Below are 114,771 nucleotides of genomic sequence, written 5' to 3' on the forward strand. Positions count from 1 at the left end.
AGCAGCCACGCGTACCAGTACGGGTAGATGACCTGCGTGAGCACCGCGACCGCAGCGGCGAGCGCTGCGGGCGTGACGAACCGCGACCCGCCGAGCGCGATGCCCAGCACCACGGGAGCCGCGAGCCACGTGGCGAACTGCGGGGAGCCGACCTTGTTCGCGAGCATCAGGACGGTCGTGAAGGCGAGGGCGAGCGGCGGAAGCAGCGCCACGACGTGGGCGCTGCGGCGGGCCGCGCGGATGCCGACCGCCAGCACGGCGAGGACGCCGAGCACCATGAGGGGCGTCGTGAGCGACGCCGCGGCCGCCACCCCCGGTCCCTCGACCTGGAAGGTCAGGATGTCCTCGTCGTACCGGATGGTCGCCGCGTCGGTCCCCGCGACGATCCACCAGAGCCAGCCGACGGCCAGGGGCGCCTCGACCTGGAGCCCGCGGCCGGCCTGCTCGGCGACGAAGCCGAGGGCGTTCGCGCCCGCACCGGCGAGCAGGCTCACGGCGAGGATGCCCACCGACAGGGCCGCGGCCACGGTCGCGACCTCGAACCGCCGTCGGAGCGTGACGACCATCGCCGCGACCAGCGCCGCCGGCCACACCTTGATCCACGTCGCGACGGTGACGAGCACGGCGGCGACGCGCGGCCGGCCGGCCGCCCACAGGAGCCCGACGATCGCGAACGGCACCGTCACCGCGTCGATGCGGCCGAGTGCGATCGGTCCGAGCATCGCGAGGAACGCCAGCCACCACCACGCCGCCGCGCGGCGACGCCGCGACATCGTCCCGGTCCCGATCAGCACCGAGAACGCGATCGCGTCGAGCACCGAGACCATGACGAGCCACGTCTGGCCGTACCAGGCGGACCCCAGCGCGAGCGCCGCGGTCATCGGGGCGAAGGCCAGGATGGGATATACCCACGGGCTGTCGATCCCCATGCGCAGCCAGCCCTGCTGGGCGTTCTCTGCCCAGACCCGGTACACGCCGGTCACGTCGCCGAGCGGCCATCCGGGCGCGACGAGGTTCAGGAGCACGAGGCCGGCGTGCACGACCAGGAAGGCGATCCAGAGCGCGGCGCGGCCGCCCAGCAGGGCGCGGGCTCGGTGCCCCGTGTCGGGGCGGCGCCCGGCGACGTCGATGCCGTCCCGCCCGCGCACGTTCAGCGCCGGATGAGCCCGCCGACGACCGGCGGCACGGCCTGCGCGATGTCGAGCGCGGTGACCGGGCCGCCCGCCCAGGCCTCGCTCGCCCTCCGCGCGGCCTCGGAGTGGATGAAGGCCGCGGTCGCGGCGAGCCGCGTGATCGCCCCGGCCTCCTCGGCGAGCCGGTCGTGGTGCGTGGCGGCGAGCGCGCCGATGATCCCGCCGAGCACGTCGCCGGTCCCGGCGCTCGCCAGCCAGTGCGTCGCGGCGGTCACCGTGAGCGCGGTGCCCTCGGGGTCGCACACGTGCGTCACCGCGCCCTTCAGCAGCACCGCGACCCGGAGCCGGTGGGCGGTGCGCTCCGCCCAGCCGGTCGGGTCCGCCTCGACCTCCTCGGGCGTGCACTCGACGTCGCGGTCGTTGAGGAGCCGCGCGAGCTCGCGCGAATGCGGCGTGATGACCGTCGGGCCGACGTGGGTGCCGACGAGGTCGAGTCCGCCGGCGTCGAGCACGGCCGGCAGTCCCGACGCCAGCGCGTGCTGCAACTCGCCGGCGAGCATGAACGAGCGGTTGGACGAGTCCATGCCGGACCCGAGGAGCCACGCCTGGACGCGGCCGGCGACGGCGACGGTCTCGGGACGCGCGGCCAGCACGGCCTGCCGGACCGCCCGCGGGCCCGTGAACCGCACCATGCCGACGCCGGTGCGGTGCGCGGCCTCGACGCCGAGCACCGCCGCACCGGGGAAGTCGGCCGAACCGGTGATGACGCCGAGGACCCCGCGACGGTACTTGTCGTCATCGGCCCCCGGAGCGCTGAGCCACTCGGATGCGTCGTCGGCGGTCCACTCGCGCCACGTGCCGGTTCCCATGTTCCCAACGATAGGTTGATGGGCATGCCCGCGACCATTCCCGCGCCGATCGCCCTGTCTCCACGCGTCGTGGTCTTCGACTACGGCGAGGTCATCTCGCGTGCGCCGTCGGCCGACGACCGGGCGGCGCTGCTCGCGCGCGCAGGGGTCGCGGCCCCCGACGCCGAGGCGTTCTGGGCGGCGTACTGGGCGCACCGCGACGAGCTCGACCGCGGCACGCTGCCGATCGCCGACTACTGGTCGCTCGTCGCCGACGAGATCGGGGCGACGTGGTCCGACCTCGACGTGCACGAGCTCTGGGCGATCGACCACCGCAGCTGGCTGAGCGTCGATCCCGGCACGCTCGCCGTGCTGCACGCCCTGCGCAGCGGCGGGACGCGGCTCGCGCTCCTCTCGAACGCCGGGCCGGACTTCGGCGGCTGGCTGCGCCACGGCTCCTTCGCCCCGCTCTTCGAGGCCGTCTTCGTCAGCGGGGAGCTGCACGCAGTCAAGCCGGAGGCCGAGATCTTCGAGCACGTGATGCGCGAGCTCGGCATCGGACCCGAGGACCTGCTCTTCGTCGACAACAAGGCGGTCAACGTCGACGGCGCCGTCGCGGTCGGCGGTGCCGGCCACGTGTTCGAGGATGCCGCCGGCCTCGAGGCCTGGCTCAGGGCCCTCGCCGCATGAGCCCCGAGGAGGCGATGCGGGGCGAGGGCCCCGCGCTGTTCCGGCCGATCACGATCCGCGACCTCGAGATCCGCAACCGCGTCTGGGTGCCGCCGCTGTGCCAGTACTCGGTGACGGCGCGCGACGGCGTCCCGACCGACTGGCATCTCGTCCACCTCGGGTCGATGGCCGCGGGCGGCGCGGGACTCGTGATCGCGGAGGCGACGGCGGTGAGCCCGGAGGGTCGCATCTCCGACCACGACACGGGACTGTGGAACGACGCCCAGGCCGACGCGTGGGCGCGGGTCACGCGGTTCCTCCGCACGCAGGGCGCGGCCTCCGGCATCCAGCTCGCCCATGCGGGCCGCAAGGCATCGGTCTGGCCGGAGTTCCTCCGACGCTCCGGCTCGCAGCCGCTCGACGAGGGCGGATGGACGACGCTCGCGCCGTCGGCGATCGCCTTCGACGGCCTCCGCGAGCCCGTCGCCCTCGACGAGGACGGCATCCTCGCCGTCATCGACGACTTCCGCGCTGCGGCGCGGCGCGCGGTCGCGGCCGGGTTCGACCTCGTCGAGGTCCACGCGGCGCACGGCTACCTGCTGCACCAGTTCCTCTCCCCGCTGTCGAACGTGCGTGACGACCGCTGGGGCGGCGACCTCGAGGGGCGGTCCCGGCTCCTGCTCGAGGTGGTGCGCGCGGTGCGCGCCGAGATCGGCGAGCGGATGCCGCTCTTCGTCCGGTTCTCGGCGACCGACTGGGCGCCGGGCGGCTGGGACGAGGAGCAGACCTCGCTCGTCGCCGAGCGCGCGGTCGAGCACGGAGCCGACTTCTTCGACATCTCCACGGGCGGACTCCTGCGCGACGTGCGCATCCCGGTCGGCCCGGCCTACCAGGCGGCGCACGCCGAGTTCGTGGGCGACCGGGCCGGGGTGTCGGTCTCGGCCGTCGGCCGCATCACGACGCCAGCGCAGGCCGAGGCGCTCGTCGCGTCCGGCGCGGCCGACGCCGTCATGTTCGGCAAGGCGATGATGCGGGACCCGCACTTCGCGATCCGGGCGGCGCACGACCTCGGCGCGGACACGTCGATGTGGCCGCCGCAGTACGTCCGGGCGAGGCCGGACCTCAACGACGGCGAGTGGTGACGGTCGGAGCGGTCAGCCGCCGGCCGCGGCGAGCATCGAGCGCGCCTCGGCGAGCATCCCCTCGTTCGGCTGCGCGATCGCGATGATGTTGCCCTCGCTGTCCTCGAACCAGGCTCCGCGCTCCCCCTCCATGTCGACGACGCCGTCGACCGTCTTGAACTCCTCCAGGTCGTACTCGAGGAACGTCACGCCCTTCTCCCGGAGCACGGCCATGTCGCGATCCAGGTCGTCGGTCATGATCGAGAAGGCGGTCGCCCGGTTCGTGCCGGCGAACTCCGACGGGTAGACGAGCACCGGGACGGAGCCGATCACGTACATCGCGCCGCCGACGTCGGTGCGCACCGGATCGAGCCCGAAGACGTCGTGCCAGAAGCGCTGCGCCCGCTCGAAGTCGGAGGCCGGGAGGACGCCGCTCGCAAGGGAGTTCTCAAACATGAGTTCACCTCGTATTCTCGGATTGCGGCGAGTCTACGCCGCGCCCTGCGGCGCCGCCCCACCCTCTCCGGGTGGCATCAGGAACCGGTCCCGGCCGGTAGTCGACCGGCCGCGGGCGCCCTCTCCCCCTCCCGCACGGTCACGCCGGCGCCGCACCGCTGCGGATAGCCCGCACGCGTTCGATCATCTCGGCCGACGCGGGCTCGCTCAGCGCGATGATGTTGCCCTCGGTGTCGTCGAACCAGGCGGTGCGCATCTCGTCCAGGTCGGCGACGCCGTCCACGGTCTTCAGGCCGGGCAGGTCGTAGTCGTGGAACGTCACGCCGTGCGTCCGCAGTTCGGTCATGTCGTGGTCGAGGTGCTCGGTCAGCAGCGAGAGCGCCGTGTTCTTCGCCGTCCCCGCGAACTCGGTCTCGTAGACGAGCACGGTCGTGCCGGCCATGACGTAGAAGTCGGCGCCGTCCCGCGAGTCCATCGGGTCCAGCCCGAACGCGTCGTGCCAGAAGGCCCGCGCCCTCGCGAGGTCGGCCGCCGGCAGGGTGGCCATGGTCATCAGGATGTCCGTCATCATGTTCCCCGATCTCCCGTCACGCGTGCGCCGGTCGGCGCACGTCGATGCGCCATCGCGGCGGGGAGCCCGCGCCCTGGGCGGCGGTCGAGGCCGGACGCCCGGAACCGAGCGATCCTCACCTTCGGTGACCACTGGAGTCTACGCCGCTCGAGGCGGCGCCGCCTCACCCCCGGCGGGTCGCGTCCTGCACCTCGCCGACCAGCTCCTCGATGATGTCCTCGAGGAAGATGACGCCCGTCGTCCGGCCCTGCTCGTCGAAGGCCCGTGCCACGTGCGTGCCCAGCCGACGCATGCTCGCGAGCGCGTCCTCGAGGTCGGTGCCGTCGAAGATCGAGACGAGCCGGCGCACGCGCTTGGCGGGGATCGGGTCGTCGAACTCGTCGTCGTCGAGGTCGATGACGTCCTTCAGGTGCACGTACCCGACGGGCTCGCGCTCGGCGCCCGCGAGGACGTACCGCGAGAAGCCGCGGCGAGCGACCGCACGCTCCACGTCGCCCGGCGTGGCATCCGCCGGCAGGCACACCAGCTCCGACATCGGCACCGCGACGTCGTGCACGCGCTTCGTCGTGAACTCGAACGCCGCCGTCAACGTGCCGCTCGCGTCCTGCAGGACGCCCTCGCGACGGGACTGGTCGACGATCGTCTGCACCTCCTCGAGCGTGAACGTCGACGTCGCCTCGTTCTTCGGCTCCACGCCGAAGAGGCGGAGCACGCCGTTCGCGGTCGCGTTCAGCGCGACGATCACCGGGCGGAAGACGCGCGCCGTGAACACCAGCGGCGGCGCGAGCAGCAGCACGGCCCGGTCCGGCAGGGAGAACGACAGGTTCTTCGGCACCATCTCGCCGAGGACGACGTGCAGGTACGACACGAGCACGAGCGCGATCACGAACGCGATCGTCGACACCGCCTGCTCCGACCAGCCCGTGAGCCCGAGCGGCACCTCCAGGAGGTGGTGGATCGCGGGTTCCGAGACCGCCAGGATCAGCAGCGAGCAGATCGTGATGCCCAGCTGGCTCATCGCCAGCATGAGCGTCGCGTGCTCCATGGCCCACAGCGCGGTCTTCGCGCTGCGGCGCCCCTCCTCGGCGAGCGGCTCGATCTGCGACCGCCGCGCCGAGATCACGGCGAACTCGGCGCCGACGAAGAAGGCGTTGCCGAGCAGCAGCACGAACAGCCACGCGAGGCCGGCCCAGTCGCTCATCGCTCCACCTCCGTCACGGTGTCGGCCCGCGTCGGCACGGTCGCGGGCGAGAACTGGATGCGGTCGATGCGCCGGCCGTCGAGACGCTGCACGCGGAACGTGCCGCCCTCCACGTCGACCTCGTCGCCGATGATCGGCATGCGGCCGAGCGTGGCCATGACGTAGCCCGCGACCGTCTCGTAGGCGCCGTCCTCGGGCACGCGGATGCCTGTGCGGTCCAGCAGCTCGTCGGGTCGCAGGATGCCGGGGAAACTCACGAACTCGCCGCGGCGCACGACCCCCGCACGCGTCCGGTCGTGCTCGTCGGCGACCTCGCCGACGAGCTCCTCGACCAGGTCCTCGAGCGTCGCGACGCCCGCGGTGCCGCCGTACTCGTCGACCACGACGGCCATCTGGTACCCGCGCCCGCGAAGCTCGCCGAGCAGCGCGTCGAGCTTCATGGTCTCGGGCACGCGGAGCGCCTCGGTCTGGAGCGCCGACGCGGGCACGACCTCGCGCTTCTCGCGGGGCACGGCGACCGCCTGCTTGACGTGCACGAGGCCGACGACGTCGTCGAGGTCCTCGTCGTACACGGGGAAGCGCGAGTAGCCCGTCTGGCGCGCGAGCTCGAGCACGGCCTCGGCCGACTCGGTGCGCTGCACCGCGGCGAGGCGCGGCCGCGGCGTCATGACGTCCGACGCGTCGTGCTCGGAGAAGCGGAGCGTGCGGCCGAGGAGGGTCGCGGTGTCCTGTTCGAGCAGGCCCGCGCTGGCCGAGCGCCGCACGAGGCTCGAGAGCTCCTCGGCCGACCGCGCGCCCGAGAGCTCCTCCTTGGGCTCGATGCCGACGAGGTGGAGCAGGCGGTTCGCGCTGCCGTTCAGGACCACGATCGCCGGGCGGAACAGCCACGTGAACGCCGTCTGGAACGGCATGACGACCTTGGCGGTCTGACGCGGCAGCGCCAGCGCGAAGTTCTTCGGCACGAGCTCGCCGATGATCATCGACAGCAGCGTCGCGACGACGACCGCGGTGATCGCGCCGACCGGGCGCACGAGCGCCTGCGGCACGCCGACGGCCGCCAGCGGGCCCGCGAGCAGCGACGAGATCGCCGGCTCCATGGTGTAGCCGGTGAGCAGCGTCGTGAGGGTGATGCCCAGCTGGGCGCTCGAGAGGTGCGTCGAGGTGATCTTGAGGCCCTCGATGGTGAGCCCGAGCCGGGTCTCGCCCTTCGCGCGCCGCGCCTCGAGGTCGGCGCGGTCGAGGTTCACGAGCGCGAACTCGCTCGCGACGAACAGGCCCGTGCCGATCGTGAGGAGGAATCCGATGCCGAGGAGCAGCCACTCAGACATCCGCACCTCCCCGTTCGGTCACGGGCGAGGGTCTATGGCCGGGCGAGGTCGCAGAGGGAGGGTCGTCCATTGTGCGGCCAAGTATATCCGCGCTCCCCGAGCCGTGACCCGGCCGTCACACGGCCGGGTGACGTGCGGGCTACCAGCTCACCGGCAGCGCCTTGCCCTCCTCGTAGCCGGCGGCCGACTGGATGCCCACGAGCGCGCGCTCGCGGAACTCCGGCAGGTTGCGCGCACCGGCGTAGGTGAAGGAGCTGCGCACGCCCGACGTGATCATGTCGAGCAGGTCCTCGAGCGAGGGGCGCAGCGGGTCGAGGTAGATCGCCGACGACGAGATGCCCTCGGCGAACAGCTCCTTGCGGGCGAGCTCGTACGCCGACAGCCGGCCGAACCGCTCCTTGACCGCCTTCGTCGACGCCATCCCCCAGCTCTCCTTGTACACGCGCCCGTCGGCGTCGCGCCGCAGCGTGCCCGGCGCCTCGATCGTGCCGGCGAACCACGAGCCGATCATGACGGATGCCGCGCCCGCCGCGAGCGCGAGGGCCACGTCGCGCGGGTACCGGACGCCCCCGTCGGCCCACACGGTCGCGCCGAGCTCGCGTGCCGCCTCGGCGGTCTCGAGCACGGCGGAGAACTGCGGACGGCCGACGGCGGTCATCATGCGGGTCGTGCACATCGCACCCGGGCCCACGCCGACCTTGAGCACGTCGGCGCCCGCCTCGACGAGGTCGGCGACCGCGTCGGCCGTGACGATGTTCCCGGCGACGATCGGGATGCCGAGACCGGCCTCCCGCACGGCCCGCACCGCCCGGATCATGCCCTCCTGGTGCCCGTGCGCCGTATCGACCACGAGCATGTCGACCCCGGCCGCCGCGAGCGCGCGGGCCTTGGAGCCGACGTCGCCGTTGATGCCGACCGCGGCCGCGACCCGGAGCCGGCCCGCGGCATCCGTGTTCGGCTCGGAGACCGTGCCGCGCAGGGCGCTGCGGCGGCTGAGCGTGCCGATGACGCGGCCGTGCTCGAGCACCGGCGCGAAGTCGATGTCCGCGTCGACCATGAGGTCGAAGGCGCGCCGCGGCGTGTCGACGTCGTCCGCGTCGAGCGACGGGATGGCGCCGTGCACGAGGTCGCCGAGCCGGGCGTCCGGCAGGGCCGTGGCGAGGCGCGTCGCGGGGATGGTCCCGGCGTAGGCGCCGTCGTCGTCGTGCAGGACGATCCCGTGCCCCTCGACGGCCGGCAGCACCTCGAGCGCGTCGGCGACGGTGCGGTCGGCCGGGAAGGCGTGCGGCACGTCGAAGCGCGAGGGCCGGGAGTTGACCCACCGGATCGCGTCGTCGAGCTCCTGGAGCGGGAGGTCCTGCGGCAGCACGCCGATGCCGCCGCGGCGCGCGAGCGTCGCGGCGAGCCGCGGGCCGGTCACCGAGTTCATGTTCGCCGAGACGACGGGGATGCTCGCGCCGGACCCGTCGTCGGGGGCGAGCGACACGTCCAACCGGCTCGTCACGCCGGATCGGCTCGGCACGAGGAAGACGTCGGAGTACGTGAGGTCGTGCCGCGGCGTCGTGCGATAGAACTCCATGCCCTCAGCGTAGGCCGCGAGCGGGAGCGTCGGCCCGGGCCGGGCGCTGGGAGGTTGCTGCGATCCCGCTCCGCGTCCGGTGCCCGGTGCTGGAGCGCTCCGGAAGGGGTTTAGGCTTGTGAAGGCGTTCCGCGACGTGCTGCGCGCGCCACGCCACCAGGTGAGATTTCCAATCAATGGAGAGAGTGGGCGAAAGGCTGTGTCGAGCCAATTGACCGGGTCGGGGTCCGACGAGACGACGTCGGCGATGTTCGGAGCCAACGAATGGCTCGTGGACGAGATGTACGAGCGGTTCCTCGCCGACCCCAGTTCCGTCGACGAGACGTGGCGCGAGGTGCTCGAGCACTACCGGCAGGTGCGGACGGGCGAGGCGCCCGCCGCCGAGGCGCCCGCATCGATGCCCGACGAGGCCGACGTGCACCGGGCCGCCGCCGAGGCCGCCGCCCAGGCGCCGACCGACGGCTCGTCGCCCGCCCCGGCCGCCGAGGCGCCGACCGCCCGGCAGTCCGAGGCCGCCGCCCCCACCGACGAGGGCACGGCATCCGCCCCCAGCCCCGCCACCGCGCCGAACGCGGTCATCGGCCAGGCGCCCGCCGCCCGCACGACCTCGGTCGCCCCGCGCACCACGCCCGTGCCGGCCGACGTCCCGGTGACGAGCCCCCAGCAGCAGGTCGACGCCGGCGAGCGCGAGGACGAGATCGTCCCGCTCAAGGGCCTCCCGAAGACCCTCGCGGCGAACATGGACGCGTCGCTCGCCGTGCCCACGGCGACGAGCGTGCGGACCGTGCCCGCGAAGCTCATGATCGACAACCGGATCGTGATCAACAACCACCTCCGCCGCACGCGCGGCGGCAAGGTGTCGTTCACGCACCTGATCGGCTGGGCGCTCATCCAGGCGCTCAAGGAGTTCCCGAGCCAGAACGTCTACTACTCCGAGGTCGACGGCAAGCCCTCCCTCGTGAAGCCGGCGCACATCGGCCTCGGCATCGCCATCGACGTGCCCAAGCCCGACGGCTCCCGCGCGCTGCTCGTGCCCGCCATCAAGCGCGCCGAGACCATGACCTTCAACGAGTACCTCGCCGCGTACGAGGACCTCGTCCGGCGCGCCCGCGGCAACAAGCTCACCGCCGACGACTTCAAGGGCGCGACGATCTCGCTCACCAACCCCGGCGGCATCGGCACCGTGCACTCGGTGCCCCGCCTCATGAAGGGGCAGGGCTGCATCATCGGCGCCGGAGCGCTCGAGTACCCGGCCGAGTTCCAGGGCGCGAGCGAGAAGACGCTCGCGAACCTCGCGATCGGCAAGACGATCACGCTGACCTCGACCTACGACCACCGCGTCATCCAGGGCGCCGGCTCGGGCGAGTTCCTCAAGAAGGTGCACGAGCTGCTCATCGGCGACCGCAACTTCTACCAGGACCTCTTCGCGGCGCTCCGCCTGCCGTACGAGCCGATCAAGTGGAACCAGGACATCTCGGTCGACATCGCCAGCGCGATCGACAAGACCGCCCGCGTGCAGGAGCTCATCAACTCCTTCCGCGTCCGCGGCCACATGATGGCCGACACCGACCCGCTCGAGTACGTCCAGCGCTCCCACCCGGACCTCGACATCGAGAGCCACGGCCTGACCTTCTGGGACCTCGACCGCGAGTTCGTCACCGGCGGCTTCGGCGACAAGCGCACGGCGCTCCTCCGCGACATCCTCGGCGTCCTCCGCGACTCGTACTGCCGCACGATCGGCATCGAGTACATGCACATCCAGGACCCGGTGCAGCGCCGCTGGATCCAGCAGCAGGTCGAGCGCAAGTACGAGAAGCCCACGCACGACGAGCAGATGCGCATCCTCGGCAAGCTCAACGAGGCCGAGGCGTTCGAGACCTTCCTGCAGACGAAGTACGTCGGCCAGAAGCGCTTCAGCCTCGAGGGCGGCGAGTCGATGATCCCGCTGCTCGACGAGGTGCTGCAGGGCGCCGCGAAGGAGGGCCTCGACGAAGTCGCCATCGGCATGGCGCACCGCGGCCGCCTCAACGTGCTCACCAACATCGCCGGCAAGACGTACGGCCAGGTGTTCCGCGAGTTCGAGGGCACGCAGGAGTCCAAGTCCTTCTCGGGCTCGGGCGACGTGAAGTACCACCTCGGCACCGAGGGCACGTTCACCGCGGACGACGGCCAGCAGGTCCCGGTGTCGCTCGCGGCGAACCCGTCGCACCTCGAGGCCGTCGACGGCGTGCTCGAGGGCATCGTCCGCGCGAAGCAGGACCGCAAGCCGGTCGGCACCTACCCGGTGCTGCCGATCCTGATCCACGGCGACGCGGCCATGGCCGGCCAGGGCGTCGTCGTCGAGACGATGCAGATGTCGCAGCTGCGCGCGTACCGCACGGGCGGCACCGTGCACCTGGTCGTCAACAACCAGGTCGGCTTCACGACCGTGCCGGGCGACGCCCGCTCCTCGATCTACTCGACGGATGTCGCCAAGGCCATCCAGGCCCCGATCTTCCACGTGAACGGCGACGACCCCGAGGCCGTCGTCCGGGTCGCGGAGCTCGCGTTCCGGTACCGCCAGGAGTTCAAGCGCGACGTCGTGGTCGACCTCGTCTGCTACCGCCGCCGCGGCCACAACGAGGGCGACGACCCGTCGATGACGCAGCCGCTCATGTACAACCTCATCGAGGCGAAGCGCTCGGTCCGCAAGCTCTACACCGAGGCGCTCGTCGGTCGTGGCGACATCACGCAGGAGGAGTACGAGGAGGCGCACCGCGACTTCCAGGACCGCCTCGAGCGGGCCTTCGCCGAGACGCACGCCGCGCAGACCGGCTCCATCCCGATCGTGGGCGCGCAGCCCGCCGAGGCCGAGCCCGCGTCGGGCGAGCTCGAGACGACCGGCGTGTCGACGGAGGTCGTGCACGCGATCGGCGACGCCTTCATCAACAAGCCCGAGGGCTTCACGGTCCACCCGAAGATCCAGCAGCTCCTCGCCAAGCGCCAGGACATGAGCCGCAACGGCAAGGTCGACTGGGGCTTCGGCGAGCTGCTCGCGCTCGGTTCGCTGCTGCTCGAGGGCACGCCGGTGCGCCTCGTCGGCCAGGACGCCCGCCGCGGCACCTTCGTGCAGCGGCACGCGGTGCTCCACGACCGTACGAACGGCCAGGAGTGGCTGCCGCTGCAGTACCTCGGCGACCAGCAGGCGCGGTTCTGGATCTACGACTCGCTGCTCAGCGAGTACGCCGCGATGGGCTTCGAGTACGGCTACTCGGTGGAGCGCGCCGACGCACTCGTCATGTGGGAGGCCCAGTTCGGCGACTTCGCCAACGGCGCCCAGACGATCATCGACGAGTTCATCTCGTCGGCCGAGCAGAAGTGGGGCCAGCGCTCGAGCGTCGTGCTGCTGCTCCCCCACGGCTACGAGGGCCAGGGCCCCGACCACTCGAGCGCCCGCATCGAGCGCTACCTGCAGATGTGCGCCGAGAACAACATGACCGTGGCACGCCCGTCGACGCCCGCGTCGTACTTCCACCTGCTCCGCCGCCAGGCCTACCAGCGCCCGCGCCGTCCGCTCGTCGTGTTCACGCCGAAGGCGATGCTGCGCCTGCGCGGGGCGACGAGCGAGGTCGACGACTTCACCCAGGGCCGGTTCGAGCCGGTCATCGACGACGCCCGCATCACCGACAAGGCCGCGGTCAAGCGCGTCGTGTTCATGGCCGGCAAGCTCTACTACGACCTGCTCGCGGAACTCGAGAAGAACCCGAACCCCGAGGTCGCCCTCGTCCGGCTCGAGCAGTACTACCCGCTGCCCGGTGCCGAGCTGAAGCAGATCGCGGACTCCTACCCGAACGCCGAGTTCGTGTGGGCGCAGGACGAGCCCGAGAACCAGGGAGCCTGGCCGTTCTTCGTGATCGAGACCAACAAGCTCGGTCCGCGCGAGGTGCGCCTGGTCGCCCGCGCGGCCGCGGCCTCGCCCGCGACGGGCTCCGCGAAGCGCCACGCCGCCGAGCAGGCCGACCTGGTCAAGCGCGCGCTGACGTAGTCGCGGACGGCGTCCTCCACGTCGAGACGGGCGGCGGCCCCCCCCGGGGCGGCGCGGCTCAGACGCGCAGGTAGCGACGGATGGCGATCGCCGCCGAGATCTGCGCGAGGAACAGGATCGGCAGCACGCCCAGCGCTGCGAACGTCGCCGCGAGCACGAGTCCCGCCGACGTTGCACGCCGTGGCGGCGCTCCTCGCGCGCGAGCCGGCTCGGCCACCAGATCGCACGGCCGATGTCGTACGAGACGGCGGGGACGAGCAGCGTGCGCACGAGGAAGGTGTCGAGCAGCACGCCGAACGCGACGATGAACGAGATCTGCGCGAGGAACAGGATCGGCAGCACGCCCAGCGCTGCGAACGTCGCCGCGAGCACGAGTCCCGCCGACGTGATCACGCCGCCGGTGAGCCGGAGTCCGCGCAGGATGCCCTCGCGCGTGCCGTGCGCCGCCGACTCCTCCCGGACGCGGGTCATGAGGAAGATGTTGTAGTCGACACCGAGCGCCACGAGGAACACGAACCCGAACAGCGGGACCGACGGGTCCGCGCCCGGGAACCCGAACCCGAACTCGAAGACGAGCGCGGAGACGCCGAGCGCCGCGGCGAACGACAGCACGACGCTCGCGATGAGGATGAGCGGCGCCACCACCGCGCGGAGCAGCAGCATCAGGATCACGAGGATCGCCGCGAGCACCAGCGGGATGATGAGGCGCTGGTCGGCGAGCGCGGCCTCGTTCGTGTCGAGCGCGACCGCGGTCGGCCCGCCGACGAGCACGTCGTCGCCGACGGCGTCGAGCCGCTCGCGGAGGTCGACGACCGTCGCCTCGGCCTCGGCGGAGTCGGACGGGTCCTGGAGCGTCGCCTGCAGGAGCACGAGGCCGTCGACGACGGTCGGCTCGGGCGCCGGCGTCCCGGGCGGGCCGAACGCCTGGATGCCGTCCGTGGTGACCTGCGCGCTGCCGGCGGGCGAGTCGGAGGCCAGCACGGCGACCGAGTCGACGCCGGGCGTGTCGAGCGCGACGTCGGCCATGTCCTGGAGCGCGTCCTCGGGGCCGATGACGACCGCGGGCGTGCCGGAGCCGCCCGGGAAGTGCTCGCTGACGAGCGCCTGCCCGTCGCGCGCCTGCGATTCGCCGAGCACGAACTCGCTCGCGGGCACGCCGTCGGCGTCGAGCCGCACGAGGCCGAGTGCCATGACCCCGAGCAGCGCGGTGGAGACGATCCAGACGATCCGCGGACGTCGGGAGACGAGCCGGCCGACGGCGCCCCACAGGCCGCGCTCGCCGGCCTCGTCGGCGGCGCCCGGCGTCGCGTGCCGACCGTGCGCCTCGCCGTCTGCGGTCACCTCGACGCGAGCGATTCGGCGCGGCCAGAAGGCCACCCGCCCCGCCCACAGCAGGAGCGCGGGGAGCAGCGTCAGCGCGGCGAGCAGCGCGAACACGATGCCGATCGCGGCGACCGGCCCGAGGATCTTGTTCGAGTTGAGCTCGGACGCGAGCAGGATGAGCAGGCCCACGATGACCGTGCCCGCCGAGGCGGCGATCGGCTCCCACGCGCCCTTCAGCGCCGCCCACGTGGCATCCCACTTCGTCTCGTGCTGCCCGAGCGCCTCGCGGTAGCGGGCGATGTAGAGCAGCGCGTAGTCGGTCGCGGCACCGATCACCAGGATGAACAGGATCCCCTGCGTCTGCCCGGAGAGGAGCAGGAGGTCGGCCTTCGCGAGCTGCACGACCGTGAAGACGGACGCGGTGAGCGCCGTGACGCTCGTGAACAGCACGATCAGCGGCAGCAGCGGCGACCGGTACACGATGATCAGGATCACGAGCACCGCGGCCAGCGCGACCGCCAGCAGGAGCCCGTCGATGCCGGCGAACGCCGCCGCGAGGTCGGCGGTGAACCCGGCCGGACCGGTCACGGCGGCGGTCGTGCCGTCGACCGGGGTCGCCTCGATCAGCGCACGGATCTCCTCGACCGTGTCGCGGGGTCCGCCCTCGCCCTCCTCGGACGGGGCGATCGAGACCACGAACTCGGCCGCCTCGCCGTCGTCGGAGGCGATGACGGGCGAGCTCTCGTCGGCGACGACCCCCTCGACCTCCAGGACGTCGGCGCGGAGCGCCTCGACGTCGTCCTGCTGTGCGGCGCTGAGGTCGGACCCGTCCTCGGTCGCCACGATCACGATCGCGGGCACGTTCGCCGAGTCGCGGAAGCCCTCCTGGAGGGCGTTCGCCTCGGTCGCCTCGGCGGAGGACGGGAGGAACGACTCCTGGTCGTTGCGCTGGACGTCGGAGAGGCCTCCGAAGGCGGCGCCTCCCGCGCCGAAGAGCCCGAACCAGACGAGGATCAGGACGGTCGGGATCAGGGCCCGGAGCCAGACGGGGACGCGACCCCCGGAACGTTTCGCGACGACGTGCTCGTTCATCGTCATCGAACCTACGGACGGGGGTGCTCCGCGCGCGTCCATCGAAAGTTCGGATCACGAAGGATCCGTCGCCGCGGCGCCCGTCAGTCGATCAGGACGCCGTGCCCGGACTGGATGGCGCGGATTCGCGTGAGCACCACGGTCCGCAGTTCCTCCGGCGCGGTCTCCTTGCACGCCCGCTGCACGACCTCGGTGATCGCCACGCCCACGCGCAGCTCGCCGCGGCAGTCCTCGCAGTGCTCGACGTGCTCGCGGATGTCCGCAGCATCCTCACTGCACAGCTCGTCGTGCAGGTACTCCTCGAGCTCGGCCTTCGCCTTGTCGCAACCGCAGTCCGTCATTTCGCGCTCCTGGTGGATCGGGCCGCCGGCTGCGCCGCGGCGAAGCCGCGCTCGCGCGCGTAGTCGGCGAGGGACTCGCGGAGCAGGCGCCGGCCACGGTGCAGGCGGCTCATCACGGTCCCGATCGGGGTGTTCATCATGTCGGCGATCTCCTGGTAGGAGAATCCCTCGACGTCGGCGAGGTACACCGCCAGGCGGAAGTCCTCGGGAAGCGACTGCAGCGCGTCCTTGACGGCCGAGTCGGGCAGGTGATCGATCGCCTCGGCCTCGGCCGACCGGCTCGACGACGCCGTCGTCGACTCCGCGCCGCCGAGCTGCCAGTCCTCGAGTTCGTCGATCGTGCCCTGGTACGGCTCCCGCTGCTTCTTGCGGTAGCTGTTGATGAAGGTGTTCGTGAGGATGCGGTACAGCCACGCCTTCAGGTTGGTGCCCTGCTTGAACGACGCGAATGCCGCGTACGCCTTCACGAACGTCTCCTGGACGAGGTCCTGCGCGTCGGCGGGGTTCTTCGTCATTCGCAGCGCGGCCGCGTAGAGCTGGTCGATGAACGGCAGCGCCTGCTCCTCGAACAGCGCACCGAGGTCGCGCGTCTCGTCATCGGGCCGGGTGTCGTCGGCCGGGGTCGCAGTGTCGTCGCCGCTCATCAGGGGCCATCCTAGATCGTCGGCCTCCGAGACGACCGGACGTTCGAGTACTGCAGCTGACACGCACCGACTCCTTCCCGCTCTCGGACGCTACTGTTGGTAACCGATGCAGGTATCGAGGTATTCCGCCCCCGAGTTCGATCCGTACGGCGACGACCGGCCCATCGAGACGGACGCCGGGTGGCGCGCGCCGACCGCCGCGCGCCCGCTGTCCGCCGCGCTGTCGATCCCCGGTTCGAAGTCGCTGACGAACCGCGAGCTCGTGCTCGCCGCCCTGGCCGACGGTCCGTCGACCCTGCGGGCACCGCTCTGGTCTCGCGACAGCGAGCTCATGGTCGAGGGGCTGCGCGCACTCGGTGTGGGGTTCGAGCGGATGCCGGGCGCCGGCGGGTTCGGCGACGACCTGCGCGTCGTGCCCGCCGACGAGCTGCTCGGGTCGACGACCGTCGATTGCGGCCTCGCGGGCACGGTCATGCGCTTCCTGCCGCCGGTGGCGGCGCTGGCGCTCGGGCCGACCACGTTCGACGGCGACGAGGCGGCCTATCGCCGTCCCATGCGGGGCGTCATCGAGGGTCTCCGCGGCGTCGGCGTCGACCTCGACGACGACGGGCGCTGGGCGCTGCCGTTCACCGTGCACGGCACCGGCCGGGTCGAGGGCGGCGCGCTGACGATCGACGCCTCGGCCTCGAGCCAGTTCGTCTCGGGTCTGCTGCTCTCGGCGCCCCGCTTCGAGCGCGGACTCGACCTCGAGCACGCCGGCGAGCGGCTGCCGAGCCTGCCGCACATCGAGATGACGGTCGAGGCGCTCGCCCGCCGCGGCGTCGAGGTCGAGCAGCCCTCGGTCGGCCGCTGGCGCGTCGCGCCGGGCCCGATCGCCGCCCGCGACATCGACATCGAGCCCGACCTCTCCAACGCCGCCCCGTTCCTCGTCGCGGCGCTGGTCGCCGGCGGATCGGTCACGATCTCCGGGTGGCCGGCCGAGACGACGCAGGTCGGGGCGCAGCTGGCCGAGCTCCTGCCGCGGTTCGGGGCCCGCGTCGCCCGCGACGGCGATCGGCTCACCGTGCACGCACCCGAGGCCGCGGTCGACGGGGGTCGCGGCATCCGCGGGGTCGACCTCGACCTCTCCGAGGCGGGCGAGCTCGTGCCGAACCTGGTGGCGCTCGCGGCGTTCGCCGACGGCCCGAGCACGTTCACGGGCATCGGGCACATCCGGCACCACGAGACCGACCGCCTCGCGGCGCTCGCGGCGGAGTTCGCCACGCTCGGCGGCCGCGTGACCGAACTCGAGGACGGACTCCGGATCGAGCCCGCGCCCCTGCACGGCGGCGAGTGGCGGGCGTACGCCGACCACCGGATGGCCACCACGGGCGCCATCGTCGGGCTCGCGGTCGAGGGCGTCGTCGTCGACGACATCGGCTCGACCTCGAAGACCCTCCCCCAGTTCACGGAGCTCTGGGAGCGGATGCTCGGATGAGCTGGTGGGAGACGGACGACGACGAGGACGAGCCGGAGTTCGACGAGTCCGACGTCCGGATCCGCCCCAACCGTCGCGGCAGCCGCCCGCGCACCAAGGTCCGTCCCGAGCATGCCGACGCGGTCGAGGGCGTCGTGCTGGGGGTCGACCGGGGCCGCTACACCGTGCTCGTCGACGAGGGCGGCCCCGACGAGCGCGAGATCGTCGCCGCACGGGCCAGCGAGCTCCGTCGGAAGTCCGTGGTGACGGGCGACCGGGTCGACCTCGTCGGCGACACGACGGGCGACGAGGGCACGCTCGGCCGCATCGTCCGGATCCTCGAACGCAGCACGCTGCTCCGCCGCAGCGCCGACGACACCGACGAGGTCGAACGGATCATCGTCGCGAACGCCGACCAGATGCTCATCGTCATCGCCGCCGCGAATCCCGAGCCGCGCGTGCGGCTCGTCGACCGCTACCTCGTGGCCGCCTACGACGCCGGCATCGCTCCGCTGGTGTGCGTGACGAAGACCGACCTCGCCGACCCGGCCCCGTTCCTCGCGAACTTCGACGGGCTCGACCTGCCCGTCTTCCTGAGCCGGTCCGGCGACATGCCGCTCGACGCGATCTCCGAGCGGCTGGTCGGGCACCGGACGGTGTTCGTCGGCCACTCCGGTGTCGGCAAGTCCACGCTCGTGAACGCGCTCGTCCCCGAGGCGAACCGCGCGACCGGCCACGTGAACGTGGTCACCGGGCGCGGGCGGCACACGTCCTCGTCGACCGTCTCCCTCCGGCTCGAGCACGACGGCCGGACGGGGTGGGTCATCGACACCCCGGGCGTGCGCTCCTTCGGGCTGGGCCACGTCGACCCCGCGAACATCCTCGGGGCGTTCGCCGACCTCGCTCGGATCGCGGAGGACTGCCCGCGGGGGTGCACGCACCTGCCCGACTCCCCCGACTGCGCGATCATCGAGGCGGTCGACGCGGGCGAGCTCGGCGAGTCCGGCCGCGTGCGACTCGACTCCCTGCAGCGGCTGCTCGCGACCTTCGCCTGAACCCGGCCGACGACGGATGCCGCGAGCGGCATGCGACGCCCGGCATCCGCGGGCTGCCTACGATTGAGGCATGACCGACGCTCGACTCGCCGCCGGCGACCTCGCCCCCGACTTCACCCTCCCCGACCAGGACGGCTCGCCCGTGACGCTCTCGTCGCTGCGCGGGCAGAAGGTCGTGCTCTACTTCTACCCCGCCGCGATGACGCCCGGCTGCACGACCGAGGCCTGCGACTTCCGCGACAGCCTGAACTCGTTCGCCGGTGCGGGCGTGCGCGTGGTCGGCGTCTCGAAGGACGAGGTGCCGAGGCTCAAGGAGTTCGCCGAGCGCGACGGGCTGAACTTCCCGCTGCTGTCGGACGCCGACCTCGCCGTCCAGCAGGCCTACGGCGCCTGGGGCGAGAAGCAGCTCTACGGCAAGACCGTCACCGGGTCGATCCGCTCGACCTTCCTGATCGACGAGGACGGCCGCATCGCCAAGCCCATGTACAACGTCAAGGCCACGGGCCACGTCGCGCGCATCCGAAAGGAGCTCGGGCTCGACGACTGACGCCGCTCCCGCTCCGAGGCGGTCGCCGCACGATGCGGCGGCCGCCTCCGTCGTCTCGGGCGCGCCGTCGGCTCAGGCGGCCGGTCGGTCCTCCGGGCGCGCGTAGAGGTCGCGCACCGGCGGCCACAGCAGCAGCCCGATGACCGTGATGGCGGGCACGAGCAGCACCCAGCCGATGTCCGGCCGCGCGAACAGGCCCTGGAACGCGCCCACGGCGACCGAGAGCTGGAGCACCTGCCAGACGATCGCCGCGGCCCTCGACCACGGCGCACGCCGCAGCGCGGCGACCGCGATCGCGGCGACCCAGGCCGTGGCGATCGCCACGAGCACCACGAGTGCGAGCGCGGTCGCGAGCGACGACGGACGCAGCACGAGGAGATCGACGACCAGCCAGACGAGCACCGCCGCCAGGCCGGCGGCCTCGGCGAACAGCAGCCCGACCACGGTCACGAACGCGGCCCTCGCGCCGCCCTGATTCACAGGCATCTCCCGAAGACCACTCTTGATTCGCTTCCCTCGCTATGCGACCATTTATGAGGCCGAATTGATGCTCACAGGGACGTGAGCCGATCGCTTCCCCGATCCTACTTCCCGAGATTCGGCTTTCCCCCAGCAGCACCGCCGGTTTCCGGTCGCACTCGCGTGCGCTCGCTGCGAACCGACAACACAAGGAGCATCTCCATGGATTGGCGCGACAAAGCCGCCTGCCTCACCGCCGACCCGGAACTCTTCTTCCCTGTCGGCAACACCGGTCCGGCCGTCGACCAGATCGAGAAGGCCAAGGCGGTCTGCGCCCGATGCACCGTCACCGAGATCTGCCTCCAGTACGCCCTCGAGACCGGCCAGGACTCGGGTGTCTGGGGTGGTCTCAGCGAGGACGAGCGCCGCGCTCTGAAGCGCCGCGCCGCTCGCGCCCGACGCGCCGGCTGAGACCCGGCACGCACGCGCGATCGACGCTCCGGCGACCCGTCTCGTCGCCCTCGCGGAGCGGACCCCGCCGATCGCGCGGACTCCCCGCAGCACCCGGACCGGACGGCATCCGCGCTCGCGCGGATGCCGTCCGCACGTGGCGGACCGGCTCGCCGCTCAGTCCTTCGTGATCCAGCGCAGCGGCACCTCGATGGTGACCTCGGTCCCCGTGCCCATGATGGTGTGCCAGTCGATCGTGCCGCCGAGCTCGCCCTGGATGAGCGTGCGCACGATCTGCGTCCCGAGACCCTCGCCGACCTTGCCCTCCGGGAGGCCCGATCCGCTGTCGCGGACCTGCACCGTCAGCACCGTGTCGGAGCGATCGGCGATGACCTCGACGTCGCCCTCCTGACCGGCGAGGCCGTGCTCCACGGCGTTCGTCACGAGCTCGGTGAGCGCCAGCGCGAGCGGCGTGGCGTACTCGCTCGGCAGCACGCCGAACGTGCCCGACTTCTTCGGGTGGGCGGTCGTGTTGTGCGCCGCGGCCACCTCGGCGACGAGCAGCAGCGCCCGGTCGAACACCTCGTCGAAGTCCACGTTCTGCGTGAGGCCCTCCGAGAGGGTGTCGTGCACGACCGCGATCGCGCCGACCCGTCGCATGGCCTGGGTCAGCGCGTCGCGCGCCTCGTCGGAGTGCGTGCGGCGCGCCTGGATGCGCAGCAGCGATGCCACCGTCTGCAGGTTGTTCTTCACGCGGTGGTGGATCTCGCGGATCGTCGCGTCCTTGGTGATGAGCTCCTGCTCCTGATGGCGCAGCTCCGTGACGTCGCGCGTGAGCACGATCGCGCCGGTGCGCTCACCGCGACGACGGATCGGGATGGCGCGCAGCGAGACCGTGACCCCGCGCGACTCGACGTCGGTGCGCCACGGTGCGCGACCGGTGACCACGAGCGGGAGCGACTCGTCCACGACCAGCTTGCCGCTGAGCAGCCGCGTCGCGACATCCGCGAGGGACTGCCCCTCGAGTTCGTCGTCGAAGCCCATGCGGTTGAACGCCGAGAGCGCGTTCGGGCTCGCGAACGTCGTCACGCCGTCGACGTCGAGCCGGATCAGGCCGTCCGAGGCGCGCGGTGCGCCCCTCCGAGGACCGGTGGGCGCACCGAGGTCCGGGAAGTCGCCCGAGGCGATCATCTGGAAGAGCTCGCCCGCGCAGTCGTTGAACGTGAGCTCCTGCCGGCTCGGGGTGCGCGTCGACCCGAGGTTGGTGTGCCGCGTGATGACGGCGACCGGCTGGGGCGCGAGCGCCGTGCCGGTCACCGAGAGCCGTCGCATGACGGGTACGGCGCGGACGCGGGTGGGCATCTCCTCGTACCAGTCCGGCGCCGACGAGTCCTGGATCTCGCGGGTCTCGAACGCCTGCGACGCGAGCCCCTTCCACTCCTCGCGGATCCCCTGCCCGACGAAGTCGCGGTAGAACAGCGTCGCCGCGCTCGAGGGCCGGGAGTGGGCGACGGCGACGAAGTCGTCCTCCCCCGACGGGACCCACAGCACGATGTCGGCGAAGGCGAGGTCGGCGAGCAGCTGCAGGTCGCCGACGAGCATGTGCAGCCAGTCGACGTCGGCCTGGCTGCTGCGCCCCTGGGCGAGGACGAGGTCACTGAGGGTCGACACGGGTCAAGCGTACCCACCCGGAGCGGCCGCTCAGGCCGCCGCGGTGCGACGGCGGAGCGCGGCGAACGCCGCACGTCGGCGCGGCTCGGGCGGCGGGAGGAGCCGCGCGTCGACGTAGCCGCGCAGCGCGGCGCGCAGCGGCGAGCGGGGCGCGGCATCGCGGAGCGTCCGCGCCGTGAGGATCGCGGCGTCGGCGGCGCGCCCGTCGTGCGGCAGCAGCGTGGCGTCGGCGAGCCCGGCGAAGCGACGGAGCGTCTGCCGGACCTGCGCGTGCGCGTCGATGCCGAGGGCGCTCGGACGGACGCGGTTCACGACCACGTCGATCGACGCCGGATCGACGAGGTCGACGAGCTCGGCGTGGCCGCGGAGCAGCCGGGACAGCCCGACGGGGTCGGCCAGGCCGATCGCGACCACGCGGTCGGCGGCCTCGAGCGCCGCGAACGTCGCCGCGTTGCGCCGGGGGGAGAGCGGGTCGCTCGTCAGCTCCTCATCGCGCTCGAGGCTGAATCCCGTGTCGACGACGACGAACTCGAATCGGGCCCGCATGACGCGCAGCGCCTCGGCGACCCGGTCGTGCGAGAGCTCCGGCCACCGGCTCGGGCCGACGAGCCCCGTGAAGACGTCGAACGAGGCGCGCGGGGACGAGTGCCGCTGCGCGATGCGCTCCAGCTCCACCCGGTCGAGCGCGCCGGAGCCGGCGAGGCGGCACGCCGAGGCGAAGCCCGGCGCCTCGTCGAGCAGTCCGAGCACGGGGGCGATGGCGCCGCCGTACGGGTCCGCGTCGACGAGCGCGACGAGGTGCCCGGCGGCCGCGAGCTCCGAGGCGAGCGAGATCGCGGTCGTCGTGCGCCCCGGCGCCCCCGCCGGACCCCAGACGGCCACCACGCCGGGGCGGTCCGCGGACGCGCGCGCCGACCGCTCCGGCTCCGACAGGCGCGACGGCAGGGCCGGGCCGTCCGCCACGAGCTGCTCGAGCTCGGCCGGATCGCCGTCGGCGTCGAGGACCTCGTGGAGGCCGAGCCGCCGCGCCTCCGCGCGCTCGCGGGCCGATCCCGCGAGCGCCACGAGCCGGATGCCACGGGTGTCGCACGCCGCGAGCAGCTCGGCGTCGAGCGTCGCCGCCGCGGCGCCGACGACCACGACGTCCGGGGCGAGCACGTCCAGCCCGTCGAGCACGTCGCGCCAGCCGAGCACACGGGCGACGATCGTGTGGCCGGCCTCGACGAGGCCCGCGAGGAACCGGTCCTCCACCGCGGGCTCGAGCGCGAACGCGAGCCGGGCCATCAGCCCGCCCCCGTCGCCGTGGGGACGAGGTCGACGGCGTCGCCCGATGCCAGCGCCTCGAGCACCGCGGCGGTCTTCTCGCGCGGGATCAGCAGCTCCACGCTCGGCCCGTCGGCGGCCACCATGCCGTCGTCCTCCAGGACCCGGGCGACCTCGGCCCCGGCGACGAGCACGACCGGCGGCTCGAAGCTGCCGCGCTCGACGGCTCGCGCGGCCCAGACGTCCACCAGCGAGCCGGGCGCGATCTCGCCGGCGATCGGTCCGCGGCTCTGGACCACGACCCTCGCGTGAGCGGCGTCGGCGGCGTCCGAGACCGCGGCGGTCGGCACGAGCTCGCCCCCGCGCACCGTGCGGACCACGACGAGCCCCTCGGCCGGCACGTCCCCCGGGGCGAGGTAGTTCGGTGCGAGCGCGCCCAACCCGACGGACTCGACGCGCAGGGCGTCGACGTCGATCCGGCTGCCCGGGGTCAGCGTCTCGGGCGCGACGAGCACCTCGGTCGTGTCGTCGAGCGCGTCGACGAGGGCCCAGGTGCCGAGCGTCGACCCGACGACGAGCACGAGCCCGATCACGAGCCTGGGATCGGGTCGCCGCCCGCCGCGCGCCGTCCGCTCCGCCATCGCCGTTCCCCCCTCCGGCCGCGCCACGGGGCGAGGACCGCGACCCATCGTCACGGAAGTCTCCGAGAGCACCGTGAAGTTATCCACACGGCGCACGCTCCTCGGGACGCACGCCGATACTTGAGGCATGGTCCATCACGCTGCGGGGGAGCCGCTCGGCCGCTTCCTCACGATCGCCGACGCGGCTGAGCTGCTCGCCGTCGACGTCGAGACCGTGCACGGTCTCGTCATGTCCGGCGAGCTCCCCGCCATCCGCGTGGGCGACCGCGGACCCTGGCGCGTCGAGCGCACCCACCTCGAGGCCTTCATCGACCTGCGCTACGAATCCGCGCGCCGCGAGGTCGTGTGGAACGAGGGCGAGTTCGCCAACGTCATCGAGTTCTCAGGGGCCCGCACCATGGGTCCGCGCCCGGTCGACTGACCCCGGCGTCCGACGCGGACGCGAGTCGACCGGTCACGCCGGCGGCATCGCGGTGACGACCACGATCCGGGCGAACGGCACGAGCCGGTAGCCTCGGACCTCGCGCTCGCGTCGCGGCACCCCGGGCTCGTGGAGCGCGAGGTCGAGGTGATCCGCGGCGACCCGGTCGATGGTGCCGTGGAGCCGCCCGCTCAGGGTGCGGACCTCGACGACCGCTCGTCGTCGGCCGAGGTCGCGGAGGGCGAAGGCCATGCCGATCCGCTCGACGAGCGCCGCGGGCGGCGTCGGCGGCGGCGCGAGGCTCGCCTCGACCTGTCGACGGCCGGCGACCACGCCGGCGATCGCGGGCACGGGCACCACGCACTGCGCGCCGGGCGCCCCGCCCGTGGGCACTCCCCCGATCCAGTCCCGGCCGAACGCGGTCGGCCGCAGCTGCAGCGAGGTGTCGTCGACGAGCTCGAGCCGCACGGCGCCCGATTCCGGACCGCCCATCGCGGCGATGCGCTCGCGCAGCCCGAGCCGGCCGACCCGCAGGCGCTCGGACTCGAGCGCGAGCGCGCGCTCCTCGTCGCGGCGGTCGCGGTCGAGCTGCGATTCGAGGTCGTCGAACAGCCGGTCCCACCGCATGCGCCGACGCTACCCGCGCGGCCATGTCGTCTCGCAGTTGTCCACAGGGCGGGAGTTTCCTTGACACCCGTACGGCGCCACCCCTACCGTTCGATCTAGGAGACCCGGACACCCCCGAACAGGGGGTACGACGCGTCGGACCCCCGCCGATCGCCCCGCCCTACTGGAGCCGTCATGACCGCACGCCCGAACGGCGCGCCGCGCAGCGCCGCCATCAACGGGACCAGCGCCCGCCGACTCGACCTCGACGACTACTTCGCGCGGCAGCGCGCGGGTCGCGCCGAGCTCCCGGACCCGGAGCCGATCCTGCGCAACCTGACCCATTGCGTCATCGAGGTCCTCGCCGGCGCACGCGACCTCGAGCAACTGGCCAGGTGGGTCACCGACGACGTCTACCGCAACCTCTCGAAGCGGGTCGTCCTCGCCGCCCGCGCCCGCCGTGCGAAGGGGCAGGCGCCGCAGCGCCCGGCCTTCACGGTCGGCCGCGTCCACCTCTGCGAGCCCGTCGACGGGATCGTCGAGGCCGTGGTGCTCGTGCACCAGCGTGCCCGGTCGCGCGCGGTCGCCATCCGCCTCGAGGGCCTCGACCAGCGCTGGCGCGCGAGCGTCATCAGCGTGCTCTGAACCCGGCGCGCGCCGCGCTGCCGGCGCGCGTCGCGCATCCACTACGCTCATGCGATGGAGCGCTCCCCCGCGCGATCGCGCCGGTTGCCGTCGATGGTGACGTCCGTGGCATCCCTCGGCCACTCCGCCGACGACGGCGACGGCCGCCGCATGGAGAAGTCGGTCCTCACGCTCACCGCGATGTTCACGGTGCTCGTCGTCTCGCCGTGGGCGGCGTTCTACTACGCCATCGGCCTGCCCGTGCCGGCGGCGATGCCGACGCTGTACGTCGTGCTCACCCTCGCGGGGCTCGCGCACCTTCGCCGCACGCGCGACGACCGCTGGTTCCGGCGGTCTCAGCTCGCGATGTTCCTCGTGCTGCCGCCGCTCGTGCACGTCGCGCTCGGCGGCTTCGCCCGCAGCAGCGCCGTGGTCATGTTCGCGTCCGTCGCCGTGGTCGGCGCGCTCTCGTTCACCCGCGTACGACGGCCCGGGATCGTCTTCGCCGCGTTCGCGGGCATCGTCGTCGTGCTGGTGCCGTTCGAAGGGGTCCTGCGCGAGGGCGCGCCGCCGCTCGACGACCGCGTCGTCACGGTGTTCTTCGCGATCAACATCGTCTCGGTCGCGACCATCATGTTCCTCGCGATGCGCTCCTACGTCCGGTCGCGGGACCGGCTCGCCGCGGCGCTCGCGGACGAGCGCGACCGGTCCGACCGGATCCTGCGCAACGTGCTGCCCGACCGGATCGCGGATCGGCTGGTGTCGGGTGAGCGGCCGATCGCCGACCGGTACGAGTCGGTCGGCGTGCTCGTCGCCGACATCGTCGACTTCACGAGCCTGTCCGACTCCCTGTCGGCGGACGACCTCGTCCACGACCTCAACGACCTGCTGCGCGAGTTCGACGCGCTGGCGGCGCGGCTCGGCGTGACGAAGGTGAAGACGATCGGCGACGCGTACCTCGCCATCTCGGGCGGCCCGGACGGCGGGCCGGACCTCGCCGCGCTCGCGGACCTCGCGCTCGGGATGCGGTCGATCGCCGCGGGTCGGGCGATCGGCGGACGGCGCGGGATCCGGCTCCGGATCGGGCTGGACACCGGCCCGGTGGTCGCCGGCGTCATCGGCGATTCGCGGTTCCTGTGGGACGTCTACGGCGCGACCGTGAACTCCGCGAGCCGCATGCAGACGACCGCACCGCCCGACGTCATCCAGGTCACCGACCGCATCGCGGACGCGCTCGGCGCCCGTCACCGGCTGACGGAACGCGGCACGGTGGACGTGAAGGGCATCGGACCCGTGCACACGTGGTTCCTCGAGGGCGCGGCGATGACACCCGGAACCGTGTCCGCGCACCCGGCGGACGACGACGGGCCCGGGGGATCCCCGGGCCCGTCGTGAGGGTCGTCAGCGACCGCGGCGCTCCTGCGCGCGACGCTCCTGGCGGTTCATCGGTCCGGGCCCGTCTTCCGTGCGCTGGCCGAAGGCGCCGCGTGCGGCGGGCTGCTGCGGCTGCTGCGGCTGCTGCTGCGGCGCGGACTGCTGGGCGACCGCGCGTCGGGCGCGCTGGGTCGCCGCCTGCTGCAGCTGGCCCCGCTGGTTGCGGACCTCGACGCCGCCGGAGTCGCTCGGAGCCGTGTAGCTGAGCTTCTCCTCCGGTGCCGTGGACCGCTGGAGGCCCTTCGCCTCGATGCGCGGTCCTGCGACGCCCGCCTGCGGCGCGACCTCGACCTCGAGGTTGAACAGGAAGCCGATCGTCTCCTCGCGGATGGAGCCCATCATCTGCTGGAACATCGCGTAGCCCTCGCGCTGGTACTCGACCAGCGGGTCGCGCTGCGCCATCGCGCGCAGGCCGATGCCGTCCTTGAGGTAGTCCATCTCGTAAAGGTGGTCGCGCCAGCGACGGTCGATGACCGACAGCACGACGCGCCGCTCGAGCTCGCGCATCGCCGGTCCGCCGAGCTGCTCCTCGCGGCGCTGGTAGGCGAGCTTCGCGTCGGACAGGATCTCCCGGCGCACGAAGTCGCGGTTGACGCGGCCCTTCTCGCCCGCCTCGGCGACGACCTCGTCGATCGTGATGCCGATCGGGTACAGCGTCTTCAGCTCGGCCCAGAGGGCGTCGAAGTCCCACTCGTCGGGGCTGCCCGCAGCGGTGTGCTCGTCGAGCACCTCGTCGATGACCTGCTCGAGGAACACCTGCACGCGGTCGTGCAGGTCGTCGCCCTCGAGGATGTGCCTGCGGTCCGAGTAGATCGCCTCGCGCTGGCGGTTCAGGACGTCGTCGTACTTCAGGACGTTCTTGCGGATCTCGGCGTTGCGCGCCTCGACCTGCGACTGCGCCGAGCGGATGGCGCGGGTGACGACCTTCGACTCGATGGCGACGTCGTCGGGCACGCCGCGCGACATCAGGCTCTCGGCGGCGCCGGCGTTGAACAGCCGCATGAGGTCGTCGGTGAGCGAGAGGTAGAAGCGGCTCTCACCGGGGTCGCCCTGGCGGCCGGATCGACCGCGCAGCTGGTTGTCGATGCGACGCGACTCGTGGCGCTCGGTGCCGAGCACGTAGAGCCCGCCGGCCGCGAGCACCTTCTCGGCCTCGGTCGAGGTCTCCGCCTTGATCCGCTCGAAGACCTCGTCCCACGCGGCCTCGTACTCGTCGGGCGTGTCGACGGGGCTGAGCCCGCGCTCGTGCATCCGCTGCACGGCGATGAACTCGGCGTTGCCGCCGAGCATGATGTCGGTGCCGCGGCCGGCCATGTTCGTGGCGACCGTGACCGCGCCGAAGCGGCCGGCCTGGGCGACGATCGCGGCCTCCCGGGCGTGGTTCTTCGCGTTCAGGACCTCGTGGCGCACGCCCTTCTTCGCCAGGAGCCGCGAGAGGTACTCGCTCTTCTCGACGCTGGTCGTGCCGACGAGCACCGGCTGGCCCTTCTGGTGCCGCTCGACGATGTCCTCGACGACCTGGGCGAACTTCGCCTCCTCGTTCTTGTAGACGAGGTCGGCCTGGTCGATGCGGACCATGGGCTTGTTGGTCGGGATCGGGACGACGCCGAGCCTGTACGTCGACATGAACTCGGCCGCCTCGGTCTCGGCGGTACCGGTCATGCCCGACAGCTTGTCGTAGAGGCGGAAGTAGTTCTGGAGCGTGACGGTGGCGAGCGTCTGGTTCTCGGCCTTGACCTGCACGCCCTCCTTCGCCTCGATCGCCTGGTGGATGCCCTCGTTGTAGCGGCGGCCCACGAGGATGCGGCCGGTGTGCTCGTCGACGATGAGCACCTCGCCGTTCATGACGACGTAGTCCTTGTCCTTCTTGAACAGCGCCTTGGCCTTGATCGAGTTGTTCAGGAAGGAGATGAGCGGGGTGTTCGCCGACTCGTAGAGGTTGTCGATGCCGAGGTAGTCCTCGACCTTGGCGATGCCGGGCTCGAGCACGCCGACGGTGCGCTTCTTCTCGTCGACCTCGTAGTCGTCGCCCGCCACCAGACGCTTGGCGAGGCCGGCGAACTCGGTGAACCAGCGGTTCGCCTCGCCCGATGCGGGGCCGGAGATGATGAGCGGGGTGCGCGCCTCGTCGATGAGGATCGAGTCGACCTCGTCGACGACCGCGAAGTAGTGGCCGCGCTGCACCATGTCGGACGCCTGCCAGGCCATGTTGTCGCGCAGGTAGTCGAAGCCGAACTCGTTGTTCGTGCCGTACGTGATGTCGGCGGCGTACTGCTCGCGGCGGACCGCCGGCGTCTGGCCGGCGACGATGCAGCCGGTGGTCATGCCGAGGGCGCGGAACACGCGGCCCATCAGCTCGGACTGGTAGCTCGCGAGGAAGTCGTTCACGGTGACGATGTGCACGCCGCGGCTCGTGAGGGCGTTGAGGTAGGCGGCCGTCGTCGCGACGAGCGTCTTGCCCTCACCCGTCTTCATCTCGGCGATGTTGCCGAGGTGCAGCGCCGCGCCGCCCATGAGCTGGACGTCGAAGTGGCGCAGGCCGAGCGTGCGCCGGCTCGCCTCGCGGACGGCAGCGAATGCCTCGGGCAGGAGGTCGTCGAGGGACTCGCCGTTGCCGTAGCGCTCGCGGAGCTCCACCGTCTCGTGCTTGAGCTCCTCGTCGCTCAACGCCCGGAAGTCGTCTTCGAGGGCGTTGATCGCGGCGGCGTAGTTCTCGAGCCGCTTGAGCGTGCGACCCTCGCCGACGCGGAGGACCTTTTCCAGAATCGAAGCCACGAACTGCTCTCCCGTTGTCGTTCAGGCATGCGACGTCGGGGTGGGGCACCCGCGCACGCCGGAGGATCCGCCTTGTGCAGACGGTCATCATAGCCATGCTACTGGGCAGCAGGCTGGGCGACGGCCCCGAGCCCGACGCGCTCGCGTCGACCCGGGGCCGTCGGCCTGCGGCGGATGCCGCTCAGGCGCTCGTGCGCGCCAGCCCCAGTGCCTCGGCCGCCTCGGCCTGGTCGCCCCGGGCGTGCTCGTCGAGCGAGATCACGCCGTAGTCCCAGCCCTTGCGGCAGTAGACGACGCTCGGCCGGTGGGTCTCGGCGTCGATGAAGAGGTAGAAGTCGTGGCCGACGAGCTCCATGTGGTACAGGGCGTCGTCGACGGTCATGGGCGTCGCCGCGAAGACCTTGCGGCGGATCACCACGGGCGAGTAGTCCTCGTCCTCCTCCGCCGCGGGCTCATCGCCCACGACGGGGATGTTGCCGGTGCGGACCTTCTCGAGGACCTCGACGTCGGCGGCCCGCACGCCCGTGCCGGCGAAGCCCACGTCGGTCGCCTCGCGCAGCGAGGTCGGGCGGCGGCTGCCGCGATGCACCTTGCGACGGTCCTTCGCGCGGCGGATGCGCTCGAGGAGCCGCCCGAGCGCGACGTCGAACGCCGCGTACTTGTCGGCCCCGTCGGCCTCGGCCCGGACCACCGGGCCCTTCCCGACGAGGGTGAGCTCGACGCGGTCCAGGCCCGCGTTGTTGCCGTTCTTCTCGTTGTGACGGCTGACCTTGACGTCGAGCGCGATGGCTCGGTCGGACAGGTTCGACACCTTCTCGGCCTTCTCTGCGACATAGGCGCGGAATCGATCGGTGACTTCCAGGTTTCGTCCGACGATGTTCAGTTCCATGTCAACCTCCATCCACCGGCGTGTCACCCGGATCTGAAGGGTGGTTCGACCACGCCTGTCCTGACACCGTAGCCCGCGAGGTCCCCGATGTCACGAGTCGATCGCCAGCCGTCCGGCTCCCCTCGGCCGATTCGCAGCTCCGTCCTCGCGAGCACCGAGACGGCGTCCACCGAGCCGCCCGCGGCGACGATCGCGCGGGCCGCGTCCGCGAGCGTCGAACCGGTCGTCAGGACGTCGTCGACGAGGACGAAGCGCCGCCCGTCGAGCGGTCCGCGAGCCGCGAACGACCCCGCCGAGTTCGTGCGACGCTCCTCGCGCCCGAGCGCCGCCTGGTCCCGCCGGGGGCGGGCGCGGAGCACGTGCGACGGCCGGTAGCCGGCGCGGCGCACGAGGAGCCCGACGACGTCGACCCCGCGCCGACGTCGCGCGGCGGGCGTGGACGGCACCACGGCGACCTCACGGGGCGCGTCGTCGAGCTCGCCGCACGCGGCCGCCAGCGCGGCCCCGAGCGCGGTGCCGAGCGACCCCGCGGCATCCGTGCGCCCGCCGTCCTTCAGTGCGCGGATGACGCGAGCCGCGGTCCCGGCGTACGGCATGGCCGCCCACGCCGGTTCGGCGGTGCGCGCGACCCGGAACGGACGTGGCACGAGCTCGGCGCGGCATCCGTCGCACAGCGACCGGTCGGGCGCACCGCACCCGGCGCACGCGACCGGGAGCACCAGTCCGGCGGCGTCGAGCAGCGCATCGCGCAGCGGACGCGGCATCCGTTCGTCCGTCCGGGGTCCCACGCCGAGATCCTCCCGGACGGGAGGTCCTCCGGGGGGCGTCGGCCGGGGACCCGTCGGCGCGCGTGCACGAGCGCGAACGGTGGAGGACGGGCCGCGCGGGCGGGTCAGCCGGTCTGCTGCGTCGCGAGGAACCGGACGCCCCTCGGCTGCTCCTGCCACCCCACGCCCGCGCCGGTCGCGATGCCGCCGCCCTCGGTGAGCACGCGCAGGTCCCGAAGGCTGTTCGCGCCGTCGACCTCGATGCCCTCGTCCGGGCCGTCGCGCGACGCCGCCGGCGCGCCGAGCTCCTGCGTCGTGAGCCGGGTCTTGCCCGGCGCGGTCGCGGTGAGCGTGCCGATGGTCCGGGAGTCGAGCCAGGCGACGTCGAGCGGCTCGCCGCCCGACGGCGAAAGCTCGAGGCCGACCGAGCCGAGCGCCTGCGGGATGCCGCGGTCGTCGCGCTGCACCGACGCCGCGACGACCCGGGTACGGCCGCCGTCCTCGAGCAGCGCCACCAGTCGCGTCCCGTCGCGGGAGAACTGGATCGAGACGATCTCGTCGGCGTTCCAGGGCACGCCGATCTGGCCGGACTCGCCGGTGCCGTCGAACCACGCGAGCTCGTCGGGCGCAGTCCGCGGCACCGACCACGTGATCCCGTCGACGTCGAGCGCCGGCGTGATCAGGCCCTCCCTCGGGTCCAGCAGCTCCGGCTCGGAGCCCTCGGCGACTCGGTAGACGCCGCCCTCGGCGAGCACGGCCGCCGCCGTGGCATCCGGTCCGAGGGCCGCGCCGCTCGGGACGAGCGCGACGACCGGGTCCGAGACGCCGTCGATCCCGGCGATCGCATCGCCGGACGACAGGTACCCGAACGCCTCGCCGTCGTAGACGACGGGACGCGGATCCACGCGGAGCGTCCGCAGCGGCGGCGGGCTCAGGTCGGGCGCGCTCAGCGGCACGCCGTTCAGCGAGAGCTGCACGTCGCGCACGTTCCGCACGCCGCTCAGGCTCTCCTCGAGCTGGTACTGCATGAGCTGCACGGTGCGCAGGCTGTCGAACGCCGGACCCGAGAGCGACACCTCCGCGACGCCGTCGGTGACCGGCACCGTCGCCTGGTCGAGCTGCAGGTCCTCGGGGAACGCCGAGACCACGCCGGGCGCGAGCCACTCGGCCGCCCCCTCGAGCACCGCCCGGACGATGCTCGTCTGCGCGGACGCGCGCCCGGCGAACCAGCGCACGTCCGGGACCACGTAGCGGAACTGCGGATCGTAGAAGGCCAGCGTGTACTCGCGATACACGAGCCCGAACGTCGTCTCGTCGATGAGCACGCCCGGCGGGGCGCTCGAGATCCGCCACTCGTCGTCCTCCAGCTCGAACCGGTACTCGAGCTGCAGGGGCTCCGTCGAGCCGGTCTCGAGGTACTGCCCGTCGTCGGCGAGGCTCGCCTGCGGGACGACCCTCGTGCGGATGAGGTCGTCGCCGAGCTGGGTGAACGAGCGATCCGCGAGCACGTCGATCGTGGTCGCCTCGTCGGCCTGCCACTCGTCTGCGAAGGTCGAGGTGAGGAACTGCCTGGCGATCTCGTAGTTGCCCGTCGGGCTCGCGGCCGCGTCGATGAACCCCTCGAGGATCTGCTGCTGGTCCGCGCCCTCGCGAGGGCCGCGCGCGAGCACGTCGACGTCGACGCCCTGGTCTTCGGACTCGGTGAGTCCCTGGTTCACCGGCCCGCCGGTCGGGATCGACGCGCACCCGGCCGCGGTCGCGACCAGCGCGCCGGCGAGCGCCGCGGCGGCGATCCGGGCGAGTCGGACGACGACGGGCCTACGCATCCCGGACCTCCTCGATGGCCGCCCCGCCGGGCGGGACTGCGCCGACGTCGACCGGCCCGGTGGCGTCGGGATCGGACGGCTCGAGCGGCAGCGGCGACTCGACGTCGACGCCGGCGCTGCGCACGCGCGGCACGACGAGCCGGAAGACGGTGCCCCGTCCCTCTCGCGACCAGACGTCGAGCGTGCCACCGTGCGCCACGGCGTCCTCGAGGGAGATCGCGAGGCCGAGCCCCGTGCCGCCGATCGAGCGCCGTCGGCTGGGATCGGCGCGCCAGAACCGGTCGAAGACCCGCGCCGCGGCATCCTCGCTCATGCCCATGCCGTAGTCCCGCACCGACAGCGCCACCGCCGTCGCGTTCGAGTCGACCGACACGACGATCGGACGGCCCTCGCCGTGCTCGATGGCGTTGCCGATAAGGTTCCGCACGATCCGGCGGATCCGGCGCGGGTCGACCTCGGCGTCGAGGTGGCCGCCCGGGGCCTCGAGGCGCAGCTCGCTCCCGCGCTCCTCGGCGAGCGCGTGCATCGACTCGATGGACTCCCCCGCCAGGTGGACGAGGTTCGTCGGTTCCGTCTCGAGCTCGACCGAGCCGGCGTCGTAGCGGCTGATCTCGAGCAGGTCGGCGAGCAGCGTCTCGAACCGCTCGGTCTGCGTCCGCAGGAGCTCCGCCGTGCGCGCCGTGGCGGGCGGGAAGTCCTCCCGCTGGCCGTACAGCACGTCGCCCGCGAGCCGGATCGTCGTGAGCGGCGTCCGCAGCTCGTGCGACACGTCGCTGACGAAGCGCTGCTGCATGACCGAGAGCTCCGCGAGCTCCCGGATGCGCGCCTGCAGCGTGTCGGCCATGCCGTTGTAGGACTCGGCGAGCGCCGCGAGCTCGTCCTCGCCGCGCACGGGCAGGCGCACGCCGAGGTCGCCGGCGGCGAGCCGTCGGCTGGTGGCCGCGACGCCCTGGATCGGCTCGATGACCCATCGCACGACGACGAGCGTGATCGCGCTGAGGAGCGCGATGAGCGCCACGGCGCCGATCGCCCCGGTGAGCTGCATGAAGGCGAGCGTCTGCGCGGCATCGCCCAGGTCGTACCCGATGTACAGCTCGTACCGGCCGACGCCCGGGATCAGCAGGTCGGTGCCGACGACGATGCCCGGCACCGGGTTGCCATCGGCGTCGGTCAGCTCGACCGACTGCCAGAACTGCTCGTCCGGGTTCTGCTGCACGCGCTCGCGCAGCTCCGCGGAGATGCGCCCGCCGAGGTCGGGACTCAGGACGTCGGGCGGCGCGATGGCGAGCGGCGTCGTGTCGGGCGCCCGGAACAGCGCGATGTCGGTGCTGCCCGAGACGCCGATGACGGTATCGAAGAGCGCCGAGCTGGTCACCTGCTGTACCGACGCGCGGTCGACCGCGTCGGACGCGTCGAGGGCCGCCTGCGCGGCCGCCCGGGCCGTCGCGGAGGACCCGAGCACGCGCTCAACCTGCGCCTGGAACAGGTTGGAGGCGACGGTGAACGAGATCGTGAAGCCGATCACGAGGATCGCGAGGCTCGACAGTCCGAGGGTGATGAGCACCGTGCGGAACTGGAGGGACCGCCGCCACGCCGTGCCGAAGCGATGCGCGCGACCGCGGACCCAGCCCGCCGCGCGCTCCGCCGGATTCGCCGCGGTGGACATGCGCGCCGTCTCAGGTCGTGGCGCCGGCGCGGTAGCCCACGCCGCGGACGGTCATGACGATCCTCGGGTTGTCGGGGTCGTGCTCGATCTTGGCGCGGAGCCGCTGCACGTGCACGTTGACGAGCCGGGTGTCGGCCTTGTAGTGATAGCCCCAGACCTGCTCGAGCAGCATCTCGCGCGTGAAGACCTGCTGCGGCTTCGACGCGAGCGTGAGCAGCAGGTCGAACTCGAGCGGCGTGAGGTTGATGCGCTCGTCACCGCGGCGCACCTCGTGGCCCGCCGCGTCGATCTCGAGGTCGCCCACCGTGATGGTCTCGACCGCGGCCTCCGGGGCCGGACGCAGTCGCGTCCGGATGCGCGCGACGAGCTCCTTCGGGTTGAAGGGCTTGACCATGTAGTCGTCGGCGCCGGACTCGAGGCCCTTCACGACGTCGGCGGTGTCGCTCTTCGCCGTGAGCATGATGATGGGCGTTCCGCTCTCGGCCCGGATGCGCCCGCAGACCTCGATGCCGTCCATGCCGGGCAGCATCAGGTCGAGCAGCACGAGGTCGGGGCGGGACTCGCGGAAGGCGGCCACGGCACCGCCGCCGTCGGCGCAGAAGACCGGGTCGAACCCCTCGGTGCGCAGCACGATCCCGATCATCTCGGCGAGGGCGGTGTCGTCGTCGACGACGAGTACGCGAGGCGTCATGCGTTCGTTCTCCGTGGGTTCCGGCCTCCGGCCGGGCGGTGGGCCAACGGCACCAGCGTAGTCGTTCACCGCCGGGCGTCGGCCTCGACGCGGCAGTGGCTAGCATTGGTGGCATCCCCGGAAGGAGCCCGACGCACGTGTCCGACCAGCAGTGGCATCCCCCCGCTCCCCCGGCGAGCCCCGGCGACGCGACGCCTCCGCCGCCGCCCCCGCCGAGCGCGCCCGTCCCACCGCCGCTGCCCCCGGGGTACGGCCAGGTCCCGCAGTACGGCCAGGCGCCGCAGTACGGGCCCGGGTACGGTCAGGTCCCGCAGTACGGGCCGCCGCCCGGCGCAGGCTGGACCCCGCCGCCCAAGCCGGGCCTGCTCCCGCTCCGGCCGATGGGCTTCGGCACGCTGCTCTGGGCGCCGTTCCGCACCCTCCGCCGCAACCCGGCGCCCGTGTTCGGCACCGGGCTCGTCGTCCAGCTCGTCTCGGCGATCGCGTCGACCGCCGTCTTCCTCCCCCTGTTCGTCACCGCGTTCGGGCGCGTCGAGTCGGCGGGCACCGCCGAGGACGCCGACGCCATCCTCGCGGGGGCCGTGGGGTGGACGCTCCTCCTGTCGATCGTGCCGCTCGCGATCGGCGTCGTCGCCGGCGCGTTCCTGCAGGGCGTCATGGTCGTCGAGGTGGCCACGGGCACCCTGGGCGAGAAGCTCGGCTTCGGCGCGCTCTGGAAGCGGGCCGCGAAGCGGATCGGGCCGCTCATCGGGTGGACGCTGCTCGTCGGCGTCATCGTGTTCGTCGTCGTCGCCGTCCTCATGGGCATCATCCTCCTCACGGCGCTCATCGCGCCCGACCCCCTGACCGTCATCGGGGCGATCCTCGTCGTCCTGCTGCTCCTGCTCGGGCTCGCCGTGCTCGGCGCCTGGCTCGGCACGAAGCTCGCCCTCGTCCCGAGCGTCATCGTGCTGGAACGTGCGGGCATCGGCCGGGCGGTGCGACGCTCGTGGGCGCTCACCACCGGGCACTTCTGGCGCACCTTCGGGCTCATCCTGCTCGTCGGCCTCATCGTGACCACGATCGCCCAGACCGTCGTGCAGGTGCCGACCTTCGGCGGCACGATCCTCGCGATGATCCTCGACCCGACGGTCGGGGCGACGTATGAGGCGGTCGTGGTCTCGTCGACGGTCATCGCCATGGTGCTCTCGGTGCTCGTCGGCGCGATCGTCGCCGTCGTCCAGGCCGCCCTCGTGGCCGTGATCTACATCGACCTGCGCATGCGCTCCGAGGGTCTCGACCTCGAGCTCGAGCGACACGTCGAGGCCCGCGAAGCGGGACTGCCCGTCACCGACCCGTACGAGCCGGTGCCGAGCGCGGCGACCCCCGGCGCCACCCCGACCGGCGGTCCGGCGCCCACGTGGACCTGATCGGCGCCCTGCGGCTCGCGCCGCCGCTCGACCCCGACGCCGAGGAGGCGCGGCGCTGGGTCGCCGACGAGCTCGCACGGCCCGAGTACCGGGCGGCGGAGCCAACCGCCTTCGACCTCGCGGCCCAGGCCGTGCGCGACTGGATCGCCGACCTCTTCTCCGGGGCGACGGGACTGCCCGGTCCGGCGCTCGCGCTCATCGCCGTCCTCGTGGTCGCCGGGCTCGTCGTGGTCGGCCTCATCGTCTTCGGCCTGCCACGGCTCCGACGGCGCGCCCGGGCCACGGTGCCCCTGTTCGACGACGGCGACGTGCGCGACGCGGCGACGCTCCGGCGGTCGGCGGAGCGGGCCGCGGCGGCCGGCGACTGGTCGCTCGCGATCGAGGAGCGGTTCCGCGCGCTCGCGCGCGACCTGCTCGAGCGCGAGCTCGTGCAGGTGCATCCGGGCACGACGGCGCACGGCGTCGGCCGCGCGGCATCCGCCCCGTTCCCCGACCACCGCGACCGCCTCGAGGCGGCGGCGGACGCGTTCGACGCCGTGCGGTACCTCGGGCGTCCGGGCGACGCGACCGCGTACGCCGCGGTGTCGGCGCTCGAGGCCGAGCTCGCGACGACCCGTCCCACGGCGGCGCCCGCCGGTGCCGGAGCACCGGCGTGACCGCGACGGCGACGCCCGCGGAGGCGGTGACGCCGCGCCTGCGGACCGCGCTGCGGCGCCGGCGCACGTGGATCGCGATCGTCCTGGTGCTGCTCGGCGGCGCGGCCCTGCTCGTGGTCCTGCAGGGCACGGTGCGCGCGCCGGGGGCACCGCTCGCGGCCGACAACGCGGCGCCCGTCGGTGCGCAGGCGCTCGCCCGGGTGCTCGCGGCGCAGGGCGTCGAGGTCGAGCAGGTCCGCTCCCTCGACGCGGCCCGCGACGCGGCGCGCGACGGTGCGACGGTCTTCCTCCACGACGACCTCGGCGTCCTGGATCGCGACGGCCTGCGCGGGCTCGCGGCGGATGCCGACCTCATCGTCGTCGCACGGCCCGACTTCGCCGCCCTCGAGGTGCTCGCACCGGGCGTGCGGCTGGCGGGCCTCGCCGACGGCGCCCCCGGCGCGGCATCCTGCGAGCTTCCCGCCGCCGAGCGGGCCGGCGCGCTCTCCGACGGCCAGCGGGCGCTCGCGGTCGACGACGATGCCGAGGCCGCCCGCTTCACGGGGTGCTTCCCCGCGGGCGACGCGTTCGCGGTCGTCTCGGGGACGTCGCCGCAGGGCGCCGACGTGGTGCTCGTCGGGGCGACGACCCCGTTCGCGAACGCCACGATCGACGAGGCCGGCAACGCCGCCCTCGCGATCGGCCTCCTCGGCTCCCGCGACCGGGTCGCGTGGTACCTCCCCGGCCCGGGCGACGCGGATGCCGCGGACGCGCCGACCCTCGGCGAGCTCATGCCGGGCTGGACGACCCCCGTCCTCGTGCTGCTCGTCGTCGTCACGGTCGTCGCCGGCATCTGGCGCGGGCGCCGGTTCGGCCCGCTCGTGGTCGAGGACCTGCCCGTCCACGTGCCCGCCTCGGAGACCGGGGAGGGACGCGCGCGCCTCTACGCCCGGGGCTCCGCACGGCTGCGCGCGCTCGACCAGCTCCGCATCGCCGCGATCCGCCGGCTCGCCGTCGCGCTCCGGCTGCCGCGCTCCGCCGACGTCGACGCGGTCGTCGCCGGCGTCGCGAACGCCACCGGCCGCGCGGCCGCGGACGTCCGCGCCCTGCTCGTGGACGAGGAGCCGCGCGGCGACGCGGACCTCGTCCGGCTCGCGAGGGCGGTGGACGACCTCGAGCGGGCCGTCCACGAGACGATGCTCCCCGACCCGGGGCTCGACACCACCGACCCGACAGGAAGGCGACCATGACCGACCCGATGCCCGACGACGCGCAGCTGCGCGCCGCACTGGACCGCGTGCGCACCGAGGTGGGCAAGGCGGTCGTCGGCCAGGACGGCGCCGTCACCGGCCTGATCATCGCGCTGCTGGCCGACGGCCACGTGCTCCTCGAGGGCGTGCCCGGCGTCGCGAAGACGCTGCTCGTGCGCACCCTCAGCCGCACCCTGCGGCTGGAGACCCGGCGAGTGCAGTTCACGCCCGACCTCATGCCGGGCGACGTGACCGGCTCGCTCGCCTACGATCCGCGCTCCGGGGAGTTCGCCTTCCGTGAGGGGCCGGTCTTCACGAACCTGCTCCTCGCGGACGAGATCAACCGCACACCCCCGAAGACGCAGTCGGCGCTGCTCGAGGCGATGGAGGAGCGCCAGGTCTCGGTCGACGGCGTCACCCGCCCGCTTCCGAATCCGTTCCTCGTCGCGGCGACGCAGAACCCGATCGAGTACGAGGGCACCTACGCGCTGCCCGAGGCGCAGCTCGACCGGTTCCTGCTGAAGCTCGTGCTCGACGTGCCGGAGCGCGACGCCGAGGTCGCGATGCTCCGCCGCCACGCCGACGGATTCGACCCGCACGACCTCGCGGCAGCGGGCGTCGAGCCCGTGCTCGGCTCGGCGGAACTGGCCGCCGCGCGTGCCGCCGCGCGCCGCGTCGGCGTCGCCGACGACGTGCTCGCGTACGTCGTCGACCTCGCCCGGGCGACGCGTCGCAGCCCGTCGATGCGCCTCGGGGTCAGCCCGCGCGCGGTGGCCGGGCTGCTCGCCGCCGCCAAGTCGTGGGCCTGGCTGACCGGGGTCGAGCGCGTCACGCCCGATCACGTGCAGGCGATGCTGCTGCCCGCTTGGCGCCACCGCGTCCAGCTGCGACCGGAGGCCGAGCTCGAGGGCGTCGCCGTCGACCAGGTGCTGCGCTCGATCGTGCAGCAGGTGCAGGTCCCGCTCTGACGATGGCGCTCACCGGACGGTTCAGCCTGCTCGTCGCCCTCGGCGTCGTGCCCGTGGTGCTGCTCGGCCGGGACCCGGGCACCGCCTGGGCGGTGCTGCTCGGTTGGCTCGCGCTCGCGCTCGTGCTCGGCGCCGCGGACCTCGCCGTCGCCGCCTCGCCCCGTCGGGTGGCGATCGAGCGCGAGCTGCCCCCGCGGCTGCGTCTCGGCGAGACCGTGCGCTCGGAGCTCGTGCTCCGCAACCTCGGCGGGCGGATGCTGCGCGCCGAGGTCCGCGACGGATGGCCTCCCTCGGCCGGCGTGCACGGTCGCAACCGGGTGCGCGCCGACGTGCCGGCCGGCGAGGGGCGGCGGCTCGTGCAGGCGCTCACGCCCACGAGGCGCGGCGACCGGACGACCGCCGCCGTGACGGTGCGCTCGCACGGGCCGCTCGGCCTGTGGGCCCGCCAGGCGACGCTCTCGGCGCCGGGACGGCTGCGCGTGCTGCCGCCGTTCCATGCACGCGCCCACCTGCCGTCGCGGTTGACCCGCCTGCGCGAGCTGGACGGCCGGACGCCGCTGCTCGTCCGCGGACAGGGCACCGAGTTCGATTCGCTCCGGGAGTACGTGCGCGGTGACGACGTGCGGTCGATCGACTGGCGCGCGACCGCCCGCCGCTCCGACCCCGAGTCCCCGGGCTCGGCGAAGCTCATGGTGCGCACGTGGCGGCCCGAGCGCGACCGGCGCATCGTGATCGTCGTCGACACCTCCCGGACGGCCGCCGCCCGGATCGGCGACGAGCCCCGCCTCGACACCGCGTTCGAGGCGGCCCTGCTGCTCGCCGCGCTCGCCAGCCACGCGGGCGACCGGGTCGACCTCCTGCTCTGGGACCGACGACTGCGAGGCCGGGTGCACGGCGCGACGGGCGCCGACCTGCTGTCGCGGATGGTCGACGCCATGGCGGGCGTCGACGCGGAGCTCATCGAGGCCGACTGGGCGGGCGTGCCGGCGCAGGTGCGGGCGGTGACGAGCCGGCGGGCGCTGGTCGTGCTGCTCACGGCCGCCGACGCGCCGGGCACCGCCCGCGGCCTGCTCGCGGTCCTGCCGCAGCTCACGGCACGGCATCGCGTCGTCGTGGCGTCGGTCGCCGATCCGGCGCTCGCCTCGGCGGCCGTGCGACGTGACGGCCTGGGCGAGGTCTACGCGGCGGCCGCCGCCGAGCGCGGCCGGCTCGACGCGGATCGGGTCGCCGCGGCCGTCCGCAGGCTCGGCGCCTCGACGGTCTCGGCCGGCCCGGCCGAGCTCCCGCCCGCGCTCGCCGACCGGTACCTCGAGCTCAAGGCGGCCGGAGAGCTCTGAGTCGCGACGTCCGCCGTCGCGCCGCCCCTGGGAGCGCGCCCCGGCGAGGGGCGCCGCCGCCCGACGGTCAGCCCGCGGAGGCGCGGCGGGCGCCGGCGTCGAACGTCGCCAGGTCGCCGGTCTCGCCGGCCCGGGCTGCGCGGCGGCCCAGGACGAGCATCGCGAAGAGCAGCAGCCCGAGGGCGAGTGCCCCGATGCCGATCTTGACCGGCCACGGCCACGGCGCCGGCGTGACGAAGCCCTCGATCACGCCCGCGAGGAACAGGAAGAACACGAGGCCGATGGCGACCGAGAAGAGCGAACGGGCGTCGGCGGCCACGGCCTCGCCGCGCGGACGCGGGCCCGGTGCGACCCACGCCCAGAAGATCCGCAGGCCGGCCGCCGCCGCGACGAACACGCACGTGAGTTCGAGCAGCCCGTGCGGCGCGATGTAGAGGAAGAAGGTGTCGGCCTCGTCGTACGAGATCATGACCGCCGCCGTGACCCCGAGGTTCTGCGCGTTCTGCAGCACGACCCACGGCACCCAGATCCCGGTGATGCCGAAGGCGACGCACTGCGCGGCGATCCACGCGTTGTTCGTCCACACCGCCCCGGCGAAGGAGGCGGCGGGATTCTCGGAGTAGTAGGCGACGAAGCCCTCCTCTGCGAGGCGCCGGAGTTCCTCGTCGCTGCCGAGGCCGGCGAGCACGCGGGGGTCGGCGAGCACCCATCCCGCGTAGAGCGCGGCGACGAGCACCGTCGCGACCGCGACGGCGAGCGTGAGCCAGCGGATCCGGTACAGCGCGGCCGGCAGTCCGATGAGCGCGAACCGCGACAGCTGCCGGAGCGGGTTCTCGGCGGTGCCGGTGAACCGCAGCCGGGCACGCGCCAGCGAGAGCGAGAGCCGCTCGCCGAGCGCCGTCGACCCCGCGGTCGCCTGCACGAGCGACAGGTCGGCCGCGGCCGACTGGTAGCGGTCGATGAGCTCATCGGCCTCGGCGCCGTCGGGCCGCGACCGCCGCGAGAGCGCGTCGAGCCGCTCCCAGTCGTCGTGGCGGGCGGTCGCGAGGGCGTCGAGGTCCATCTGCTTGAATACTAGCCATGCCCGCCGACGCCTCCGCCCGCCCCGGCGCGACCCGGGCCGTCGTGGTCGATGACGAGGCCGTGCTCACGGGTGAGGCGGTCGCCCTCGACCTCCGACCGGCCGGCGCCGTGATGCGGGCCGGCGGCGCCGCGATCGACGTCCTCGCGACGATCCTGGTGGGGCTGCTCGCACTCCTCGCGATCGCCGGGCTGGAGCTCGACGAGGCGGCGTTCCGCGCGGTCGGGCTCGCGCTGGTCGTGACCCTGATCGTCGTCCTGCCCACCGCGGTCGAGACCGCCTCGCGCGGGCGTTCGCTGGGCAAGCTCGCGCTCGGCATCCGGGTGGTGCGCGACGACGGCGGATCGATCGGCTTCCGGCACGCGCTCATCCGGGCCCTCACCGGCGTGCTCGAGATCTGGATGACGTTCGGCGGCCTCGCGGTCCTCGTCGGCTTCCTGAACCCCGACTCGAAGCGGCTGGGCGACCTGCTCGCGGGCACGCACGGCCAGGTCGAGCGGGTGAAGCCCTACGTGCCGCTGGCGTTCGGGGTCCCCGAGCCGCTCGCCGGCTGGGCCGCGATCGCCGACGTCGGGCGCATGCCCGACCCACTCGCGCGCCGGATCGCGAGCTTCCTCCGGAACGCGCCGCACCTCGCGCCGGCGAGCCGCGTGCGCGTGGCGGCCGGACTCGCGGCCGAGGCGGCGCCCTGGGTCTCCCCCGTGCCGCGAACCGACCCCGAGCTGTTCCTCGCGGCCGTGGCCGCACTGCGCCGGAGCCGCGACCTCACGGCGCTCGGACTCGTCGATGCGCGCATGGCCGCACTCGAGCCCGTCCTGGACGCGCGCCCGAACGGGTTCCCCGAGCGCTGACGCCGGTGGTGCCGGCGACGGGCGTCAGTACCGGTAGTGGTCCACCTTGTACGGCCCGTCGACGGGGACGCCGAGGTACGCCGCCTGCTCCGGCGTGAGCACGGTGAGCTCCACGCCGAGAGCGTCGAGATGGAGGCGCGCGACCTTCTCGTCGAGGTGCTTGGGCAGCACGTAGACGCCGACCGGGTAGGCCTCGGGGCGGGTCCACAGCTCGATCTGCGCGAGCACCTGGTTCGTGAACGAGTTCGACATCACGAACGACGGGTGCCCGGTGGCGTTGCCGAGGTTCATGAGCCGCCCCTCGGAGAGCACGAGGATGCTCCGCCCGTTGGGCAGGCGCCACTCGTGCACCTGCGGCTTGATCTCGACCCGCTCCGCGCCCTCGAGCGACTCGAGCGCGGCCATGTCGATCTCGTTGTCGAAGTGACCGACGTTCGCCACGATCGCGAGGTGCTTGAGCCCGAGCAGGTGCTCGAGGCGGACGACGTCCTTGTTGCCGGTCCCGGTGACGAGGAGGTCGACCTGGTCGATCACCGACTCGAGCCGCGCGACCTGGTAGCCGTCCATGGCGGCCTGCAGCGCGTTGATCGGGTCGATCTCGGAGACGATGACCCGGGCACCCTGCCCTCGGAGGGCCTCCGCCGCACCCTTGCCGACGTCGCCGTACCCGGCGACGAACGCGACCTTGCCGCCGATGAGGACGTCGGTCGCGCGGTTCAGGCCGTCGGGCAGCGAGTGCCTGATGCCGTACTTGTTGTCGAACTTCGACTTCGTGACCGAGTCGTTGACGTTGATGGCCGGGAAGCGCAGCTCGCCCTCGGCGTGCAGCTCGTAGAGGCGGTGGACGCCCGTGGTCGTCTCCTCGGTGACGCCCTGCAGGCCGTCGGCGATGCGGGTCCAGCGATCGGGGCTCCCCTCGAGCGAGCGACGGAGCGTGTCGAGCACGACGCGGTACTCGGCGCTCGCGTCATCCGTCGCCGCGGGCACCGACCCCGCCGCCTCGAACTCCCGGCCGCGATGCACGAGCAGCGTGGCGTCGCCGCCGTCGTCGAGGATCATGTTCGGACCGATCCAGTCGGCACCGGCCGCCTCGGCCTCCGCCGACCAGTCGAAGATGCGGTCGGTGCACCACCAGTACTCCTCGAGCGTCTCGCCCTTCCACGCGAACACGGGGACGCCGCTCGGCTCGTCGACGGTGCCCTCGGGGCCGACGACGACCGCCGCGGCCGCCTCGTCCTGCGTCGAGAAGATGTTGCAGCTCGCCCAGCGCACCTGGGCGCCGAGCGTCACGAGCGTCTCGATGAGCACCGCGGTCTGCACCGTCATGTGCAGGCTGCCCGCGATGCGGGCGCCCGAGAGCGGCTTCGACGCGCCGTACTCGGCCCGCAGCGCCATGAGGCCCGGCATCTCGTTCTCCGCGAGGCGGAGCTGGTGCCGGCCCGCCTCGGCGAGCGAGAGGTCGGCGACCTTGAAGGGCAGGGCGGATGTCGCGGAGGGCGTGACGAGGGTCATGGGCACCATTCTCGCACCCGCGGACCCGGGGGCGATCAGGCGCGGATGAGCGCCAGCACCTCGTCGCGGACGGCCGACATCGTGGCGACGTCCTCGCCCTCGACGTTGAGCCGCAGCAGGGGCTCCGTGTTCGAGGGGCGCACGTTGAACCACCAGAACGGCTCGTCCTCCGACGTGATGCCCGTGGCCGTCAGGCCGTCGAGCTCGTCGAACTCGACCCGCCCCGTGAACGCCTCGACGATCCGCGTGTACGCGGCCGCGACGTCGGCGACCGTCGAGTTGATCTCCCCCGACAGCGCGTACGGCGTGAAGCGCGCGGCGAGCGTCGAGAGGGGGGCGCCCTGCGACCCGAACTCCGCGAGCAGGTGCATCGCCGCGAGCATGCCGTTGTCGGCGCCCCAGAAGTCGCGGAAGTAGTAGTGGGCCGAGTGCTCGCCGCCGAAGACCGCCCCGGTCTCCTTCATGCGGTCCTTGATGAGCGAGTGCCCGACGCGCGTGCGCACCGCGACCGCGCCGACCGCCTCGATCGTCTCGGGGACGAACCGCGACGTGATGAGGTTGTGGATCACGGTCGGCTCGGCCTCGCCGCCCGCACGCACCCTCGCGATCTCGCGGAGGGCCACGATCGCCGCGACCGCGGACGGGTCGACGGCCTCGCCGCGCTCGTCCACCACGAAGCAGCGGTCGGCGTCGCCGTCGAACGCCAGGCCGAGGTCGGCGCCGTGCTCGAGCACCGCGCGCTGCAGGTCGACGAGGTTCGCCGGGTCCAGCGGGTTCGCCTCGTGGTTGGGGAAGCTGCCGTCGAGCTCGAAGTAGAGCGGGACGATGTCCAGCGGCATCGCCGGCAGGCCGGCCGCCTCGCCGAGGACGGCCGGGACCGTGAGGCCGCCCATGCCGTTGCCCGCGTCGACGACGACGCGGAGCGGGCGGATGCCGCCCAGGTCCACGAGCGAGCGCAGGTGGCGGGCGTAGTCGGCGAGGATGTCGGCGGCCCCGACGCGGCCGGGCTCGGCGACGGCCGTGAACCCCTGCTCGAGGTAGGTCGCGGCGCGGTCACGGATCGCCGCCAGCCCCGTGTCGAGCGAGATGCCCTGCGCGCCCGCCCGCGAGAACTTGATGCCGTTGTAGGCCGCCGGGTTGTGGCTCGCGGTGAACATCGCCGCGGGCGCGTCCATCGCGCCGGAGGCGTAGTACGTCTCGTCCGTCGAGCAGAGCCCGATCGCGACGACGTCGGCGCCGCGCGCCGTCGCCCCCCGCGCGAACGCCTCGGCGAAGCCCGGGGAGGAGTCCCGCATGTCGTGCCCGACGACGACGCGACCGTCGGCCGCGAGGACCTCGTCGACGAAGGCCGCGCCCAGCGCCTCGACGACATCGTCCGTGAGGACGTCGCCGACGATGCCGCGCACGTCGTACGCCTTGACGATCGTTTCGAGGCGCGCGGCAGCGCCCGGTCTCGCGGGGGGATTCATGCGGTGAACCCTACCTCACCGAGCGTGACGTGCCGGATGATCTGCCAGCCCCGCGGGGCGGACGTACGCTCGGCGTGGCGGGCGCAGAGATCGTAGGAGTGGGGTTCGCGCGTGAACGACAGGGGCCCCAGGACCGCGAGCGAGTCGGCGTAGTCGTACGTCAGGGTCGCGACCGCCTCGGCGGCGCATGCGGTGCGCGAACAACGTCTCATGGCGACCCCCAGCGTAGCGATCCGGACGGCCGGTACCATGGAGGCCATGCCACGTTCCCGTCGTGTCGCCGCGACGGCGGCCTCGCCCCGGCGCCTCGCCCGGGACCGCCACGGCCGTGGGATGCGCTCGCCCGTGACGGGTCCGCACCTGCCGCTGCTGCGCACCAGGATCGACGAGTTCGACCTGACGATCGCATCGACCGCCGCCTACCTGCGCGGCCTGTGGCCTGAGCTCGAGGGCGTGTCGATCCAGGTCGCGGACGCCCCGGCGGAGGCCGTGCACGACGACCACGTCGACCGGTGGAAGGTGTACCACGACGAGCGTCGCATCGTCTTCTTCCGGTTGCCGATCGTGCGGTTCCTGCGGACGCAGGAGGGCGAGGAGAAGGACGAGAAGCTGCTCGTCGAGAGCTGCGTCTTCCGCGCCGTGGCGGACTTCCTCGGGCGCGACCCGTGGGAGCTGGCGCCGGGTCGCTACCGCCACCTCTGAGGCCCGCCCGGAGCGGCCGCGCGTGATCGGCCGACGGCGCGACCCGCCGAACGGCGCCGGCGCTACTGGGGGAAGACCCGCACCGGCGCGTCGAGCGGACCGGGCGGCGGCACGGGCATCCAGGCCAGCGCGTCGTCGCCGCGGAACGTCACCGCCGCGTGGAGGCCGTCGACGCCGGCGAGGACGAGCCGGTCGCCGCCGCCGACCGGGACGGACGCCGCGCCGCCGGCCGGCACGACGACGCTCCGTTCGTCCGCGCCCGCCGACACGATCGCCTCGACGTCGACCTCGGTCGGGTTGGCCAGCTCGAGTGCCGCTCCGGGGCCCGGGGGGACCGCGACCGTCGCGCCGTCGAGCAGCGGCCCGGTCGCCGTCGTCCACGCGAGGTCGGCGACGATCGGGTCGTCGCCGGGGCCGAGCACGGTCGACCGGGCGGCCACCACCACGGGCGCGTCCGCGTCCACGAGGATCGTGTAGGTACCGGGGTCGAGCGTCCCGAGGGGGAGGTCGGTCGCCTGCCCCGGCGCGAGCTCGACCTCGACCTGGGCGGCCGGTGCGCCGTCCTCGTCGCGGACCTCGACCGAAGCGGATGCCTCGACGCCCTCCGGCGCGTAGATCCGGAGCGCCGGGTGGTCGTCGCCGTCGGCGTGGTCCTCGTCGGTCGCGACCCCGCGGCGATCGACGACCACGAAACCCGGCAGCACCTGCTGCGCGGCCGGGAGGGCCGTCGGCGTCGACAGCTCGAGCCCTGCGGGGTCGAGTCCGAGCACCACCGAGTGCTGCAGTGCGGCCGCGATGGGCGCGCCCGTGCTCGTGACGTGCACCACGGGGGTCCGGACGTTCGGGGCGAGTCCGGCGAGCGACACGACCCGCTGCGTCCCGGGTGCGACGACGATCCCGAGGCCGGCGGGCGCCTCCACGGGGCCCGTCTCGCCGATGACGCGGAGGTCCACGGTCGAGGCGACCTCTCCGGGATTGGCGAGCAGCACGAGCCCCGAGCGTCCCACGTCGGTCGCACCCGCGACGAGCCAGGAGTCCGACGCCGGTTCCGCGCAGTCCGCGGCGGCGAAGCCGCGGAGCGACTCCGTGTCCGCCGACTGTGACTGCGCCCCGGCGAGCATGCCCGACATGACCGCTCCGGGTTCCGCGGAGAGCGCCACCGGGCCGGCAGCGCCGGCGGCGTCGTCCGGCGCGGCGAGGTCGACCTGCGCGACCTCGGCGTCGGCGGGGTCGGCGGCGACCACGAGGTCCGGTTCGCCGATGGAGCGGGCGGCCGTGGCGGCTGCGGCGTCGTCCGCGAGCGAGAGCAGCGGACCCGGGCAGACCCGGAGCTGACGGCTCTCGGCCGGCTGCACGATCGTCGACGGCGGTGCGGCGGCCACGACCGGCAGCGGCAGCAGCGAGGCAGCGCCGACGAGCCCGGTCACGATCGCGGCGACGCCGACGACCGCGGCCGCGCGGCCGGTCGCTCGGAGCACCTCACGCGTCGTCGGCACGTCGATCTCCCTCCTCGTCCGGCTCGCCCGGGGACGTCGGCCGTGCGGCGGCCGACGCCGGCACCGGCTCGGCGGCGGCATCCTCGTCGGTGTCGTCCTCGGGGGGCGTCCCGGTCACGGCGTCGTCCTCGGCCGCGGACGACGCGGCCGCGGCATCCGGAACCGGGCGCGGCCGTCGTCGACGGCGCCGCGAGGGCGGCCGTCGGTCCGGCTCGCGTCCGCCGCCCGTCGGGATCGAGAGCAGCAGCGCCGCCCCCACGACGAGGAGCTGGCCCGCCACGATCCAGCCCGCGATCGGGCCGGGCTCCGGCAGCCGGGCGCCCGGGGCGTCCGCCTCCGCGTCGGTGAAGCGCCAGAGCGGGCCGAAGTCGGTCTCGCCGATCGCGGCCACCTGCGGGTTCCCGTCCAGCGCCGCGCGCGCCCGGGCCTCGACGGCGGCGGCACGGCCGTCCTCCGATCCCGGTCCGAGCAGCACGAACGAGAGGCCGAGGTCGTCGACCGCGGGAGCGGCGTCGAAGCCGCTCCGTGAGACGAGGTTCCCGGCGAGGGTCGCGATCTCCTCGGTGGTCGGGGTGAGCTCGCGCCGGGTCGAGGCGAGCGTGGACTGCTCGTCGAGCGTCGCGCCGCTCCCTCGTTCGATGGTGGCGCGGAGGCCGCCGTCGGCGGTGGGCTCGATGCGGAGGGTCCCGACCCGCGGATCGGTCGCAGCCTCGGCCTCGACGAAGGCCGGGAGCGTGCGTTCGGGGGCCGGGCCGACCGCCGTCTGCCCGAGGGCGAGCGCCGCGAGGGTGGGCGCGACGGCCACGATCCCGCCGGCGATCACGACCGTGGCGGCCGCGGCGGCGCCCCACCGCAGCGTGCTCAGCGCCACGACGGCCGCGGCGAGCAGGCCCAGCCACATCAGGCTGATCCCGGCTCCGGCCCAGACCGGGACGACGCGCTCGCCCGTGAAGGCGACGTGGACGAGGGTCGCCCCGACGGCCGTCGCGAACCCGAGGATCGCGAGCGCGAGCGCGAGCAGCCCGCCCCGGAGCCGACGGGAGCCGACCACGGAGATCGCGGCGAGCACGAGCGGCGCGATGAGGACCGCGAGCACGACGACCGGCGGGACGAACTCGGCGACGATCCCGCCGAGCGCCTCGTCCCAGCGGCCCCAGGTGCCCGATGCCTGTCCGAGGGCGACCTGCACCGGGGTGGGCTCCGCCGCACCGTGCGGCAGGCCCGGGTCCGCGAGGAGGGAGAGGGGTGCGCCGCGCTGCACCTGCTGCACGATGAGCGGGAGGAAGAGCGCGAGCGCCGGGAGCGGGATGCCTGCGAGCCGGACGGCGGCGCGCCCGCTGAGCGGCAGCGCGACCAGCCAGGCGACGACGAGCGCGGGCGCCGCGCTCGGTGCGCACGCGACGATGGCGGCGAACACGAGCGACGCCGCAGCGGCCGCCGCCCAGGACGTCGCCGCGGCGAACATGAGGACCGCGAGCCACGGGAGGAGGACGTGCACGATCACCGCGCCCGGGCGACCGGCGGCGAGCGCGTCGAGCAGTGGCGGGGCGAGCGCCCAGCCGAGCCCGCCGAGCACCCGCAGCGCGGCCCGTTCGGTGAGCCTGGCCGCAGCGAACCAGCCGCCGAGCCCCGAGAGCGGGATCGCGACCAGCCACAGCGCCAGCAGCGCGAACGACGGCGACCAGAACGCCCCGGTGCCGAGCACGGCGACGACGCCCGCGAACGGGTCGGCGGCGCCCTCGAAGCCCCCGCCGACGTCCCGCCACCCGGCGGCGGCGTTGCGCCAGAGCGTGCCGACGTCGTCGGAGAGCGGAAGCAGCCCTCCGCCCGCGACGCCGCCGGAGGCGACCAGCGGTGCGAAGACGACGACCGAGGCGGCGACCGTGGCGAGCAGCACCCAGCCTCCGCCCGTCTGGAGGAACATCAGGTCGTCGGCGCGACCGCGCGCGCGCTGGCGACGTGCCTCGGCGGCCTGCTGGCGGCGCACGCGCACCTCGTCCGGTCGCATCCGGAGCGGCGCGAGCGAGGACCACCGCGCCGTCCTGGTCCGCGCGATGACCCGTCGCGAGCGCACCACGCGCTGCGGGGTGACCATGACCTCCACCGCCGCGCGGAACTCCCCCGGGATCGCGCCGGGCGTCTTGGCGAGGAGGTGCCGCAGCGACCGCAGGACCGCGAGCGGCAGCAGGGTCAGCCAGTGCAGCGGGGCGAGGACGACCGGCGCGGCGACCAGGCGGCGGTGCAGGCGTTCCGTGCGGGATTCGCGTGCCCGGCGCCGCGCCGCCCGACCGCCGGGTTCGGAGCCGGGCCCGGCGATCCCCACGTCGCCGAACCGGATCCGTGCGGCGGGCACGGCGATGACGCGGTGGCCGGCGAGCCGGGCACGGATCCCCAGGTCGAGGCCGTCGTCGACGACCGGCAGTGCCGGGTCGAAGCCGTCCAGGTCCCGCCAGACGACGTGCCGCACGAGGAGCCCGGCCGAGTCGGCCCCGAGGACGTCGGACAGCTCGTCGTGCTGGCCCTGGTCGAGCTCGCCGTCGACCACGGCGACGCTGCGTCCCCAGCGGGTCACGGTGCGTCCGAATCGGACCATCCGTCGCGGGTCGTCCCAGTCCACCAGCTTCGGCGCGGCGACGACCGCGCTCCGGGCGTTCTCGAGCGCCGCCACGAGGGCCTCGAGCGCGTCGGGGTCCGGGGCGGCGTCCTCGGTCAGGAGCCAGAGCGCGTCGCGGTCCTCCGCCGGGTCCGGGAGGGTGCGGGCGACGAGCTCGACGGCCTCGCCGAACGGGAGCGCCTCGCCGAGCGAGACCACGTGCGCGGGTCGTTGCGCCTCGACGGTCCGCCGGGTGGCGTCGTCGACACCCATGAGCACGACCGCGAGGTCGTCGGGACGACGCGTCTGCTCGCGCAGCGCCTCGAGGGTCGTGCGGAGCCGGTCGCCGCCGTGCTGCACGACGACCACGGCGGTGACTCTGGGGAACATCGGGGACAGCCTAGGCGGCGGTCCCCGCGCGGTCCGTCAGCGCGGCGGGCGTGCCTCGAACGTGTCGGGGCGCACCCGCTGCGCGACGTCGATCAGCTGGCCTGACGCCGGAGCTTGCGCCGCTCGCGCTCCGAGAGGCCGCCCCAGATGCCGAAGCGCTCGTCGTTCGAGAGCGCGTACTCCAGGCATTCCGCGCGGACCTCGCAGCCCGTGCAGATGCGCTTGGCGTCTCGCGTCGAACCGCCCTTCTCCGGGAAGAACGCCTCCGGATCCGTCTGCGCGCACAGCGCGTCGCTCTGCCACGCCAGCTGGTTGTCGTCGTCTGCGACCCCGCGAACCCCAGGTACGCCGATCCTCACGGGGTCGACGAACCAATCCTCAGGTACCCCAGAACGATATTCAGGCTTGCCCATATCGTCTCCCACCCAGTTGTACCGACATCCCCGAGGGGTGTGTCTTGACCAATTACACCGGTGTAATTCGGTGGAAGTCAAGTCGCGAATCGTAAACCCTCCACCCCCTGTCGAGGCTTCAGGGCACGCGCGACACGCTGACGGCGTGTCCGAGTCGTGATCGCCCCGGTCAGTCTTCGGATGCCGCCTTCCGCGCGGACCACGCGCTGGCGACCATGTCGCCCAGGTCGTGGCGCATGCGCCAGTCGAGGTCGCGCGCCGCGAGCTCGCCCGAGGCGACGATCCGCGCGGGGTCTCCGGCCCGGCGCGGGGCGATCTCGGGTTCGAAGTCGATGCCCGTCACGCGGGCGACCTCGCGCATGATCTCGCCGACCGACACGCCGTCGCCCGAGCCGAGGTTGTAGACCGGCTCGATCGGCTCCCCGGCGTCGAGCCGCTTCGCGGCGGCGACGTGGGCGTCAGCCAGGTCGGCCACGTGGATGTAGTCCCTCACGCAGGTGCCGTCGGGCGTCGGATAGTCGTCGCCGTTGATGCGCGGGGTCCGTCCCTCGAGGAGGGCGTCGAACACCAGCGGGAAGAGGTTGTGCGGGCTCGGGTCGTAGACCTCGTCGGTGCCCGATCCCACGACGTTGAAGTACCGCAGCGAGGTGTGCCGCAGGTCGTGCGCGCGAGCCTGGTCGGCGAGCAGCCACTCGCCGATGAGCTTGGACTCGCCGTACGGCGACTCCGGGCGCTTGGGCGTGTCCTCCGTCACGAGGTCGACGTCGGGCGTGCCGTAGACGGCGGCACTCGACGAGAAGACGATGCGGTCGACGCCGCGGGCCTGCATCGCGCCGAGGAGCCGCGCCGTGCCGGTGACGTTCTGCTCGTAGGCGTGCAGCGGCCGCTGCACCGAGACGCCGGCGTACTTGAACCCGGCGAGGTGGACGACGCCTCGGACGTCGTGGGCCGCCATGGCGTCCTCCAGCAGCGCCCCGTCGAGGATCGAGCCCTGCACGAACGGCGCGCCCTCGGGCACGAAGGTCCGCCGACCCGACGAGAGGTCGTCGACGACGACCGTGTCGATGCCCTGCTCCCGGAACGCACGCACGACGTGCGCCCCGATGTAGCCCGCTCCCCCGGTGACCAGCCAGCTCATGTCCGCCTTCCGCCGCCGGCGTCTCCGGCGTCGTGACGATGCTAGCGGGCGGGGTCAGACGCGGCGCAGCGGAGCCCGCTCGACGTGACGGACGCGGTCGCGGATCTCCGGCCGGCCGTAGCCGTCGGAGTCCAGTCGGAGCAGCGTCGCGACGACGCCCCACACCGCGAGTCCCGCGAGGATCAGAAACACGATGATGTCCATGGCAGAAATTGTGCTCCTTGCAACATCCTGCCGACAGTGGCAGACTCGCCAGTGATCGGCACATTCCTGCCATGCGGTCGTCGCGGCCGCGCCACCGAGGAGGCTCCCGTGCTCCAGACCATCGCCTGCATCGCCGTCCCCCAGATGGCGCCGTTCGAGTTCGGCGTGATCTGCGAGGTGTTCGGCATCGACCGCTCGGAGCAGGGCGGGCCGACGTTCGACTTCCACGTCGTCGCCGCCGAGCCGGGGCCGATCTCGACGAAGCTGGGCTTCGACGTCGTCGTGCACGAGGGTCTCGAGGCCGCCGAGACCGCCGACCTGGTCGCCGTGCCCGCCTCGCTCATCGACGAGCCGGCGCACCCCGAGGTGCTGCGCGTCATCCGCGAGGCGGTCGACCGCGGCGCCTGGGTCCTGAGCGTCTGCTCGGGCGCCTTCACGCTCGCGCGCGCCGGCGTCCTCGACGGACGCCGGGCGACGACGCACTGGATGTACACCGACCGGCTCGCCGAGATGTTCCCGGAGACCGAGGTCGACCCCGACGTCCTGTTCGTGCAGGACGGCAAGGTCGTCACCGGCGCGGGCACGGCCGCCGGCATCGACGCGGCCCTGCACATCGTGCGCACCGAGCTGGGCGCGAGCGCGGCGAACATCGTCGCCCGGCGCATGGTCGTGCCGCCGCAGCGCGACGGCGGCCAGTCGCAGTTCATCCGCACGCCCGTCGTCGAGTGCCGCAGCGACTCGCTCGCCGAGGTGACCGACTGGATGCTCGAGCACCTCGACGAGGACCTCACGGTCGACCGACTCGCCCGCAAGGCGCTCATGTCGCCGCGCACGTTCGCGCGCAGGTTCCGCTCCGAGACCGGCACCACGCCGAACGCCTGGCTGAACCGCCAGCGCCTCCTCCGGGCGCAGGAACTCCTCGAGGAGACCGACCTGACGCTCGAGGAGATCGCCCGCGAGACCGGCTTCGGCGCGGCCGCCGTCATGCGGCACCACTTCGTGAAGGTGCTGCAGACGACGCCGACGCAGTACCGCCGGGTGTTCGGGCCCCGTCAGGTCGGCTGACGTCTCGGCCGTCGCCGCGGCATCCGCCCGCCCGCGCCTCGGCGGACCGAGCGTCAGAGGAAGTGCCGGCCCCAGCGGGTGCGGAGCAGGAGCAGGCCCGTCGCGATCGGGACGCCGAGGGCGAACGCGAAGATCACGATGCCCGGCGCGCCGAGCACGTGACCGGCCGCGATGAAGAAGGCGTGGAACAGGATCACCGGCATCGCGAGCCCGGCGAGCCGCGTCGCCGAGCGGGCGAGCCCGGTGGGGAACCGATCCTGGACGCCCTCGAACACCAGGATCAGGCCGCACGAGATGGCCGCGCTGACGACGACGCTCACGATCGGCGCCCCGAAGTCGGCCGCCTTCATGTCGACGGGCGGCACGATCCCAGAGATCGTGAGCGCGAGCCCTCCGACCACGAGCGCGGCGCCGATCGGCAGGGGCGCGGCCACGCGGTCGCGGATCCGGCGCAGGCCGTCGCCCGCGCTGACGAAGACGAGCGCGGCGAGCGCCACGCCCGCCGACCAGGGCACCCACCGCACCCACTCGGGCTGCACGTACGCGACGGCGAGGACGAGGGCGCCGACGACCGGCGGGACCCAGACTGCGATCGCCGAGAGCGCCCGCATCGCGATCGCGGCCACGAACAGCGCCGTCACGAACCAGAAGGCCGCGTACTGCCCGCCGATCCGGGCGCCGCCGAGCAGGAGCGCCGTGGGGTCCGGCAGCTGCATGGTGCCGACGACCGCCGTGAACGCGGCCCACGCCGCGGTCACCACGACCAGCCACAGCGCGTAGGGCACGAGCAGGGACCGCGCCCGCCGGCGCACCTCGTCGCCGAGCGTGCGGCCCTCGCGCCACAGGTAGCCGCTCAGGACGAAGAACACGGGCACGTGCCAGCTGTAGATCGCCGCGTGGGTCAGCCCGCCGGCCCAGATGTGGGCGAAGACCACCGCGACCACGCCGACGACCCGGAGCGCATCGATCCCTGCGGATCGGGTCGCGACAGGCGCAACGGAGCGGGTGGGGGCGGGCTGCATCGCGGTATTGTCGCACGCCTCGCCCGGATGCCGCCCGAATGCGCTGCGTGACGATTCCGCGCGTCGACCCGCTGGCCCCGCGCCGGGCGCCCCGCGCTCAGGGCACGGTGGGCGGCACCGTCGCGATCCACGCGATGCCGCCACCCGTCACGGCGAGCTCCCGCTCGTCGGGCGACGCGAACGCGGCGCCGCCCCGTTCGAGCGCGATGGCGCCGTGGCGGCCGGCGAGCTCGACGCCCTCCCCCTCTGCGAGCACGACCGCGGGGCCCGACAGGGGCAGGCGGACCTCCGGCGACGCCCCCTCGACCCGCAGGAGGGTGAAGTCGGGCACGGGGGGCCGGTACTCCAGCACGCCCGGTGCGACCTCGACGGCTGCGAGCAGCGGCGGCTCGATGGGCGCGAAGTCGAGGACTTCGAGCAGCTCGGGGATGTCGATGTGCTTGGGCGTCAGACCGCCGCGGAGGACGTTGTCGCTCGCGGCCATGAGCTCGATGCCGAGGCCGGACAGGTAGGCGTGGACGTTGCCGGCGTCGAGGAACAGCGCCTCGCCGCGACGCAGCGTGACCCGGTTGAGCAGGAGCGAGATCACGATGCCCGGATCGCCCGGGTACTCGGCCGCGAGGTCCAGCACGGTGCGGAACGACGCCGCGTACGGCGACGCCAGCGCGATCTCCGACCCCGCGAGCGCGGTCGTCCGCTCGATGAGCCACGCCGCCTCCCCGGAGTCGCCGCCTCGACCGTCCTGGAGCAGCCAGGCCACGGCCTCGCGGAGCGGATCGGGTCCCTCGATGCGGGAGCCCAGCAGGTCGAGCGCGCCGGGCTGCGGGTCGTCATCGGCGGCATCCGCCTCGCGAAGCACCCCGAGGACGGCACGCACCTCCTCGAGGTCCCGGAAGCCCGACAGCGCCTCGAACGTGTCGCTGACGGCGACGATCAGCTCGGGCTTGGCGTACGGGTCCCGGTAGTTCCGGTCGAACGCGTCGATCGGGACGCCCTCGGCCTCCTCGCGCGCGAAGCCGATGCGCGCCTGGTCCGGGGTCGGATGGGCCTGGAGCGACAGCGGCCGCGCCGCGGCGAGCACCTTCAGCAGGAACGGCAGGCGCGCGCCCTCGCGCGCGTGCTCGGGCCCGAGGGCCAGCCCCGGGTTCGCGGCGATGAGGCCGGCGAGGTCGTCGGCGCCGGCCGCGTCCGGATCGACGACCTCCGCCGGCGAGCCCGCGTGGGCCCCGAGCCAGAGCTCCGCCTCCGGGCTCCCCGAGGGCTCCACGCCCAGGAACTCCGCGATCGCGGTGTGGGATCCCCACGCATAGTCTCGAGGGTGGTTGCGGATCGCGACAAACATGCCGGGCGGTGTCCTTTCGGGGTTTGGCGGCAGACTACCAACGGCTGCGGTCGCGGCCGGGCGGCGACCTAGGCTCGGCACATCCGCCCGACGAAGAGGAGCAGACATGTCCTTCGAGCCGCTCGCGAGCGACTTCTACTCGTACGAGTCCCTGCTGACCGCCCGCGAGAAGGAGGCGCTCGCCGAGATCCGTTCGTGGCTCGAGCGCGAGGTCCGACCCATCGTCAACGGATACTGGGAGCGGGCGGAGTTCCCCGTCGAGGTCGTGAAGCCGCTCGCCGACCTCGGCGTGCTGTCGTACGCCTGGGACGAGACGGCGCCCTTCGAGAACTCCGCCGTCTTCCGCGGGTTCGTGGCCCTCGAGCTCGCCCGCGTCGACGCCTCGGTGTGCACGTTCGTCGGGGTGCAGAACGGCCTTGCGACGGGGTCGATCGCGATCGGCGGATCGGACGAGCAGCGCCGCGAGTGGATCCCGAAGCTCGCCTCCGGCGAGGTGGTGGGGGCGTTCGGGCTCACCGAGCCGCTGTCCGGCTCCGACTCCGCGCGCGGGCTCCGCACGACCGCGCGTCGCGAGGGCGACGAGTGGGTGCTCAACGGCCAGAAGCGGTGGATCGGCAACGCGACCTGGTCGGACATCACGATCATCTGGGCCAAGGACGAGGACGACGGACAGGTCAAGGGCTTCATCGTCCCGACCTCGACGCCCGGCTACGAGGCGACGAAGATCGAGGGCAAGGTCAGCCTGCGGATCGTGCAGAACGCCGACATCACGCTCACCGACGTCCGCGTCCCCGAGTCGCTGCGGCTGCAGAACGCCACGTCGTTCCGCGACACCGCCGCGGTCCTCCGGCAGACCCGCGCCGAGGTCGCCTGGTCGGCCGTCGGCACGGCGATCGGCGCCTACGAGGCCGCCGTCCGCTACGCGAAGGAGCGCGACCAGTTCGGCAAGCCGATCGCGTCGCACCAGCTCATCCAGGACCTCCTCGTGAAGTGCCTCGGCAACATCACCGCCTCGCTCGGCATGGTCGTCCGCGTGTCGCAGATGCTCGACGCGGGCGAGCAGCGCGACGAGCACTCGGCGCTCGCGAAGGCCTTCGCGACCTCCGCGATGCGCGAGACCGTCGCCTGGGCGCGCGAGGCATGCGGCGGGAACGGCATCGTGCTCGACTACGAGGTCGGCCGCTTCTTCGCCGACGCCGAGGCCCTCTACTCGTACGAGGGCACGCGCGAGATGAACACGCTCATCGTCGGCCGCGCGATCACCGGGCAGGCCGCGTTCGTCTGAGGCACACCACGATGACGGATGCCGCGGCGCGCCGGGTGCGCCGCGGCATCCGTCGTCCCGGCGAGCCCGTTCAGCTGCGGCCGAGGCCGCGGTAGGCGAACCCGGCCGCGCGCCACGACGCGGGGTCGAGCACGTTCCGGGCGTCGATCACGCGCGGCGTCGCCATCAGCCCGGCGACGCGCTCCGGGTCGAGGTCGCGGTACTCGCGCCACTCCGTGACGAGCACCGCGAGCTCGGCGTCGCGGAGCGCCTCCTCCGCGGACGTCGTGTAATCGAGCTGCGGGTGCCGCAGGCGCGCGTTGCCGATGCCCTCGGGATCGGTCGCGCGGACGCGCGCGCCGAGGCCGTGCAGGCGCGCGGCGACGTCGAGCGCGGGCGAGTCGCGCGTGTCGTCCGAGTCGGGCTTGAACGTCAGCCCGAGGACCGCGATCCGGCGCTCGAAGACCGAGCCGCCGAGCAGCTCGACGGCAAGGTCGACCGCGCGCTCGCGCCGACGCAGGTTGATCGCGTCGACCTGGCGCAGGAACGCCACCGACTCGGCGCGGCCGAGCTCCTCGGCCCGTGCGGTGAACGCCCGGATGTCCTTCGGCAGGCAGCCGCCGCCGAACCCGATGCCGGCGTTGAGGAACCGGCGGCCGATGCGGGCGTCGTGCCCGATCGCGTCGGCCAGCGTCGTGACGTCGGCCCCGGTCGCCTCGGCGATCTCGGCCATCGCGTTGATGAAGCTGATCTTGGTCGCGAGGAACGCGTTCGCCGCCGTCTTCACGAGCTCGGCGGTCGCGTAGTCGGTCACGATGCGCGGGATCCCCGTCGCGAGCACGTCGACGTAGACCTCGTCGAGCAGGGCGGCGTCGTCGGCGTCGGCCACCCCGTACACGAGCCGGTCGGGCGTCAGCGTGTCGGCGACCGCGAAGCCCTCGCGGAGGAACTCCGGGTTCCAGGCGAGCGCCGCACGCGAGCCGGCCGTGCGCAACCGGTCCACGAGCCCGCCCGCCGTGCCCACGGGCACCGTGCTCTTGCCGACGATCAGCGAGTCGGGCGCGACCACCCGGGCGAGCGCGTCGACGGCGCCGTGCACGTAGCGCAGGTCGGCGCCGTCCGAATTCGGCAGCTGCGGCGTGCCGACCGCCAGGAAGTGCACGCGCGCCCCGGCCGCGTCGGCGAGGTCCGTCGAGAACCGGAGGCGGCCGGAGCCGATGCCCTCGGAGAGCAGCTCGGGCAGTCCCGGCTCGAAGAACGGCGCGACGCCGGCGGACAGCTTCTCGACCTTCGCGGCATCCGTGTCGATGCCGACGACGTCGTGGCCGAGCCTCGCCATCGCGGCCGCATGGACCGCTCCCAGGTACCCGCAGCCGATGACGGAGATCTTCACGTCGCTCCTCTCGCTCCCCGCACATTCTCACGCACGGCCGGGGCCACCGGGGTCACGGCGACGGCCGCGTGACGATCTCGCGGGCCCGCGCCACGGCGCCCTTGACGACGCGGCGGAACCCGACCTCCTTCTGCATCCGCAGCAGCCACGGCGCGATCCCGTTCGAGCGCTCCATGGTCAGGGCGAGCGATCGCGTGATCTCCCCCATCGGCTTGCCGCGCAGGTAGTCGACCACGTCGCGCACGCGCAGCGCCGGCGCGAACTCCCGCTCGTGGCTGCCGAGCTCGACCGCGTCGCGCAGCGGCGCGATGAAGCGGAGGTACTCCGGTGCGCCCGGGTGCGCGCGGAAGTGCTCGAACCCGAAGGCGAACACGTCGCGGCGGAGCCGGTCGCGGTCGATGAAGTCGAGGTCGGCGACGTCGTTCGCGAACATCGGCAGCATCCGCTCGAACGCCTCGTAGAGCTCCCGGTCGTGCGAGCGCGAGGCCATCACCGGCTCGACCCGGCCGTCGCGACGCTCGTACCCCGTCACGCTGCCGTACGGCAGGTTCGCGAAGAGCGCCTCGATCACGAGGAGCGAGTACGTCGCCGACGTGAAGTTGTGCCGGACCGAGACGCCGTTCGACGGGTAGATGCTGCGTGCGTAGTAGAACGGCGACTCCACCGGCCGGCCCGCCGCGACCTCGAGCAGCCGGGCCAGGCAGTCCTGGGTGTAGCCACGGCCCCAGTACTCCACGAACGCGATCCTGCCGTCGAGGTCGACGTGGTCCCGCAGGTACTCGGTGACGAGCTCGCGGTCGGCCTCGGCGACGCGTTCCAGGTGCGCGCGGTACGCGCCAGAGGAGCGCATCGTCTCCACGATGCCGCCGGCGGTCGCGCCGTCGAAGGGCGCGTCGCGGTACTGGGCGAACTCGGGGAACATGGCGAGCAGCTCGTCCTCGGTCGTACGCGAGGACTCGAGGAGCCCCGCGAACGTCCGCACCCCGCCGAAGCTGCCGTGCGGCGCGAAGGTGTCGTCGTCGATGCCGTCGAGCTGCGAGGCGAGGCGCCAGGCGCGACGGGAGCCGTAGATGTACTCGGTGCGCAGCTCGAGCCCGCGCGAGGCGATGAGCGCGTCGGCGATCTCCTTCATGTGGTGGCCGTCGCGCGAGATGAAATAGAGCGTCTCGTAGCCCCGGCGCACCGCATCGGCGAGCACCCACGAGACGTACGGCACGAGGTAGAACGACGCGGTCCGGTAGGCGAACAGCTCCGCCTCCGTGAACTCGCCGCTCATCCGGCGGTCTCGCATGCGACCCGCGAGGAGGTAGGCGTCGTAGCTGCGGATCGACTCGACGAACTCGGTCTCGTACTCGTCGAGGGTCGGCGTCTCGGTCCGCACCGTCCGGATGCCGAGCTCGCGGGGCAGCACCTCGTCGGCCCGCAGGTTGTCCCCGGTGTGGATCCACGCGCCGTAGTCGTAGCCGAGGTCGGTGAACACGCGCGCGAACAGCCGCTTCGTCGTCTTCTGGACCAGCTGTTCGCTCGAGAGGTACAGCGGCAACGTCGCCAGCAGCGGGTCCGCATGGCCGAGCATGCGCACCAGCGTCTGCTTGGGCAGGTACATGTCGCTGATCAGGACGACGGTCTCACCCGCCTCGACGAGCGAGCGGACGTGCGCGAGCATGCGCTCGTCCGCGATGCAGTTCTCGACCTCGAGCTCGAGTTCCCAGCCGGAGAGCAGGTCGACCTGCTCGTCGGTGAGATGGAAGATCTCGCGGATCCGACGGTAGATGTCGTCGAACTGGATCTCGAACTCCTGCGAGTTCGCCAGTGCGGGCGACTTGCGCCGGTACTCGCGGACCGCCGCCTCGGCCTGCATGCGGATCTCCGGGAACCTCGCGAGCAGTTCGCCCGGGAACGCGGTCGGGCTCAGCTCCATGCGCTGCCGGACGCCGTGGAAGATCGACTCCGGGAGCACGGCGCGGCGGTGGATCAGCGTGTCGAAGACGTCGAAGCTGTACAGCGTCGGCAGCCGCACGTCGATCGGCTCGTAGGCCAGGGCGTGCTCGACGATCGTCGTGAACGTGTCGTCATCGGCGTACGCCCAGAAGGTCTCGTCGAGGCGCTCGAGGTCCTCGCCGGGCACGACGGTGTCGCGGTCCTCGATCGCCTCGAGCAGGGCGTCGAAGTCGCCCGCCCATCGGCCGGCCGACAGCCGCTCGTAGTCGAGGCCGGGCTCGAGCGCCGTCTCGTCGCCCCAGTCGAACGGGTAGCGGATGACCCGTTCCACCCCCGCGTTCAAGGCGTCGTAGAGGATCGACGAGTAGTCGACGATCACGGTGTCGAGGTCGGGGAACACCTCGTAGACGTCGTCGGCGTTGTCCCAGAACACGAGCCGCGGGTGGTCGCCGTACCGCGCCTTGAGCGCCCGGTACGTGCGGTCGACCGCGAGCTGGGGGTGGAGCTTGAGGATCAGCATCGAGTCCGACCGCTCCAGCGACTCGAGGAGGCGATCGACGTCGGGCAGCGCCCGGGCCACGAACGTCTCATTGCCGCGGAGACGGTACGTCGGCGCCCACATCAGCATGCGCGTCGAGGCGGGGAGGCCGCGCGCGGCACGCAGGTCGTGGTCGAACGACGCGAAGCGGCCGTGCAGCCGCGAGAACAGGTTCTGCGGGTAGCCCGCACGGATCACCTGCGTGGGCGCGGGGTCGATCTGGGCGGCGAAGTGCTCCTCCATCGTCGGCGAGGTGACGAGGAACAGCTGGTTGCGCCGGTACTCGACGTTGTTGCGCACGTACTTCTCGACGATCCGGGGCAGGAGGAAACCGGTCGTCATGGCCCGTTCGACGCGCTTCACGCCGACCCCGTGCCAGAGGTTCAGCAGCACCGCGCCGCGCAGGTTCTCGGGGAGGTGCTCCTTGACCTGGTTCACGACCCACACGCCGGTGCGGCGCTGGACCTCGCGGGACTTGGGTCCGCGGAAGGTCATCGCGCTGAAGCCCATCGCCTGGACCTGGGCGACGACGTCCTCCGAATCGGTGATCCAGTGCGCCTCGATGTCCGGGCGGTACCGGTTCACGTAGAGGAACAACCACTTGGGGTTGCCGTTGAACGTGTTGCCGGCGTTGAACATCCACACACGTCGATTTCGGTCCGTCACGCGTCTCCCAGTCTCTCGAACCCGGCAATTCTAGGGGAGCCGGTTCCGAGCCCCGTGACCGTGGGCGACCGCGTCGCGGTCGACGTCCTCAGCCGTCGAACCGGATGCCGCGGTGCTCGCCGCGCACGATCGCGGCGGCCACCGTGTCGACGCCGGCGTTGCCCACGTCCGACTTGTAGGTGAGCTTGTGCACCCAGTAGCCGGACGCCAGCCGGGCGAGCGTCCCTCCGTCGTTCGACTGGTGCAGCGCCCGCTGGACTGCGAGCGCGTCACCGGGGTGGCGATGGCTCGCCGCGTCCCATTCCGCGCGGAACCGGTCGTCGAGCCAGTACAGCATCTCGAGCATGTAGTGCAGCTGGAAGTAGTCGGCGAGGTACCCCTCCCGCAGCCACCACAGCACCATGGCCTCGCGCAGGAGCGAGACGCTGTAGCCTCCGGGCACCGCGCTCATGAACCAGGAGCCGACCCTCGGACCCGAGTAGTTGTAGCAGAAGAAGTCCTGGCCGGTGAGCGACGGCTCGGTGCCGATCGGTCCCGTGAACAGGCAGGTGGCGTCGACCCAGTGCCCGCCGAATCGGGTCAGGGCATCGAGCCGGATGAGGTCGGACAGGTGCGTGTAGTTGGTGCCCACGGCCTCGATCACGGGCGCGGGGAGCCCGACGTACTGCCCGAGGTTCTCGCCGGTGAGGACGTGCACGCGGTCCCCCTCCTGCGCGAGCAGCGATTCGTGGCAGCGCGCGACGAGCGGGGGCGCCTGGTCGAAGCCCTGGTGCCAGTACGTGAACACGGGTTCGGTCCCGACGAGCGCCGACGCCGTCGCCACGGGCTCGAGCGCACGGACGCGGATCTCGTCGAGGTGCTCGCGCACGAACCGGCCGAGCACGCGCCGCGGCCAGATCGCCTTCGGGTCCGCGGCGAGCGCGCGCTCGATGTCGAACGGAAGGCCGTCGTCGCGCGCAGCCACGGCGCGCGACTGCTCGGCCGACTCGGCCAGCCGGCCGCCGCGGTCCATGGCCGCCGCGACCCGGTAGCCGGCCTCGATCGACGCCGGCGAGGACTCGTCGCGCGCAGCCGCGCGGAAGTGGGTGTCGGCCGCCTGCCAGTTCCGGGCGCGGTGCGCCAGCCGGCCGAGCTCGAGCTCGGCGAGGGTGGCGGTCGGTCCCTCGCCGCGCGCGGCGTCGAACCTCGTGACGGCCGCGTCGTGGTCGCCCTCCCAGTCGGCGACCCGGCCCTCGAAGTAGTCCAGGTCCGGGTCGCGGCGTCGGTCGCGGCGCACCCAGTCCAGCACCACCGCCAGTTCGTCGTCGGTCCCCGGCACGACGACGTGCCGTTCGAGCAGGTCGGCCAGCTCGACGAGCGAGCGCCCCCCGAAGAGCTCGTCGGGCGGCAGGAGCTCGCGGAAGGACGTCGAACGACCGGGCTCGCCGTTCCAGCCGTGCCGATGCAGGCCGTCGCCGGCCGTGTCGCCGTCGAAGTAGTCGCACGGATCGCCCTCGACGAGCAGCAGGTCGTCCCAGCGCACGGCGCCCCCGCCCTCGGCCATGCCGGAGACGTACCGGATCCACGCGCCCTGGGCGTCGGCGGGAACCGTGAACCGGTGGCGGATCTCGTGGACGCCGGGCGCGTTGTCCGCGCCCGCCGAGGGCAGCGGGTTCCAGCGGTGCTCGCCGCGGACGGTCCATCCGGGCGAGATCGTCAGGCGCGTCCTGGCGAGTGGCCCGTGCAGGCGCGCCGGCAGCTCCACGCGCGCCGAGGCGGCGTAGGTGCCCCCGGCGCGCAGTCCGACCCGGAACGCGCCGTTGCGTCCCTCGGGGGCGAAGTGCGTGTCGAAGCTCTCGGCCGTGCCGACGATCTCGAGCGAGGTGCGGCCCGTGGCCGCCCACGCCGACGTCGGCTCGCCCGTGTTGTTCACGTGGATGTAGTAGCCGCCGGGTTCGCCGGGCGCCGGAAGCCGTCCCTCGTCGTCGAGCACCTCGAAGCTCGCGTTGGCGATCAGGTTGGTCTTCCGGGTGGCGGCGATCTGTCGCCGCACCGTCGCGCTCAGCATGGCCCCCATCCTTCCAGTTCGGGGCGGCGACGCTCGCACTACACGGGGACGGCCGTGCGCTCCTCCGCCGTCGGCTCGGAGCCGGCGTCCTGCTGGTGGACGGGCGGGTTCACGAACGGACCGAGTTCGAGCTCGCCCGTGACCGGCCTGACCCGCATGGCGAGCGCACGCACGGCCCTCGCGCGCGCCTTCACGACGCGGCGGAACCCGACCTCCTTCTGGAGCCGGAACAGCGCGGGGGCGAGACCCGTGGAGCGGGCCATCGACATCGGCATCGAACGCGTGATCTCGCCGACCGGACGTCCGCGGAGGAACGCGACGAAGTCGGCCACGGTCAGTCGCGGCGCGAACTCGCGCTCGACGCTGCCCAACTCGACGGCGTCGCGGAGGGGCGCGAGGAACTCCACGTACTCGGGCGAGGCCGCCGAGGTGCGGAAGTGCTCGAACCCGAAGCGGAACGCATCGCGGGCGAGCCGCTCGAGGTCGATGGCGGGCAGCTCGAGCAGGTCGTCGACGAATCGCGGCAGCATCCGCTCGATCGCCTCGCGGAGCTCGGAGTGGTGGTCCCGCTCGGCGGCCACGTGGCGCACGCGCCCGTCGACCTCCGTGTAGCCCTCGGTGGTGCCGTAGGGCAGGTTGGCGAAGACCGACTCGATGAGCAGCAGCGAGTACGCGGCCGACGTGTAGTTGTGGCGCACCGCGGCGCCCTCGCTCGGGTAGATGCTGCGCGCGTAGTAGAACGGCGCATCGGTCTCCCGGCCCGTCGCGTGCTCGAGGAGGCGCACCAGGCAGTCCTGCGTGTAGCCCCGACCCCAGTACTCCACGAAGGCGAACCGCTCCGACGTGTCGATCTCCTGCAGCAGGTATCGCGTCGTGAGCTCCCGGTCCTCCGCGGCGATGCGCTCGAGGCGGCGCCGGTACTCCGCCGACGACCGCAGCGCCTCGACGATCGTCGCGGCGGTGTGCGCATCGAACCGGGGCATCCGGCGGTAGCGCTGGAACTCGGGGAAGAGCTCGAGCAGTTCGCGCTCGTCGAGCCGGGCGGCCGCGACCAGCCCGCCGAAGGTGCGCACGCCGCCGAAGCTGCCGTGCGGGGCGAACGTGTCGTCGTCCACGCCGTCGAGCTGCGACGCGAGGCGCCATGCGCGACGCGAGCCGTGGATGTAGGCGGTGCGGAGGTCGAGCCCGCGATGCCGGATCACGGCGTCGGCGATGCGCTTCAGGTGGTGGCCGTCGCGCGAGATGAAGTAGAGCGTCTCGTAGCCCCGCTCGACGGCGTCCTGGACCGCCCACATGACGTACGGGACGAGGGAGAGCGAGACCGTCCGGTACGCGAAGAGCTCCGCGCCCGTGAGCCCGGCCGCACGCGCGGCGCGCATCATGCCGGCGAGGAGGTAGCCGTCGTGGGTCGGCACGGCGGTGGTCAGCGCCTTCTCGTATGCGTCGAACCGCGGCGTCTCGCACGCCGTGGCCGAGATCCCGAGGCGCGAGGCCATCTCGATGTCGGCGTGGGCGTTGTCACCGGTGTGCCGCCACTCGGCGAAGTCGTACCCCAGGTCGAGGTACACCTGGACGAAGAGCCATCCGGTCGACTTCTGCACGCCGTGGTCGCTGGAGACGTACAGCGGGACCTCGGCCAGCACGGGGTCCGCCTGCGCGAGCATGCGCCGGACGACCTCCGACGGCAGGTACATGTCGCTGATGAGCACGACGGTCTCACCGGCCTCGACGAGCCCGCGGACGCGCTCGACCATCGCCGCGTTCGGCATCACGTTGGCGAGCTCGAACTCGACCTCCCACGCCATGAGCGAGGCGACCTGCTCGTCGGCGAGGTCGAAGAGCTCGCCGATCCGCGCGTAGATCTCGTCGAGCGAGATCTCGAAGCGCATCGTCTCCGCGTTCCGCGGGTCCTTGCGGCGCGCCTCGCGCAGTGCCGACTCGGCATGGGCGCGGACCTCGACGAACCGTCGCACCAGGTACGCGGGCAGGCCGATCTCGGACGACTCGGCACGCTGCTGCACCGCGAAGGCGATCGAGCGCGGCGCGACGGCGCGCCGGTGGATGACCGTGTCGAAGACGTCGAAGGAGTGCAGCGTGGGCAGCTCCACGTCGCGCACCTCGTAGGCGAGGGCGTGGGCCACGATCCGCCCGAACGTGTCGTCGTCGTCGTACGCCCAGAACAGGTCGGTGAGCCGAGCGAGCTCCGCCGGGTCGACCGCGTGGTCCCGTCCGAGCGCCGGGACGAGCTCGTCGAAGGAGGTCACGAGCGTGCCGCACGAGGAGGACAGGTAGTCGAGACCCGGCTCGAGCGTGCCGGGCTCGCCGAGATCGAACGCGTACCGGACGAAACGGGTCACCCCGGCGGCCATGAGGTCGTAGTGGATCGACGAGTAGTCCACGATCGCCGTGTCGACCTGGTCGAAGACCTCGTACACGTCCTCGGCGTTGTCCCAGAAGACGAGGCGGGGGTGGTCGCCGTACCGGGCCTTGAGGTCGAGGAAGTCGCGGTCGGTCGCGAGGTGCGGATGCATCTTCAGCACGAGCATCAGGCCGTGCTCCTCGAGCCGCGCGATCACCCGGTCCATGTCGGGGATCGCGCGCCGCACGAACTCGTCGTTGCCGGAGAGCCGGAAGGTCGGCGCGTAGAGGACGATCCGGGTCTCGGGCGGGAGGCCGCGCGAGCCGCGCAGGTCGTGGTCGAACGTCGCAACCGGGCCGTGCAGCCGCCGGTACGCGTTCTGCGGGTAGCCCGCGCGGATCACCTGGGACTCGTCGAAGTCGATCTGCCGGGCGAAGTGCGCCTCCATCGCCGGCGAGGTGACGAGGAAGAGCTGCGACTCGCGATAGGCGCGGTTGTTGCGGATGTACTTCCCGGCGATGCGCGGCATCAGGTAACCGCCGGTCATCGCCCGCTCGACCTTCTTCACGCCGACGCCGTGCCACAGGTTGAGGAGCACGACCCCGGTCAGGTCCGCGGGGATGCGCTCCTTCACCTGGTTCACGACGAAGATGCCCGCCGACCGCTGGATGCGGCGGCTCCGCTCCCCCAGGAAGGCGATGGCCCGGAATCCGCGCCGGCGCACCCGCCGCAGCGTCGCGGGCGAGTCCGTGATCCAGTAGGCCTCGATGTCGGGGCGGTGGCGGTTGACGTACTCGAACAACCACTTGGGGTTGCCGGCGTAGTCGGCGGCATTGAACAGCCAGATCCGACGATTCCTGTGGTTCGGGCGCACGGGGAAGGGCTTTCGGGTCACGGGGAGGGGGACGGCCGAGGGGCCGGAGGGTCGTTCCAGTGTACGCGTACCGGAGGGACCGGTCCGGTGAGTGCCGTCCGGACGTGCGACGCAGCGACGTACGGCCCGGGCGGACGCGTCCCGATACCCTTGTGCGCATGACCATCGGACGACGGCGCGCGCTCGAGGGCGCGGTTGCGACGTTCGCGCTCTTCACCGTGCTCGCCGGCCAGTTCTGGCGGAACCTCGTCGGCTGGTGGGGCTTCGGCGTGATCGCCGCGCTCGTGGTGCTCGGCGCCGTCTGGCTGTGGACGTCGCGCCGGCCGTCGCTCACGTGGCGGCGGGTGCCGAAGTCGACGATCGCGTTCCTCCTGATCGCGGCGCTCTCGATCATCTGGTCGAACTACCCGGCGACGAGCGCCCTGGCGCTCGCGATCACGCTCGCCACCACGTTGACGGGGGTCTCCCTGGCCCTCTCGCTCGGCTGGCACGGGTTCCTCCGCGCCCTGTCGGGTGCGCTGAAGTGGGTGCTCGCCCTCTCCCTGCTCTTCGAACTGTGGGTCGCCGTGTTCGTCCGCGAGCCGCTCCTGCCGAACTTCGTGGACTACGGCGACGGCACGCTCCCGATGGCCTTCTACTGGTCGCGCGCCCTGCTCTTCCACGGCGGACCCATCGAGGGCATCGTCGCGAGCCGCAACCTGCTGGCCATGGCGTCGCTGCTCGCGATCATCCTCTTCGCCTGCCTCCTCGCCAGCGGCGGCATGCGCCGGGCCCAGGGCATCGGCTGGCTCGTCACCGCCGGCGTCGTGTTCGTCCTGACCCGGTCGGCGACCGTGATCCTGGTCTCGGTCGTGGTGCTCGCGGCGCTGGGCTTCGCGCTCTGGGCGCGACGGGTGGGCCCGGAGGGCCGGCGACGCGTCTACCTCACGGCGACGGCCGTGCTCGCGGCATCCGTCGCCCTGCTCGCGATCTCGTGGAACGCGATCCTCGCCGTGTTCGGCAAGGGCGAGGACCTCACGGGCCGGCTGGACATCTGGGCCTCCGTCGTCGAGCTCGCCGGGCAGCGACCGGTGCTCGGCTGGGGCTGGATCGGCTACTGGGCCCCGTGGGTGGAACCGTACGACGGCCTCGCGGTGCGCAAGGGCGTCGAGTACCTCCAGGCGCACAACGCATGGCTGGACGTCTGGATGCAGCTGGGCATAGTCGGGCTCGTGGCGTTCGCGTCCGTCGTGGCCGGCGCGCTGTGGCGCTCCTGGTTCCTCGCGGTCGACCGGCCGATGGACGAGCGCGGCCGCCTCACGCCGTACTCGGCTGCGGCGCTGATCCCGCTGCTCGCGCTCGTCGCCCTGATCGGGCAGTCCCTCGCCGAGAGCCGCCTCCTGATCGAGTCCGGGTGGTTGCTGCTCATCGCGATCGCGTGGGGCACCAAGCAGCGGCAGTGGTCGCCCGAGCCCCTGCCGTCGATGCCGACCGCGCGGCGCCCCCGTCGATTCGCGCGCCCGGAGGCGCGTCCGTGAGGGATGCGATGCGGGAGTTCGCCGGATCGGCGCGCCTCGCCCAGGCCGTCACGCTCATGGCGATCGGCGTCGCCTTCTCGACCCACGCGATCCGGTCGCTGGTCGGCTGGCCCGGGCTCATCGCGGCGATCGGCACGCTGCTGGTGCTGGCCGGGCTCTCGCTCGTGGCGCGATGGCGCGCCGTCGAGTGGTACGGCATCCTCCCGCTCACGATCCTCGTCTTCGTCGGCTGGTGCGGTGCCTCGGTCATCTGGTCGACCCACCCCGCCACGACCGTGCTCGGGGTCGGGTACCTCATCGCGTTCGGCGTCCTCGGCGTCTACGTCGCGCTCATGCGGGACACGATCCAGATCGTGCGCGCCTTCGGCGACGTGTTCCGGGTGCTCCTCGCGGTCTCGCTCGCGCTGGAGGTGCTCTCCGGCATCCTCCTCGACCTGCCCATCGCGTTCCTCGGCATCCGCGGCGACATCGCCTCGCTCGGTCCCATCCAGGGGCTCTTCGGCTCGCGGAACGTGCTCGGCTTCGTGGCGCTCATCGCGCTCATCACGTTCATCATCGAGTGGCGCACGCGGAGCGTCGTGCGCGCCCGCGCGATCGGCTCCATCGTGCTGGCGTCGCTGGCGCTCCTGTTCGCCGGCTCGCCGACGACCTGGATCGCGCTCGGCGCCTCGCTGGTCGCCCTCGCCGCCCTCTACGGACTGCGTCGGGTGAGCGCCGAGCACCGGTGGCGCGTGCAGCTGGCGCTGCTCGTGGGCGCAGTGGGGGCGCTCGTGGCCGGATGGCTGCTCCGCCTGCGGATCATCGAGCTGCTCGACGCACGGGCCGAGTTCGACGTGCGCCTCGACGTCTGGCGCGAGGTGTCCCGGTACCTCTCGGCGAACCCGCTGCAGGGCTGGGGCTGGTCGGGGCGGTGGCCGTCCGGCACTCCCTACCTCTGGATCGAACGGGCGGTCGGCCGCGACCTCGGCTCGGCGCTCAGTGCCTTCATCGACGCCTACTTCCAGGTCGGCGTCATCGGCGTCCTGCTCTTCGCCGCGCTGCTCGGCGTCGCGCTCGTGCGCTCCTGGCTGCTGGCGTCCGACCGGCGCAGCGTGGTCTACCTATGGCCCGCGCTCGTGCTCGTCGCCATCGCGGTCACGAGCGTCGCCGAGAGCTTCGCCCTCGTCGAGGGCGGATGGATGCTCCTCGTCGTCTGCGCGGTCAAGGCGGCGCGCGACATGAGCTGGCGCGACGCCCTCGCGGCGACCCGCTGAGGGCGCTGCGCGCGGGAGTGCACGATGGCATCGGGCGCTCAGGGTCGTGCCATTACAATCTTCCGAGTGACCAACCCCGCCCCTGCTGACGACCTCACCGGCTTCAGCGTCCCGGGAAGTGGACGCGGGATCCTGGACGTCTTCCGGTATCGCTACCTGCTCCGCCTCCTCATCCGCAAGGGAACCCAGACCCGCTACCACGGCTCCGTCCTCGGCTGGACGTGGTCGTACGTGAAGCCCGCCGCCCAGTTCGGCATCTTCTACGTCGTCATGGGCGTGTTCCTCAACCTGAACCGCGGCATCGAGAACTTCCCCATCTACCTGTTCTCGGGCATCATCGTCGTCAACCTCTTCAACGAGTCCTTCAGCAACGCCACGAAGTCGATCGTGAACAACAAGGCGCTGGTGAAGAAGATCTACCTGCCGCGCGAGCTGTTCCCCGTCGCCGACGTCTTCATCGCGTTCGTGCACTTCCTGCCCCAGCTCGTGATCCTGCTGACCGTGCTGCTGTTCGTCGGCTGGGCGCCGACGCTCGTGCAGGTGTCCGGGGCGCTGCTGGCGATCTTCATCGTCCTCACCTTCGCGCTCGGCCTCGGGCTCTTCTTCGGCGCCCTGAACGTGTCGTTCCGCGACGCCCAGAACCTCGTCGAGATCATCCTGCTGTTCGCGACGTGGACGGCCCCGGTGCTCTACTCGTTCACGCTCGTGCGCGACAAGCTGCCGCCGTGGCTGTTCGACCTCTACATGGCCAATCCGCTGACCGTGGCGGTGGAGCTGTTCCACTCCGCGTTCTGGTTCCCGACCACGAGCGAGACGATGGAGCGGCCGGAGCACCTGTGGCTCCTGGCCGGGATCGCCGTCGTCGCCGTCGCCGTGCTGATGGTCGTCGGCCAGTTCGTCTTCCGCAAGCTGGAGGGTCGCTTTGCCCAAGACCTCTGAAGCCCGTCCGAGCATCATCATCGACGACGTGGCGAAGCACTTCACGCTGCGCCACACGCAGTCGTTCAAAGAGCTGTTCATCTCGTGGATCCAGCGCAAGAAGCTCACGAGCTCCTTCCAGGCGCTGGACGGCATCGACGTCCGAGTCGCGGAGGGCGAGTCCGTCGCCCTGCTCGGCTACAACGGCTCGGGCAAGTCGACCCTGCTCAAGCTGATCTCCGGAGTGCTGCGCCCGGATCGCGGCCGCATCCTGACCCGGGGCCGCGTGGCCGGGCTCATCGAGGTCGGCGCCGGATTCCACCCCGACCTGTCGGGCCGCGACAACGTCTACCTGAACGCCGCCATCCTCGGGATGAGCCGCCCCGAGATCGACGCGCGGTTCGACCAGATCGTCGAGTTCTCCGAGATCGGCGAGTTCATCGACACCGAGGTCAAGCACTACTCGTCGGGCATGTTCGTCCGACTCGCGTTCTCGGTCGCCATCCACACCGAGCTCGACATCCTGCTGGTGGACGAGGTGCTCGCGGTGGGCGACGCCCCGTTCCGCGAGAAGTGCAAGACGAAGATCCGCGAGCTGGTGGAGCAGGGCAAGACGATGTTCGTCGTCAGCCACGACCTCGGCATGGTGAGCGAACTGTGCAGTCGCGGCATCGTGATCCGGCGCGGCAAGATGATCTTCGACGGCCCCGTCGACGAGGCCGTCGCAACCCTGAAGGAGAGCACCCGATAGTGTCCACCGAACGGACCATCGCGGTCGTCCTCGCCGGCGGTGTCGGCACGAGGGTCGGCCTCGGCATCCCCAAGCAACTCATCCGCATCGCCGGCAAGGCGATCGTGGAGCACACCCTCGAGTCCCTGAGCGAGAACGAGCTCATCGACGAGATCCTCGTCATGATGAACGCGGAGAGCCTGCACGAACTCGACTACCTCGTCGGCGACGCACGGTTCCCGAAGCTCCGCGGCGTGCTGCCGGGCGGCGAGACGCGCAACGACACCACGAAGCTCGCGCTGGCGGCCCTGCCCGACGACCAGCGCACGAAGGTGCTCTTCCACGATGCGGTGCGTCCGTTCATCGACGACCGGATCATCGAGGACTGCGTCCGCGCCCTCGACGAGTACGACGCGGTCGACACGGCCATCCCCTCGGCCGACACCATCATCCAGGTCGACGACGACGTCATCACCGACATCCCCGTCCGGTCGCGACTGCGTCGCGGGCAGACGCCCCAGGCGTTCCGCCTCGGCACGATCCGACGCGCGTACGAGGCGGCGGCCGACGACCCCGACTTCGCGGCGACCGACGACTGCGGCGTCGTCTTCACCTACCTGCCGGACGTGCCCATCCGAGTGGTCGAGGGCTCGGCCGAGAACATGAAGATCACGGAGCCGCTCGACCTGCACATCGCGGACAAGATCTTCCAGCTGCAGACCGCGGAGCTGACGCAGCTCGGCAGCGACCTCGAGCTCGATCTCACGGGGAAGACGGTCGTCGTGCTCGGCGGCAGCTACGGCATCGGGGCGAGCATCGTCGAGATGGCCGAGCGCGCCGGCGCGACCGTGTTCGCGTTCAGCCGCACCACGACCGGCACCGACGTCACGAGCCGCAAGTCGGTCCGGCGGGCCCTCGCGGAGGCCGCGACGAGCGGCCGCATCGACTACGTCGTCGTGACGGCGGGCATCCTCACGATCGCGCCGCTGGCGAAGACCAAGAAGAAGGCGCTCCGCCGGACGCTCGACATCAACCTGATGGCCCCGGCCAAGATCGCACAGGAGGCGTACCGCCACCTGCGTGCGACGCACGGGCAGCTGCTCTTCTTCACGTCGAGCTCGTACACGCGCGGGCGTGCGGGCTACAGCCTGTACTCCGCCACCAAGGCCGGCGTCGTGAACCTCACGCAGGCGCTCGCCGACGAGTGGGCCGAGCACGGCGTCCGCGTCAACTGCATCAATCCGCAGCGGACCCGGACGCCGATGCGCACGAACGCGTTCGGCGAGGAGCCGCCGCAGACCCTGCTGGACCCCTCGGATGTCGCGACGGTGAGCCTGAAGGTGCTCGAGGCCGACGTCACGGGCCAGATCGTCGACATCCGCGTCACCACCTGACGCACCGGGACCGTCGGCCGCTCCGCGGTCGGCGGTCCGATCCGGCCTGCGCGGCATGCCGCCGCGGGCGCATGCGTCGCCGCTCAGTCGCGCGAGCCGCCGGGCCGCACCTCCTCGAGCACGAAGTCGTACAGCTCGGCCACCCGGCGACCGTCGCCGCGGAGCTCGTCGATCTCCCCGCGGAGCTCGGCGACCTCGCGTTCGAGCGCGCGGACGTGGCGCGGCAGGTTGAGCACGTAGCCGATCCCCCGGGAGATCCTCCCGATCGGTCGACGCAGCTGCGACATCATCGGCCCGTTCCCTTCTCGTCGGCGGTCAGCACGACCGTCGCCTCAGATCGTAGTGCGCCGAGCGACCGCCACCGGTCGCTCGAGAGGACCTCGATCCGCAGTCCCGCCGCCGCGGCCTCGTCCCGGAGGAGGTCCACGGGCAGGTGCCACGTGCGCGGGTCCTCGTGGCGGTACTCCGCCGGCAGCCGCGTCCCGATCGTGGCGACCGCCTCCCCGCCCCCGTCGACCAGGTGGCGGAGGGTGCGCAGCAGCTGCGCGCGGGTCTCGGGCACGAGCCCTTCGAGCACGTGCCCGAGCACGACGCGCCAGTCGCGTCGCTCGCGAAGCAGCGAGGCCGCGGCTCCGAGCAGCGCTCGGCCGTCGGCGACGTTGCACTCCACGGCGCGCAGGCGGACGTCCGCCGCCTCGGCCGCGGCTCGGGTGCGGGCGAGCCCGGGGCGACTGAAGTCGAGCGCGACGACGTCGTGGCCGTCGCCGGCGAGCGCGATCGCGACCCCGCCGATGCCGCTGCCGAGGTCGAGCACACCCGGCGCCCCGGCCCAGCGTCGTCGCAGCACGCCCAGCATTCGGGCGTCGACGTCATCGACGCCGTCGCCGCCGTGGAGGTCCTCCCAGAACTCCCGGTTCGTGTTGTAGACGCCGAACCAGTTCTCGAAGCGGCGGCGCGTCGACGGCGGGGTCTCGAAGCGGAACGAGGGGTCGGGCGTGCGCCACCCCGGGCCGTAGCAGCGGGCCAGCCACTCGTCGGGATCCGCGACCGACGGCACCTGCGCGCCCGCGAGCGCGATGCTCGTGCGCGGCAGGATGGCGAGCCCGGCAGCGGGCGTGCGGACCGCGATCGGCTGGCAGTACCGATCGCCGATCGTGAAGCCCGGGAAGAGGTCGACGTAGTGGTCGATGCGTCCCGCCTCGTCGGGGAACAGCACCTGCAGGTGCGACCGGCTGTGCGGGCGCACGTCGAAGCCCGCGGCGGCGAGGGCGCGCTGCAGCCGGAGGCTCTCGAGCACGACGCCGATCCGGTCGGTCGCCCGGGACACGTAGCCGAGGTCCGCGTCGTCGTCGTGCGGGAGGAAGTCGCCCGCACGGACCGCGCCGAGCAGCGTGCCGCCCGTGACGAACGGCTCCATGCCCAGCTCCTCGAGCGTCGCGGTCACCGCGAGCAGGCTCTCGAGCAGTCGCGCCGCGAACGCCTCGTCGCCCTCGACCGCGCGCGCCGGCCTCCCCCACTTGTTGACCACGAGCTCACGGCCCTGGCCGTCGACGAAGCGGCCGTCGCCGGTGCTGCCCTGGGAGAACGCGATGCCGCCCGACCACAGCCGGACGCCGTCGGCGTCCCGCAGCTCGACGTCGGCGACGCCGTTGACGTGCACGGCGAGCGCCTCGGGCCACGCGACCCGCGGGGATCCGGCCGTGGCCGTGACGGACCAGACCCGTCGACCGCCGATGAGCACGTCGACGCGCTCGGCATCGGCGTCGCCGGCGAACGTGAAGCCGGTGGCATCCACGGCGGTGACGCGCGAGGCCGACTCGGGCGCGTCGGACCGCGGGTGGGGCATGGGGCTCCCGTCGGGCAGGGGGGGCGGGCAGTCCCAGCATCATAGCGGCGGGGAGGGCGTGACGTGACGCGGCGGCACCGCCGCGCCACGCGGACGGCCCGGGCAGGGCAAGATGGGCAGGGTGAAGGGCATCATCCTCGCCGGCGGCTCCGGCACCAGGCTGCACCCGATCACGCTCGGGATCTCGAAGCAGCTGATCCCGGTCTGGGACAAGCCGATGGTCTACTACCCGCTGTCCACCCTCATGCTCGCCGGCATCCGCGACATCCTCGTCATCACGACGCCGCACGACGCAGAGCAGTTCCGCCGGCTGCTCGGCGACGGGTCCCAGTTCGGGGTGCGGCTCTCCTTCGCCGTGCAGCCCGAGCCGGGCGGCCTCGCACAGGCCTTCGTCATCGGAGCCGACTTCATCGGCGACGAGCGCGTCGCCCTGGTCCTCGGCGACAACATCTTCTACGGCCCGGGCATGGGGTCGCGGTTGTCCCGTTTCTCCGAGCTCGACGGCGGGGCGGTCTTCGCATACTGGGTGAAGCAGCCGTCGGCGTACGGCGTCGTGGAGTTCGACGAGGACGGACGCGCCGTCTCGCTCGAGGAGAAGCCGCAGCACCCGCGGAGCAACTTCGCCGTGCCCGGCCTCTACTTCTACGACAACGACGTCGTCGCCATCGCCGCCGGGCTCCGGCCCTCCGCGCGCGGGGAGCTCGAGATCACCGACGTCAATGCCGCGTACCTCGCCCAGGGCCGGCTGCAGGTCGAGGTCCTGCCGCGCGGCACGGCGTGGCTCGACACCGGCACGTTCGACTCGATGGCCGACGCGTCGGACTTCGTGCGCACGCTGGAGCGGCGGCAGGGCCTGAAGGTCGGCGCGCCGGAGGAGGTCGGCTGGCGGCAGGGCTGGCTGACCGACGACGAGCTGCGCGTCCGGGGCGAGCACCTGACGAAGTCCGGGTACGGCCGCTACCTGCTCGAGCTCCTGGAGAGAGGACGGCACGCGTGACGCGACTGGTCGTGACCGGCGGCGCGGGGTTCATCGGATCGAACTTCGTGCGGCACGCCGTTGCGAACACCGATGCCTCGGTGACGGTGCTCGACAAGCTCACCTACGCGGGCAACCTCGGCTCGATCGAGGACCTCCTCGGCGATCGCGTGCGCTTCGTCCGCGGCGACATCGGCGACGCGGAGCTCGTGGACGGGCTCGTCCGAGAACTCGACCCGGCCGAGGACGCGATCGTGCACTTCGCCGCGGAGTCGCACAACGACAACTCCCTGGCCGAGCCTCGACCGTTCCTCGACACGAACGTGGTCGGCACCTACACGCTCATCGAGGCCGCGCGCCGTGCCGACGTGCGCTTCCACCACATCTCGACCGACGAGGTGTACGGCGACCTCGAGTTCGACGACCCGGAGCGATTCACCGAGGAGACGCCGTACCGGCCGTCGAGCCCGTACTCGTCGACCAAGGCCGCCTCGGACCTCCTCGTGCTCGCGTGGGTGCGCAGCTTCGGCCTGCGGGCGACGATCAGCAACTGCTCCAACAACTACGGTCCGTACCAGCACGTCGAGAAGTTCATCCCGCGCCAGATCACGAACGTGCTGCGCGGCATCCGGCCACGGCTCTACGGCCGCGGCGAGAACGTGCGCGACTGGATCCACGCCGACGACCACTCCGCCGCCGTCCTCGCGATCCTCGATCGCGGCCGGATCGGCGAGACCTACCTGATCGGCGCCGACGGAGAACGCTCCAACCGCGAGGTCGTCGAGCTGGTGCTCGAGGCGATGGGACGGCCGAGCGACGCGTACGACCTCGTCGCCGATCGGCCCGGGCACGACCTCCGCTACGCCATCGACGCGTCGAAGCTCCGCGACGAGCTCGGCTGGTCGCCGCGGTTCCGCGACTTCTCGGCCGGCATCCGCGGCACCATCGCGTGGTACCGCGACCACGAGTGGTGGTGGGGGCCGCAGAAGGCGGCAGCCGAGGCGAGGTACGCGGAGCTCGGGCGGTGAGCGGCGGGAACGGCCTGCGCGTGCGGCCGACGTCGATCCCCGGCCTGCTCGTCCTCGACCTCCCCGTCCACGCCGACGGCCGGGGGTGGTTCAAGGAGAACTGGCAGCGCGAGAAGATGACCGCGCAGGGCCTGCCCGACTTCGGCCCCGTGCAGCAGAACGTGTCGTTCAACGACGCGGTCGGCACCACCCGCGGGGTGCATGCCGAGCCGTGGGACAAGCTCGTCTCGGTGGCGACCGGCCGCGTGTTCGGCGCCTGGGTCGACCTGCGCGAGGGGCCGGGATTCGGCGCGGTCGTCACGGAGGAGCTCGGACCGGACCGGGCCGTGTTCGTGCCGCGGGGGGTCGGCAACGCCTACCAGACGCTCGAGCCGGCGACGGCCTACGCGTACCTCGTCAACGCGCACTGGCGACCGGACGTCGCGTACACGTTCCTCGACGCCGGCGACGCGCGCACGGCGATCCCGTGGCCGATCCCACTCGAGCAGGCGGTCCGGTCGGAGCGCGACCTCGCCCATCCGAGGCTCGACGACGTCGTTCCCGTGCCGGCTCGCACGCCCGTCGTGCTCGGCGGCGACGGGCGGTTGGGCCGGGCCCTGCGCCGCGCCATGCCGGAGGCGGCGTTCCTCGCCCGCGGGGACCTGGACGTGACGGATGCCGCGGCCGTCGCCGCGCACGACTGGTCGCGTCATTCGGCGATCGTGAACGCGACGGCGTACACCGACGTCGACGGCGCCGAGTCGGCCGCCGGCCGCGAGGCCGCCTGGCGCGTGAACGCGTCGGGGCCCGCGCTGCTCGCCGCCGCCGCGCGGGCACACGGGCTCCCGCTCGTCGCGGTGTCGACGGACTACGTGTTCGACGGGTCGCGCGGCGATCACCGCGAGGACGAGCCCGTCGCTCCGCTCGGGGTCTACGGGCAGAGCAAGGCCGCCGGCGAGCTGGCGGCCGCCGGCGCACCCGAGCACTGGATCCTGCGCACCAGTTGGCTGGTCGGCGAGGGCCGGGACTTCGTGCGGACGATGCGCGAGCTCGCGGCCCGCGGCGTCGACCCCGTCGTGGTCGCCGACCAGGTGGGCCGGCTCACCTTCGCCGACGAGCTCGCGCGCGCCGTCCGGCACGTCCTCGAGGTCCGACCGCCCGCCGGCGTGTACCACGTCTCGAACGGCGGCGCCGCGCGGTCCTGGTTCGACGTGGCCCGCCGCGTGTTCGAGCTCGCGGGTGCGGACCCGGAGCGGGTGTCGCCGACCTCGACGGCCGAGTACGCGGCCGGGCGCCCGGCGGCGCCCCGACCGGCGCGCAGCGACTTCGACCTCGCCAAGATCCGCGCGACCGGGTTCGCCCCGCGCGACCAGGACGAGCAGCTCGCCGAGTACGTCGCGCGGCTCGGCGACGACGCCTGACGACGCCCGTCGTTCCGCCCCGCCGACGCGGGCGGGGCTCAGCAGGGCGCGAGCCGTGCCACGCGATCGGAGAGCACCGCGCTGCCGCCGAGGAGCCGGAGCTGCGTGATGCCCTTGTCCTGGACGACCGACGCGATCGACGACGGCACGCAGGTGGGTCGGGTGAGCAGGAGCGGCGCGCCGACCCTGCCCGCCGCCGCGGCGCCCGCGAGGGCATCGGGGAAGGCGGTCCCCGTTGCGAGGTACGCCGGTCCTCCGGTGCCGTACGCGGCGCGGACGACCGCCGCGCTCGTCGCGTAGCGGTCGGATCCGCCGTAGCGCTTGACGCTGAAGGACGTCTTCAGCGACGACTCGATGCCCGACGACACCACGCCGGTGCCGCCCGCGATGCGGACCTCGCCGACCTTCAGCGACGTGAGCAGGCCGCGGGTGGCCGAGTCCACGCTGCCGGCCCGCCCGGAGACGAGCACGATGGGGCCCTTGACCTTGCCCGCCGCGGCGCCCGCCGAGAGCGCATCGGCGTACCCGGTCCCGGTCGCGAGGTAGGCGATCGAGGCGCTGCCGAACGCGTAGTCGGCGATCAGGCGGCTCGTCGCGTACCGGTCCGCGCCGCCGACCCTGATCGTCGGCGCGATCTTGTCGAGCGCGCCGTGGACGGATCCGCTCACGACGCCGGTCTGGCCGACGAGCACGATCCTCGCGGGCTTCAGGCGCGTCAGCTCGGCGGCCGTCGCCGATGGCAGCGAGGTCCGGCCGGTCAGCAGCAGCGGACCGCCCTGCGCCGCGGCCGCCGGGGCCGCGGAGAGCGCGTCGGGGTAGTCGAGGCCGGAGGCGACGTACGCGACCGGGACGCCGGCGTTGGGGTAGGTCGCCTTCGACACCGCCGCCGCGGTGGCGTAGCGGTCGGCGCCGGCGTACCGCGTCCACGGGATGTCGAGCTTCACGCGAGGATCTCCGAACCAGTCCCGGTGCAGCCGCCAGAAGTTCCGGTTGCCGTAGCTCGAGCACGAGTCGCCGGTGCCGTAGAGGTTCGCGAGCGCCGCCGAGTTGGGCTGGTACGGCGTGTAGTAGTACAGGGCCGCGGTCGCGCGGTTCTGCACCACCACGTCGGAGCCGCCGCAGCGCGACGCGTCCGGGTGGTAGAGGATGCGATTCGACGAGCCGACCCGGATCCAGGTGAACGAGCCCTCGGGATTGCCGTACCAGGTGAGCTGCCGTCCTGCCGCGTAGACCTGGTTGAAGAAGCCGTAGTACGTGCTGTCGCAGGCCGAGGTGTCGGGGCAGCCGTAGCCCATGGCCTTCTGCATCTGGCCGAGCCCCGGGTCGGGGTCGGAGATGAGCGACTGCTCCTTCTCGAGCGTGACGAGGATGACCCTGGCGCTGATGTTGCACGCGCGCTGGACCTTGTAGATGATCCGCGCGGCGGACTCGGCCGTGCCGCCCGTGTACGTGGAGCACGTGCCCCAGCTCCACGTCCGGGTGGGCGTGTTCACTTTGTAGTTCGCGAGGCAGTACGAGTTCTTGCACGTGCCGACCTTGGATTGCAGGAACGACTGGATCTGGCTCTCGCTCATCGCCGAGCCGTTGTAGAAGTTGGCATCGATGATGAGGTTGCCGGCCGTGAACCCCGCCGCCGCCTCCGCGGTCGCGACATCGGTGGCGGCGCCGGTCGCGCCGACGGCGGCGGGTCCGGCATCGCCGGACGGGACGGCGTCGTCCCCGGCCGAGGGAACGTCGGCCGGGACGGTCTCGTCGAATCCCTGGAGCGATCGGGCCGCGTCCGAGACCCCCGGCTCGGCGACATCCGCCTCGGCCGCCTGCAGGCGCAGGTGCGCCTCGTACTGCCGCTGCTCCTCGGTCAGGTCGGCTTCGCGTGCGGGTCCCTCACCCGGCGCGTCGCGCCATGCGGGCACGTCGATCGGGGTGCCGGCCGCGCGCGGTGCGCCCGCGAGCGTGTCCTCGGCGTTCGCGGCGACCGTCGCGGTGGTCGCGATGACCGCTCCCACGACCAGACCGGTCAGCACTCGTCGGGCCCGCATGGCTCACCTCGCTCCCCCGTCGGCGCCCTGGATCACGGGACGGCACCGACGTCCCACACCCTAGACCCCGCGGTCGGGGGCGCGGTCGTCAGTCCCGGCGCGTCGGCGCGTCCGACGCGTCGGGCGAGACGGCCCGGTCGAGGGCCATCTGGCGGGCGAGCTCCGTCACGTCGTTCTCGATCGACCGGAACCGTCGGTGGGTCGTCGCCACGTAGCCGAGGAACGTCAGCACCAGGAGGTACGTGATCAGGTCGGCGCCGCGGCCGATCCCGACGAGGTTCGCGAGCCAGGTCCAGAACTGCGGGAAGAACACGGACGAGGCGACGATGAGGATGAACGCGAGGAAGATGATGCGGCGGATCGCCTGGTGGCGCGCGCCGCCGCCGCGGAGCATGAAGGCGATCGCCACGAGCACGGCGATCGCGACGACGATCTGGAAGACGATCAGCACGGGACGGTCCTCACTTGAAGAGCAGGTCGACGAGGATGTTCACCGAGTTCAGCAGTGACTGCCCCTTCGACTTCGAGTAGTCGGTGTAGACGATGTGGGTCGGGTACTCGGTCCACTTCGCGTCGAGCTCGCCGATCTGGTCGACCAGCTCGGAGGCGTGCGCCATCCGGTTCTGGCGGATCCGGATGCGCTCGAGCAGGCGCCGGTCGATCGCGCGCAGGCCGTTGTGGGCGTCGGTGAGGGCCATGCCGGTGGTGATCCGGGTCCACCACGCCGCGGTCTTCAGCACCAGTCGCTTCAGCGCGCCGACCTTGGTCCGGCCGTCGAGGAAGCGCGAGCCGATCACGATGTCGTAGCCGCCCTCGCGGAGCAGCTCGACCATGCCGACCGCGTCCGCGACCTGGTGCTGGCCGTCGGCGTCGAACGTGACCACCTCGGTCGCCTGCGGGTCGCGCAGTGCGTACGAGAACCCGGTCTGCAGGCTGGCGCCCTGCCCGAGGTTCACGGGGTGGCGCACGACGACCGCCCCGGCGGCCTCGGCTCGGGCGGCGGAGTCGTCGCGGCTCCCGTCGTCCACGCAGACCACGTGGGGGAAGGTCTTCCTGACCTCTTCGATGACGGATGCGACGACGCTGCCCTCGTTGAACATGGGGATGACCACCCAGGTGCGCGGCATGACTACGAGTCTGACACACCGAAGGTGAACGATTAGCGTTGGGGGCATGCACGCGCACCCCGCGACGGCACGATGAGCCGCCAGTTCCGCTTCGACCTCGATCGGCCCGAGGAGCGCGGCTTCGCCGGACGCGGCGCGCTCTCGGTCGTCGGCGTCGCGATCCAGGGACTCGTGCGGTTCGTCTACTCCGTCCTCATCGGCCGGCTGCTCACGCCCGCGCTGCTCGCGGCGACGAACAGCGCCATCTCGCTCGCGCTGTTCACGAGCCTGCTGTGGCCGACCGGCACGGCCGCGGCGGCGACCAAGTTCGTCGCCCGCGCCCGCGGCGCCGGGGACGAGCAGGCGGTGCACGGCATCGCGCGGCACCTCTCGCTCGTCTCGCTGGGGGCCGCGGTGCCGCTCGCGCTCGGGGCGGCGGCCTTCTCGTGGTGGTCGCTGGCACCCGGGGACGCACTGCAGGCCGCACTCGTGGGCGCGCTCGTGATCGCGTGGGCGATGTACAGCTTCGTCCGCGGGCTCCACTTCGCCGTGCACCAGGTCGGGCGCGCGACGCGGTGGGACGCGATCGCCGCGACCACGGCCGTCGTGCTGCTGCTCGCGGTGATCCTGGCCGGCGCGACGGCGCTGCTGCTGCTGCCCCTCACCGTCGGGTACGCCCTCTACGCGATCGCGGGCATCCCACGACGGCACCCGGGCGCCCGCAGGCGGCTGCCCGCCGACCTCCGGCGCGAGATGCTCGGCTTCACGGGCTGGTCGACGCTCGGCACGCTCGCGAGCACCGGCCTGCTGCAGCTGAGCATGGTCATCGCCGGCTCGGTGGGCACGCCCGACGCCGCCGGCGCGTACGCCGCCGCGCTCACCCTCGCCACCCCGGCGTCGATGGTCGCCCGATCGCTCTCGCTCGTGCTGTTCCCGACGATGGCCCAAGCGACCGGGCGGGCGGACGCGGCCTCGGTGCGACGGCAGACGGACCTCGTCAGCCGGGGCCTCGTCGCCGTCATGGGCGCGATCTTCGGGGCGATCGCGGTCGCCGCGGAGCCCATCGTCCTGCTGTTCTTCGGCGCGCGCTACGCCGACGCCCGCGGTCCCCTCGTGATCCTGCTCGCGGCGACCTTCCTCGTGACCATCAGCGTCGCCACCGTCAATGCGCTGAGCGCGGGCACTCGGCGGGGCGTGCGGATCCCGGCACTGCTCAGCGCCGTGGGCATGGTGCTCGGGCTCGCCGCGACGTGGCTGCTGGTGCCGGGCCTCGGGGTGCTCGGCGTCGCGCTCGGCTACCTCGTCGGCGCCGTGGTCATCGGCCTCGGGCCGATCTCGTGGGTGTGGGTGACGGAGCGCATGCGCTGGGGCGGGACGGCGCTGCGCGCCGCCCTCGGGGTGGCGTGGGCGGCGGCCCTCGTCGTCGCCCTCGGCGTCCTCGACCCCGGCTGGTGGTGGGCGCTCGCCGCCGCGGCGGCGTTCCTCGTGGTCTGGGGACTCCTGATGCTGCCCGAGGTCCGCATGGTAGATTCGCTCCGGCGTCCCCGCGGGTCTGCGGGAGCGGATTCACCCTGAAAGGAACCCGGAGTGGTGTTTGTCGCGCCCGGAGCGGAGGTGTCCCCCGCGGCATCCGTCGGAGAGGGCACCAAGGTCTGGCACCTCGCGCAGGTACGCGAGGAGGCTCGGATCGGTTCGGACTGCATCATCGGCCGCGGCGCCTACATCGGCACCGGCGTGGTCATGGGCGACCACTGCAAGGTGCAGAACGCGGCGCTGGTGTACGAGCCGGCCAGGCTCGGGCACGGCGTCTTCGTCGGCCCGGCGGTCGTGTTCACGAACGACACCTACCCGCGGGCGGTGAACCCGGACGGCTCGCTGAAGAGCGCGTCGGACTGGGAGCCCGTCGGCGTGACCGTCGACGACGGCGCGTCGATCGGCGCCCGCGCGGTGTGCGTCGCGCCCGTGCGGATCGGTCGTTGGGCGACCGTCGCCGCGGGCGCGGTCGTGACGAAGGACGTCCCGGACTACGCGCTCGTCGCCGGCGTGCCCGCGCGCCGCGTCGGCTGGGTCGGTCCGGCGGGCGTGCCGCTCACGGAGGCGGACGGCGTATGGACGTGCCCGGCCACGGGCCGGCGATTCGAGCAGGACGGCGAGACCCTGAGGGAACTGGACGCATGACGAACGAATTCATCCCGCCCGCCAAGCCCATCGTGGGCGACGAGGAACGGGCGGCCGTCGACGCCGTGCTCGCCTCGGGCATGCTGGCGCAGGGCGCCGAGGTCGCGGAGTTCGAGCAGGAGTTCTCGGACGCCCTGCTCGACGGCCGCGCGGTCGTCGCCGTGAACTCGGGGACGGCCGGCCAGCACCTCGGCCTGCTCGCGTCCGGGGTCGGCCCCGGCGACGAGGTCATCGTGCCCTCGTTCACGTTCGCCGCGACGGCCAACTCGGTCGCGCTCACGGGCGCGACGCCCGTCTTCGCGGACATCGAACCCGATCACTTCTGCCTCGACCCGGCGGATGTCGCGTCCCGCATCACGGAGCGCACGGTCGGCATCATGCCCGTGCACCTGTACGGCCACCCCGCCGACATGACGGCGCTCGGGTCCCTCGCGGCCGAGCGCGGACTCGCCCTCTTCGAGGACGCGGCGCAGGCGCACGGGGCGGCCCTGGACGGCCGGCGCGTCGGCACCTTCGGCCGGTTCGCGATGTTCAGCCTCTACCCGACGAAGAACATGACCAGCGGCGAGGGCGGCATGGTCTCCACCGGCGACGGCGAGGTCGAACGACTGCTCCGTCTCCTGCGCAACCAGGGCATGGCGAAGCAGTACGAGAACGAGGTCGTCGGCTTCAACGCCAGGATGACGAACATCCACGCGGCGATCGGCCGGGTGCAGCTGACCAAGGTCTGGGGCTGGACCGAGCGACGCCGGCAGAACGCGGCGTTCCTGGACGCGAACCTCGAGGGCGTCGTGACGCCGCCCGTCGCCGCCGGCGCCGAGCACGTCTACCACCAGTACACGATCCGGGTGCCGGAGGACCGCGACGGCTTCGCGGCCGCGCTGCGCGAGCAGTACGCGGTCGGATCCGGCGTGTACTACCCGATCCCGAACCACCGGCTCCCGTCGTTCGGGCTCGAGCTGGACCTGCCCGAGACCGAGCGCGCGGCGCGCGAGGTCCTCTCGCTGCCGGTGCATCCGTCGCTCTCGGAGTCGGACCTGGAGCGCATCGTCGATGCGGTCAACGCGCTCGCGAAGGCGGGTGCGTGATGGCGGACCTGCGGATCGGACTCATCGGCCTCGGGATGATGGGCCGCCACCACGCGCGCGTGATCCGCGAGGTGGACGGCTTCGAGCTCGTCGCCGTGGCCGACGCCATGGGCGACCCGCACGGCGTCGCCGGCGAACTGCCGCTGGGCGGCGACGTGGACGCGCTCATCGACGCCGGCGTCGACGCCGCCGTGGTGGCGGTCCCGACGTTCCTGCACGAGGAGATCGCCCTGCGGCTCGCCGACGCCGGAGTGCACACCCTCATCGAGAAGCCGATCACGAGCGACTCCGCCGCCGGCGAGCGCGTCGTCGAGGCCTTCCGCAGCCGCGGGCTGGTCGGCGCGGTCGGCCACATCGAGCGGTTCAACCCGGCGCTGCTCAGCCTGCGCGCGCGGATCGCCGCGGGCGAGCTCGGCGAGGTCTTCCAGATCGCGACCCGCCGTCAGGGCCCGTTCCCCGCGCGCATCGCCGACGTCGGCGTCGTGAAGGACCTCGCGACCCATGACATCGACCTCACCGCGTGGCTCGCCCAGAGCCCGTACGTCTCCGTGTACGCGCGCACGACGGCGCGGAGCGGACGCGAGCACGAGGACATGGTCGCCGTCACCGGGCAGCTCTCGAACGGCGTGATCACGAACCACCTCGTCAACTGGCTCTCGCCCATGAAGGAGCGTGTCACCGTCGTCACGGGCGAGGGCGGCGCCTTCGTCGCCGACACGCTGACGGGCGACCTGACCTTCCACGAGAACGGCACGATCGACACCGAGTGGGACTCGGTCGCGACCTTCCGCGGCGTCTCCGAGGGCTCGGTCGTCCGGTACGCCATCGCCAAGCGCGAACCGCTGCGCGTCGAGCACGAGGCCTTCCGCGATGCCATCCTCGGCCGCGACTCCCACGTGGTCACCCTCGAGCAGGGCCTCGCCACGCTGCGGGTCGCCGAGGCGGTCCTGGAGTCGGCGCGCGAGAACCGCGTGGTCGCGGTCCCGCCGCAGTGAGCGCGCGCCGTCACGTCGTCATCGCCTCGCGCATCTTCACGCCCGAGGGCGGTGCGGCGGCGTACCGGCTCGCCGCGCTGCGCGACGCCCTCGAGGCGGACGGCGCCGACGTCACGGTGCTCACCTCGCGCCCTCCGGGCGGCGGCGTCCCGTCGACCCGGCGCGTGCGCCGCTGGCCCGTGCTCCGCGACCGGAGCGGTGCGGTGCGCGGCTACGTGCAGTACCTCAGCTTCGACGTCCCGCTCCTGTTCCGCCTCTGGGGGCCGCGCCGCGTCGACGCGATCGTGGTCGAGCCGCCGCCGACGACGGGTGTCATGGTGAGGATCGCCGCCCGGCTCCGGCGCGTGCCGTACGTCTACTTCGCGGCCGACGTGAGCTCGAGCGCGGCGAAGGGCATCGGCGTGAACCCGGTCGTGGTACGGGTGCTGCGCCGCGTCGAGTCGTGGGTGCTGCGCGGCGCGGCCCGCGTCCTCGCCGTCTCCGACGGCGTCGCCCGCGAGGTCGAGGAGCTCGGCGTGCGGCCCGAGCGCATCCGGGTGGTCGGGACCGGCGTCGACACGACGCGGTTCCGGTTCGATCCGGATGCCGCGGCCGCCGTGGAGCCGGTGCTCGTCTACGCCGGCACGATGTCCGAGATCCAGGGCGCGGGCGTCTTCGTCGATGCCTTCCTGCGCATCGCCGACGAGTTCCCCGAGGCGCGGCTGCGGATGCTCGGGTCGGGCACCGAGCGCGACGCCCTGATGGCTCGCGCCGCGGCGTCGTCCGCGGGCTCGCGGATCGAGTTCCCGGGGACGGTCCCCGGCGCCGCGGTGGCGGCCGAGCTCGGTCGCGCGGCGGCCGGACTCGCGTCGGTGCGACCGGGTCGCGGCTACGACTTCGCGTTCGCGACGAAGACCTTCGTCTGCGGCGCGTGTGGGGCGCCCGTCATCTACGCGGGCGTGGGACCCGCCGGCGACCGGGTGGCGGAGGCCCGGCTCGGCGATCGGGTCGGCTGGGACGTCGACCAGGTGTCCGACGCGATGCGCCGGGTGCTGCGCGCCGAGCCCGACCCCGTCGAGCGGGCACGGATCGCCGGGTGGGTCGACGCCCACCACTCCTCTCGGGCGGTGTCGGCCGCGGCGGTGCGGGCCGTCCGCGAGGTCTCGCGCTGAGCCGTCGGCCGCGCCCGACGGACCCGGTCAGGCGCTCGCGTCGCGCCCGCTCCCGAGCAGCCGACCGAGCAGTTCGCGCTCGACGCGCTCGTCCTCGGCCGAGCTGAGCCCGGGGGCCGCGGCATCCGTCGCCGCCTTGTACCGGTCGATCGCCTCGCGATCGAGCGGACGGAGCACCGCCGCGAGGTCTTCGGCCGTGTAGCCCGGGCTGATCCGGCCGAGTCCGAACCGCTCGATGAGCGAATCGGTCTCGACCGCGGTCGAGAAGACGATCGCGAGCCGGGCCTGCACGAAGTCGAAGAACTTGTTCGGCAGCATGTACCGATGGTTCGCCGTGCGCGGCGGCAGCACGAACACGCCGACGTCGTACGCGTTCAGCGTCGCGGGCAGCTCCGACGGACGCACGGCGTCGTGGAACACGATCCGGTCCGATCCACGTGCGAGCTCCCGGAGCTGCCGCCAGTAGGCACCGCCGTCGCGTCCCTGGACGAGGTACAGGTCGAGGGAGAACCGCTCGTCGAGCTGCAGGGCGGCCTCGATCAGGACCTCGATGCTGCGGCCGGGGACGGCGGCCCCGCTGTGCACGAGCCGGATCCGGTCCCGGGGCGTGGCACCCGGGTGCAGGTCCTGCAGCGGGATGGCGTTGCGCACGACCTCGACGTCGACGCCGAACGCGTCGCGGTAGAGCCCCGCGATCGAGCCGTTCACCGTCGTGATGCCCGCGGTCCGCGGGAGGTACTCGGCGCAGACCCAGCGCATGTACGGCGCGACGAGCAGTCGCCAGCTCAGGACGTGCGTGCGCTCCTCGGGCGCCCACTCGTGCAGGTCGCCCCACACGGGCGCACCGTGGGCCACGGCGTGCGCGAGCGGGAGCGCGCGCGCCTCGTTCGCGACGACGAGGTCGAACCCGCGGTCGCCGATCGCACGACGTGCCGCGGCGACCGCGGGCGCCGAGAGCTCGACGGCGCGGAAGCGGCGGAGGGCGAGGGAGAGCACGCCGCCGGGGGTCTGCGCGAGCGACGGCAGCGCGGGGTCCACGGCCAGGTGCTCCGCGACGCCGTCCGGCCCGTCCCCGTACCCGACCGTCGTCACGTCGCCGAACTCCTGCAGCACGCGGAGCTGGCGGAGCACCCGGGCGTCGCTGGGGAAGTGCGAGAAGGAGATGGAGAGGATGCGGGGGCGTCCGGGCATGCCCCCAATCGTACGTGCGCCGAGGGTTCGGCCCGCGTTCAGGGGAGGGTTCCACGGCTCGGCTATCCTGAGGTGTCGCGCGCGCGAGTGCTTCCGCGCGCCTGCCGCCCCCACCACCTCTCAGGAGACGTACGTGAACGCCGATCTTCTTGTCGTGGGCTCCGGATTCTTCGGGCTCACGGTCGCCGAACGACTCGCCGAGGAGCTCGGCCTCCGCGTGCAGGTCATCGACCGGCGCCCACACATCGGCGGCAACGCGTACAGCGAGGACGAGCCGACGACCGGCATCGAGGTGCACCGCTACGGAGCGCACCTCTTCCACACGTCGAACGAGCGCGTGTGGGAGTACGCGAACCGCTTCACGGCCTTCACCGACTACGTGCACCGCGTCTACACGCGCCACGACGGCGAGGTCTTCCCGATGCCGATCAACCTCGGCACCATCAACCAGTTCTTCCGCGCGGCCTACGGCCCGGAGGAGGCGAAGGCCCTCATCCGCGAGCAGGCCGGCGAGCTGGCCGGGACCGACCCGCAGAACCTCAACGACAAGGGCATCCAGCTCATCGGACGGCCGCTCTACGAGGCGTTCATCAAGCACTACACGGCCAAGCAGTGGCAGACCGACCCGATGGACCTGCCCGCCGCGGTCATCTCGCGACTGCCCGTGCGCTACACGTACGACAACCGCTACTTCAACGACACGCACGAGGGCCTCCCCGTCGACGGCTACACCGCGTGGCTCGAGCGCATGGCCGACCACCCCCGGATCGAAGTCGCCCTCGACACCGACTTCTTCGACGACGCGCACGCCTTCTCTCGGAGCAAGGTGCTCGGGCAGCTCCCGGTCGTCTACACCGGCCCCGTCGACCGCTACTTCGACTTCGCCGAGGGCGAGCTCGGCTGGCGCACGCTCGACTTCGAGCAGGAGGTGCTCCAGGTGGGCGACTTCCAGGGCACGCCGGTCATGAACTACGCCGACGACGACGTCGCCTTCACCCGGATCCACGAGTTCCGGCACTTCCACCCGGAGCGCGACTACCCGACCGACAAGACGGTCATCATGCGCGAGTTCTCGCGCTTCGCGGAGTCGGGCGACGAGCCGTACTACCCGGTGAACACCGCACACGACCGCGAGCGACTGCTGAAGTACCGCGACCTCGCGAAGGGCGAACGCGACGTGCTCTTCGGCGGGCGCCTCGGCACCTACAAGTACCTCGACATGCACATGGCGATCGGCGCCGCGCTGAGCATGGTCGACAACAAGCTCGTGCCGGCGCTCCGCGCCGGCTCGACCCTCGAGAGCGGCGGCGTCGACGAGTGAACCCCGCGATGACGCTCACCGGTGAGCGGATGACGGAGGGCCGATGAGCTGGCTGGAGGCCGTGCCGGCGCTGCTGGGCGCCGCGTTCCTCGTGATCGTGCCCGGGCTGCCCGTCGCCTGGGCGCTCGGGGCGCGGGGTCTCGCGCTGCTCGGCCTCGGCGTCGGCGCGTCGGTCAGCGGCGTCGCGGTCGCCGCGGTGGTCGCCCCGCTCGTCGGGCTGCCGTGGTCGGCCGCCGCGCCGTTCGCCGTCACGCTGCCGCTCGCGGCGGTCGCGTTCGTCCTGCGCGCGTGGTGGACGCGTCGCACGCCGGCCGTCCGCGCGATCTCGCCGTGGGGTGCGCCGTTCCTCGTCGGAGTCGTCGGGATCGTCGTCGGCGGCGGGCTCATCGCCGCGACCGCGATGCAGGGCATCGGCTCGCCCGCGAACGCGTCGCAGACGTACGACGCCATCTTCCACCTGAACGCCGTGCGCTCGATCCTCGACACGGGCGACGCCTCCCCGCTGCACATGGCGGTCAGCACGCCCGACCGGGGCGGCACCTTCTACCCCACCGCGTGGCACGCCATCGCCGCGGCGGCCGCGCAGTTCGGCGGCGACGTCGTCGCGGGCGCCAATGCGGCGGCCGTCGTGTCCGCCGCCGTCGTCTGGCCGATCGGCGTGGTGTTCCTCGTCGAACAGGTCTTCGGCGCGCAGAAGGTCGCGATCGCCGCGGCGGGCGTGCTGAGCGCGGCGTTCGTCGCATTCCCGCTGATGCTCGTCGAGTACGGGGTGCTCTACCCGAACCTGCTCGGGACGGCGCTGGTGCCGATCGGGCTCGGCGCCCTCGTGCTCGCGCTCGGCGTCTCCGAGGCGCCGCAGCTCGAGGTGCCCGGGCGCTGGCTGCTCGCGGCGTGGCTGCTTCCCGGCATCGGCCTCGCGCACCCGAACGCGGTGTTCACGCTCGCGGTGTTCGCCGCGCCGCTGGTCGTGTGGGCGATCGTGGCGTACGACCGTCGCACGCGCGAGGAGGCGCGGCGCGGCATCCGCCTGACCGCGGCGATCCTCGGCGCGGTGTTCGTGGCCGGGGCGCTCGCCCTGGTCTGGACGCGCCTGCTCCCCCAGGACAACCTCTGGCTCCCCTACCAGCGCTTCCCGCAGGCGTTCGGCGAGGTGCTCCTCAACGCCCCGCGCCAGCGCCAGGCGGCGATCGCGGTCTCCGTGATCGCGATCATCGGCATCTTCGCCGCCGTGCGCGTCGCCCGGTACCGCTGGCTGATCGGGTCGTTCGGCGTCGCCACGGTCCTCTACGTCTTCGCGACCGGTTGGGAGCCCGGCCGGCTCCGCGACCTGGTGACGGGCCTCTGGTACAACGACACCTTCCGGCTCGCATCGCTCATGCCGCTCGTCGTGCTGCCGATCGCGGTGCTGGGCGTGCTCGTCATCGTCAGGTGGCTGCAGCGGCTGCTCCGCACGACTCGGATCTCGCGGTGGCGCCCCGTCGCCGACCGCCCTGCGATCGCGGCCGCGGTGGTCGCCGCCGTGGTGCTCGTGGCCCTCGTGCCGGTCACCCAGGACCGGACGATCGCCTTCGAGCGCGACCGGCTGGCCCGCGCCTACCAGCCGGAGCGGACCGACCGGGTCCTGAGCGAGGACGAGCTCGCGCTCTTCGAGGACGTCCGCGAACTCGTCCCGGAGGACGCGGTCGTCGCCGGCAACCCGTGGAACGGGAGCGCGCTCGTCTACGCCTTCACCGGCCGGCAGGCGCTCTTCGCGCACGTCGGCGGCGCCTACGGCGACGAGCGCTGGACCGTCGCGGAGTCGCTCGACGACGGCACCGCCGCCGCCTGCCGCGCGGCGGCCGACCTCGGCGTGACCCACCTCCTCGACTTCGGCGACGACTACGTCTTCGACGGCGACCCGCGGGCCGAGCGCTTCCCCGGGTTCGACGACCCCGCCGACTCCGACGTCCTGACCCCGATCGCCCGCGAGGGCGACGCCGTGCTCTACGAGATCACCGGGTGCGAGCAGTGATGCGCCCGTACGCCACAGAAGGGAACCTCCCGTGAAGATCGCCGTCATCGCCCTCGGCAAGATCGGCCTGCCGCTGGCCGTCCAGTTCGCCTCCAAGGGGCACGACGTCGTCGGCGTCGACGTCAACCCGCGGACGGTCGAGCTCGTCAACTCGGGGGTCGAGCCGTTCCCCGGCGAGGCCCACCTGCAGGAGCGGCTCTCCGAGCTCGTGCCCGCCGGGCGCCTCCGGGCCACGACGGACTACGCTGACGCCGTCCCCGGCGCCGATGCGGTCGTGCTCGTCGTGCCGCTGTTCGTCGACGACGAGGCCCGGCCGGACTTCGGCTGGATGGATGCCGCGACGCGCTCGCTCGGCGAGCACCTCACCGCCGGCACGCTCGTGGCGTACGAGACCACGCTCCCGGTCGGCACGACCCGCGGCCGCTGGAAGCCGATGCTGGAGGAGACGTCGGGCCTCGTCGAGGGCCGCGACTTCCACCTCGTCTTCTCGCCCGAGCGCGTGCTGACCGGTCGCGTCTTCGCCGACCTGCGCAAGTACCCGAAGCTCGTGGGCGGCCTGACCGACGAGGGCGCCCGGCGCGCGGTCGAGTTCTACGAGGCCGTCCTCGACTTCGACGAGCGCCCGGACCTCGCGCGCCCCAACGGCGTGTGGGACCTCGGCTCCGCCGAGGCGTCGGAGCTCGCGAAGCTCGCCGAGACGACCTACCGCGACGTGAACATCGGCCTCGCGAATCAGTTCGCGCGCTTCGCGGGCGAGCACGGCATCGACGTCTACCAGGTCATCGAGGCCTCGAACTCGCAGCCGTACAGCCACATCCACCAGCCCGGCATCGCCGTCGGCGGTCACTGCATCCCCGTGTACCCGCGCCTGTACCTCTGGAACGACCCGGCCGCCAGCGTGGTCCGGGTCGCCCGCGAGGCGAACGCCGCGATGCCCGAGTACGCCGTCGCGCTGCTCGAGGGCGTGCACGGCGACCTGTCAGGCGAGAAGGTCGTGGTGCTCGGCGCCGCGTACCGCGGCGGCGTGAAGGAGACCGCGTTCTCGGGCGTCTTCGACACGGTCCGCGCGCTGTCGGCGCGCGGCGCCGAGGTCGTCGTGCACGACCCGCTCTACGACGACGCCGAGCTCGGTGCGCTGGGCTTCGCGCCGTACCACCTCGGCGAGCCGGTCGACGCGGCCGTGGTGCAGGCCGACCACGCCGAGTACCGCGAGCTCGCGCCGGCCGACCTGCCGGGCGTGCGCTCGTTCGTCGACGGCCGCCGCGTGAGCTCGGCGGACCGGTGGCCGGGCGTCGGGTACCGGGTCATCGGGAAGTCCTGACGTGCGCGTCGCACTGGCGAAGAGCACGCTGCGGGTGCCGCCGACGTACTTCGCGGTGCAGCATGCGATTCGACTCGCCGGTGCGCACGAGTTCCGGTTCTTCACCGGCGTCGCGGAGGTCGACGACCCCGCGGTGGCCGAGGCGCTCGACGTGGTCGAGGCCGTCCCCCTCCGCGGCCTCGGCTTCCGCCGTCGTGAACTGCTCCTGCCCGCCGCGCTGCCGCGCTGGTCGAGGCAGGTGTCGGCGTGGCATCCCGACCTCGTCCACCAGCACACCGCGACGTGGTCGCTGCCCGCGGTGCGGGCGGCGCGGCGCACGGGCGCACCGCTGCTGACGACGGTCCACGGCGGCGACGTCGAGGTCGCGGTCCGCCCGGCGCACGGCGCCATGCAGCGGTGGCACCATCGCAACGTGCGCGCCGCGGGCGAGGCGAGCGCCCGCATCCTCGCCGTGAGCCGTCACCTCGCCGACCGCGCGGTGCTGGCCGGGCTGCCGGCGCAGCGGATCGAGGTGCACTACCAGGGCGTCGACACGGATGTGTTCCGTCCGGGAGCCCGGGCGGACCGCCGCGGCGACGGCCCGCCCCGGGTGCTCTTCGCCGGCGCGCTCGTGGAGCGCAAGGGCGTGCTCGACCTCGTCGAGGCGTCCCGCGTCGCGGCGACGTCGGCGCCGCATGAGCTCCGCCTCGTCGGCGCCGGCCCGCTCGGCGAGCGGCTCGCACGCGAGACGGCGGCCGACGCCCACATCGACCTGGTCGGCCGGCTCGACCGCGACGCCCTGCGGGCCGAGCTGCAGGCGGCCGACGCCCTCGTGCTGCCGACGAAGACGCTGGCCGGCGGGCAGGAGGCGGCCGGGCTCGTGCTCGTCGAGGCGCAGGCGTGCGGGGTGCCGGTGATCGCGTACCGGTCGGGAGGAACGCCGGAGATGCTGCGAGCGGGCGAGACGGGCCTGCTCGTGCCCGAGGGCGACCGGGCGGCGCTGGCCGCGGCCCTCGCCGACCTGCTGCGGCTGCCCGCGGCCGAGCATCGGCGGATGTCGGAGGCCGCCCGCCGATTCGCCGTCGAGGAGCGCAGCCTCGCGGTGAGCGTGCGCGAGCTCGACGCGCACTACCGCGACCTCGTCGCCTGAACGGTCCGTTCGGGGCGGACGGGTATCCTTTCCCACGGCCTCGAATCGAACGAAGGAGCTCCGTGTCCCATCCGACCACGTCGACCACGGTCCAGAACGTCGTCTTCCCCGCCGACCGCGACCCGGACGTGCTGGCGCTCTACGCCGACCCGGAGACCTGGACGACCCTCGACGGGGAGCCCGTGCGGGTCACGGCGGACGGGCACATCGACGACGTCGAGAGCCGGCACTCGATGCGCATCCGCGGCGGTCGCCGGGTCTCCTTCGCCAGCTACTTCAACGCGTTCCCGGCGTCCTACTGGCAGCACAGCACGTCGCTGAAGACCATCCGGCTCGAGCTCGAGGTCCGCGGCGAGGCGACGGCGCTGGTCTACCGCTCGAATCCGCGCGGCATCGCGCAGCGCGTCGCGTGGAAGCGCTCTGAGGGCACCGAGACGACGGTGCTGGCCTTCGACCTGCCGCTCGAGCGCTTCGCCGACGGCGGCTGGTACTGGTTCGACCTCGTCGCCGGCGACGACGGCGCCGTGCTCGAGCGCGGGGCGTGGCGGGCCGACCTGCCGGCCGCCGACGGCCCGCAGGGGCTGACGCTCGGCATCACGACCTTCAACAAGCCCGACTACTGCGTCCGGACGCTCGAGACGCTGGCCGCCGATCCCGAGCTCCTCGACGAGCTCTCGCGGATCTTCCTCATCGACCAGGGCACGCGCCTCGTCCAGGACCAGGCGGGCTTCGACGAGGTGGCCGAGCGCCTCGGCGACACGCTCACCGTCATCCGCCAGCCGAACCTCGGCGGCTCCGGCGGCTTCAGCCGCTCGATGGCCGAGAGCCTCGACGTCGAGGGCGCCGGGTACGTGATGCTGCTCGACGACGACGTGTCGGTCGAGTCCGAGAGCATCCTGCGCGCACTGCGATTCGCGCGCGCCACGACGCGGCCGACGATCGTGGGCGGCCACATGTTCGACCTCAACTCGCGCACCGTGCTGCACGGCTTCGCCGAGAAGGTCGACCAGGGCGCGTTCTTCTGGGGCCCGTCCACGCCCGAGCAGGAGCGCCACGACTTCGCGCAGGCGAACCTCCGGCAGTCTCCGTGGATGCACGCCCGCATGGACGCCGACTACAACGGCTGGTGGATGTGCCTGATCCCCCTCGAGGTCGTGCGCCGGATCGGGCTGGCGCTGCCCGTCTTCATCAAGTGGGACGACGCCGAGTACGGCCTGCGGGCGAAGGCGGCCGGCATCCCCACCGTGTCGCTGCCCGGTGCCGCGCTCTGGCACATCTCGTGGATCGACAAGGACGACAGCATCGACTGGCAGGCGTACTTCCACGCCCGCAACCGCATGGTCGCCGCACTCATCCACTCGCGCGTCCCGAAGGGCGGTCGCCTGCTGCGCTCGAGCCGGCGCATCGACCTCAAGCACCTGCTGTCGATGCAGTACTACGCGGTGACCCTCCGCCATCGCGCCCTCCAGGACGTGCTCGCCGGCCCGGAGGAGCTCCACGCCGCGATGCCGACGAAGCTCGCGGAGGTCCGCGCGGCCGCAGCCGAATTCCCCGAGACGATCGTGCACCCGTTCGACGACGAGCTGCCGTCGACGACCGAGGGCAAGCGCATCTACCCGATCGACCAGGAGGGGAGCGCCCCGAGCGGACCGGTCCTGCTCGCCTGGACGGCGAAGTCCGCCCTCCGTCACGCGGTCAAGGACCCGGCCGGCCGCAACGTCGACCACCCGCAGGTCGAGCTCTCGAAGCACGACGCGACGTGGTACCGCGTGCCCGGGTTCGACAGCGCGCTCATCTCGACGGCGGACGGCGCGGGCGCCAACTGGTACCGCCGCGACCGCCGCACGTTCCTCCGGCTGTGGCGCCAGAGCCTGCGCCTGCACCGGCGCATCGAGCAGGAGTGGGACCGGCTGCAGGAGCGGTACCGGGCGAACGCCTCCGACATCACGTCGCCCGACGCGTGGCGCCGCACGTTCGGCACCGCCGACTGAGCCCCGCGACTAGCTGTACCGGGACCGCCGGAACCGGTCGGCGGCCCACGCCGAGGCGATGATCTCGTCGAGTCCGCGGCGCGCCCGCCATCCGAGCTCGGCGGCGATCCGGGAGGCGTCGGCGACGAGCTGCGCGGGGTCGCCGGCGCGGGCCGGCACGACCTCGGGGTCGAAGGCGGTCCCGCTCTCGGCGGCGATCCGGTCGACGACCTCGAGCACGCTCGCGCCCGCCCCCGTACCGACGTTGAAGACGTCGTGCGCCCGGTCGGGTTCGTCGAGGTGGTCGAGCGCCGCCAGGTGCGCCTCCGCCAGGTCGAGGACGTGGACGTAGTCGCGCACGCCCGTCCCGTCCGGCGTGGCGTACGCGTCACCGTAGACGAGCGGCCGCAGGCCGCGGGCCATCCGGTCGAAGACGATCGTGACGAGGTTCAGCGCCTCGGGATCCCCCAGTTCGGGCCATCCTGCGCCGGCCACGTTGAAGTACCGCAGGCTCGCGTGGCGCAGCCCGGTCGCGCGCGCGGCGTCGGCGAGCATCCACTCCCCCACGAGCTTGGTCGCGCCGTACGGATTGATCGGGCGGGGCTCGACCGACTCGTCGACCACGGTCTCGTCGGGCACGCCGTAGACGGCCGCCGACGACGAGAACACGACGCGCTCGAGGCCGGTCGCCGCGACGGCCTCGAGCAGGTTCGCCATCCCGCCGACGTTCTGCCGGTAGTACCAGGCCGGCCGCTGCATCGACTCGCCGACCTGCTTCTTCGCGGCGATGTGCACCACCGCGTCGACGCCGTGGGAGCGGATGACGCGGGCGAGCTCGCCGGCCGCGGCATCCGTGCTGAGGTCGACGTCCACCAGTGGCACGTCCCCGATCCGCTCCGGCGACCCCGTCGAGCAGTCGTCGACGACGACCACGTCCCTGCCGGCATCGGCGAGCAGGCGCACGACGTGCGCGCCGATGTAGCCGGCGCCGCCGGTGACGAGCACGCTCACGTGAGGTCCCTCCCCTCGGGGGCGTCGCCCCGCGCGATGAAGCGACGGTAGGCGAGCTTGCGCACGGGCTCCGGCACGAACCGGTAGCCGCCGCGGACCACGACGTTGCGCAGGTACTCGCCTCGCGTGGTGAAGCCGATCCGGCGGAAGGCGCGCTGGAGCGCCATCTCGCTGCGCCACTGCGCCCTGCCGCCGCGGCGCGCGTACGCGCCCGCGCCGACCCGGTACATCACGAGCGGCTCCGGGAGGTTGCCCACGCGCGCGCCGGCGTGGATCATCCGCGCGAACAGCCAGTAGTCCTCCATGAGCCCGAGCGGCTGGTAGCCCCCGGCATGCTCCACCGCGGAGCGGCGGTAGACCACGGTCGGATGGCTGAACGGGTCGTGGAAGCGTGCGTACCGGCGGATCTCGTCCTCGTCGCTGCGGGGCACGCGGCGCCCGACGATCGAGCCGTCGTCGTCGAGGAACTCGAGCATGCCCGTGCCGACGAGGTCGAGCCCGTCCTCGATCAGCGGGAGCTGGGCGGCGAAGCGCTCGGGCAGCGAGATGTCGTCGGCGTCCATCCGCGCGACGACGTCGTGGTCGCTCAGCGCGAGCCCCTCCGCGAGTGCACCGGCGAGGCCGACGTTCTCATCGATGCGGTGGTGCACCACCGGCACCGGCGAGTCCGCGATCGCCGTCTCGATCGCCCCCTCGAGGCCCGGCGAGACCGGTCCGTCCTGCACGAGCACGACCTGCGCCGGGCGGCGGGACTGGGCGCCGACGCTCGACGCGAACGCCTTGGCGAAGTGCACGGGGTGGTCGCCTCGGTAGACGGCCATGAGCAGGCTGAACGGCTCGGTCACGACGCCTCCACCGCCGCGACGGCGTCGCTCGCACGCCCGAGGCCGGCGAGCGCGTCCGCGTTCGGACGCGGCCGGAAGCGCGTGCCGTCGCGCCACCCCCGTCGCCAGCCGTCGGCGAGCGTGGCACGATCGCCCGAGCGGATGCCGGTGCGCAGCCACCGCAGCACGCTCGAGCCGCCGTACAGCGCCTTCTCCCACGGCGCGAGGCTCGCCGAGCGGCGGAACATCCACAGCTTGTTCCGGACCTCGTAGTAGAAGCGGTGCCCGGGGTCGGCGTCGGTCGATCCGAGCACGCGCGTCTTGTGCACCACGACCGACGCGGGCACGTGCAGGCCCCGCCGGCCGCGCAGCGCGCGCGTGCTGTACTCGAAGTCGTCGTTCCAGATGAAGTAGTCCGCGATCGGCAGACCGACCTCGCGCACGACGTCGGTCCGCACCAGCATCGACACGAACGACGTGCTGCGGATCGGCATCGCGCCGCGCGCGTCGGCGGCCGCGCGCTCGGCGGCGGACGCGAACGGCTTGGGCCGCGGCGTGTTCATCGGATGCTCGGTCCCGTCGAACCACTCGACGCGCGAGCCCGCCACGACCGCATCGCTTCCGGCCACCGCGCCGAGGAGCTCGGCCAGGGCGGTCGGCGTCGGGACCGTGTCGTCGTCCATGAGCCACAGCCAGTCGGGCCGGTGGTCGGCGAGCGCGACCGCCATGCCCGCGGCGAACCCGCCCGCACCGCCCGTGTTGCGCGGCAGCTCGACGAGGTCGACGAGCTCGCCCGCGGTACGGGCGACGTCAGCGGAGTCGTCGGTGGAGGCGTTGTCGACGACGACGACGCGGGCGAGCGGCTGGGTCTGGCCGGCGAGCGCTTCGAGCACCTCGGCGAGCAGGTCACGGCGGTTGTAGGCGACGACCACGGCGACGACGCGCGGGGCGGCAGGACTGGAAGGCATCGGCTCTCGGATTCGATCGGAGGGGGACCCATCCATCTTGCCCTGTCCGAGCGCGACCGGCTGTCCACAGCGACCCGCCGCACGGCATCCGCCCGGCCGGACGCCGGTACAGTTGACGCCGACCGACCGCTCGAAGGAGGGGCATGCCCACGACCCTGCGCGTGATCGTCGACCAGCTGATCGCCCCGGTGCCCGGACCGATCGGGCGCTACAGCGAGGCGCTGGCCCGCGCGCTGATCGAGAGCGCGCCGGCCGGGTGCGCCGTCGAGGGCATCGTCTCGAGCTCGCTGCCGTCCGACTACGACCGCGTGCATGCGGCGCTGCCGGGGCTGTCGGGCCTCTACCGCTCGAGCCTCGCCCGGCGAGAGCTGGCCGCGGCGTGGCAGTTCGGCGTCACGACCTCGCCCGGCGGCGGCATGATCCACGCCACGAGCCTGTTCGCGCCGCTGCGGCGGCACGACCGCACGGTGCCGGGCGAGCAGGTCGTCGCCACCGTGCACGACGTGCTCGCGTGGAGCCACCCCGAATCGCTCACGACGGCGTCGGTCGCCTGGCAGAAGGCGATGCTCAAGCGTGCGCGTCGCCACGCCGACGCCGTGGTCGTGCCCACCCACGCGCTGGCCGAGCGGCTCGCCTCGATCGTCGACCTCGGCGACCGCATCCGCGTGATCGGCACGGCGCCGAGGCTCGGCCTCGCCATCCCCGCGCAGGGCGACGCGATCGCGCGCGGACTCGGCCTGCCCTCCGAGTACCTCGTCGTCGAGGGCTCGCTCGAGCCGCGCAAGGGCGTGATCGACCTGCTGCAGGCGTTGGGGCGGCCGGGCGTGCCCGAGATCCCGCTCGTGGTCGTCGGTCCGGAGTCCTACGGCGAGCAGCACCTGGCGACGGTCGCCGAGGAGGCGGGCGTGGCCCCGAACCGCGTGCACGCCGTCGAGCCGGCGGATGCCGCGGAGCTCGCCGTCGTCCTCGCCGGCGCGACCGCGTTCGTGGCGCCGAGCCACGACGAAGGCGACGGCACTGAGCTGATCGAGGCGTTCAGCCTCGGCGTGCCCGTGATCCACTCCGACGCGCCCGCGTACGTCGAGGTCTCCGCCGACGCCGGGCTCGCGGTGCCGGTCGGCGTCGGCGGCGGGTACGTCGAGCGACTGGCGGCCGCCGTCACGTCCGTCGTCGAGCAGCGCGACCTCGCCGACCGGCTGTCGGTCGCCGGCGGCGACCGCGCGAACGCGTTCGACTGGCGAGACTCGGCCGAACGCGTCTGGCAGCTGCACGCCGACCTGTAGCGGTCGGTCCCCCAGCACCGAGGCGAGCCGCCACCCCCGATCCTCGGCGACACGGACCACCCGGTGACCGAGGTCGGCTCCGCGAACGGCGGACGTCCACCGCGTGACGTCAGCCGGGTGGCCTCCGGCCTCAGCCCTCCGTCGGCTCGGGCGTCACCGGTACGAGCGCGTCCTGCACCATCGCGTGGATGACGTCCCAGTCGGGTGCCGCCGGGTCGATCCCGCTGTCGGGCGTCAGCTCGAGGGTCTGCACGGGCAGCTCCCGTGTCTTGCCGGCGAGGTCGACGAAGTAGCCGAGCATCGACTGCGGGATGTCGGTCCGCACCGTCTCGGCGCCGGCCTCGGCCACCGCCTGGAACTTCGTCAGCACGTTGGTCGGCGTGAACTGCACCAGGATCGCCTCCTGCAGCACCCGCTGCCGCTGCATCCGGTCGTAGTCGCTCGTGCCGTGCCGGGCGCGCGCGTACCAGAGTGCCGTGTAGCCGTCCATGTGCTGCGGACCGGCCTCGACCCATCCGTCGACGTTCTGCAGGTCCTCGTCGCCGCCGATCGGCAGGCGCTGCTCGACGGTGATGTCGACGCCGCCGAGCGCGTTGATCAGCGCCTCGAAGCCCTGCATGTCGATGAGCACGTAGTACTGGATCGTGAGTCCCGTGACGCCCTCCGCGGCATCCCGCATGCCCTCGATGCCGGGCTGGCTCCCCCGTGCCTCGGCGTCGGGGTACATCTCCGGGCTCTTCAGCTCGACCTCGGTGTAGATCGAGTTGAGCAGGCACACGTCGACCTCGCAGCCGTCGATCGAGCCGTAGCCCTCCGGGTACACGGCGGCGAGCGGCGAGCCGTCGGGGAACGGGATGTCCTCGAGGTCGCGGGGCAGTCCGATGAGCACCGCCTGCCCGGTCTCCGCGTCGATCGAGGCGACCGTCATGGAGTCGGGTCGCATGCCCTCGCGGTCCGGACCGGAGTCGCCGCCGAGCAGCAGGATGTTGTAGCGGCCGTCGACGGGCGGTTCGCTCGGCCCCGCGACGAAGACCGTCGAGAGGAATCCGCTCGCCGTGGTGGCGACGTAGGCGCCGTACGCGGCGCCGCCCGAGACGAGCACCATGACGCCCGCGGCGAGCAGGGCGATCCAGCCCCGCGCGTTCGGCTCGGTCTTCACGAGGCGCACGAGGCGCAGCGTGTCCAGGGTGAGCACGACCCAGAGCACGCCGTAGAAGACGAGCACCAGCGCCACGACCCAGAGCACCACGCTGTTCGCGATGAGCGAGTAGAGGATCGTCGGCGCCACGAATCGGAGCACCACCGCCACGACCACGATCGTCCACAGCACGAGCGTCGCGCCGAGCCCGATGCGGGCGAGCCGGTGGTTGCCCGCGAGCGACTGCGCGGACCCGGGGACGAGGATGTTGAGGCCCACCAGCCACCAGCCGCGCCGCGTCATCAGCGGCCGGGATCCGGTGTCCGGGTAGCGGATCGGGCTCTCTGCGAGGCTCATCGGCTCGACTTCAACCGTTCGTTCTTCTCCTCGACCATCGCCGCGAGCGAGGCCGCGTACTCCGCGAGCGCGTCGCGCAACCGGTCGTCGGCCGTCGCGAGGATCTTCACCGCGAGGAGTCCGGCGTTGCGCGCACCGCCGATGGAGACGGTCGCGACGGGCACGCCCGCCGGCATCTGCACGATCGAGAGCAGCGAGTCGAGGCCGTCGAGCCGCGCCAGCGGGACGGGCACGCCCACCACGGGCAGCGTCGTCACCGACGCCAGCATGCCGGGCAGGTGCGCCGCGCCGCCGGCTCCGGCGATGACGACACGGATGCCGCGGGCGGCGGCCTCCGTGCCGTAGGCGATCATCTTCTCCGGCGTGCGATGCGCCGAGACCACCTCGACCTCGTGCGCGACGCCGAACTCGTCGAGGACGGCCGAGGCCTCCTGCATGACGGACCAGTCGGAGTCGGAGCCCATGACGACGCCGACGAGGGGGGTGGGGTTGCCTGCGATCACCCGATCGATATTAGGGCTGACGGCTGCGAGTTCCCCGCAGCGGCGCTCCGTTCGGCCGCAGCGGGACCCGCCGTCGCGCGGGGCCGATCAGTCCTGCAGCTCGGCCGCGGCCGCGCGCGCCTCGTACACGGCCTCATCGAGGTCGTCGCCGATCGCGGTGACGTGGCCGACCTTGCGACCCGGCCGCGGCGCCTTGCCGTAGTTGTGCACCTTCACCGTCGGGTGCTCGGCGAGCGCGTCCGCGTAGCGGTCGGCGAGCGAGCCCTCGGCCGGCCCGCCGAGCAGGTTCACCATCACGGACCACTCCGCGTGGCATCCGGTGCCGCCGAGCGGCAGGTCGAGCACCGCGCGCAGGTGCTGCTCGAACTGGCTCGTCGTGGCCCCGTCCATGCTCCAGTGGCCGGAGTTGTGCGGGCGCATGGCCAGCTCGTTGACGAGCACCCGGTCGTCGGTCGTCTCGAACATCTCGACGGCGAGCACGCCCGTGACGCCGAGGCCCTCGGCGATGCCGATCGCCACATCGGCCGCGACGTCCGCGAGGCGCCCGGCCGAGTGCGGCGCCGGCGCGATGACCTCGCTGCACACGCCGTCGACCTGCACGGTCTCGACGAGCGGCCAGGCGACGACCTCGCCGGACGGCCGGCGGGCGACGAGCTGGGCGAGCTCGCGCCGGAAGTCGACCAGCTCCTCGGCGAGGAGCGCGCCGTCGCGCCCGTCCTCGGCGGCGGCCGCGAACCACTCGGCGACCTCGGCCGCACCGCGGACCACACGGACGCCCTTGCCGTCGTACCCGCCGCGCGGGGTCTTCACGACGGCCGCACCGCCGTGCTCGGCGATGAAGGCGTCGAGCTCCTCGGGCGTCGTCACCCGCGCCCACTCGGGCACGGGCTGGCCGAGCTCCGACAGCCGTTCGCGCATCAGGAGCTTGTCCTGGGCGAAGCGGAGCGCGTCCGGTCCCGGGTGCACGGCGACGCCGGCGTCGACGAGCGCGCGCAGCACGTCCTGCGGCACGTGCTCGTGGTCGAACGTGACGACATCGACCTCCCGGGCGAAGGGCAGCACGACGTCGACGTCGGTGTAGTCGCCGACCCGGTCGGCGGCGAGCGCCGCCGCCATCCCCTCGTCCTCCGCCAGCACGCGGAGCTCGATGCCGAGCTCGATCGCCGCGGGGATCATCATGCGGGCGAGCTGCCCCCCGCCGATCACTCCGACTCGCACCTGACGCACCATCCGTTCCCGCGGCGCCCCTGGCCGCGACATCACAGTCTACGGCGCGCGCGCTCGGTAGGATCGGGGGATGCCCGACTCGCTCCGCGCACTCGCCTCGCGGGCCTGGCACGGGTTCCTCGCCTACGTCGTGAAGTTCGGCGTCGTGGGACTCATCGGCTTCGCCATCGACGTCGCCCTGTTCAACGCGCTGCGCATCGGCGTGTTCGGCGAGGGCACCTGGGCGCAGTCGGCGATCGGCGCGAAGACGATCTCGACGAGCGTGGCGATCGTCTTCAACTGGATCGGCAACCGCTACTGGACGTTCCGGCGGCATCGCCGACGGCACGCGCTGCGCGAGTTCGCGGAGTACGCGGTCGTCTCGCTCGGCGGCATGGCGATCTCGCTCGCGTGCCTCTGGGTGAGCCACCACGTGCTCGGGTTCACGAGCCTGCTCGCCGACAACATCTCGTCGAACGTGATCGGGCTCGGCCTCGGCACGGCGTTCCGGTTCCTCCTCTACCGGTACTGGGTGTACGGGCACCACCGCAGCGACGGCCTGTCGAACCTCGCGCGCACCGAGGAGGCGCAGCGCGCGCTCTTCGAGGAGCCGCCGCTCGAGCGGCTCGAGCCGGGCCCGTCCGAGGGCGGTGAGCCGGTTCCGGGGACCGCCGCCATGCCGCCCCCGGCGGACCAGGAGGCGCCCACGGTCCCGGAGGCCGCGGGGCCGACGGCCGCTCAGTCGGTGCCGAGGAACCAGGGCGGGTAGACCGCCACGCGGGTCTTGGCGCCGACCGCCTGCAGCGCGGCGCGGACCCGGTCGCGCACGCGGTCGTTCGACACGGCGATGAGGGCGATGCGCTCCATCGGCACGCTGCCGCGCACCAGCACCTCGCCGGATCGGAGCCCCTCGCCGTCCTCGGCGAGGGTGAGCCGGACGATGGTGCGCTCGACCGCGGGCCAGTCGGCGGCGAGCGCGGCGCCGCCGATCCCGGCGTCGGTGGCGCTCGCCACGACCTCGCCCGGCGCGTCCTTCCGCGCGCCGACCGCCGCCGACACCGAGGTCACGAGGATCACGTGGTCGGCCGCGGCGCGCTCGACGGCCTCGGGCGCGAGCCGCGGGTCGACCGAGCCGGTGCGGATCGCGTCCCAGAGGTGCGCATCGGTGCTGAGCAGGAACGGGACGTACTCGGCGACGGTCGCGTCGGCGCCGGGCACGGTCGCGGTCCGGCGGTACTCGCGCGCCGCCGGTGCCGCGATGTCGACGGCCGGCGTCGCCGCGGGCTCGCCGGTGTCGGCGAGGAGGGCCCCCGCGCCGAGGATGCGCCCGAGGTTCTCGATGTGCGTCACGTGGTAGATGCGGGTCGCCCCGGCGTCGACGGGTGCCGCCGAGGCGCTGCTGCCCCGGCCGGACCGGGCGGATGCCGCGGAGCCGCCGCGGACCTCGGCGCGCTCGCGGGGCGCGGCGCGGCGCGCGGCCGGACGGGCGGCACGCGCCGGCTTCGGTGCGGGCTCGGGCTCGGGCGGGGGCGAGCAGATGGCGCAGAGCCCCTCATCGAAACCGTGGATGCATTCCTCGCCCAAGTGCGGTGCCTTTCGTCGCGTCGACCCGCCGTGCTGCGCGGGCCGCGGACCAGCGTACGCGCTCGCGCGGGCCGCGCGTGCAGCGTCCGCTCAGCGAGCGCCCCACGAGGTGGTGTCGGCCGTCGCGAACGCGGCCGGCCCGATGGCCGGTCCCGCCGCCGCACCGGGGAGCGGTGTTCCGAGCTCGTGCGCACGGGCCATGAGCTCGTGCAGCGCCGACTGCACCGCCAGCGGAGCCGGGACGTCGCGCAGCACGACCGGCACCTCGTGGCCCGTCTCGAGCAGCACGTCGCCCGAGCCCGACATCCGCTGCAGCCACGATCGGCGCACCTGCACGTCGTAGCCGCGCCGGTGCCAGAGCTCGCGCCGGACACGCACGAAGAGGCCGCGGCGCACGATCACCCGCCGGGTCGTGATGGTCGTGCGCGAGCTCAGCCACCCCAGGTAGGGCAGCACGCAGCCGATCACGAGGAGCAGGGCGCCGCCGACCAGCGCCGCCAGCCGCGGCCAGCCCTCCTCGAGCCACGGGATCGCGTACGCCGTCACGCCGACGACGCCGATCAGGATGACCGCGGGGACGACGAGCACGCGGCCGTGCCGGCGCAGGCGCGCGACGACGAGTTCCGTGTCCGCGGGCGCGGGTGCGTCGGCCGTCTCCCCCATAGGCCCATTAATACCTCAGGTGCGTGACGTCCCCGGCGGCGACAGCCTGCGCTTCGCCGTTCTCGTCGTCGCGGACGACGAGCCGGCCGTCCGCGTCGATGCGCTCCGCCGTCCCCGTGAAGCCGGCGCCGCCCGGCAACTCCACCCGGACGTCCTGGCCGAGGGTGCCGCACAGCGCGCTCACCCGCTCGTGCACGCCGCTCGCGACGGCGTCGCCGCCCGCCGCGACGAGGTCCGCGACGAGCGCGAGGAGCCGCTCGAGGTAGTCCGAGAGCACGGCGTCGCCGTCGGGGCGGACGCCCGTCGCCAGCAGCAGCGACGTCGAGGTGAGCGTCGGGAGGTCGTGCTCGTCGAGCGTCAGGTTGAGCCCGGCGCCGACGACCACGGCATCGACCGACACGAGCTCGGAGAGGATGCCGCAGACCTTGTACCCGGAGACGAGCACGTCGTTCGGCCACTTCAGGCGCACGTCGACGACGCCCGTGCCGTCGTCCTCGTCGTCCTGCGCGGCCGACGCCGCCGCGACCGCACCGCGCACCGCCTCCGTCATCGCCGCGCCCGCGATGAGCGGGAGCCAGCCGTAGGCGTCGACGGGCAGGGGTGCACCGGGCAACGACGAGGGCCGCACGAGCACCGAGATCGCGAGGGTCTTGCCGGTCGGCGCGAGCCAGGTGCGGCCGAGCCGCCCGCGCCCGTGCGTCTGGTCGTCGGTGACGACGACGGCGCCGTGCGGCCAGTCCGCAGCCCGCGGACCGGTCGCCGCCTCCCGGAGGACGTCGTTGGTGGACCCCGTCGAGTCCAGCCACTCGAACCTCGGCACCGCTGCCCGCGACCGCTCCCAGCCCATGCGGCTCCCCTTCCGTCGTGGTTCAGGGTAGTGTCCGGCGGTCCCGCGGCGGTGGCGATGACCACCATCCGCCAACCGCTTTTTGTGGGAATCCGTCAACGAACCGGCCGGAAGGGGCGCCGGTAGAGTGAACGGCGTGACCGAATCGACGAACGACGGCCCCGACCTCGCCACGACCGCGGGCAAGCTCGCCGACCTCAAGCAGCGCTACCACGAGGCCGTGACGGCATCGGGCGAGGCGGCCATCGAGAAGCAGCACGCCAAGGGCAAGATGACCGCGCGCGAGCGCATCGCCGAACTGCTCGACCCGGGCTCGTTCGTCGAGCTCGACGAGTTCGTGCGGCACCGCACGCACGCCTTCGGCATGGACGCGAAGCGCCCCTACGGCGACGCGGTCGTGACCGGCCTCGGAACCATCCACGGGCGTCCGGTCGCGGTCTACTCGCAGGACTTCACGATCTTCGGCGGCTCGCTCGGCGAGGTCGCCGGCGAGAAGATCATCAAGGTCATGGAGCATGCGCTGAAGACGGGCGTGCCCATCATCGGCATCCTCGACTCCGGCGGCGCCCGAATCCAGGAGGGCGTCGTCGCCCTCGGCAAGTACGGCGAGATCTTCCGCCGCAACACGGCGGCGTCCGGCGTCATCCCGCAGATCTCGATCGTCTGCGGCCCGGCCGCGGGCGGCGCGGTCTACTCGCCCGCCCTCACCGACTTCGTGATCATGGTCGACAAGACGAGCCAGATGTTCGTCACCGGCCCCGACGTCATCAAGACGGTCACGGGCGAGGACGTCGGCATGGAGGAGCTCGGCGGGGCGCTGACCCACAACACGGTCTCGGGCGTCGCGCACTACCTCGCGAGCGACGAGTCCGATGCACTCGACTACGCGCGCACGCTCGTCTCGTTCCTGCCCGACAACAACATGTCCGAGGCGCCGGTCTACGAGAGCGAGGCGGAGCTCGAGATCACCGACGAGGACCGCCGCCTCAACACGATCATCCCGGACTCGCCGAACCAGCCGTACGACATGCACTCGATCATCGAGGGCATCGTCGACCACGGCGACTTCCTCGAGGTGCAGCCGCTGTTCGCCCCGAACATCGTCGTCGGCTTCGCCCGCGTCGAGGGTCGGTCCGTCGGCATCATCGCGAACCAGCCGAGCCAGATGGCCGGCACGCTCAACATCGCCGCCGGCGAGAAGGCGTCGCGGTTCGTGAGGTTCTGCGACGCGTTCTCCATCCCGATCCTCACGCTCGTCGACGTGCCCGGCTACCTGCCCGGCACCGACCAGGAGTGGACGGGCGTGATCCGCCGCGGCGCGAAGCTGCTGTACGCGTACGCCGAGGCGACGGTCCCGCTCGTCACCGTCATCACGCGCAAGGCCTACGGCGGCGCGTACATCGTCATGGGGTCCAAGCAGCTCGGCGCCGACATCAACCTCGCCTGGCCGACCGCCGAGATCGCCGTCATGGGCGGCCAGGGCGCCGTCAACATCCTCTACCGCGGCGAGATCAAGCGGGCCGAGGAGGCCGGCGAGGACGTCGCGGCGGTCCGCACGAAGCTCGCGAACGAGTACACCTACAACGTGGCCTCGCCGTTCCTGGCCGCCGAACGCGGCGAGCTCGACGGCGTGATCGAGCCGGCGGCGACGCGCGTGTCGGTCACCAAGGCGCTCCGTGCGCTCCGGACCAAGCGTGCGAGCCTTCCGGCCAAGAAGCACGGCAACATCCCGCTGTAGGAGGCCGCGATGACCAGCTCGACCCCCGAGGGCGAGGCCCTCGACCTCCGGTTCGCCACGCGTGACGTCACGGCCGAGGAGGCCGCCGCGGTGACGGCGGTGCTCGTCGCGGCCGTCCGCGAGCACCAGCACGACGCCGCGCCGGAGCCGGCGCGTCGCAGCGACTGGTCGCACCCGCGCACCGCCCTGCGCCCCCGGATCGAGGTCGGTCCCGGACGCTGGGTGGGCTCCGCGCGCTGACCCGGCCGCCGTCCCTTCCGCTGTCCCCCGACCGACGCCCCCGCCGACCCGGCGGGCGGACGCGACGCGCGCCGTGTCCGCACACCTGTCCCCCTCGTGTCCCCCGAAATGCTGACTTCGCAGCCCGCGTCGGATCCGTACCATGGAGGTACGCACTCCATCGGAGTCGTACACCGTCACCGGCTGGGTAACCGGTGACGCTCTGGGGGCGAGTCAGGGCGATATTCGGGTTGTCGCCGTGACTCGGGCTTGCTGGGGGGTCGGTAGGGGCCGACCCCCCGCTTCCATGTCCGGCGCCGGTTCCGGCGCGGCGACGGATGACGCGGGGCGACTCGGCGCCACGGATGCCGCGGCACGGCTACCCGGCGCGCGGGATCTCCAGCCAGAGCGCGACCTCCGCGTCCTCCGACTCGACCACCTCGCCGGCGCCGCCGCTCAGGCCCACGACCGTCACCGCCACGGGCGAGCCCTCGGCCGCCGTCCGGGCGATGATCCGGTCGGCCCCCGTGCCCTCGACCGCGTCGGCGAGCTGCGAGAGGATCCGGTCGCGCTCAGCCTCGTCGAGGTCGTCGATGCCGCCCTCGTCGAGCAGCGTCACCGTGGCGCCGCGCTCGCGCGCGTGGCGCACGGCGGCCCGGACGGCGTCGGTGAGCAGCATGCGCCCGCGGATCTCGTCGCGGATCGCGGCCTCCAGCGTGCGGCACTCGGCCCGCTCGGCGTCGGTCAGCATGCCGCCCGACGCGACCCGCCGGAGCATGGGCGAGGCGAGCCGCTGCGTCTGGGCCAGCCGCATGCGGCCCTCGAACAGGTGGGCGTCCTGCGCCGCCTGCCACGCCGCCGCCTCGCGCTCCGCCTGCGCGTAGCGCCGGGTCGCCCGGGCGGCGCCCGCGAGCGCCGCGGAGAGCATGTGGGCGATCGCGACCCACACGACGCTGCCGACCACGCCCAGCGCGCCGAGGGCGAGCGGTCCGGCCCAGGCCACCGTCTGGACGGCGAGCACGATGACGCCGACCCACGCCACGACGAGCTGGCGGCGCGCCGCGGCGATCGTCATGAGCGTGCCCACCGCCGCGACGTACCAGGTGGCGTAGCCGTTGTCGCGGGCGGGGTCGAGCTGGCTCGTCACGAGCAGCGGCAGCACGATGCCGACCGCCAGGTCGAGCGCGGCGAGCCAGTCGGGCATGCGCGCCCGGCGACCGGGCCACAGGCTCAGCACGGTCGCGACGACGTAGAGCACGAGGGCGACGACCACCGGCCACGGCGTGGCGGGGACGTCGGTCGCGAGCGAGTAGATGCCGAGCACGACGTGGTAGCCCGAGAACATCGCGGCGAGGGCCATGAGCAGCCAGCGCGGGACGGAGATCATGCGCCGCCCTCCACCCCGGCCGGCCAGGCGAGCGTCACCCGCGTGCCCGCACCCGGCGCGGACTCGACGCGCGCCGAGCCGCCCTCGTTCGACATCCGCTCCTCGATCGACACCCGCAGGCCGAGGCGGCTGGCGGGGACGGTCGCCGGGTCGAAGCCCGATCCGTTGTCGATCACGCGGATGACGCATCCGCCCGCGCCGACGCCGGAGACCTCGAGCTCGCGGCGGACGCGACCGTTCGCCTCGTCGGCGTGCTGGACGCTGTTGACCATCGCCTGCATCGCCGCGGAGGAGAGCGCGTCGACGGCTTCGACGGGCAGCTCGACGCCGGCCGTGTCGGCCACGCGCACGAGGAAGGGGGCCGAGAATCCCGCCACGCCGGCCCGGAGCCGGCGCACGAGGACGCCGAGCGACACGCGGTCGTCGACGCCCGGCACCTCGATCGCGGCCTCGTCGAGGCGACGCACGGCGTCGCCCGCCATGCGGCTCGCGAGCGCCCGTTCGGCGGGCGTCTGGGCCGCCGCGGCCGTGAGGAGGGTGGTGAGCACGCTGTCGTGCACGAGCGCGTCCACCTTGACCCGCTCGATCTCGTTGGCGTGCTGCCGGGCCACGGCGTCGTAGCGCTCGAGCGCCGCCTCCTGCGCGGCATCGACCGCGACGGCCGCCTGCCGGAGCATCGTGATGATGACGAGCACGACCACGCCGAGGATCACGGCGTACATCGTGTCCAGCACGGCGAGGAGCGGACCCGCGGCACCGCCCGACGGGCTCAGCCGCACCACGCCGTAGACGGCGGGGACCGCCGTCGTGTACGCCGCTGCGGGCGCCACCGGCAGCGCGACCACCGCAGCGGTCGTCGCGACCGTGCACAGGTAGTACAGCCACGGCGTCTGCCCCGACATCGATACCGGGTCGACCACGAGGAACGGCCAGGCGAGCAGCGCGAGCACGTAGGCCCCCGCGAACGCCAGCGCGGCGGCGCGCACCGCGACCCGCGTGAAGGTCGCCGCGGCGAGCGCGGCGATCGAGCCGTACAGCACGGCCATCATCGCCACGCCCCCGCCGTCGGCGAGGTACTGCGACTGGTCGATCGCGGTCGGCACCGTCTGCGCGCCGAACACGACGCCGAACGCACCGAGGGCACGACCCGTGACCGTCTCGACCTGCGCGCGGCTCACCGCCGCGCGGCGCGGGACGAGGCGGCTCGCCCGCCAGTCAGCGGCGGGCATCCCCGGCCTCGGCGTCGAGGCCCGGCAGGATGCCGCCCTCCACCGCCCGTCGCAGCAGGTCGACCTTCGTCGGCGCCGGGCGTCCGACCTCGACGTACTTCGCACGGATCCGGTCGAGGTACTCGCGCGCCGTCGAATGCGCGATGCCGAGCTGCTGGGCGACCAGCTTCAGCGGCAGGCCGGACGCGTACAGGTGCAGCACGTCGCGTTCGCGGCGGCCGAGCTGTGCCTTCGCGAAGTCGCGGTCCGCCTCGATGGCGCTCGCCCACTCGACGTTGTTCAGCGCCTCGCCGCGCGCGACCGTCGCGATCGCGGAGATCACCGCGGACGTCGGCGCGGACTTCGGGATGACGCCCGCGGCACCGGCGGCGAGCGCCTCGCGGACCGCGGCGACCCGGTCGGCGATGCTGTGCACGAGCACCTGGCTGCCCGTCGCGAGGACGGCGCGGACGTTGTCGGTCACGCGCGAGCCGTCGCCGAGCGACAGGTCGAGCAGCACGACCCGCGCCGGTTCCACCGCCGGGTCGTCGAGGACGGCGAGCAGGGTCGGCACGTCGGCCGTGTCCGCCACCACGTCGTAGCCGGCCTCGCCGCAGGCGGCGCGCAGGCCGAGCCGCACGGCCTCGTGGTCGTCGACGATCGCGATCGTCGTGGTCGTCGCGGGCGCCCCCGGCCCGTCCGTCTCCGCCGTCACGCACCCTCCCCCGTCACGCCTGCGCCCCGCCGCATCGCGGCGGACGCGTCAGGTCCCGTCCTCACACGATAGCCGCCAGGCGGGCGACCGCCTCGACGTGGTGCGTGTTCGGGAACAGGTCGAACGCGGCGAGCGACTCGAGCTCCCAGCCGTGCTCGCGGAACGTGGCGACGTCGCGGGCCAGCGCGACGGGATCGCAGGCGACGTAGACCACCTGGGCGGGCCCCAGCGCGACCAGTCGCTCCACGACCGCACGTCCGGCGCCCGAACGCGGCGGATCGAGCACGACGGTCGCGCCGGCGAACCCGCGAGCCGCGGCATCCGCCTCGGCCGCCAGGCGGTCGAGGTACCGGTCGACGCGGTCGGTGAGGGCGCGCGCGCCGATCCAGTCGGCGAGGTTCGCCCCCGCGTGCTCGGTGGCCCGGGCGTCGGCCTCGACCGTCGTGATCCGCGTGCCCGCGCCGAACCGATCCCCGACGGCGGCAGCCAGGAGCCCCACGCCGCCGTAGAGGTCCTGGTTGTCGGCGGCGGGATCGAACCGCGCCGGGTCGATCGCCTCCTGCACGGCCCGCGTGAGCGTGGCGGCCGCTCCGCGGTGCACCTGCCAGAACCCGTCGCGATCGAGCGTGAACCGGCGCTCGCCCACCCGCTCGACGATCGTGCGTGTCGCAGCGTCGTCCCTCCGGTCCCCCGGCATCCGCACGACGACCTCCCCCGGCGCGTCCGACGGCGCGACGAGGTCGACCGCCGACGCCCCGACCGCCGTGCCGGCGAGCGGGGCGATCGCCTCGAGCTCGGCGAGGGCGAGCGGGAGGGAGCGGACCGGCACCACGCGGTGGCTGCGCGCCGCATACGGCCCGACGGATCCGTCGTCGTCGACGTGGAGGCGCACGCGCGTGCGCCAGCCGGTCCCCGCCTCCGCGTCGACGCCCGGAGCGAGCGCGGCGTCCACGGGCTCGACCACGACGTCGCGCTCGACGCCGCCCATGCGCGCCAGGGTGTCCCGGAGCACGTCGCCCTTCAGCGCCCGCTGCCGCGGCATGCGGACGTGGCCGAACTCGGCCCCGCCCGCGCGGTGCTCCGGAGCGCGATCGACCGAGGCCTCGGGCCAGACGTGCGGACGGCGGTCGGGAGAGGCGTCGAGCACCTCGAGCGTCTCGGCGCGCCAGAACCGGTCGCGACCGGCATCCGTCACCCGGGCGCGGACGCGTTCGCCCGGAATCGCGTCGGCGACGAACACGACCCGGCCCTCGTGGCGCGCCACCGCGACGCCGCCGTGCGCGATGCGCTCGACGTCGAGGTCGAGCACCGGCCCCGGCTCGGCGGGACGTGCGGGAGCAGGGCGACGCCCGCCGCCGCGCGCGTGGCGGCGACCGGGTCGACGACGGGATTCGGCCATCGTCCGAGCATCGCACATGCACCCGTGTGCGAGCCCGGACGGGCGCCGGGCAGGATGGACCCATGCGCCTCTACCTCGCGTCGACCTCCCCCGCCCGACGACAGCTCCTGCGCCAGGCCGGGGTGGAGCCCGTGCTCGTCGCACCGGGAGTCGACGAGGAGGCCGCCGTCGCGGAGCACGAGGCCGAGCACGGTCCGCTGGCGCCGCACGAGCTCGTGCAGCTCCTCGCGCAGCGCAAGGCCGAGGCGATCGTCGGACGCGACGTCGACGGTGCGCCGATCGACGGCCTCATCCTCGGCGGCGACTCGGCGTTCCTCGTCGACGGGACGCTGCACGGCAAGCCCCACCGGCCCGAGGTGGCCCGGGAGCGCTGGACGCGGCAGAACGGGCGGTCCGGGGTGCTGTGGTCCGGTCATTGGGTCATCGACCACCGCGGCGGCGCCGTGCGCGGCGCGGTCGGTCGGCCGGCGTCGGCCGTCGTCGAGTTCGCCGAACTCGACGACGCCGAGATCGACGCCTACATCGCATCGGGCGAGCCGCTGGCCGTGGCCGGCTCGTTCACCGTGGACAGCCTCGGCGGCCCGTTCATCCGCTCGGTCTCCGGCGACCCGTCGACCGTCGTCGGCCTCTCGCTGTCGACCCTGCGCGACCTCGTGCGCGAGCTCGGCGCCGGCTGGATCGACCTCTGGGACCTCGGGAGGAGCTGACCGGGCGTCCGCTCCAGCGGCCGCATCGGGCCCCACCACGCGGCATCCGTTGTCGGTCACCGAAACACCCATGGGTCTTTTTTGTGGGCCGCGTCCAAAGTCGGCTGGGAATCCGCCAATAGGCTTGGTCATCATGCGTCGCATCACCAAGGTCCTCATCGCCAACCGCGGCGAGATCGCCGTCCGCGTCATCCGCGCCGCCCGCGACTCCGGGCTCGGCTCCGTCGCCGTCTACGCCGACCAGGATCGCGACGCGCGGCACGTCAAGCTGGCTGACGAGGCGTACGCCCTCGACGGTGCCACGAGCGCCGAGACCTACCTCGTGATCGACAAGATCCTCTCCGTCGCCCGCCGCTCCGGCGCCGACGCGGTGCACCCCGGCTACGGCTTCCTCGCCGAGAACCCCGACTTCGCCCGCGCCGTGATCGACGCCGGCCTCATCTGGATCGGGCCGTCGCCCGAGGCCATCGAGCGCCTCGGCGACAAGGTCTCCGCCCGCCACGTCGCCGAGAAGGTCGGCGCCCCGCTCGCCCCGGGCACGCTGAACCCCGTCGCGGACGCCGCGGAGGTGCTCGAGTTCGTCGACGAGCACGGCCTGCCCGTCGCCATCAAGGCCGCCTTCGGCGGCGGCGGTCGCGGACTCAAGGTCGCCCGCGAACGCGGCGAGGTCGCCGAGCTCTTCGAGTCGGCGACCCGCGAGGCCGTCGCCGCGTTCGGTCGCGGCGAGTGCTTCGTCGAGAAGTACCTCGACAAGCCGCGCCACGTCGAGACCCAGTGCCTCGCCGACGAGCACGGCAACGTCGTCGTCGTGTCCACGCGCGACTGCTCGCTGCAGCGCCGCCACCAGAAGCTCGTCGAAGAGGCACCCGCGCCGTTCCTCACCGAGGAGCAGAACCGCCTGCTCTACGAGTCGTCCAAGGCG

Annotated in this window: 97 protein-coding genes and 1 pseudogene (2 of these 98 cut by a window edge); 43 read left to right on the forward strand and 55 right to left on the reverse strand. The window is 73.0% G+C overall.

The window, feature by feature from the left end; genetic code table 11:
• Both ABD230_RS13765 and ABD230_RS13770 read right to left on the reverse strand, forming a co-directional pair.
• On the reverse strand, window positions 1-1,148 hold the 5' portion of the coding sequence (locus tag ABD230_RS13765) for a glycosyltransferase 87 family protein (RefSeq protein ID WP_344375253.1). It extends 127 nt beyond the left edge of the window; the window shows 1,148 of its 1,275 coding nt (coding positions 1-1,148); it begins with the start codon at window positions 1,146-1,148; the stop codon falls past the left edge of the window.
• Between the two features lie 2 nt (window positions 1,149-1,150).
• Entirely contained in the window at window positions 1,151-2,002 is an 852-nt protein-coding gene (locus tag ABD230_RS13770) for an ADP-dependent NAD(P)H-hydrate dehydratase (RefSeq protein WP_344375257.1), read from the reverse strand.
• 24 nt (window positions 2,003-2,026) lie between these two features.
• Here ABD230_RS13770 and ABD230_RS13775 point away from each other — a divergent pair, with 24 nt between their 5' ends.
• Together ABD230_RS13775 and ABD230_RS13780 are read left to right on the forward strand one after the other, a co-directional pair.
• Window positions 2,027-2,671: an HAD family hydrolase gene (locus tag ABD230_RS13775; RefSeq protein ID WP_344375259.1), complete on the forward strand. Its 645-nt coding sequence runs from the start codon at window positions 2,027-2,029 to the stop codon at window positions 2,669-2,671.
• On the forward strand, window positions 2,668-3,792 hold the full coding sequence (locus tag ABD230_RS13780) for an NADH:flavin oxidoreductase/NADH oxidase (RefSeq protein ID WP_344375260.1): 1,125 nt from the start codon (window positions 2,668-2,670) through the stop codon (window positions 3,790-3,792). The genes ABD230_RS13775 and ABD230_RS13780 overlap by 4 nt, the downstream gene beginning before the upstream one ends.
• Before the next feature lie 12 nt (window positions 3,793-3,804).
• On the opposite strand, the gene ABD230_RS13785 is transcribed toward ABD230_RS13780, so the two are convergent.
• From ABD230_RS13785 to guaB1, 5 genes are all read right to left on the reverse strand, one after another.
• Window positions 3,805-4,227 carry a VOC family protein gene (locus tag ABD230_RS13785; protein WP_344375261.1) on the reverse strand — a complete coding sequence of 141 codons (423 nt, stop codon included), beginning with the start codon at window positions 4,225-4,227 and terminating at the stop codon, window positions 3,805-3,807.
• Between the two features lie 139 nt (window positions 4,228-4,366).
• The gene (locus tag ABD230_RS13790) at window positions 4,367-4,780 is read right to left on the reverse strand and encodes a VOC family protein (RefSeq protein ID WP_344375262.1); all 414 of its coding nucleotides are present in this window, start codon (window positions 4,778-4,780) and stop codon (window positions 4,367-4,369) included.
• Between the two features lie 181 nt (window positions 4,781-4,961).
• Complete coding sequence (locus ABD230_RS13795; RefSeq protein WP_344375263.1) at window positions 4,962-5,999, reverse strand: hemolysin family protein; 1,038 nt, start codon at window positions 5,997-5,999, stop codon at window positions 4,962-4,964.
• The gene (locus ABD230_RS13800) at window positions 5,996-7,327 is read right to left on the reverse strand and encodes a hemolysin family protein (protein WP_344375264.1); all 1,332 of its coding nucleotides are present in this window, start codon (window positions 7,325-7,327) and stop codon (window positions 5,996-5,998) included. Before ABD230_RS13800 ends, ABD230_RS13795 begins: the two co-directional genes overlap by 4 nt.
• Window positions 7,328-7,466: 139 nt before the next feature.
• Window positions 7,467-8,906, reverse strand: coding sequence for a GMP reductase (gene guaB1, locus ABD230_RS13805; RefSeq protein ID WP_344375267.1), 1,440 nt, complete (start codon window positions 8,904-8,906; stop codon window positions 7,467-7,469).
• Window positions 8,907-9,153: 247 nt separating this feature from the next.
• Here guaB1 and ABD230_RS13810 point away from each other — a divergent pair, with 247 nt between their 5' ends.
• The gene (locus ABD230_RS13810) at window positions 9,154-12,930 is read left to right on the forward strand and encodes a multifunctional oxoglutarate decarboxylase/oxoglutarate dehydrogenase thiamine pyrophosphate-binding subunit/dihydrolipoyllysine-residue succinyltransferase subunit (protein WP_425546237.1); all 3,777 of its coding nucleotides are present in this window, start codon (window positions 9,154-9,156) and stop codon (window positions 12,928-12,930) included.
• Window positions 12,931-13,119: 189 nt separating this feature from the next.
• Here the strand turns inward: ABD230_RS13810 and ABD230_RS13815 are convergent.
• From ABD230_RS13815 to ABD230_RS13825, 3 genes and pseudogenes are all read right to left on the reverse strand, one after another.
• A pseudogene (locus ABD230_RS13815) lies at window positions 13,120-15,345 on the reverse strand (MMPL family transporter); the annotation flags it as partial.
• Between the two features lie 83 nt (window positions 15,346-15,428).
• Window positions 15,429-15,686: a zf-HC2 domain-containing protein gene (locus ABD230_RS13820; RefSeq protein ID WP_344375272.1), complete on the reverse strand. Its 258-nt coding sequence runs from the start codon at window positions 15,684-15,686 to the stop codon at window positions 15,429-15,431.
• Window positions 15,683-16,330 (reverse strand): sigma-70 family RNA polymerase sigma factor, encoded by a 648-nt coding sequence (locus tag ABD230_RS13825; RefSeq protein WP_344375275.1) that lies wholly within the window; start codon window positions 16,328-16,330, stop codon window positions 15,683-15,685. Before ABD230_RS13825 ends, ABD230_RS13820 begins: the two co-directional genes overlap by 4 nt.
• A gap of 106 nt (window positions 16,331-16,436) precedes the next feature.
• Here ABD230_RS13825 and aroA point away from each other — a divergent pair, with 106 nt between their 5' ends.
• The 3 genes from aroA (at window position 16,437) to bcp (ending at window position 19,388) form a co-directional block, all read left to right on the forward strand.
• Complete coding sequence (gene aroA, locus ABD230_RS13830; RefSeq protein ID WP_344375280.1) at window positions 16,437-17,807, forward strand: 3-phosphoshikimate 1-carboxyvinyltransferase; 1,371 nt, start codon at window positions 16,437-16,439, stop codon at window positions 17,805-17,807.
• Complete coding sequence (gene rsgA, locus ABD230_RS13835; protein WP_344375283.1) at window positions 17,804-18,841, forward strand: ribosome small subunit-dependent GTPase A; 1,038 nt, start codon at window positions 17,804-17,806, stop codon at window positions 18,839-18,841. Before aroA ends, rsgA begins: the two co-directional genes overlap by 4 nt.
• 70 nt (window positions 18,842-18,911) lie before the next feature.
• Window positions 18,912-19,388 (forward strand): thioredoxin-dependent thiol peroxidase, encoded by a 477-nt coding sequence (gene bcp / locus ABD230_RS13840; RefSeq protein WP_344375289.1) that lies wholly within the window; start codon window positions 18,912-18,914, stop codon window positions 19,386-19,388.
• 72 nt (window positions 19,389-19,460) lie between these two features.
• Here the strand turns inward: bcp and ABD230_RS13845 are convergent, their stop codons facing one another.
• The gene (locus ABD230_RS13845; RefSeq protein WP_344375291.1) at window positions 19,461-19,874 is read right to left on the reverse strand and encodes a hypothetical protein; all 414 of its coding nucleotides are present in this window, start codon (window positions 19,872-19,874) and stop codon (window positions 19,461-19,463) included.
• A 195-nt stretch (window positions 19,875-20,069) separates the two neighbouring features.
• Here ABD230_RS13845 and ABD230_RS13850 point away from each other — a divergent pair, with 195 nt between their 5' ends.
• A complete protein-coding gene (locus ABD230_RS13850; RefSeq protein ID WP_055859573.1) occupies window positions 20,070-20,318 on the forward strand; it encodes a WhiB family transcriptional regulator in 249 nt (82 codons plus the stop codon).
• 156 nt (window positions 20,319-20,474) lie between these two features.
• On the opposite strand, the gene ABD230_RS13855 is transcribed toward ABD230_RS13850, so the two are convergent.
• Genes ABD230_RS13855 through ABD230_RS13865 form a run of 3 tightly spaced genes read right to left on the reverse strand, consistent with a single transcriptional unit; the run spans window position 20,475 to window position 23,872 of the window.
• Window positions 20,475-21,968, reverse strand: a complete 1,494-nt coding sequence (locus ABD230_RS13855) for a sensor histidine kinase (RefSeq protein ID WP_344375294.1) — start codon at window positions 21,966-21,968, stop codon at window positions 20,475-20,477.
• 30 nt (window positions 21,969-21,998) lie between these two features.
• Window positions 21,999-23,252: a CpaE/TadZ family protein gene (locus ABD230_RS13860; protein WP_344375297.1), complete on the reverse strand. Its 1,254-nt coding sequence runs from the start codon at window positions 23,250-23,252 to the stop codon at window positions 21,999-22,001.
• Complete coding sequence (locus ABD230_RS13865) at window positions 23,252-23,872, reverse strand: hypothetical protein (RefSeq protein WP_344375299.1); 621 nt, start codon at window positions 23,870-23,872, stop codon at window positions 23,252-23,254. The genes ABD230_RS13860 and ABD230_RS13865 overlap by 1 nt, the downstream gene beginning before the upstream one ends.
• Window positions 23,873-23,999: 127 nt before the next feature.
• Here ABD230_RS13865 and ABD230_RS13870 point away from each other — a divergent pair, with 127 nt between their 5' ends.
• Window positions 24,000-24,293: a helix-turn-helix domain-containing protein gene (locus ABD230_RS13870; protein ID WP_344375302.1), complete on the forward strand. Its 294-nt coding sequence runs from the start codon at window positions 24,000-24,002 to the stop codon at window positions 24,291-24,293.
• A gap of 33 nt (window positions 24,294-24,326) precedes the next feature.
• Here the strand turns inward: ABD230_RS13870 and ABD230_RS13875 are convergent, their stop codons facing one another.
• Window positions 24,327-24,920 (reverse strand): hypothetical protein, encoded by a 594-nt coding sequence (locus ABD230_RS13875; RefSeq protein WP_344375306.1) that lies wholly within the window; start codon window positions 24,918-24,920, stop codon window positions 24,327-24,329.
• Window positions 24,921-25,094: 174 nt separating this feature from the next.
• Here ABD230_RS13875 and ABD230_RS13880 point away from each other — a divergent pair, with 174 nt between their 5' ends.
• Window positions 25,095-25,544: an Rv3235 family protein gene (locus ABD230_RS13880; protein WP_344375310.1), complete on the forward strand. Its 450-nt coding sequence runs from the start codon at window positions 25,095-25,097 to the stop codon at window positions 25,542-25,544.
• A 105-nt stretch (window positions 25,545-25,649) separates the two neighbouring features.
• Window positions 25,650-26,918 carry an adenylate/guanylate cyclase domain-containing protein gene (locus ABD230_RS13885; RefSeq protein ID WP_344375312.1) on the forward strand — a complete coding sequence of 423 codons (1,269 nt, stop codon included), beginning with the start codon at window positions 25,650-25,652 and terminating at the stop codon, window positions 26,916-26,918.
• Between the two features lie 6 nt (window positions 26,919-26,924).
• Here ABD230_RS13885 and secA read toward each other — a convergent pair whose 3' ends face one another.
• From secA to mtrA, 6 genes are all read right to left on the reverse strand, one after another.
• Entirely contained in the window at window positions 26,925-29,732 is a 2,808-nt protein-coding gene (gene secA / locus ABD230_RS13890; RefSeq protein WP_344375316.1) for a preprotein translocase subunit SecA, read from the reverse strand.
• A 181-nt stretch (window positions 29,733-29,913) separates the two neighbouring features.
• Entirely contained in the window at window positions 29,914-30,621 is a 708-nt protein-coding gene (hpf, locus tag ABD230_RS13895) for a ribosome hibernation-promoting factor, HPF/YfiA family (protein ID WP_344375321.1), read from the reverse strand.
• A 23-nt stretch (window positions 30,622-30,644) separates the two neighbouring features.
• Window positions 30,645-31,409: a ComF family protein gene (locus tag ABD230_RS13900; protein ID WP_344375324.1), complete on the reverse strand. Its 765-nt coding sequence runs from the start codon at window positions 31,407-31,409 to the stop codon at window positions 30,645-30,647.
• 104 nt (window positions 31,410-31,513) lie between these two features.
• Window positions 31,514-33,214 carry an LpqB family beta-propeller domain-containing protein gene (locus ABD230_RS13905; RefSeq protein ID WP_344375344.1) on the reverse strand — a complete coding sequence of 567 codons (1,701 nt, stop codon included), beginning with the start codon at window positions 33,212-33,214 and terminating at the stop codon, window positions 31,514-31,516.
• Entirely contained in the window at window positions 33,207-34,880 is a 1,674-nt protein-coding gene (gene mtrB, locus ABD230_RS13910) for an MtrAB system histidine kinase MtrB (RefSeq protein ID WP_344375353.1), read from the reverse strand. The genes ABD230_RS13905 and mtrB overlap by 8 nt, the downstream gene beginning before the upstream one ends.
• Window positions 34,881-34,890: 10 nt before the next feature.
• On the reverse strand, window positions 34,891-35,571 hold the full coding sequence (gene mtrA, locus ABD230_RS13915) for an MtrAB system response regulator MtrA (RefSeq protein ID WP_344375415.1): 681 nt from the start codon (window positions 35,569-35,571) through the stop codon (window positions 34,891-34,893).
• 137 nt (window positions 35,572-35,708) lie between these two features.
• On the opposite strand from mtrA, the gene ABD230_RS13920 reads away from it, so the two are divergent.
• From ABD230_RS13920 to ABD230_RS13940, 5 genes are read left to right on the forward strand one after another with little or no spacing between them, the layout of a single operon-like run.
• Window positions 35,709-36,980: a DUF7847 domain-containing protein gene (locus ABD230_RS13920; RefSeq protein ID WP_344375464.1), complete on the forward strand. Its 1,272-nt coding sequence runs from the start codon at window positions 35,709-35,711 to the stop codon at window positions 36,978-36,980.
• Window positions 36,971-37,636: a DUF4129 domain-containing protein gene (locus ABD230_RS13925; RefSeq protein ID WP_344375468.1), complete on the forward strand. Its 666-nt coding sequence runs from the start codon at window positions 36,971-36,973 to the stop codon at window positions 37,634-37,636. Before ABD230_RS13920 ends, ABD230_RS13925 begins: the two co-directional genes overlap by 10 nt.
• Window positions 37,633-38,865, forward strand: coding sequence for a DUF4350 domain-containing protein (locus ABD230_RS13930; protein ID WP_344375480.1), 1,233 nt, complete (start codon window positions 37,633-37,635; stop codon window positions 38,863-38,865). Before ABD230_RS13925 ends, ABD230_RS13930 begins: the two co-directional genes overlap by 4 nt.
• Window positions 38,866-38,873: 8 nt before the next feature.
• Entirely contained in the window at window positions 38,874-39,833 is a 960-nt protein-coding gene (locus ABD230_RS13935) for an AAA family ATPase (protein ID WP_344375714.1), read from the forward strand.
• Between the two features lie 2 nt (window positions 39,834-39,835).
• A complete protein-coding gene (locus ABD230_RS13940; protein WP_344375485.1) occupies window positions 39,836-41,170 on the forward strand; it encodes a DUF58 domain-containing protein in 1,335 nt (444 codons plus the stop codon).
• 67 nt (window positions 41,171-41,237) lie between these two features.
• On the opposite strand, the gene ABD230_RS13945 is transcribed toward ABD230_RS13940, so the two are convergent.
• On the reverse strand, window positions 41,238-42,233 hold the full coding sequence (locus tag ABD230_RS13945; protein ID WP_344375488.1) for a stage II sporulation protein M: 996 nt from the start codon (window positions 42,231-42,233) through the stop codon (window positions 41,238-41,240).
• 17 nt (window positions 42,234-42,250) lie between these two features.
• Here ABD230_RS13945 and ABD230_RS13950 point away from each other — a divergent pair, with 17 nt between their 5' ends.
• The gene (locus ABD230_RS13950; protein WP_344375490.1) at window positions 42,251-43,102 is read left to right on the forward strand and encodes an RDD family protein; all 852 of its coding nucleotides are present in this window, start codon (window positions 42,251-42,253) and stop codon (window positions 43,100-43,102) included.
• A gap of 24 nt (window positions 43,103-43,126) precedes the next feature.
• Here ABD230_RS13950 and ahcY read toward each other — a convergent pair whose 3' ends face one another.
• Genes ahcY through ABD230_RS13965 form a run of 3 tightly spaced genes read right to left on the reverse strand, consistent with a single transcriptional unit; the run spans window position 43,127 to window position 46,295 of the window.
• The gene (gene ahcY, locus ABD230_RS13955; RefSeq protein ID WP_344375493.1) at window positions 43,127-44,614 is read right to left on the reverse strand and encodes an adenosylhomocysteinase; all 1,488 of its coding nucleotides are present in this window, start codon (window positions 44,612-44,614) and stop codon (window positions 43,127-43,129) included.
• A gap of 35 nt (window positions 44,615-44,649) precedes the next feature.
• The gene (locus ABD230_RS13960; protein WP_344375496.1) at window positions 44,650-46,083 is read right to left on the reverse strand and encodes a phosphomannomutase/phosphoglucomutase; all 1,434 of its coding nucleotides are present in this window, start codon (window positions 46,081-46,083) and stop codon (window positions 44,650-44,652) included.
• Window positions 46,080-46,295 carry a DUF3499 family protein gene (locus tag ABD230_RS13965; RefSeq protein WP_344375500.1) on the reverse strand — a complete coding sequence of 72 codons (216 nt, stop codon included), beginning with the start codon at window positions 46,293-46,295 and terminating at the stop codon, window positions 46,080-46,082. Before ABD230_RS13965 ends, ABD230_RS13960 begins: the two co-directional genes overlap by 4 nt.
• Window positions 46,296-46,341: 46 nt before the next feature.
• Between ABD230_RS13965 and ABD230_RS13970 the strand changes: the two genes are divergently transcribed.
• Window positions 46,342-46,785, forward strand: coding sequence for a hypothetical protein (locus tag ABD230_RS13970; RefSeq protein WP_344375502.1), 444 nt, complete (start codon window positions 46,342-46,344; stop codon window positions 46,783-46,785).
• A gap of 62 nt (window positions 46,786-46,847) precedes the next feature.
• Here the strand turns inward: ABD230_RS13970 and ABD230_RS13975 are convergent, their stop codons facing one another.
• The 5 genes from ABD230_RS13975 to ABD230_RS13995 all read right to left on the reverse strand — a co-directional run bounded on the left by ABD230_RS13975 (window position 46,848) and on the right by ABD230_RS13995 (window position 53,019).
• Window positions 46,848-48,281, reverse strand: coding sequence for a DUF5719 family protein (locus ABD230_RS13975; protein WP_344375505.1), 1,434 nt, complete (start codon window positions 48,279-48,281; stop codon window positions 46,848-46,850).
• Window positions 48,265-51,264, reverse strand: a complete 3,000-nt coding sequence (locus tag ABD230_RS13980; protein WP_344375508.1) for a glycosyltransferase family 2 protein — start codon at window positions 51,262-51,264, stop codon at window positions 48,265-48,267. Before ABD230_RS13980 ends, ABD230_RS13975 begins: the two co-directional genes overlap by 17 nt.
• A 92-nt stretch (window positions 51,265-51,356) precedes the next feature.
• A complete protein-coding gene (locus ABD230_RS13985; protein WP_344375512.1) occupies window positions 51,357-51,677 on the reverse strand; it encodes a WhiB family transcriptional regulator in 321 nt (106 codons plus the stop codon).
• Window positions 51,678-51,846: 169 nt separating this feature from the next.
• Window positions 51,847-52,815: a UDP-glucose 4-epimerase GalE gene (galE, locus tag ABD230_RS13990; protein WP_344375517.1), complete on the reverse strand. Its 969-nt coding sequence runs from the start codon at window positions 52,813-52,815 to the stop codon at window positions 51,847-51,849.
• A gap of 54 nt (window positions 52,816-52,869) precedes the next feature.
• Window positions 52,870-53,019: a hypothetical protein gene (locus ABD230_RS13995; protein ID WP_344375519.1), complete on the reverse strand. Its 150-nt coding sequence runs from the start codon at window positions 53,017-53,019 to the stop codon at window positions 52,870-52,872.
• 108 nt (window positions 53,020-53,127) lie between these two features.
• On the opposite strand from ABD230_RS13995, the gene ABD230_RS14000 reads away from it, so the two are divergent.
• Entirely contained in the window at window positions 53,128-54,084 is a 957-nt protein-coding gene (locus tag ABD230_RS14000) for a GlxA family transcriptional regulator (RefSeq protein WP_344375522.1), read from the forward strand.
• 53 nt (window positions 54,085-54,137) lie between these two features.
• Here ABD230_RS14000 and ABD230_RS14005 read toward each other — a convergent pair whose 3' ends face one another.
• Together ABD230_RS14005 and manA are read right to left on the reverse strand one after the other, a co-directional pair.
• Window positions 54,138-55,106, reverse strand: a complete 969-nt coding sequence (locus ABD230_RS14005) for an acyltransferase family protein (RefSeq protein ID WP_344375526.1) — start codon at window positions 55,104-55,106, stop codon at window positions 54,138-54,140.
• Window positions 55,107-55,203: 97 nt separating this feature from the next.
• Window positions 55,204-56,448 (reverse strand): mannose-6-phosphate isomerase, class I, encoded by a 1,245-nt coding sequence (manA, locus tag ABD230_RS14010; RefSeq protein WP_344375528.1) that lies wholly within the window; start codon window positions 56,446-56,448, stop codon window positions 55,204-55,206.
• Between the two features lie 106 nt (window positions 56,449-56,554).
• Here manA and ABD230_RS14015 point away from each other — a divergent pair, with 106 nt between their 5' ends.
• Window positions 56,555-57,733 carry an acyl-CoA dehydrogenase family protein gene (locus ABD230_RS14015; protein WP_344375531.1) on the forward strand — a complete coding sequence of 393 codons (1,179 nt, stop codon included), beginning with the start codon at window positions 56,555-56,557 and terminating at the stop codon, window positions 57,731-57,733.
• Window positions 57,734-57,803: 70 nt separating this feature from the next.
• Here the strand turns inward: ABD230_RS14015 and ABD230_RS14020 are convergent, their stop codons facing one another.
• From ABD230_RS14020 to ABD230_RS14035, 4 genes are all read right to left on the reverse strand, one after another.
• A complete protein-coding gene (locus ABD230_RS14020; protein WP_344375534.1) occupies window positions 57,804-59,105 on the reverse strand; it encodes a UDP-glucose dehydrogenase family protein in 1,302 nt (433 codons plus the stop codon).
• Between the two features lie 52 nt (window positions 59,106-59,157).
• Window positions 59,158-62,250 (reverse strand): CDP-glycerol glycerophosphotransferase family protein, encoded by a 3,093-nt coding sequence (locus ABD230_RS14025; protein ID WP_344375537.1) that lies wholly within the window; start codon window positions 62,248-62,250, stop codon window positions 59,158-59,160.
• Between the two features lie 88 nt (window positions 62,251-62,338).
• Window positions 62,339-64,297 (reverse strand): capsular polysaccharide synthesis protein, encoded by a 1,959-nt coding sequence (locus tag ABD230_RS14030; RefSeq protein ID WP_344375543.1) that lies wholly within the window; start codon window positions 64,295-64,297, stop codon window positions 62,339-62,341.
• A gap of 38 nt (window positions 64,298-64,335) precedes the next feature.
• Entirely contained in the window at window positions 64,336-67,530 is a 3,195-nt protein-coding gene (locus tag ABD230_RS14035) for a CDP-glycerol glycerophosphotransferase family protein (RefSeq protein WP_344375546.1), read from the reverse strand.
• Window positions 67,531-67,688: 158 nt separating this feature from the next.
• On the opposite strand from ABD230_RS14035, the gene ABD230_RS14040 reads away from it, so the two are divergent.
• The 5 genes from ABD230_RS14040 (at window position 67,689) to ABD230_RS14060 (ending at window position 73,342) form a co-directional block, all read left to right on the forward strand.
• Entirely contained in the window at window positions 67,689-69,047 is a 1,359-nt protein-coding gene (locus ABD230_RS14040) for an O-antigen ligase family protein (RefSeq protein ID WP_344375549.1), read from the forward strand.
• Window positions 69,044-70,300 carry an O-antigen ligase family protein gene (locus tag ABD230_RS14045; RefSeq protein WP_344375552.1) on the forward strand — a complete coding sequence of 419 codons (1,257 nt, stop codon included), beginning with the start codon at window positions 69,044-69,046 and terminating at the stop codon, window positions 70,298-70,300. The genes ABD230_RS14040 and ABD230_RS14045 overlap by 4 nt, the downstream gene beginning before the upstream one ends.
• A gap of 66 nt (window positions 70,301-70,366) precedes the next feature.
• A complete protein-coding gene (locus ABD230_RS14050) occupies window positions 70,367-71,239 on the forward strand; it encodes an ABC transporter permease (RefSeq protein ID WP_344375555.1) in 873 nt (290 codons plus the stop codon).
• Entirely contained in the window at window positions 71,223-71,969 is a 747-nt protein-coding gene (locus tag ABD230_RS14055; protein WP_344375557.1) for an ABC transporter ATP-binding protein, read from the forward strand. Before ABD230_RS14050 ends, ABD230_RS14055 begins: the two co-directional genes overlap by 17 nt.
• Complete coding sequence (locus tag ABD230_RS14060; protein WP_344375559.1) at window positions 71,969-73,342, forward strand: D-ribitol-5-phosphate cytidylyltransferase; 1,374 nt, start codon at window positions 71,969-71,971, stop codon at window positions 73,340-73,342. Before ABD230_RS14055 ends, ABD230_RS14060 begins: the two co-directional genes overlap by 1 nt.
• A gap of 83 nt (window positions 73,343-73,425) precedes the next feature.
• Here the strand turns inward: ABD230_RS14060 and ABD230_RS14065 are convergent, their stop codons facing one another.
• Together ABD230_RS14065 and ABD230_RS14070 are read right to left on the reverse strand one after the other, a co-directional pair.
• Window positions 73,426-73,629 carry a hypothetical protein gene (locus tag ABD230_RS14065; RefSeq protein WP_344375561.1) on the reverse strand — a complete coding sequence of 68 codons (204 nt, stop codon included), beginning with the start codon at window positions 73,627-73,629 and terminating at the stop codon, window positions 73,426-73,428.
• A complete protein-coding gene (locus ABD230_RS14070) occupies window positions 73,629-75,188 on the reverse strand; it encodes a methyltransferase domain-containing protein (protein WP_344375563.1) in 1,560 nt (519 codons plus the stop codon). The genes ABD230_RS14065 and ABD230_RS14070 overlap by 1 nt, the downstream gene beginning before the upstream one ends.
• Before the next feature lie 121 nt (window positions 75,189-75,309).
• On the opposite strand from ABD230_RS14070, the gene rfbA reads away from it, so the two are divergent.
• The 3 genes from rfbA to ABD230_RS14085 are packed head-to-tail and all read left to right on the forward strand — an operon-like array spanning window position 75,310 to window position 78,592.
• Window positions 75,310-76,185, forward strand: a complete 876-nt coding sequence (gene rfbA, locus ABD230_RS14075) for a glucose-1-phosphate thymidylyltransferase RfbA (protein WP_344375565.1) — start codon at window positions 75,310-75,312, stop codon at window positions 76,183-76,185.
• Window positions 76,182-77,192 carry a dTDP-glucose 4,6-dehydratase gene (rfbB, locus tag ABD230_RS14080; RefSeq protein WP_344375567.1) on the forward strand — a complete coding sequence of 337 codons (1,011 nt, stop codon included), beginning with the start codon at window positions 76,182-76,184 and terminating at the stop codon, window positions 77,190-77,192. Before rfbA ends, rfbB begins: the two co-directional genes overlap by 4 nt.
• Window positions 77,189-78,592 carry a sugar nucleotide-binding protein gene (locus ABD230_RS14085; RefSeq protein ID WP_344375569.1) on the forward strand — a complete coding sequence of 468 codons (1,404 nt, stop codon included), beginning with the start codon at window positions 77,189-77,191 and terminating at the stop codon, window positions 78,590-78,592. Before rfbB ends, ABD230_RS14085 begins: the two co-directional genes overlap by 4 nt.
• Window positions 78,593-78,630: 38 nt before the next feature.
• On the opposite strand, the gene ABD230_RS14090 is transcribed toward ABD230_RS14085, so the two are convergent.
• The 3 genes from ABD230_RS14090 to ABD230_RS14100 all read right to left on the reverse strand — a co-directional run bounded on the left by ABD230_RS14090 (window position 78,631) and on the right by ABD230_RS14100 (window position 81,758).
• Window positions 78,631-80,631, reverse strand: a complete 2,001-nt coding sequence (locus ABD230_RS14090; protein WP_344375571.1) for a cell wall-binding repeat-containing protein — start codon at window positions 80,629-80,631, stop codon at window positions 78,631-78,633.
• 88 nt (window positions 80,632-80,719) lie between these two features.
• Window positions 80,720-81,082 (reverse strand): DUF2304 domain-containing protein, encoded by a 363-nt coding sequence (locus tag ABD230_RS14095; protein ID WP_344375573.1) that lies wholly within the window; start codon window positions 81,080-81,082, stop codon window positions 80,720-80,722.
• 10 nt (window positions 81,083-81,092) lie between these two features.
• A complete protein-coding gene (locus ABD230_RS14100) occupies window positions 81,093-81,758 on the reverse strand; it encodes a glycosyltransferase family 2 protein (RefSeq protein ID WP_344375576.1) in 666 nt (221 codons plus the stop codon).
• 72 nt (window positions 81,759-81,830) lie between these two features.
• Here ABD230_RS14100 and ABD230_RS14105 point away from each other — a divergent pair, with 72 nt between their 5' ends.
• The 5 genes from ABD230_RS14105 to ABD230_RS14125 are packed head-to-tail and all read left to right on the forward strand — an operon-like array spanning window position 81,831 to window position 87,149.
• Entirely contained in the window at window positions 81,831-83,312 is a 1,482-nt protein-coding gene (locus tag ABD230_RS14105; protein WP_344375578.1) for a lipopolysaccharide biosynthesis protein, read from the forward strand.
• A 15-nt stretch (window positions 83,313-83,327) separates the two neighbouring features.
• Entirely contained in the window at window positions 83,328-83,915 is a 588-nt protein-coding gene (locus ABD230_RS14110) for an acyltransferase (protein ID WP_425546242.1), read from the forward strand.
• Window positions 83,912-85,003: a DegT/DnrJ/EryC1/StrS family aminotransferase gene (locus tag ABD230_RS14115; RefSeq protein ID WP_344375584.1), complete on the forward strand. Its 1,092-nt coding sequence runs from the start codon at window positions 83,912-83,914 to the stop codon at window positions 85,001-85,003. The genes ABD230_RS14110 and ABD230_RS14115 overlap by 4 nt, the downstream gene beginning before the upstream one ends.
• On the forward strand, window positions 85,003-85,998 hold the full coding sequence (locus ABD230_RS14120) for a Gfo/Idh/MocA family oxidoreductase (protein WP_344375586.1): 996 nt from the start codon (window positions 85,003-85,005) through the stop codon (window positions 85,996-85,998). Before ABD230_RS14115 ends, ABD230_RS14120 begins: the two co-directional genes overlap by 1 nt.
• Complete coding sequence (locus ABD230_RS14125; RefSeq protein ID WP_344375589.1) at window positions 85,995-87,149, forward strand: glycosyltransferase; 1,155 nt, start codon at window positions 85,995-85,997, stop codon at window positions 87,147-87,149. The genes ABD230_RS14120 and ABD230_RS14125 overlap by 4 nt, the downstream gene beginning before the upstream one ends.
• A 27-nt stretch (window positions 87,150-87,176) precedes the next feature.
• On the opposite strand, the gene ABD230_RS14130 is transcribed toward ABD230_RS14125, so the two are convergent.
• Complete coding sequence (locus ABD230_RS14130) at window positions 87,177-88,340, reverse strand: glycosyltransferase (protein ID WP_344375592.1); 1,164 nt, start codon at window positions 88,338-88,340, stop codon at window positions 87,177-87,179.
• 133 nt (window positions 88,341-88,473) lie between these two features.
• Between ABD230_RS14130 and glf the strand changes: the two genes are divergently transcribed.
• From glf to ABD230_RS14155, 5 genes are all read left to right on the forward strand, one after another.
• A complete protein-coding gene (glf, locus tag ABD230_RS14135; RefSeq protein ID WP_344375595.1) occupies window positions 88,474-89,661 on the forward strand; it encodes a UDP-galactopyranose mutase in 1,188 nt (395 codons plus the stop codon).
• A gap of 43 nt (window positions 89,662-89,704) precedes the next feature.
• Entirely contained in the window at window positions 89,705-91,672 is a 1,968-nt protein-coding gene (locus tag ABD230_RS14140) for a DUF6541 family protein (protein ID WP_344375598.1), read from the forward strand.
• A 31-nt stretch (window positions 91,673-91,703) separates the two neighbouring features.
• Window positions 91,704-92,993 carry a nucleotide sugar dehydrogenase gene (locus ABD230_RS14145; protein ID WP_344375603.1) on the forward strand — a complete coding sequence of 430 codons (1,290 nt, stop codon included), beginning with the start codon at window positions 91,704-91,706 and terminating at the stop codon, window positions 92,991-92,993.
• A gap of 1 nt (window position 92,994) precedes the next feature.
• On the forward strand, window positions 92,995-94,122 hold the full coding sequence (locus ABD230_RS14150; protein ID WP_344375607.1) for a glycosyltransferase: 1,128 nt from the start codon (window positions 92,995-92,997) through the stop codon (window positions 94,120-94,122).
• A 62-nt stretch (window positions 94,123-94,184) separates the two neighbouring features.
• On the forward strand, window positions 94,185-96,113 hold the full coding sequence (locus tag ABD230_RS14155) for a glycosyltransferase (protein WP_344375610.1): 1,929 nt from the start codon (window positions 94,185-94,187) through the stop codon (window positions 96,111-96,113).
• Window positions 96,114-96,122: 9 nt separating this feature from the next.
• On the opposite strand, the gene galE (ABD230_RS14160) is transcribed toward ABD230_RS14155, so the two are convergent.
• Genes galE (ABD230_RS14160) through ABD230_RS14170 form a run of 3 tightly spaced genes read right to left on the reverse strand, consistent with a single transcriptional unit; the run spans window position 96,123 to window position 98,895 of the window.
• On the reverse strand, window positions 96,123-97,103 hold the full coding sequence (gene galE, locus ABD230_RS14160) for a UDP-glucose 4-epimerase GalE (protein WP_344375613.1): 981 nt from the start codon (window positions 97,101-97,103) through the stop codon (window positions 96,123-96,125).
• The gene (locus ABD230_RS14165) at window positions 97,100-97,948 is read right to left on the reverse strand and encodes a glycosyltransferase (protein ID WP_344375615.1); all 849 of its coding nucleotides are present in this window, start codon (window positions 97,946-97,948) and stop codon (window positions 97,100-97,102) included. The genes galE (ABD230_RS14160) and ABD230_RS14165 overlap by 4 nt, the downstream gene beginning before the upstream one ends.
• A complete protein-coding gene (locus ABD230_RS14170) occupies window positions 97,945-98,895 on the reverse strand; it encodes a glycosyltransferase (protein WP_344375618.1) in 951 nt (316 codons plus the stop codon). Before ABD230_RS14170 ends, ABD230_RS14165 begins: the two co-directional genes overlap by 4 nt.
• 143 nt (window positions 98,896-99,038) lie before the next feature.
• Between ABD230_RS14170 and ABD230_RS14175 the strand changes: the two genes are divergently transcribed.
• Complete coding sequence (locus ABD230_RS14175; RefSeq protein WP_344375619.1) at window positions 99,039-100,178, forward strand: glycosyltransferase; 1,140 nt, start codon at window positions 99,039-99,041, stop codon at window positions 100,176-100,178.
• 130 nt (window positions 100,179-100,308) lie between these two features.
• Here ABD230_RS14175 and ABD230_RS14180 read toward each other — a convergent pair whose 3' ends face one another.
• From ABD230_RS14180 to ABD230_RS14190, 3 genes are all read right to left on the reverse strand, one after another.
• The gene (locus tag ABD230_RS14180; RefSeq protein ID WP_344375622.1) at window positions 100,309-101,673 is read right to left on the reverse strand and encodes an LCP family protein; all 1,365 of its coding nucleotides are present in this window, start codon (window positions 101,671-101,673) and stop codon (window positions 100,309-100,311) included.
• Entirely contained in the window at window positions 101,670-102,137 is a 468-nt protein-coding gene (gene purE, locus ABD230_RS14185; RefSeq protein WP_344375716.1) for a 5-(carboxyamino)imidazole ribonucleotide mutase, read from the reverse strand. Before purE ends, ABD230_RS14180 begins: the two co-directional genes overlap by 4 nt.
• A 126-nt stretch (window positions 102,138-102,263) precedes the next feature.
• Window positions 102,264-103,406: a 5-(carboxyamino)imidazole ribonucleotide synthase gene (locus ABD230_RS14190; protein WP_344375624.1), complete on the reverse strand. Its 1,143-nt coding sequence runs from the start codon at window positions 103,404-103,406 to the stop codon at window positions 102,264-102,266.
• 67 nt (window positions 103,407-103,473) lie between these two features.
• Between ABD230_RS14190 and ABD230_RS14195 the strand changes: the two genes are divergently transcribed.
• Window positions 103,474-104,151: a GtrA family protein gene (locus tag ABD230_RS14195; RefSeq protein WP_344375626.1), complete on the forward strand. Its 678-nt coding sequence runs from the start codon at window positions 103,474-103,476 to the stop codon at window positions 104,149-104,151.
• On the opposite strand, the gene ABD230_RS14200 is transcribed toward ABD230_RS14195, so the two are convergent.
• The 3 genes from ABD230_RS14200 to ABD230_RS14210 all read right to left on the reverse strand — a co-directional run bounded on the left by ABD230_RS14200 (window position 104,121) and on the right by ABD230_RS14210 (window position 106,476).
• The gene (locus ABD230_RS14200; protein WP_344375628.1) at window positions 104,121-104,966 is read right to left on the reverse strand and encodes a DarT ssDNA thymidine ADP-ribosyltransferase family protein; all 846 of its coding nucleotides are present in this window, start codon (window positions 104,964-104,966) and stop codon (window positions 104,121-104,123) included. The genes ABD230_RS14195 and ABD230_RS14200 overlap by 31 nt on opposite strands.
• A gap of 90 nt (window positions 104,967-105,056) precedes the next feature.
• Window positions 105,057-105,629, reverse strand: a complete 573-nt coding sequence (locus ABD230_RS14205) for a PH domain-containing protein (protein ID WP_344375631.1) — start codon at window positions 105,627-105,629, stop codon at window positions 105,057-105,059.
• Window positions 105,630-105,636: 7 nt separating this feature from the next.
• Window positions 105,637-106,476: a biotin--[acetyl-CoA-carboxylase] ligase gene (locus tag ABD230_RS14210; RefSeq protein WP_344375635.1), complete on the reverse strand. Its 840-nt coding sequence runs from the start codon at window positions 106,474-106,476 to the stop codon at window positions 105,637-105,639.
• A gap of 136 nt (window positions 106,477-106,612) precedes the next feature.
• On the opposite strand from ABD230_RS14210, the gene ABD230_RS14215 reads away from it, so the two are divergent.
• Entirely contained in the window at window positions 106,613-108,214 is a 1,602-nt protein-coding gene (locus tag ABD230_RS14215; RefSeq protein WP_344375638.1) for an acyl-CoA carboxylase subunit beta, read from the forward strand.
• 9 nt (window positions 108,215-108,223) lie between these two features.
• Window positions 108,224-108,454, forward strand: coding sequence for an acyl-CoA carboxylase epsilon subunit (locus tag ABD230_RS14220; protein ID WP_344375640.1), 231 nt, complete (start codon window positions 108,224-108,226; stop codon window positions 108,452-108,454).
• A 358-nt stretch (window positions 108,455-108,812) separates the two neighbouring features.
• Here ABD230_RS14220 and ABD230_RS14225 read toward each other — a convergent pair whose 3' ends face one another.
• The 4 genes from ABD230_RS14225 to ABD230_RS14240 form a co-directional block, all read right to left on the reverse strand.
• Window positions 108,813-109,820 (reverse strand): hypothetical protein, encoded by a 1,008-nt coding sequence (locus tag ABD230_RS14225; RefSeq protein WP_344375643.1) that lies wholly within the window; start codon window positions 109,818-109,820, stop codon window positions 108,813-108,815.
• Complete coding sequence (locus ABD230_RS14230; RefSeq protein ID WP_344375646.1) at window positions 109,817-111,049, reverse strand: sensor histidine kinase; 1,233 nt, start codon at window positions 111,047-111,049, stop codon at window positions 109,817-109,819. The genes ABD230_RS14225 and ABD230_RS14230 overlap by 4 nt, the downstream gene beginning before the upstream one ends.
• On the reverse strand, window positions 111,036-111,743 hold the full coding sequence (locus tag ABD230_RS14235; RefSeq protein ID WP_344375649.1) for a response regulator transcription factor: 708 nt from the start codon (window positions 111,741-111,743) through the stop codon (window positions 111,036-111,038). Before ABD230_RS14235 ends, ABD230_RS14230 begins: the two co-directional genes overlap by 14 nt.
• 61 nt (window positions 111,744-111,804) lie before the next feature.
• Window positions 111,805-113,142 (reverse strand): class I SAM-dependent RNA methyltransferase, encoded by a 1,338-nt coding sequence (locus tag ABD230_RS14240; RefSeq protein WP_344375651.1) that lies wholly within the window; start codon window positions 113,140-113,142, stop codon window positions 111,805-111,807.
• Window positions 113,143-113,204: 62 nt separating this feature from the next.
• Between ABD230_RS14240 and ABD230_RS14245 the strand changes: the two genes are divergently transcribed.
• Window positions 113,205-113,849 (forward strand): Maf family protein, encoded by a 645-nt coding sequence (locus ABD230_RS14245; RefSeq protein ID WP_344375654.1) that lies wholly within the window; start codon window positions 113,205-113,207, stop codon window positions 113,847-113,849.
• Between the two features lie 133 nt (window positions 113,850-113,982).
• Window positions 113,983-114,771: the start of an acetyl/propionyl/methylcrotonyl-CoA carboxylase subunit alpha gene (locus ABD230_RS14250; protein ID WP_344375658.1), read on the forward strand. 984 nt of this gene lie beyond the right edge of the window; 789 of the gene's 1,773 nt are visible here — the first part of the coding sequence; its start codon is at window positions 113,983-113,985; its stop codon lies off the right edge, out of view.

It is taken from the genome of Agromyces tropicus (genome assembly GCF_039531345.1).
In the GTDB taxonomy this organism is placed as follows: domain Bacteria; phylum Actinomycetota; class Actinomycetes; order Actinomycetales; family Microbacteriaceae; genus Agromyces; species Agromyces tropicus.

Bases quoted from the DNA above. Each gene is read 5' to 3' on its own strand.
- ABD230_RS13770 (WP_344375257.1), bottom strand. From the start codon at position 2,002: ATGGGAACCGGCACGTGGCGCGAGTGGACCGCCGACGACGCATCCGAG.
- ABD230_RS13775 (WP_344375259.1), top strand. From the start codon at position 2,027: ATGCCCGCGACCATTCCCGCGCCGATCGCCCTGTCTCCACGCGTCGTG.
- ABD230_RS13780 (WP_344375260.1), top strand. From the start codon at position 2,668: ATGAGCCCCGAGGAGGCGATGCGGGGCGAGGGCCCCGCGCTGTTCCGG.
- ABD230_RS13785 (WP_344375261.1), bottom strand. From the start codon at position 4,227: ATGTTTGAGAACTCCCTTGCGAGCGGCGTCCTCCCGGCCTCCGACTTC.
- ABD230_RS13790 (WP_344375262.1), bottom strand. From the start codon at position 4,780: ATGACCATGGCCACCCTGCCGGCGGCCGACCTCGCGAGGGCGCGGGCC.
- ABD230_RS13795 (WP_344375263.1), bottom strand. From the start codon at position 5,999: ATGAGCGACTGGGCCGGCCTCGCGTGGCTGTTCGTGCTGCTGCTCGGC.
- ABD230_RS13800 (WP_344375264.1), bottom strand. From the start codon at position 7,327: ATGTCTGAGTGGCTGCTCCTCGGCATCGGATTCCTCCTCACGATCGGC.
- guaB1 (WP_344375267.1), bottom strand. From the start codon at position 8,906: ATGGAGTTCTATCGCACGACGCCGCGGCACGACCTCACGTACTCCGAC.
- ABD230_RS13810 (WP_425546237.1), top strand. From the start codon at position 9,154: ATGTTCGGAGCCAACGAATGGCTCGTGGACGAGATGTACGAGCGGTTC.
- ABD230_RS13820 (WP_344375272.1), bottom strand. From the start codon at position 15,686: ATGACGGACTGCGGTTGCGACAAGGCGAAGGCCGAGCTCGAGGAGTAC.
- ABD230_RS13825 (WP_344375275.1), bottom strand. From the start codon at position 16,330: ATGAGCGGCGACGACACTGCGACCCCGGCCGACGACACCCGGCCCGAT.
- aroA (WP_344375280.1), top strand. From the start codon at position 16,437: ATGCAGGTATCGAGGTATTCCGCCCCCGAGTTCGATCCGTACGGCGAC.
- rsgA (WP_344375283.1), top strand. From the start codon at position 17,804: ATGAGCTGGTGGGAGACGGACGACGACGAGGACGAGCCGGAGTTCGAC.
- bcp (WP_344375289.1), top strand. From the start codon at position 18,912: ATGACCGACGCTCGACTCGCCGCCGGCGACCTCGCCCCCGACTTCACC.
- ABD230_RS13845 (WP_344375291.1), bottom strand. From the start codon at position 19,874: ATGCCTGTGAATCAGGGCGGCGCGAGGGCCGCGTTCGTGACCGTGGTC.
- ABD230_RS13850 (WP_055859573.1), top strand. From the start codon at position 20,070: ATGGATTGGCGCGACAAAGCCGCCTGCCTCACCGCCGACCCGGAACTC.
- ABD230_RS13860 (WP_344375297.1), bottom strand. From the start codon at position 23,252: ATGGCCCGGCTCGCGTTCGCGCTCGAGCCCGCGGTGGAGGACCGGTTC.
- ABD230_RS13865 (WP_344375299.1), bottom strand. From the start codon at position 23,872: ATGGCGGAGCGGACGGCGCGCGGCGGGCGGCGACCCGATCCCAGGCTC.
- ABD230_RS13870 (WP_344375302.1), top strand. From the start codon at position 24,000: ATGGTCCATCACGCTGCGGGGGAGCCGCTCGGCCGCTTCCTCACGATC.
- ABD230_RS13875 (WP_344375306.1), bottom strand. From the start codon at position 24,920: ATGCGGTGGGACCGGCTGTTCGACGACCTCGAATCGCAGCTCGACCGC.
- ABD230_RS13880 (WP_344375310.1), top strand. From the start codon at position 25,095: ATGACCGCACGCCCGAACGGCGCGCCGCGCAGCGCCGCCATCAACGGG.
- hpf (WP_344375321.1), bottom strand. From the start codon at position 30,621: ATGGAACTGAACATCGTCGGACGAAACCTGGAAGTCACCGATCGATTC.
- ABD230_RS13905 (WP_344375344.1), bottom strand. From the start codon at position 33,214: ATGCGTAGGCCCGTCGTCGTCCGACTCGCCCGGATCGCCGCCGCGGCG.
- mtrB (WP_344375353.1), bottom strand. From the start codon at position 34,880: ATGTCCACCGCGGCGAATCCGGCGGAGCGCGCGGCGGGCTGGGTCCGC.
- mtrA (WP_344375415.1), bottom strand. From the start codon at position 35,571: ATGACGCCTCGCGTACTCGTCGTCGACGACGACACCGCCCTCGCCGAG.
- ABD230_RS13935 (WP_344375714.1), top strand. From the start codon at position 38,874: ATGCCCGACGACGCGCAGCTGCGCGCCGCACTGGACCGCGTGCGCACC.
- ABD230_RS13940 (WP_344375485.1), top strand. From the start codon at position 39,836: ATGGCGCTCACCGGACGGTTCAGCCTGCTCGTCGCCCTCGGCGTCGTG.
- ABD230_RS13945 (WP_344375488.1), bottom strand. From the start codon at position 42,233: ATGGACCTCGACGCCCTCGCGACCGCCCGCCACGACGACTGGGAGCGG.
- ABD230_RS13950 (WP_344375490.1), top strand. From the start codon at position 42,251: ATGCCCGCCGACGCCTCCGCCCGCCCCGGCGCGACCCGGGCCGTCGTG.
- ahcY (WP_344375493.1), bottom strand. From the start codon at position 44,614: ATGACCCTCGTCACGCCCTCCGCGACATCCGCCCTGCCCTTCAAGGTC.
- ABD230_RS13960 (WP_344375496.1), bottom strand. From the start codon at position 46,083: ATGAATCCCCCCGCGAGACCGGGCGCTGCCGCGCGCCTCGAAACGATC.
- ABD230_RS13965 (WP_344375500.1), bottom strand. From the start codon at position 46,295: ATGAGACGTTGTTCGCGCACCGCATGCGCCGCCGAGGCGGTCGCGACC.
- ABD230_RS13970 (WP_344375502.1), top strand. From the start codon at position 46,342: ATGCCACGTTCCCGTCGTGTCGCCGCGACGGCGGCCTCGCCCCGGCGC.
- ABD230_RS13980 (WP_344375508.1), bottom strand. From the start codon at position 51,264: ATGTTCCCCAGAGTCACCGCCGTGGTCGTCGTGCAGCACGGCGGCGAC.
- ABD230_RS13985 (WP_344375512.1), bottom strand. From the start codon at position 51,677: ATGGGCAAGCCTGAATATCGTTCTGGGGTACCTGAGGATTGGTTCGTC.
- galE (WP_344375517.1), bottom strand. From the start codon at position 52,815: ATGAGCTGGCTGGTCACCGGGGGAGCGGGCTACATCGGGGCGCACGTC.
- ABD230_RS13995 (WP_344375519.1), bottom strand. From the start codon at position 53,019: ATGGACATCATCGTGTTTCTGATCCTCGCGGGACTCGCGGTGTGGGGC.
- ABD230_RS14005 (WP_344375526.1), bottom strand. From the start codon at position 55,106: ATGCAGCCCGCCCCCACCCGCTCCGTTGCGCCTGTCGCGACCCGATCC.
- manA (WP_344375528.1), bottom strand. From the start codon at position 56,448: ATGTTTGTCGCGATCCGCAACCACCCTCGAGACTATGCGTGGGGATCC.
- ABD230_RS14015 (WP_344375531.1), top strand. From the start codon at position 56,555: ATGTCCTTCGAGCCGCTCGCGAGCGACTTCTACTCGTACGAGTCCCTG.
- ABD230_RS14030 (WP_344375543.1), bottom strand. From the start codon at position 64,297: ATGCTGAGCGCGACGGTGCGGCGACAGATCGCCGCCACCCGGAAGACC.
- ABD230_RS14040 (WP_344375549.1), top strand. From the start codon at position 67,689: ATGACCATCGGACGACGGCGCGCGCTCGAGGGCGCGGTTGCGACGTTC.
- ABD230_RS14065 (WP_344375561.1), bottom strand. From the start codon at position 73,629: ATGTCGCAGCTGCGTCGACCGATCGGGAGGATCTCCCGGGGGATCGGC.
- ABD230_RS14070 (WP_344375563.1), bottom strand. From the start codon at position 75,188: ATGCCCCACCCGCGGTCCGACGCGCCCGAGTCGGCCTCGCGCGTCACC.
- ABD230_RS14090 (WP_344375571.1), bottom strand. From the start codon at position 80,631: ATGCGGGCCCGACGAGTGCTGACCGGTCTGGTCGTGGGAGCGGTCATC.
- ABD230_RS14100 (WP_344375576.1), bottom strand. From the start codon at position 81,758: ATGCCGCGCACCTGGGTGGTCATCCCCATGTTCAACGAGGGCAGCGTC.
- ABD230_RS14105 (WP_344375578.1), top strand. From the start codon at position 81,831: ATGAGCCGCCAGTTCCGCTTCGACCTCGATCGGCCCGAGGAGCGCGGC.
- ABD230_RS14115 (WP_344375584.1), top strand. From the start codon at position 83,912: ATGACGAACGAATTCATCCCGCCCGCCAAGCCCATCGTGGGCGACGAG.
- ABD230_RS14120 (WP_344375586.1), top strand. From the start codon at position 85,003: ATGGCGGACCTGCGGATCGGACTCATCGGCCTCGGGATGATGGGCCGC.
- ABD230_RS14130 (WP_344375592.1), bottom strand. From the start codon at position 88,340: ATGCCCGGACGCCCCCGCATCCTCTCCATCTCCTTCTCGCACTTCCCC.
- ABD230_RS14140 (WP_344375598.1), top strand. From the start codon at position 89,705: ATGAGCTGGCTGGAGGCCGTGCCGGCGCTGCTGGGCGCCGCGTTCCTC.
- ABD230_RS14170 (WP_344375618.1), bottom strand. From the start codon at position 98,895: ATGCCTTCCAGTCCTGCCGCCCCGCGCGTCGTCGCCGTGGTCGTCGCC.
- ABD230_RS14175 (WP_344375619.1), top strand. From the start codon at position 99,039: ATGCCCACGACCCTGCGCGTGATCGTCGACCAGCTGATCGCCCCGGTG.
- ABD230_RS14180 (WP_344375622.1), bottom strand. From the start codon at position 101,673: ATGAGCCTCGCAGAGAGCCCGATCCGCTACCCGGACACCGGATCCCGG.
- purE (WP_344375716.1), bottom strand. From the start codon at position 102,137: ATGGGCTCCGACTCCGACTGGTCCGTCATGCAGGAGGCCTCGGCCGTC.
- ABD230_RS14190 (WP_344375624.1), bottom strand. From the start codon at position 103,406: ATGGTGCGTCAGGTGCGAGTCGGAGTGATCGGCGGGGGGCAGCTCGCC.
- ABD230_RS14195 (WP_344375626.1), top strand. From the start codon at position 103,474: ATGCCCGACTCGCTCCGCGCACTCGCCTCGCGGGCCTGGCACGGGTTC.
- ABD230_RS14205 (WP_344375631.1), bottom strand. From the start codon at position 105,629: ATGGGGGAGACGGCCGACGCACCCGCGCCCGCGGACACGGAACTCGTC.
- ABD230_RS14210 (WP_344375635.1), bottom strand. From the start codon at position 106,476: ATGGGCTGGGAGCGGTCGCGGGCAGCGGTGCCGAGGTTCGAGTGGCTG.
- ABD230_RS14220 (WP_344375640.1), top strand. From the start codon at position 108,224: ATGACCAGCTCGACCCCCGAGGGCGAGGCCCTCGACCTCCGGTTCGCC.
- ABD230_RS14225 (WP_344375643.1), bottom strand. From the start codon at position 109,820: ATGATCTCCGTCCCGCGCTGGCTGCTCATGGCCCTCGCCGCGATGTTC.
- ABD230_RS14230 (WP_344375646.1), bottom strand. From the start codon at position 111,049: ATGCCCGCCGCTGACTGGCGGGCGAGCCGCCTCGTCCCGCGCCGCGCG.
- ABD230_RS14240 (WP_344375651.1), bottom strand. From the start codon at position 113,142: ATGGCCGAATCCCGTCGTCGACCCGGTCGCCGCCACGCGCGCGGCGGC.
- ABD230_RS14245 (WP_344375654.1), top strand. From the start codon at position 113,205: ATGCGCCTCTACCTCGCGTCGACCTCCCCCGCCCGACGACAGCTCCTG.